The sequence below is a fragment of the Nonomuraea sp. B208 genome, from assembly GCF_057536035.1.
Map to the genome: position 1 here is coordinate 449,878 of NZ_BAAJOU010000010.1, position 110,436 is coordinate 560,313.

At 72.2% G+C, this 110,436-nt stretch carries 107 protein-coding genes (2 of these 107 cut by a window edge); 47 read left to right on the plus strand and 60 right to left on the minus strand.

Translation table 11 applies throughout. The features are described 5' to 3' along the window. Positions 1-896 carry the beginning of a family 43 glycosylhydrolase gene (locus tag AC27IY_RS07385; protein WP_487177497.1) on the minus strand. It extends 1,150 nt beyond the left edge of the window, so the window shows 896 of its 2,046 coding nt (coding positions 1-896); its start codon is at positions 894-896; its stop codon lies beyond the left edge, outside the window. A gap of 368 nt (positions 897-1,264) precedes the next feature. Here AC27IY_RS07385 and xynC point away from each other — a divergent pair, with 368 nt between their 5' ends. The 5 genes from xynC to AC27IY_RS07410 all read left to right on the plus strand — a co-directional run bounded on the left by xynC (position 1,265) and on the right by AC27IY_RS07410 (position 7,940). After that, positions 1,265-2,938, plus strand: coding sequence for a glucuronoarabinoxylan endo-1,4-beta-xylanase XynC (xynC, locus tag AC27IY_RS07390; RefSeq protein WP_487177498.1), 1,674 nt, complete (start codon positions 1,265-1,267; stop codon positions 2,936-2,938). A gap of 194 nt (positions 2,939-3,132) precedes the next feature. Next, on the plus strand, positions 3,133-4,455 hold the full coding sequence (locus AC27IY_RS07395) for an extracellular catalytic domain type 1 short-chain-length polyhydroxyalkanoate depolymerase (RefSeq protein WP_487177500.1): 1,323 nt from the start codon (positions 3,133-3,135) through the stop codon (positions 4,453-4,455). A gap of 26 nt (positions 4,456-4,481) precedes the next feature. Continuing rightward, positions 4,482-5,858: a glycoside hydrolase family 43 protein gene (locus AC27IY_RS07400; protein ID WP_423474978.1), complete on the plus strand. Its 1,377-nt coding sequence runs from the start codon at positions 4,482-4,484 to the stop codon at positions 5,856-5,858. Positions 5,859-5,883: 25 nt separating this feature from the next. Next, on the plus strand, positions 5,884-7,443 hold the full coding sequence (locus AC27IY_RS07405) for a glycoside hydrolase family 27 protein (protein ID WP_487177501.1): 1,560 nt from the start codon (positions 5,884-5,886) through the stop codon (positions 7,441-7,443). Between the two features lie 53 nt (positions 7,444-7,496). Continuing rightward, positions 7,497-7,940 (plus strand): S26 family signal peptidase, encoded by a 444-nt coding sequence (locus AC27IY_RS07410; RefSeq protein ID WP_487177502.1) that lies wholly within the window; start codon positions 7,497-7,499, stop codon positions 7,938-7,940. On the opposite strand, the gene AC27IY_RS07415 is transcribed toward AC27IY_RS07410, so the two are convergent. The 3 genes from AC27IY_RS07415 to AC27IY_RS07425 form a co-directional block, all read right to left on the minus strand. Beyond that, positions 7,859-9,739, minus strand: a complete 1,881-nt coding sequence (locus AC27IY_RS07415) for an ABC transporter ATP-binding protein (protein WP_487177503.1) — start codon at positions 9,737-9,739, stop codon at positions 7,859-7,861. The two genes, AC27IY_RS07410 and AC27IY_RS07415, sit on opposite strands and share 82 nt — an antisense overlap. Next, a complete protein-coding gene (locus AC27IY_RS07420; RefSeq protein WP_487177504.1) occupies positions 9,736-10,266 on the minus strand; it encodes a TlpA family protein disulfide reductase in 531 nt (176 codons plus the stop codon). Before AC27IY_RS07420 ends, AC27IY_RS07415 begins: the two co-directional genes overlap by 4 nt. A gap of 98 nt (positions 10,267-10,364) precedes the next feature. After that, positions 10,365-10,532: a hypothetical protein gene (locus AC27IY_RS07425; RefSeq protein WP_364459901.1), complete on the minus strand. Its 168-nt coding sequence runs from the start codon at positions 10,530-10,532 to the stop codon at positions 10,365-10,367. A 358-nt stretch (positions 10,533-10,890) separates the two neighbouring features. On the opposite strand from AC27IY_RS07425, the gene AC27IY_RS07430 reads away from it, so the two are divergent. Next, positions 10,891-11,166 carry a hypothetical protein gene (locus AC27IY_RS07430; protein ID WP_344206886.1) on the plus strand — a complete coding sequence of 92 codons (276 nt, stop codon included), beginning with the start codon at positions 10,891-10,893 and terminating at the stop codon, positions 11,164-11,166. 66 nt (positions 11,167-11,232) lie between these two features. Here AC27IY_RS07430 and AC27IY_RS07435 read toward each other — a convergent pair whose 3' ends face one another. The 12 genes from AC27IY_RS07435 to AC27IY_RS07490 form a co-directional block, all read right to left on the minus strand. Beyond that, complete coding sequence (locus AC27IY_RS07435; RefSeq protein WP_423474969.1) at positions 11,233-11,460, minus strand: hypothetical protein; 228 nt, start codon at positions 11,458-11,460, stop codon at positions 11,233-11,235. 510 nt (positions 11,461-11,970) lie between these two features. Next, positions 11,971-12,228 carry a hypothetical protein gene (locus tag AC27IY_RS07440; protein WP_487177505.1) on the minus strand — a complete coding sequence of 86 codons (258 nt, stop codon included), beginning with the start codon at positions 12,226-12,228 and terminating at the stop codon, positions 11,971-11,973. A 104-nt stretch (positions 12,229-12,332) separates the two neighbouring features. Further along, positions 12,333-12,875 (minus strand): hypothetical protein, encoded by a 543-nt coding sequence (locus AC27IY_RS07445; RefSeq protein WP_487177506.1) that lies wholly within the window; start codon positions 12,873-12,875, stop codon positions 12,333-12,335. 11 nt (positions 12,876-12,886) lie between these two features. After that, positions 12,887-14,311, minus strand: coding sequence for an oxygenase MpaB family protein (locus tag AC27IY_RS07450; RefSeq protein ID WP_487177507.1), 1,425 nt, complete (start codon positions 14,309-14,311; stop codon positions 12,887-12,889). Next, positions 14,308-15,042, minus strand: a complete 735-nt coding sequence (uppS, locus tag AC27IY_RS07455) for a polyprenyl diphosphate synthase (protein ID WP_344206891.1) — start codon at positions 15,040-15,042, stop codon at positions 14,308-14,310. Before uppS ends, AC27IY_RS07450 begins: the two co-directional genes overlap by 4 nt. A 75-nt stretch (positions 15,043-15,117) precedes the next feature. Continuing rightward, positions 15,118-16,566 carry an FGGY family carbohydrate kinase gene (locus AC27IY_RS07460; RefSeq protein ID WP_487177508.1) on the minus strand — a complete coding sequence of 483 codons (1,449 nt, stop codon included), beginning with the start codon at positions 16,564-16,566 and terminating at the stop codon, positions 15,118-15,120. A gap of 2 nt (positions 16,567-16,568) precedes the next feature. After that, positions 16,569-17,357: a class I fructose-bisphosphate aldolase gene (locus tag AC27IY_RS07465; RefSeq protein WP_364459916.1), complete on the minus strand. Its 789-nt coding sequence runs from the start codon at positions 17,355-17,357 to the stop codon at positions 16,569-16,571. Positions 17,358-17,373: 16 nt separating this feature from the next. Then, the gene (locus tag AC27IY_RS07470; RefSeq protein WP_487177509.1) at positions 17,374-18,381 is read right to left on the minus strand and encodes an alcohol dehydrogenase catalytic domain-containing protein; all 1,008 of its coding nucleotides are present in this window, start codon (positions 18,379-18,381) and stop codon (positions 17,374-17,376) included. Beyond that, positions 18,378-19,208 carry a carbohydrate ABC transporter permease gene (locus AC27IY_RS07475; protein ID WP_371248462.1) on the minus strand — a complete coding sequence of 277 codons (831 nt, stop codon included), beginning with the start codon at positions 19,206-19,208 and terminating at the stop codon, positions 18,378-18,380. Before AC27IY_RS07475 ends, AC27IY_RS07470 begins: the two co-directional genes overlap by 4 nt. Beyond that, positions 19,205-20,125: a carbohydrate ABC transporter permease gene (locus AC27IY_RS07480; RefSeq protein WP_364459925.1), complete on the minus strand. Its 921-nt coding sequence runs from the start codon at positions 20,123-20,125 to the stop codon at positions 19,205-19,207. Before AC27IY_RS07480 ends, AC27IY_RS07475 begins: the two co-directional genes overlap by 4 nt. A 66-nt stretch (positions 20,126-20,191) precedes the next feature. Beyond that, entirely contained in the window at positions 20,192-21,556 is a 1,365-nt protein-coding gene (locus AC27IY_RS07485) for an ABC transporter substrate-binding protein (protein WP_344206898.1), read from the minus strand. Positions 21,557-21,621: 65 nt separating this feature from the next. After that, positions 21,622-22,437 carry a GntR family transcriptional regulator gene (locus tag AC27IY_RS07490; protein ID WP_423445916.1) on the minus strand — a complete coding sequence of 272 codons (816 nt, stop codon included), beginning with the start codon at positions 22,435-22,437 and terminating at the stop codon, positions 21,622-21,624. Positions 22,438-22,558: 121 nt separating this feature from the next. Here AC27IY_RS07490 and AC27IY_RS07495 point away from each other — a divergent pair, with 121 nt between their 5' ends. Together AC27IY_RS07495 and dhaL are read left to right on the plus strand one after the other, a co-directional pair. After that, positions 22,559-23,560 (plus strand): dihydroxyacetone kinase subunit DhaK, encoded by a 1,002-nt coding sequence (locus tag AC27IY_RS07495; RefSeq protein WP_364459934.1) that lies wholly within the window; start codon positions 22,559-22,561, stop codon positions 23,558-23,560. Between the two features lie 5 nt (positions 23,561-23,565). Continuing rightward, a complete protein-coding gene (dhaL, locus tag AC27IY_RS07500) occupies positions 23,566-24,183 on the plus strand; it encodes a dihydroxyacetone kinase subunit DhaL (protein WP_364459937.1) in 618 nt (205 codons plus the stop codon). 5 nt (positions 24,184-24,188) lie between these two features. On the opposite strand, the gene AC27IY_RS07505 is transcribed toward dhaL, so the two are convergent. The 11 genes from AC27IY_RS07505 to AC27IY_RS07555 all read right to left on the minus strand — a co-directional run bounded on the left by AC27IY_RS07505 (position 24,189) and on the right by AC27IY_RS07555 (position 35,519). Next, a complete protein-coding gene (locus AC27IY_RS07505; RefSeq protein ID WP_364459940.1) occupies positions 24,189-25,106 on the minus strand; it encodes a MurR/RpiR family transcriptional regulator in 918 nt (305 codons plus the stop codon). 69 nt (positions 25,107-25,175) lie between these two features. Further along, a complete protein-coding gene (locus AC27IY_RS07510) occupies positions 25,176-26,501 on the minus strand; it encodes an ArgE/DapE family deacylase (protein ID WP_487177510.1) in 1,326 nt (441 codons plus the stop codon). Next, positions 26,498-27,511: a branched-chain amino acid ABC transporter permease gene (locus AC27IY_RS07515; RefSeq protein ID WP_344206903.1), complete on the minus strand. Its 1,014-nt coding sequence runs from the start codon at positions 27,509-27,511 to the stop codon at positions 26,498-26,500. Before AC27IY_RS07515 ends, AC27IY_RS07510 begins: the two co-directional genes overlap by 4 nt. Then, complete coding sequence (locus tag AC27IY_RS07520; RefSeq protein WP_329591560.1) at positions 27,511-28,386, minus strand: branched-chain amino acid ABC transporter permease; 876 nt, start codon at positions 28,384-28,386, stop codon at positions 27,511-27,513. The genes AC27IY_RS07515 and AC27IY_RS07520 overlap by 1 nt, the downstream gene beginning before the upstream one ends. After that, positions 28,373-29,104 carry an ABC transporter ATP-binding protein gene (locus AC27IY_RS07525; RefSeq protein WP_364459952.1) on the minus strand — a complete coding sequence of 244 codons (732 nt, stop codon included), beginning with the start codon at positions 29,102-29,104 and terminating at the stop codon, positions 28,373-28,375. Before AC27IY_RS07525 ends, AC27IY_RS07520 begins: the two co-directional genes overlap by 14 nt. Continuing rightward, positions 29,101-29,847, minus strand: a complete 747-nt coding sequence (locus AC27IY_RS07530) for an ABC transporter ATP-binding protein (RefSeq protein ID WP_371248458.1) — start codon at positions 29,845-29,847, stop codon at positions 29,101-29,103. Before AC27IY_RS07530 ends, AC27IY_RS07525 begins: the two co-directional genes overlap by 4 nt. Next, positions 29,844-30,674: an SDR family NAD(P)-dependent oxidoreductase gene (locus tag AC27IY_RS07535; protein WP_487177511.1), complete on the minus strand. Its 831-nt coding sequence runs from the start codon at positions 30,672-30,674 to the stop codon at positions 29,844-29,846. Before AC27IY_RS07535 ends, AC27IY_RS07530 begins: the two co-directional genes overlap by 4 nt. Beyond that, positions 30,671-32,458, minus strand: a complete 1,788-nt coding sequence (locus tag AC27IY_RS07540) for a gamma-glutamyltransferase (protein ID WP_487177512.1) — start codon at positions 32,456-32,458, stop codon at positions 30,671-30,673. Before AC27IY_RS07540 ends, AC27IY_RS07535 begins: the two co-directional genes overlap by 4 nt. Then, positions 32,442-33,284, minus strand: coding sequence for a polysaccharide deacetylase family protein (locus tag AC27IY_RS07545; RefSeq protein ID WP_423445902.1), 843 nt, complete (start codon positions 33,282-33,284; stop codon positions 32,442-32,444). Before AC27IY_RS07545 ends, AC27IY_RS07540 begins: the two co-directional genes overlap by 17 nt. A gap of 6 nt (positions 33,285-33,290) precedes the next feature. Then, positions 33,291-34,598, minus strand: coding sequence for an ABC transporter substrate-binding protein (locus tag AC27IY_RS07550; RefSeq protein ID WP_423445900.1), 1,308 nt, complete (start codon positions 34,596-34,598; stop codon positions 33,291-33,293). Between the two features lie 153 nt (positions 34,599-34,751). After that, positions 34,752-35,519 carry an SDR family NAD(P)-dependent oxidoreductase gene (locus tag AC27IY_RS07555; RefSeq protein ID WP_344206910.1) on the minus strand — a complete coding sequence of 256 codons (768 nt, stop codon included), beginning with the start codon at positions 35,517-35,519 and terminating at the stop codon, positions 34,752-34,754. Between the two features lie 173 nt (positions 35,520-35,692). On the opposite strand from AC27IY_RS07555, the gene AC27IY_RS07560 reads away from it, so the two are divergent. The 4 genes from AC27IY_RS07560 to AC27IY_RS07575 all read left to right on the plus strand — a co-directional run bounded on the left by AC27IY_RS07560 (position 35,693) and on the right by AC27IY_RS07575 (position 40,767). Then, positions 35,693-36,991, plus strand: coding sequence for a glutamine synthetase family protein (locus AC27IY_RS07560; protein WP_487177513.1), 1,299 nt, complete (start codon positions 35,693-35,695; stop codon positions 36,989-36,991). Then, the gene (locus tag AC27IY_RS07565; RefSeq protein ID WP_487177514.1) at positions 36,981-38,141 is read left to right on the plus strand and encodes an amidohydrolase family protein; all 1,161 of its coding nucleotides are present in this window, start codon (positions 36,981-36,983) and stop codon (positions 38,139-38,141) included. Before AC27IY_RS07560 ends, AC27IY_RS07565 begins: the two co-directional genes overlap by 11 nt. Beyond that, positions 38,138-39,301 carry a M20 metallopeptidase family protein gene (locus AC27IY_RS07570; protein WP_423445894.1) on the plus strand — a complete coding sequence of 388 codons (1,164 nt, stop codon included), beginning with the start codon at positions 38,138-38,140 and terminating at the stop codon, positions 39,299-39,301. The genes AC27IY_RS07565 and AC27IY_RS07570 overlap by 4 nt, the downstream gene beginning before the upstream one ends. An 83-nt stretch (positions 39,302-39,384) precedes the next feature. Further along, positions 39,385-40,767, plus strand: coding sequence for a N,N-dimethylformamidase beta subunit family domain-containing protein (locus AC27IY_RS07575; RefSeq protein WP_487177515.1), 1,383 nt, complete (start codon positions 39,385-39,387; stop codon positions 40,765-40,767). Here AC27IY_RS07575 and AC27IY_RS07580 read toward each other — a convergent pair. The 11 genes from AC27IY_RS07580 to coxB all read right to left on the minus strand — a co-directional run bounded on the left by AC27IY_RS07580 (position 40,764) and on the right by coxB (position 50,225). Next, positions 40,764-41,408 (minus strand): cytochrome c maturation protein CcmE domain-containing protein, encoded by a 645-nt coding sequence (locus AC27IY_RS07580; RefSeq protein WP_423445890.1) that lies wholly within the window; start codon positions 41,406-41,408, stop codon positions 40,764-40,766. The two genes, AC27IY_RS07575 and AC27IY_RS07580, sit on opposite strands and share 4 nt — an antisense overlap. A gap of 85 nt (positions 41,409-41,493) precedes the next feature. Further along, entirely contained in the window at positions 41,494-42,165 is a 672-nt protein-coding gene (gene ccsA / locus AC27IY_RS07585) for a cytochrome c biogenesis protein CcsA (RefSeq protein ID WP_449955039.1), read from the minus strand. 40 nt (positions 42,166-42,205) lie between these two features. Further along, a complete protein-coding gene (locus tag AC27IY_RS07590) occupies positions 42,206-42,481 on the minus strand; it encodes a hypothetical protein (protein ID WP_487177516.1) in 276 nt (91 codons plus the stop codon). Next, on the minus strand, positions 42,471-43,943 hold the full coding sequence (qcrB, locus tag AC27IY_RS07595) for a cytochrome bc1 complex cytochrome b subunit (RefSeq protein ID WP_487177517.1): 1,473 nt from the start codon (positions 43,941-43,943) through the stop codon (positions 42,471-42,473). Before qcrB ends, AC27IY_RS07590 begins: the two co-directional genes overlap by 11 nt. Next, positions 43,940-44,779 carry a Rieske 2Fe-2S domain-containing protein gene (locus AC27IY_RS07600; protein ID WP_423474932.1) on the minus strand — a complete coding sequence of 280 codons (840 nt, stop codon included), beginning with the start codon at positions 44,777-44,779 and terminating at the stop codon, positions 43,940-43,942. Before AC27IY_RS07600 ends, qcrB begins: the two co-directional genes overlap by 4 nt. Beyond that, positions 44,776-45,447, minus strand: a complete 672-nt coding sequence (locus tag AC27IY_RS07605) for a c-type cytochrome (protein ID WP_487177518.1) — start codon at positions 45,445-45,447, stop codon at positions 44,776-44,778. The genes AC27IY_RS07600 and AC27IY_RS07605 overlap by 4 nt, the downstream gene beginning before the upstream one ends. After that, positions 45,444-46,373: a cytochrome c oxidase assembly protein gene (locus AC27IY_RS07610; protein ID WP_487177519.1), complete on the minus strand. Its 930-nt coding sequence runs from the start codon at positions 46,371-46,373 to the stop codon at positions 45,444-45,446. The genes AC27IY_RS07605 and AC27IY_RS07610 overlap by 4 nt, the downstream gene beginning before the upstream one ends. After that, positions 46,364-46,744, minus strand: a complete 381-nt coding sequence (locus AC27IY_RS07615) for a hypothetical protein (protein WP_344206924.1) — start codon at positions 46,742-46,744, stop codon at positions 46,364-46,366. The genes AC27IY_RS07610 and AC27IY_RS07615 overlap by 10 nt, the downstream gene beginning before the upstream one ends. Beyond that, positions 46,741-47,352, minus strand: coding sequence for a cytochrome c oxidase subunit 3 (locus tag AC27IY_RS07620; RefSeq protein WP_344206925.1), 612 nt, complete (start codon positions 47,350-47,352; stop codon positions 46,741-46,743). The genes AC27IY_RS07615 and AC27IY_RS07620 overlap by 4 nt, the downstream gene beginning before the upstream one ends. Next, positions 47,349-49,250 (minus strand): cytochrome c oxidase subunit I, encoded by a 1,902-nt coding sequence (gene ctaD / locus AC27IY_RS07625; RefSeq protein ID WP_487177520.1) that lies wholly within the window; start codon positions 49,248-49,250, stop codon positions 47,349-47,351. The genes AC27IY_RS07620 and ctaD overlap by 4 nt, the downstream gene beginning before the upstream one ends. A gap of 3 nt (positions 49,251-49,253) precedes the next feature. Then, positions 49,254-50,225: a cytochrome c oxidase subunit II gene (coxB, locus tag AC27IY_RS07630; RefSeq protein WP_487177521.1), complete on the minus strand. Its 972-nt coding sequence runs from the start codon at positions 50,223-50,225 to the stop codon at positions 49,254-49,256. A gap of 182 nt (positions 50,226-50,407) precedes the next feature. On the opposite strand from coxB, the gene AC27IY_RS07635 reads away from it, so the two are divergent. Genes AC27IY_RS07635 through AC27IY_RS07655 form a run of 5 tightly spaced genes read left to right on the plus strand, consistent with a single transcriptional unit; the run spans position 50,408 to position 54,840 of the window. Continuing rightward, complete coding sequence (locus AC27IY_RS07635; protein ID WP_487177522.1) at positions 50,408-52,534, plus strand: heme lyase CcmF/NrfE family subunit; 2,127 nt, start codon at positions 50,408-50,410, stop codon at positions 52,532-52,534. Beyond that, positions 52,531-53,049: a TlpA family protein disulfide reductase gene (locus AC27IY_RS07640; protein ID WP_487177523.1), complete on the plus strand. Its 519-nt coding sequence runs from the start codon at positions 52,531-52,533 to the stop codon at positions 53,047-53,049. The genes AC27IY_RS07635 and AC27IY_RS07640 overlap by 4 nt, the downstream gene beginning before the upstream one ends. Then, complete coding sequence (locus AC27IY_RS07645) at positions 53,049-54,065, plus strand: cytochrome c-type biogenesis protein (RefSeq protein ID WP_487177524.1); 1,017 nt, start codon at positions 53,049-53,051, stop codon at positions 54,063-54,065. Before AC27IY_RS07640 ends, AC27IY_RS07645 begins: the two co-directional genes overlap by 1 nt. Beyond that, on the plus strand, positions 54,062-54,403 hold the full coding sequence (locus tag AC27IY_RS07650; RefSeq protein WP_487177525.1) for a hypothetical protein: 342 nt from the start codon (positions 54,062-54,064) through the stop codon (positions 54,401-54,403). Before AC27IY_RS07645 ends, AC27IY_RS07650 begins: the two co-directional genes overlap by 4 nt. Next, positions 54,400-54,840 (plus strand): MerR family transcriptional regulator, encoded by a 441-nt coding sequence (locus AC27IY_RS07655; RefSeq protein ID WP_487177526.1) that lies wholly within the window; start codon positions 54,400-54,402, stop codon positions 54,838-54,840. Before AC27IY_RS07650 ends, AC27IY_RS07655 begins: the two co-directional genes overlap by 4 nt. 7 nt (positions 54,841-54,847) lie before the next feature. On the opposite strand, the gene AC27IY_RS07660 is transcribed toward AC27IY_RS07655, so the two are convergent. Next, positions 54,848-55,330 carry a MarR family winged helix-turn-helix transcriptional regulator gene (locus AC27IY_RS07660; protein ID WP_487177527.1) on the minus strand — a complete coding sequence of 161 codons (483 nt, stop codon included), beginning with the start codon at positions 55,328-55,330 and terminating at the stop codon, positions 54,848-54,850. Positions 55,331-55,432: 102 nt separating this feature from the next. Here AC27IY_RS07660 and AC27IY_RS07665 point away from each other — a divergent pair, with 102 nt between their 5' ends. Continuing rightward, a complete protein-coding gene (locus tag AC27IY_RS07665; RefSeq protein ID WP_487177528.1) occupies positions 55,433-56,254 on the plus strand; it encodes an NAD(P)H-binding protein in 822 nt (273 codons plus the stop codon). Between the two features lie 4 nt (positions 56,255-56,258). Here the strand turns inward: AC27IY_RS07665 and AC27IY_RS07670 are convergent, their stop codons facing one another. The 3 genes from AC27IY_RS07670 to AC27IY_RS07680 all read right to left on the minus strand — a co-directional run bounded on the left by AC27IY_RS07670 (position 56,259) and on the right by AC27IY_RS07680 (position 63,599). Further along, positions 56,259-61,730: an ATP-binding protein gene (locus AC27IY_RS07670; RefSeq protein ID WP_487177530.1), complete on the minus strand. Its 5,472-nt coding sequence runs from the start codon at positions 61,728-61,730 to the stop codon at positions 56,259-56,261. Positions 61,731-61,901: 171 nt separating this feature from the next. Continuing rightward, positions 61,902-62,663: a globin domain-containing protein gene (locus AC27IY_RS07675; protein WP_487177531.1), complete on the minus strand. Its 762-nt coding sequence runs from the start codon at positions 62,661-62,663 to the stop codon at positions 61,902-61,904. A 60-nt stretch (positions 62,664-62,723) separates the two neighbouring features. Further along, complete coding sequence (locus tag AC27IY_RS07680; RefSeq protein ID WP_487177532.1) at positions 62,724-63,599, minus strand: VOC family protein; 876 nt, start codon at positions 63,597-63,599, stop codon at positions 62,724-62,726. A 136-nt stretch (positions 63,600-63,735) separates the two neighbouring features. On the opposite strand from AC27IY_RS07680, the gene AC27IY_RS07685 reads away from it, so the two are divergent. Beyond that, positions 63,736-64,305, plus strand: a complete 570-nt coding sequence (locus AC27IY_RS07685) for a TetR/AcrR family transcriptional regulator (protein WP_423445855.1) — start codon at positions 63,736-63,738, stop codon at positions 64,303-64,305. 47 nt (positions 64,306-64,352) lie between these two features. Beyond that, positions 64,353-64,862, plus strand: coding sequence for an ArsR/SmtB family transcription factor (locus tag AC27IY_RS07690; protein WP_423474903.1), 510 nt, complete (start codon positions 64,353-64,355; stop codon positions 64,860-64,862). Positions 64,863-64,875: 13 nt separating this feature from the next. Here the strand turns inward: AC27IY_RS07690 and AC27IY_RS07695 are convergent, their stop codons facing one another. The 3 genes from AC27IY_RS07695 to AC27IY_RS07705 form a co-directional block, all read right to left on the minus strand. Then, positions 64,876-66,333, minus strand: a complete 1,458-nt coding sequence (locus AC27IY_RS07695) for a non-reducing end alpha-L-arabinofuranosidase family hydrolase (RefSeq protein WP_487177533.1) — start codon at positions 66,331-66,333, stop codon at positions 64,876-64,878. Positions 66,334-66,545: 212 nt separating this feature from the next. Beyond that, a complete protein-coding gene (locus tag AC27IY_RS07700; protein ID WP_344206941.1) occupies positions 66,546-68,027 on the minus strand; it encodes an endo-1,4-beta-xylanase in 1,482 nt (493 codons plus the stop codon). A 484-nt stretch (positions 68,028-68,511) separates the two neighbouring features. Continuing rightward, complete coding sequence (locus AC27IY_RS07705) at positions 68,512-69,393, minus strand: hypothetical protein (RefSeq protein ID WP_487177534.1); 882 nt, start codon at positions 69,391-69,393, stop codon at positions 68,512-68,514. Positions 69,394-69,502: 109 nt separating this feature from the next. On the opposite strand from AC27IY_RS07705, the gene AC27IY_RS07710 reads away from it, so the two are divergent. Then, positions 69,503-70,153 carry a hypothetical protein gene (locus AC27IY_RS07710; RefSeq protein ID WP_487177711.1) on the plus strand — a complete coding sequence of 217 codons (651 nt, stop codon included), beginning with the start codon at positions 69,503-69,505 and terminating at the stop codon, positions 70,151-70,153. 94 nt (positions 70,154-70,247) lie between these two features. Here AC27IY_RS07710 and AC27IY_RS07715 read toward each other — a convergent pair whose 3' ends face one another. The 5 genes from AC27IY_RS07715 to AC27IY_RS07735 all read right to left on the minus strand — a co-directional run bounded on the left by AC27IY_RS07715 (position 70,248) and on the right by AC27IY_RS07735 (position 75,716). Further along, on the minus strand, positions 70,248-71,348 hold the full coding sequence (locus tag AC27IY_RS07715; protein ID WP_487177535.1) for a WD40 repeat domain-containing protein: 1,101 nt from the start codon (positions 71,346-71,348) through the stop codon (positions 70,248-70,250). An 11-nt stretch (positions 71,349-71,359) separates the two neighbouring features. Then, positions 71,360-71,941 (minus strand): hypothetical protein, encoded by a 582-nt coding sequence (locus AC27IY_RS07720; protein ID WP_423474898.1) that lies wholly within the window; start codon positions 71,939-71,941, stop codon positions 71,360-71,362. Positions 71,942-71,954: 13 nt separating this feature from the next. Beyond that, a complete protein-coding gene (locus AC27IY_RS07725; protein ID WP_371248429.1) occupies positions 71,955-72,479 on the minus strand; it encodes a zinc metalloprotease in 525 nt (174 codons plus the stop codon). A gap of 211 nt (positions 72,480-72,690) precedes the next feature. Then, positions 72,691-74,034, minus strand: a complete 1,344-nt coding sequence (gene gdhA / locus AC27IY_RS07730; RefSeq protein ID WP_487177536.1) for an NADP-specific glutamate dehydrogenase — start codon at positions 74,032-74,034, stop codon at positions 72,691-72,693. A 179-nt stretch (positions 74,035-74,213) separates the two neighbouring features. Further along, positions 74,214-75,716: a CehA/McbA family metallohydrolase domain-containing protein gene (locus tag AC27IY_RS07735; protein ID WP_487177537.1), complete on the minus strand. Its 1,503-nt coding sequence runs from the start codon at positions 75,714-75,716 to the stop codon at positions 74,214-74,216. 212 nt (positions 75,717-75,928) lie between these two features. On the opposite strand from AC27IY_RS07735, the gene AC27IY_RS07740 reads away from it, so the two are divergent. Continuing rightward, positions 75,929-76,108: a hypothetical protein gene (locus AC27IY_RS07740; protein WP_423474894.1), complete on the plus strand. Its 180-nt coding sequence runs from the start codon at positions 75,929-75,931 to the stop codon at positions 76,106-76,108. 179 nt (positions 76,109-76,287) lie between these two features. Here the strand turns inward: AC27IY_RS07740 and AC27IY_RS07745 are convergent, their stop codons facing one another. After that, positions 76,288-78,714: a hypothetical protein gene (locus AC27IY_RS07745; RefSeq protein WP_423474893.1), complete on the minus strand. Its 2,427-nt coding sequence runs from the start codon at positions 78,712-78,714 to the stop codon at positions 76,288-76,290. A 53-nt stretch (positions 78,715-78,767) separates the two neighbouring features. Further along, complete coding sequence (locus tag AC27IY_RS07750) at positions 78,768-79,304, minus strand: RipA family octameric membrane protein (protein ID WP_423474892.1); 537 nt, start codon at positions 79,302-79,304, stop codon at positions 78,768-78,770. 218 nt (positions 79,305-79,522) lie between these two features. On the opposite strand from AC27IY_RS07750, the gene AC27IY_RS07755 reads away from it, so the two are divergent. Together AC27IY_RS07755 and AC27IY_RS07760 are read left to right on the plus strand one after the other, a co-directional pair. Further along, a complete protein-coding gene (locus AC27IY_RS07755) occupies positions 79,523-79,630 on the plus strand; it encodes a helix-turn-helix domain-containing protein (protein WP_423474891.1) in 108 nt (35 codons plus the stop codon). Positions 79,631-80,142: 512 nt separating this feature from the next. Continuing rightward, complete coding sequence (locus AC27IY_RS07760; protein WP_329591677.1) at positions 80,143-80,268, plus strand: hypothetical protein; 126 nt, start codon at positions 80,143-80,145, stop codon at positions 80,266-80,268. A gap of 11 nt (positions 80,269-80,279) precedes the next feature. Here the strand turns inward: AC27IY_RS07760 and AC27IY_RS07765 are convergent, their stop codons facing one another. After that, complete coding sequence (locus AC27IY_RS07765; protein WP_487177538.1) at positions 80,280-81,497, minus strand: ATP-grasp domain-containing protein; 1,218 nt, start codon at positions 81,495-81,497, stop codon at positions 80,280-80,282. Positions 81,498-81,567: 70 nt separating this feature from the next. Next, complete coding sequence (locus AC27IY_RS07770) at positions 81,568-83,931, minus strand: family 20 glycosylhydrolase (protein WP_487177539.1); 2,364 nt, start codon at positions 83,929-83,931, stop codon at positions 81,568-81,570. Positions 83,932-84,098: 167 nt separating this feature from the next. Here AC27IY_RS07770 and AC27IY_RS07775 point away from each other — a divergent pair, with 167 nt between their 5' ends. From AC27IY_RS07775 to AC27IY_RS07820, 10 genes are all read left to right on the plus strand, one after another. Continuing rightward, positions 84,099-85,586: a sulfatase family protein gene (locus AC27IY_RS07775; protein ID WP_449954967.1), complete on the plus strand. Its 1,488-nt coding sequence runs from the start codon at positions 84,099-84,101 to the stop codon at positions 85,584-85,586. A gap of 46 nt (positions 85,587-85,632) precedes the next feature. After that, positions 85,633-86,640 carry an aliphatic sulfonate ABC transporter substrate-binding protein gene (locus AC27IY_RS07780; RefSeq protein ID WP_344206955.1) on the plus strand — a complete coding sequence of 336 codons (1,008 nt, stop codon included), beginning with the start codon at positions 85,633-85,635 and terminating at the stop codon, positions 86,638-86,640. Between the two features lie 28 nt (positions 86,641-86,668). Continuing rightward, a complete protein-coding gene (locus tag AC27IY_RS07785) occupies positions 86,669-87,877 on the plus strand; it encodes an ROK family protein (protein ID WP_344206956.1) in 1,209 nt (402 codons plus the stop codon). Between the two features lie 44 nt (positions 87,878-87,921). Continuing rightward, positions 87,922-88,722 (plus strand): ABC transporter permease, encoded by an 801-nt coding sequence (locus tag AC27IY_RS07790; protein ID WP_371248419.1) that lies wholly within the window; start codon positions 87,922-87,924, stop codon positions 88,720-88,722. After that, a complete protein-coding gene (locus tag AC27IY_RS07795; protein WP_344206958.1) occupies positions 88,719-89,489 on the plus strand; it encodes an ABC transporter ATP-binding protein in 771 nt (256 codons plus the stop codon). Before AC27IY_RS07790 ends, AC27IY_RS07795 begins: the two co-directional genes overlap by 4 nt. 47 nt (positions 89,490-89,536) lie before the next feature. Beyond that, positions 89,537-89,881 (plus strand): SdpI family protein, encoded by a 345-nt coding sequence (locus AC27IY_RS07800; protein ID WP_487177540.1) that lies wholly within the window; start codon positions 89,537-89,539, stop codon positions 89,879-89,881. Positions 89,882-90,014: 133 nt separating this feature from the next. Next, the gene (locus AC27IY_RS07805) at positions 90,015-90,848 is read left to right on the plus strand and encodes a CPBP family intramembrane glutamic endopeptidase (protein WP_487177541.1); all 834 of its coding nucleotides are present in this window, start codon (positions 90,015-90,017) and stop codon (positions 90,846-90,848) included. Continuing rightward, positions 90,845-92,005: a sensor histidine kinase gene (locus AC27IY_RS07810; RefSeq protein WP_487177542.1), complete on the plus strand. Its 1,161-nt coding sequence runs from the start codon at positions 90,845-90,847 to the stop codon at positions 92,003-92,005. Before AC27IY_RS07805 ends, AC27IY_RS07810 begins: the two co-directional genes overlap by 4 nt. Further along, positions 92,002-92,661 (plus strand): response regulator, encoded by a 660-nt coding sequence (locus AC27IY_RS07815; RefSeq protein WP_423445830.1) that lies wholly within the window; start codon positions 92,002-92,004, stop codon positions 92,659-92,661. Before AC27IY_RS07810 ends, AC27IY_RS07815 begins: the two co-directional genes overlap by 4 nt. 23 nt (positions 92,662-92,684) lie before the next feature. After that, complete coding sequence (locus tag AC27IY_RS07820; RefSeq protein ID WP_487177543.1) at positions 92,685-93,488, plus strand: endonuclease/exonuclease/phosphatase family protein; 804 nt, start codon at positions 92,685-92,687, stop codon at positions 93,486-93,488. 24 nt (positions 93,489-93,512) lie between these two features. Here the strand turns inward: AC27IY_RS07820 and AC27IY_RS07825 are convergent, their stop codons facing one another. After that, on the minus strand, positions 93,513-94,274 hold the full coding sequence (locus tag AC27IY_RS07825; protein ID WP_487177544.1) for an aminoglycoside adenylyltransferase domain-containing protein: 762 nt from the start codon (positions 94,272-94,274) through the stop codon (positions 93,513-93,515). Between the two features lie 49 nt (positions 94,275-94,323). Further along, entirely contained in the window at positions 94,324-94,680 is a 357-nt protein-coding gene (locus tag AC27IY_RS07830; protein WP_487177545.1) for a winged helix-turn-helix transcriptional regulator, read from the minus strand. A 163-nt stretch (positions 94,681-94,843) separates the two neighbouring features. Here AC27IY_RS07830 and AC27IY_RS07835 point away from each other — a divergent pair, with 163 nt between their 5' ends. The 4 genes from AC27IY_RS07835 to AC27IY_RS07850 all read left to right on the plus strand — a co-directional run bounded on the left by AC27IY_RS07835 (position 94,844) and on the right by AC27IY_RS07850 (position 99,335). Then, complete coding sequence (locus AC27IY_RS07835) at positions 94,844-96,259, plus strand: MFS transporter (protein WP_487177546.1); 1,416 nt, start codon at positions 94,844-94,846, stop codon at positions 96,257-96,259. Between the two features lie 88 nt (positions 96,260-96,347). Beyond that, a complete protein-coding gene (locus AC27IY_RS07840; protein ID WP_423445825.1) occupies positions 96,348-97,142 on the plus strand; it encodes a polyphosphate polymerase domain-containing protein in 795 nt (264 codons plus the stop codon). Positions 97,143-97,148: 6 nt separating this feature from the next. After that, positions 97,149-97,826: a DUF4956 domain-containing protein gene (locus AC27IY_RS07845; RefSeq protein WP_449954949.1), complete on the plus strand. Its 678-nt coding sequence runs from the start codon at positions 97,149-97,151 to the stop codon at positions 97,824-97,826. A gap of 9 nt (positions 97,827-97,835) precedes the next feature. Continuing rightward, positions 97,836-99,335: a CotH kinase family protein gene (locus AC27IY_RS07850; RefSeq protein WP_487177547.1), complete on the plus strand. Its 1,500-nt coding sequence runs from the start codon at positions 97,836-97,838 to the stop codon at positions 99,333-99,335. Here AC27IY_RS07850 and AC27IY_RS07855 read toward each other — a convergent pair. Further along, entirely contained in the window at positions 99,319-100,212 is an 894-nt protein-coding gene (locus tag AC27IY_RS07855; RefSeq protein WP_487177548.1) for a DMT family transporter, read from the minus strand. The two genes, AC27IY_RS07850 and AC27IY_RS07855, sit on opposite strands and share 17 nt — an antisense overlap. A 94-nt stretch (positions 100,213-100,306) precedes the next feature. Here AC27IY_RS07855 and AC27IY_RS07860 point away from each other — a divergent pair, with 94 nt between their 5' ends. Beyond that, the gene (locus AC27IY_RS07860; protein WP_423445822.1) at positions 100,307-101,167 is read left to right on the plus strand and encodes a LysR family transcriptional regulator; all 861 of its coding nucleotides are present in this window, start codon (positions 100,307-100,309) and stop codon (positions 101,165-101,167) included. A gap of 41 nt (positions 101,168-101,208) precedes the next feature. Here the strand turns inward: AC27IY_RS07860 and AC27IY_RS07865 are convergent, their stop codons facing one another. Beyond that, positions 101,209-101,889: an alpha/beta fold hydrolase gene (locus tag AC27IY_RS07865; protein WP_487177549.1), complete on the minus strand. Its 681-nt coding sequence runs from the start codon at positions 101,887-101,889 to the stop codon at positions 101,209-101,211. Positions 101,890-101,891: 2 nt separating this feature from the next. Then, a complete protein-coding gene (locus AC27IY_RS07870) occupies positions 101,892-102,704 on the minus strand; it encodes a DinB family protein (protein WP_487177550.1) in 813 nt (270 codons plus the stop codon). Between the two features lie 90 nt (positions 102,705-102,794). Between AC27IY_RS07870 and AC27IY_RS07875 the strand changes: the two genes are divergently transcribed. After that, a complete protein-coding gene (locus tag AC27IY_RS07875) occupies positions 102,795-103,970 on the plus strand; it encodes an acyltransferase family protein (protein ID WP_487177551.1) in 1,176 nt (391 codons plus the stop codon). Here AC27IY_RS07875 and AC27IY_RS07880 read toward each other — a convergent pair. After that, positions 103,903-104,556 (minus strand): TetR/AcrR family transcriptional regulator, encoded by a 654-nt coding sequence (locus AC27IY_RS07880; protein ID WP_487177552.1) that lies wholly within the window; start codon positions 104,554-104,556, stop codon positions 103,903-103,905. The genes AC27IY_RS07875 and AC27IY_RS07880 overlap by 68 nt on opposite strands. A 49-nt stretch (positions 104,557-104,605) precedes the next feature. On the opposite strand from AC27IY_RS07880, the gene AC27IY_RS07885 reads away from it, so the two are divergent. The 7 genes from AC27IY_RS07885 to AC27IY_RS07915 form a co-directional block, all read left to right on the plus strand. After that, positions 104,606-105,832 carry a hypothetical protein gene (locus AC27IY_RS07885; RefSeq protein ID WP_487177553.1) on the plus strand — a complete coding sequence of 409 codons (1,227 nt, stop codon included), beginning with the start codon at positions 104,606-104,608 and terminating at the stop codon, positions 105,830-105,832. 178 nt (positions 105,833-106,010) lie between these two features. Continuing rightward, the gene (locus AC27IY_RS07890; RefSeq protein ID WP_487177554.1) at positions 106,011-106,541 is read left to right on the plus strand and encodes a MurR/RpiR family transcriptional regulator; all 531 of its coding nucleotides are present in this window, start codon (positions 106,011-106,013) and stop codon (positions 106,539-106,541) included. A 36-nt stretch (positions 106,542-106,577) separates the two neighbouring features. Further along, a complete protein-coding gene (locus AC27IY_RS07895; RefSeq protein WP_487177555.1) occupies positions 106,578-107,717 on the plus strand; it encodes an NAD(P)/FAD-dependent oxidoreductase in 1,140 nt (379 codons plus the stop codon). 114 nt (positions 107,718-107,831) lie between these two features. Beyond that, positions 107,832-108,359, plus strand: coding sequence for a hypothetical protein (locus tag AC27IY_RS07900; RefSeq protein WP_487177556.1), 528 nt, complete (start codon positions 107,832-107,834; stop codon positions 108,357-108,359). 32 nt (positions 108,360-108,391) lie between these two features. Then, entirely contained in the window at positions 108,392-109,297 is a 906-nt protein-coding gene (locus tag AC27IY_RS07905) for a DUF4097 family beta strand repeat-containing protein (protein ID WP_487177557.1), read from the plus strand. A 14-nt stretch (positions 109,298-109,311) separates the two neighbouring features. Continuing rightward, positions 109,312-110,262 carry an ATP-binding cassette domain-containing protein gene (locus tag AC27IY_RS07910; protein WP_487177558.1) on the plus strand — a complete coding sequence of 317 codons (951 nt, stop codon included), beginning with the start codon at positions 109,312-109,314 and terminating at the stop codon, positions 110,260-110,262. After that, positions 110,259-110,436, plus strand: the 5' portion of a protein-coding gene (locus tag AC27IY_RS07915; protein WP_364460182.1) for an ABC transporter permease. It continues 626 nt past the right edge of the window; the window shows 178 of its 804 coding nt (coding positions 1-178); the start codon lies at positions 110,259-110,261; its stop codon lies beyond the right edge, outside the window. Before AC27IY_RS07910 ends, AC27IY_RS07915 begins: the two co-directional genes overlap by 4 nt.

Genomic DNA, 110,436 nt, shown 5'->3' on the forward strand with positions numbered 1-110,436 from the left:
GTCCACGTGCCGTCCACGGCGGAGGCGGTGTAGACGTAGGTCCGGTTGAACTCGATGCAGCCGATCCAGTAGTAGGTGCTGTTGCTGGGCCGGTAGTTCAGGGTGGAGGCCCAGATGCCCTTCACGTACGCCCGGCCGCCGTTGAGGTCGTAGGCATTGGAGCCGAAGTCGAGCCTCGGGACCGAATGTCCCGCGTACTCCCAGTCGACCAGGTTGTAGGAGCGCAGGATCGGCGCGCCCGGCGAGTAGTGCATGGTCGAGGCCGAGTAGTAGTAGGCGTCGCCGACCCGGATGATGTCGCCGTCGGCGAAGTCCTGCCAGACGACCGGGTTGGTGTAGCTGCCGTTGCCGTTGCCGTTGCCGCTGCCGTTGACCGGGACGAGTTGCCATTGCTGGTTGGCGCCGCCCCAGTCGTCGTACTGGACGATGTTGCCGCCGTCGGCGGTGGAGGCGCCCTGCACTTCGAGGGCCTTGTTGCTGTGGCGGGCGATGAGCCGCACGTAGCCGTCGGGGCTGTCGGCCAGGCGCCACTGCTGGTTCGTGCCGTTGGTGTCGGTCCATTGGACGATGGCGGCGCCGTTGGCGGTGGACTGGTTGGAGACGTCGAGGACCTTGCCGGAGTGGCGGGACTTGACGCGGTAGTAGCCGCCGCCGGAGTCCACGAACTGCCACTGCTGCTGGTTCTGGTTGTTGCGGGTCCACTGGGTGATGCGGCCGCCGTCGGCGGTGGACAGGTTGTAGACGTCCAGGGCCTTGCCGCTGTTGCGGTTGACCAGGACGTACCAGGCGTTGGTGTCGACGGTGGCCGCGTTGGCCGGCTGGGTCTGCAGGGCGACGAGCAGGCTGGCCAGTAGGGCGGTCACCGTCGCCAGGATGGACAGAGGTCTGTGCTTCATCGGGCGCTCCGCTGTTAGCGCTAACACGAACGGGGCTTCGTCGCGGAGTACATCCGACGGGCGGCCCGGCGTCAACGAGCGGGTTCACCCGCCGAGCGGGGGTTTCGCCGTCATCCGGCCTTCCCTCCTGGAGTTTCGCCTCCGGGGAGGGTGGAGCCGCAGCGCTCGTACGCATGAAAGTTTCATGGAATTCGCTGGGCGGCACTCCTTAAGTTGCGAAAACCGAGCCATTAAGTTTCCGGCCTCACATGGTTGACGGGCCGGAGTCAGGGCTTTACGTTCCTCCGGAAAAGCCACCAGGAGGAACCATGACAGAGCCCGCGCCCGGAGATCGCCGATCGCTGAGCCGGAGAGCCGTCCTGACGACGATGGGAGCACTGCCGGTCCTCGCCGCCACGACACGGCCCGCGACGGCCGCCGCGGCGGTGGTCATCGACCCGTCGGCGCGCAGGCAGACGATCCGGGGCTTCGGCGGCATGGCCCACGCGGCCTGGATCGGCGACCTCACGGCCGCCCAGCGGGAGACGGCGTTCGGCGCCGGCGAGGGGCGGCTGGGGTTCTCGGTGCTGAGGATCCCCGTTCCCGAGAACCAGGCGGACTGGAGCCGCGACCTGGCGACGGCGCGGCGCGCGGCCGAGCTCGGCGTGGCCGTGATCGCCTCGCCGTGGAACCCGCCCGCCGGCATGGTCGAGACCTTCGTCCGCGGCAGCCAGACCAACGCCAGGCGCCTCAAGTACGGCTCGTACGCCGCCTACGCCCAGCACCTCAACGACTTCACCACGTACATGCGGAACAACGGGGTGAACTTATACGGCATATCCGTGCAGAACGAGCCCGACTACGCGCAGGAATGGACGTGGTGGACCCCTGCCGAGATGGTGCGCTTCCTGCGGGAGAACGCCGGCTCGATCAGCACCAGGGTCATCGCGCCCGAGTCCTTCCAGTACCTGAAGAACATGTCGGACCCGATACTCAACGACCCCACGGCGCTCGCCAACGTGGACATCATCGGGGCCCACCTCTACGGCACGTCGTACGCGAACTTCCCCTACCCCCTCTTCCAGCAGAAGGGCGCGGGCAAGGAACTCTGGATGACCGAGGTCTACTACCCCAACAGCAGCGACTCGGCGGACCTCTGGCCCCAGGCGCTGGACGTGGGGGAGCACATCCACCACGCCATGGTCGACGCCGAGTTCCAGGCGTACATCTGGTGGTACATCCGGCGCAGCTACGGCCCGATGCGCGAGGACGGGCAGCTCAGCAAGCGCGGCGCCAACATGGCGCAGTTCGCCAGGTTCGTCCGCCCGGGGTACGTGCGGATCGCGGCGACGGCGAACCCGGCGTCGAACGTCTACGTCTCGGCGTACCGGGGCGGTGACGGCACGGTCGCCATCGTCGCCATCAACAAGACGACCTCCGCGGTGAGCCAGCAGTTCACCCTGGCCGGCGGCACCGCGTCCAGCGTGTCGTCCTGGGTGACCGACGCGAGCAGGAACGTCGCGCCGCAGGGCGCGGTCGGCGTGTCGAACGGCTCCTTCACCGCCACGCTGCCCGCCCGCAGCGTGACGACCTTCGTGACCGGGGTGACCCAGACCCCCGGCGGCGTGGTGGACACCACCGCCTGGTACGTCCTGGTCAACCGCAACAGCGGCAAGGCGCTGGACGTCTACAACCTGTCCACCGCCGACGGCGGCCGCATCACGCAGTGGACCCGTAACAACCAGAACCAGCAGCAGTGGCAGTTCGTGGATTCCGGAGGCGGCTACTACCGCGTCAAGTCCCGCCACTCCGGCAAGGTCCTCGACGTCTCCAACCAGTCCACCGCCAACGGCGCCGCCATCGTCCAATGGACCGACACCAACGGCGCCAACCAGCAGTGGCGCCTGGCCGACAGCCCGGACGGCTACGTCAGGCTGATCTCCCGCCACAGCAACAAGGCCCTTGAAGTGCAGGGCGCCTCCACCGCCGACGGCGGCAACATCGTCCAGTACGACGACTGGGGCGGCGCCAACCAGCAATGGCAACTCGCGCGCGTGGGCTGACCGAACGCCGAAAGTTTCACAGCAAGCCCGAGTGCCGCAGGACCGGAAAATCCGAGGTGAGCGCATTCACCCGCTGCCGTCTCCATTCGGCCGCAAGCTAAGGCGCTCTTGACAGTACCTTTCTGCCCCGTATTTGCTCCGTCCTGCCACCACCTCCAGCACATTGTTAGCGCTAACACAGGAAAGGCGAACCGATGAAGCGTACGAGAAGACGCGCGGGCATCGGAACCGTCCTGGCGGTCCTGATCACGGCGGCGGTCACCGCGCTGTCCGCGTTCCTCACGGCCACGCCGCAGGCGTCGGCCGCGGTCCTGACCGAGGTGACGGGCTTCGGGACCAACCCCGGCGGCCTGCGGATGTACCTCTACGTCCCCGACAGGGTGGCGTCCCGGCCGGGCGTCCTGGTCGCGATGCACGGCTGCAACGGCTGGGCGCCGGGCTTCCACCAGGGGACCGAGTTCGCCTCGCTGGCCGACAGGTACGGCTTCGTCGTCATCTACCCGCAGGCCAACAAGAGCGCCAACGGCATGTCGAACTGTTTCGACGTGTGGTCGAACGAGGCCCTGCGCCACGGCGGCGGCAGTGACCCGGTGTCGATCGTCTCCATGGTGAACCACGTGCTGCAGCGCTACAACGGCGACCCGCAGCGGGTGTTCGCCACCGGGTTCTCCTCCGGCGCGATGGAGACGCTCAACCTGCTGGCGACTTACCCGGACGTGTTCAAGGCCGGCGCGCCGTACGCGGGAGTGCCCTACGGCTGCCTCGGGCCCGCCGGCTGCGGCGACAAGACGCCGCAGCAGTGGGGCGACCTGGTCAGGAACGCCTACCCCGGCTACACCGGGCCCCGGCCGCGCGTGATGGCCTGGCACGGCACCGCCGACTCCGTGCTGCAGTACACGATGCTGCAGGAGGAGGTCGACCAGTGGACGAACGTGCACGGGCTGAGCCAGACCCCGGCCTCCACCGACAGCCCGCAGTCCGGCTGGACCCGGCGGGTGTTCGGCTCGGGCCAGGTCGAGGCGTACACCATCTCGGGAGCCGGCCACGACCTGCCGCGAGCGGGGATGGCCGCGTACGCCATCCGCTTCTTCGGCCTGGACAGCGGCTCCACGACGACCACTCCCACCCCCGGTGACGTCGCCGCGCCGCTCAGGGGAGTCGGCTCCGGGCGCTGCCTGGATGTGCCCGGCGCCGCCACCGCCGACGGCACGCAGGTGCAGCTGTGGGATTGCAACGGGCGGAGCAACCAGCAGTGGGCCGCCACCTCGGCCGGCGAGCTCAGGGTCTACGGCAACAAATGCCTCGACGCGGCCGGCAGCGGCAACGGCGCGGCCGTCCAGATCTACTCCTGCCACGGCGGCGCCAACCAGTCGTGGCGCCTGAACCCCGACGGCACCATCACCGGCGCGCAGTCCGGGCTGTGCCTCGACGCCGTGGGCCAGGGCACCGCCAACGGCACCCGGATCCAGCTCTACACCTGCCACGGCGGCGCCAACCAGCGCTGGACCCGCACCTGACCCCCTCCCCCCAACAGAAGGTGATCATGAATCTTCGGTTCGGCGCTCTCTCCGGGCGCGCTGCGCTCGTGATCGCGGCGCTGCTCTGCCTCGTGGCGGTGATCCCCGGCACGGCCAGGGCGGACAACCCGATCGTCCAGACGATCTACACGGCCGACCCCGCTCCGCTGGTGCACAACGGCCGGGTCTACCTCTACACGGGACACGACGAGGACGGCTCGACGTACTTCACCATGAAGGAGTGGCGGGTCTGGTCGTCCGCCGACCTGGTGAACTGGACCGACCACGGCTCGCCGATGAACGTGGCGACCTTCAGCTGGGCGAGCGCGGACGCGTGGGCGGGCCAGACCATCCAGCGGAACGGCAAGTTCTACTGGTACGTCCCGGTCAAGGACCGGGCGAGCGGTCAGATGGCCATCGGCGTCGGGGTCTCCGACAGCCCCACCGGACCCTTCAGGGACGCCATCGGCCGCCCCCTCGTCAGGAACGGTGAGATCGACCCCACGGTCTTCATCGACGACAACGGGCAGGCGTACCTGTACTGGGGCAACCCCAACCTCTGGTACGTCCGGCTCAACGCCGACATGATCTCGTACTCCGGCAGCCCCACCCAGATCCCGCTCACCACGGCCGGCTTCGGCACCCGCACCGGCAACGCCAGCCGGCCCACGCTGTACGAGGAGGGCCCCTGGGTCTACAAGCGCAACGGCCTCTACTACAACGTCTTCGCCGCGAAATGCTGCTCGGAGTTCATCGGCTATTCGACGGCCCCCGGCCCCACCGGCCCCTGGACCTACCGCGGGACGGTCATGCCCACGCAGGGCAGCAGCTTCACCAACCACGCCGGCGTCATCGACTTCAACGGCGGTTCGTACTTCTTCTACCACAACGGCGCACTGCCGGGCGGTGGCGGCTTCACCCGTTCGGTCGCCGTCGAGAAGTTCACCTACAACGCCGACGGCACCATCCCGACGATCAACATGACCACGACCGGAGCGCCCCAGGTCGGCACGCTGAACCCCTACGTCCGCCAGGAGGCCGAGACGATCGCCTGGGAGTCCGGCGTGGAGACCGAGCCCGCCAGCGAGGGCGGCATGAACGTCGGGTGGATCGAGAACGGCGACTACGTCAAGGTCAAGGGCGTCGCCTTCGGCTCCGGCGCGAGGTCCTTCAGCGCGCGGGTCGCCTCGGCGGCCAGTGGCGGCCGCATCGAGCTGCGCCTGGACGGGCCCAACGGCACCCTGGTGGGGACGTGCAACGTGGCGGGCACCGGCGGCTGGCAGACGTGGACGACGGTCACCTGCCCGGTGAACGGCGCGACGGGCACCCACGACCTGTACTTCAGGTACGCCGGCGGCAGCGGCTACCTGTTCAACGTGAACTGGTGGCAGTTCACCTCCTGAAGGGAGGAATCGGATGCGTAAATTCATGAGCTGGCTCTTGACGGTGTCACTGACCGCCGCCTCGCTGGTCGCGGTCGGCGGCGCCACGTCGCCCGCCCTCGCGCTGGACAACGGGCTCGCCCGCACCCCGCAGATGGGCTGGAACGACTGGAACTCCTTCTTCTGCAACGTGAACGAGAGCCTCATCCGGCAGACCGCGGACATCATGGTCTCCAGCGGCATGGCCGCGGCCGGCTACCAGTACGTCAACATCGACGACTGCTGGTCCACGAAGAGCCGCGACGCCGGCGGCAACCTGGTGCCCGACCCGCAGAAGTTCCCCAGCGGCATGAAGGCCCTCGCGGACTACGTCCACGGCAAGGGCCTCAAGCTCGGCATCTACTCCTCGGCGGGCACGACCACGTGCGCGGGCTACCCGGCCAGCCTCGGCTACGAGCAGCGCGACGCCGCGCTGTGGGCGTCCTGGGGGATCGACTACCTGAAGTACGACAACTGCGGCGACCACCAGGGCAGGACCGGATTACAGCGCTACACCGCCATGCGCGACGCGCTGGCCGCCACCGGACGCCCGATCCTCTACAGCCTGTGCAACTGGGGCCAGGAGAACGTGTGGACCTGGGGGATGCCGGTGGGCAACTCCTGGCGCACGACGGGTGACATCGCCGCGAACTGGAACTCCGTCATGGGGATCCTGGACCAGCAGGTCGGGCTCGAAGCGTACTCGGGGCCCGGGGGCTGGAACGACCCCGACATGCTGGAGGTCGGCGTCGGCTCGCTCACGGCGACCGAGGGACGGGCGCACTTCAGCCTGTGGTCCCTGCTGAACGCGCCGCTCATCGCGGGCAACGACCTCCGGTCGATGAGCGCCGAGACCCGTACCATCCTGACGAACACCGAGGTCATCGCGGTCAACCAGGACTGGGGCGGCAGGCAGGGCCACAAGATCAGCGACAACGGCAACCTGGAGGTCTGGCGCAAGCCGATGTCGAACGGCTCGGTCGCGGTCGTCCTGCTCAACCGGGGCACCTCCACCTCGACCGTCTCCACCACCGCCTCGGCCCTCGGCCTGGGCTCGGCGTCCTCCTACTCGGTACGCGACCTGTGGGCGCACACGACGTCCTCCTCCACCGGGACCATCAGCGCGTCGGTGCCCGGGCACGGGGCGGCCATGTACACCGTCACCGGCGGCGGCATCGTCCCCGCGGTCGCGTTCAGAGGGGCCGGCTCGGGCCGGTGCCTGGACGTCGCGGGCGCCTCGCCGACCAACGGCGCGCAGGCGCAGATCTGGGACTGCAACGGCCAGCCCAACCAGCAGTGGACCCCGACCGCGAGCGGCGAGCTGCGGGTGTACGGCAACAAGTGCCTGGACGCCTACAACCAGGGCACGGCCAACGGCACCCAGGTGATCATCTGGGACTGCAACGGCCAGACCAACCAGCAGTGGCGGCTCAACGCCGACGGCACCATCACCGGCGTGCAGTCGGGCCGGTGCCTCGACGTGCCGAACAACGCCACCGCCAACGGCACCAAGCTGGTGCTCTGGTCCTGCAACGGCGGCGCCAACCAGCGGTGGAGCCGCGTCTGACGCGTGGCCTGGGACATGACGGCTAGGGTGGCCCCGTGCGGTACTTATTGATCTTGCTTGGGGTTCTCGCCGGGGCCCTCGCCGTCGCCCGCCGTCGCTTCGTGGTCGTCCAGGTGACCGGGCCGAGCATGGAGCCCGCGTACCGCTCCGGTGACCGGGTGCTCGTCCGCCGCGTGGCCGGCTCGAAACTCGGGCGGGGCCAGGTGGTGGTCTTCGAGGCGGCGGCGGACGGCCGGTGGCGCACCGGTCCGCTGTCCGCCCCGAAGGACGCGAAGTGGCTCATCAAACGGGTGGCCGCGCTGCCCGGCGATCCCGTGCCGTCCGCGGTCAATGCCCCCGAGGGGGCGCTGGTCCCGGCAGGGCGGCTGGTCGTGATCGGCGACGGCCCGCTGAGCGCGGACTCGCGGCACTGGGGTCATCTACCGGCGGACCGGGTGCTGGGCGTGGTCGTACGCAGGCTCTCCCCGGCACCTGGCCCGGCGGCGGCGGGCTCGTAGCCGCTGGCCTGCAGACCGAACAGCCGCGCGTACTCGCCGCCCAGCGCCATGAGCTCGCCGTGGGAGCCGCGTTCGCGGATCTTCCCCTCGCTCAGCACGACGATGAGGTCCGCGTCCCGCAGGGCTCCGAGCCGGTGTGAGATCAGCACGCTGGTACGTCCCGCCCGATGCCGGCGCAGCCCCAGGTGGACCGCGTGCTCGGCCTCCGCGTCCAGGCCGGAGCTCGGCTCGTCGAGGATGAGCAGGTCCCGGCGATGACGCATCAGGGCACGGGCCAGCGCCAGCCGCTGCCACTGCCCGCCCGACAACGTCACCCCCGCCTGCCGCTCGTCCCCCTCACCGAAGAAGATCCGGCTGAGCAACGTGTCATAGCCCTTGGGCAGCGTGTCGAGCGCGTCATGTATCCCGGCCCGCCGGGCCGCGGCCCGGATCGCCTCCGGATCGGCACCCGCGGCCAGGTCACCGAGCATGATGTTCTCGGCGGCGGTGAGGTCGTACGCCATGTAGTCCTGGAAGACCACGCCGAGCCGGGCGCGCAGGTCGTCCGGGTGCACCTCACGCAGGTCCACGCCGTCCCAGAGGACGGCGCCGCGGACCGGGTCGTACAGCCGGCACAGCAGTTTGACCAGGGTGCTCTTGCCCGCCCCGTTCAGCCCGACCAGGGCGACGGCTTTGCCGTACGGGATGAAGAGGTTCACCCCGCGCAGCACCCAGGGGTGCTCGTCGTCGTAGCGGAACCACACGTCGCGCAGCTCGATGCCCTCGCGCAGCGCGGGCAGCGCGGCAGGCTCCGCGGCCACCGGAAGGCCGGGCCCGGCCTGGACGACGCCGACATAGTGCCCGAACATCAGCAGGGCGTTGTGCGCGCCGGCCCACTGGCTGACGATCGAGGTCAGGGCCGTCTGCACCCCGGCGACGGCGGCGACGAACACGGAGACGTCCCCCACGCTCAGGCTGCCCGACGCGGCGGCCAGCACGGCCCAGAACAGGCCGCCGGCCGCGACGCCGGCGCCCAGCAGCGACATCAGCCCCTGGCTGCGCAGCGTCCGCCGGTCCAGATCCCGCTCGGCCTCGTTCACGGTCCCGAGCTCCTTGAGCATCCGGGCGCGCAGGAAGTCGCCGAGGCCGAACAGCCGCACCTCCTTGGCCGCGTCGGGGCTGGTGAGAAGGGCGCCGTAGAAGAGCTGGCGGCGCGTGTTGGAGCTGATGCCCCACATCGTGCGGGCCCTGCGGCGGCTCAGCGCGAGCTGTACCCGGGCCGACGGCAGCGCGGCCGCGATGACGACGACGACCATGACCGGGCTGAGCACGGTCAGCGTGACCATGAACCCGAGCAGCGTCAGGACCCCCTGGAGGATCGCCAGGGACGAGCCGACGATCTGCTGCGGCGCGTTCTGGCCGGCCTCATGGGCCAGCCGCAGCTCGTCGTGGAAGGAGGGGTTCTCGAACCGGCTGAGCCCGGGGTCGGCGTTGACGGCCCGGAACAGCCGATCGTAGATCAGCCGCTGCAACCCGCGATGCAACTGTCCGTTGAGGTACTCGGCGACGTGCGGCAGGACGACCAGGGCCAGGCCCGCCACCCCGAGGGCGGCCGCGAGGAGGAGGAGGATGCCGCCGCCGCTGCCGCTCGCCAGGCTGTCGAGCACGAGCTTGGTCAGCCACGCGGTCGCCACCGGTGCCGCACCCATGAGCAGCACCACTGCCAGCGAACCCAGCACGGCGGCCGGCTGCGCCCGCCAGGCCAGCTCGGCCGCCACCCGTCCGCGGCGGAACAGGGAGCCCGCCCCGGCATCCCTCACGTGAGGGCCGCCAGCGGCAGCTCATCAGGGGTGAGCGCGGCCGCGGTGATCACCGCTCGGCCGTCGACGAGGTAGAAGGCCGGGAAGAACGACACCTGGAACGCCCTGCCCAGCGGCCCGTCCGGCGGCTCGACGACCACGGTCGCCACCGGGGCCAGGGCGGCCGCGAACGCGCCGGCGTCCTGTTTCTCGTCCACGACCACCGCGAGCGCGCGCCCGGGGCCGAGGGACTGCGCCCGGCTGGTGAACTCGGGCAGTCGTTCGTGACAGGCCGAGCAGGTGGTGGAGAACATCCCCACCAGGGTCGGCCCGGTGAAGAAGTCCCGCGACACCGCCGTGCCGTCGGCCGCGGCAGCGGTGAACTCGGGCAGCGCGGTGCCGGCCGGCACGAGGGGCGGTCGCGCCGGCCGACCGGCGGCGAGCTGGGCCGCATGCTCGCGGAGACGGCGGATGACCGCCAGGGTCAGCAGCAGGTTCACGGCGCACAGGGCCCCGACGAGGACTACGGCGACAACGAGGTACGACATCGAATTCCCTTCACAGGCCGGCCCGCCCGGAGAACGGCGCCGACCGGCACGCAGCCGGCGCCGTGCACCGCATGACGATCACTCGGTGCGGATCTCGATCAGCGCCAGGGGGTGCAGGCCGTGTAACCGGCGGCGATGCAGCACGTCCTGCGCTGGGTGTAGCCGACGAACTTGATCTCGTCCCAGCAGGTGTCGGCGGCGGCGGAGGTCGTGGGGAGCAGCTTGTCGAGCAGCCGGTCGCCCAGCTTGCCAAGAGAACGGATCATGAACTCTCCTCTGTCGAGCACCTCGTCCGTACGCTGTCACCGCGTCGCGGAAGTCGGTGATCATTGCTTGTGGCGCCTGCAACCTATGCCGGACCAAGATCAGAACTTAACGATGAAGATCGCCGCAAGGCGCAACCTTGTTTCGATGACTCTTGCCGTTGACATGATCATCCAGCTTGTGTAAAGGCGTGGGATCGCGCGGGCACGGCAGCGTCAGGATCGGCCTGACCGCAACCCCCTTCTCCGGAAATCGGAGAAAGTCAACTACGGTATTGACACACTTGAGTGAAGATCCGTAGCGTGTTGCGCAAAGGTCGGCAAATGGGGCGCAATCGGGTGCCCTGCGGAAAGGAAAAGTGTGCGACGCAGACTGGCGCAAGCCGCTTCAACGCTCCTGGCAGCAGTATTCCTGACAGCGGGAGGAAGCTTCCTCGCGACCGCTTCCGCACAAGCTCAAACCGCACAGCAGGCAAAGGTCGCGGCGCCGCCTGCGGTCTGGGTGGACTACAAGAACTACGCCACTTATGAAGCCTGCCGTCAGCAGGGCCGGGAAATGCTCGGCGGCGGAGTCGTCATCGCCTACACCTGTGACTACGACAGCCCGTTCTGGCTGCTCCGCGTACGTATCGAATAACCAGCCAACAGGCTGATGGAGGGTGACGGACCGCGCTCCGTCACCCTCCATCAGCCTTTCGCGGAATTATCTGTAAACGCTCAGCAGCCAGTAGGGGCTGTCCCACGAACAGTCGTAGTTCTTGACGATGCCCGCATTCAGCAGTTCCTTCCCTTCCTGCTGGCAGGCCGCGTAGGTGGCGTAATTCTTGTACGGCGTCCAGCCGGCCGCGGCGTAGGTCTGCTGCGTCGATCCGGCCTCCGTGGAAGCGGCCGCGATGGAGGCTCCGCCGACCGTCAGGAATGCCGCTGCCATGAGCGTGGAGGTTGCTTGCGCCAGTCTACGTCGCACACTTTTCCTTTCCGCAGGACGCTGCAAAGCGCCCCATATGTCGCACTTTTCACAACACGCTACGGATCTTCACCAAGATCTGTCAACGCCGACCGGCACCCACGACGGGCACCCCCCGCCCCAAGCAGCAGCCTTACCTGCGGCACGAGGCGGACGGAAAGAACGCAGCCACGGCCCCGCCCCGCCGCTCCAACTGGCCACCTGACCTCGGCTGGAGCAGCTTCATCCGGCCGGGCGGATGCACCGGAGCTCCGCCGACTCAACGGCCTCCAAGCGGAGGACGCGGCGCGCCCAAGCACGGCCACGGCATGGTTGAGCTCGGCAACGGCGTGCCGCGCGGGCAGACGCGTACCGTCGCAGGCCGAGGGCGGGCGTCGCAGACCGGAGGCATCACCGCAGCAGCCCCCGCGCCATAGCCGCCGAACTCACCGATCGAGGGGCCGCGCCGCCGCCACCAAGCCGTGAGCCGACGGCCTATGCGCCGTCGTCATCCGCTCCGCGGGGATCGTCGGCCGATCGACGTGTCAGCCGCCGGATGACGAGTGCTCCGCCGAGCCAGCCGCCCCCGAACACGACAACCCGGGCGACGATATACGTCGTCGTGATCCTCTCCGGCCCTTCGCTGAGGAGATCTCCGGCCAGCATTCCCGCGAGCAGGATCAACAGCCAGGAGGTCCAGCCCAGCAGGGCCGTGGTCGCATCCTGGCCCCAGCGCCTTCGACGATCAGTCACCTCATGCCTCCGGAGGGCGGGGACGCTCTGGCTCGACAGCGAGGACCACCGCATCGAAGGCCAGAGCATAGACGCCGCTATGCGTCCAGTCCACGCTCGCGCAGTCATCGAAGTGCGAAACGGCGCAGCAACTCCGCCTGCTCGGGGCGCAGGAGCAGGGCCGGGTTGCTTGCGCGCGGGTAGATCTCGGCTGCCGCCCACTGCGCGGCTCGGACGCTGGAGCCGGTTCCGATCCTGACCCCGCGCGCGCGTAGCTCCGCCTGCACCTGCTGGACGTCGAACAAGTAGACCGACTCGATGCACCAGGGGCCGACGCCCCCGCGCGACGAGGCCGCCGGCGACGCCGGCCCCGTCAGCACGAGGTAGTAATCCAGCGCCGCCCGCTCGGTCATGTCCAGAAGGCCCTCGCGCTTCAAGTACCACTTCACGTTGACCGTCCGCCCGTGCAGCGGGCCGGACGTGAACCGGCCGTCGATCGCGGCGGTCACCGCGGATCTCTCCAGCTCGATGCCGAAGACCCGCGCCGCGATCCACTCGCCCAGGTGGCCCGCCGTCATGGGACGCTGGATGATCGCCGCGATCTTCTCGTCGACGGCGTTGCGTTCCCTCAGCAGCTCGGCGATCCGCTCGACCTCGGCATCGCTCATGTCGTCCACGGTCAGCCCGACGACAGGAGGGAGATGTAGGCGTTGGAGTGCTGCTGTCCGGACATGAAGGAGACGAACTGTCTGACGAAGGCGCCGCGGGAGTAGCTGTCGTCGTTGCCGGCCAGGTCGCGGTGGAAGGCCGTACGGAACAGGTTGAGGTATTCCTCGCTGTCGATCTTCTCGTCGTCGTCCACGTCGGTGACGTCGAACAGCACGTCGGCGATCTTGACGAGGCCGGTGCTGGGCAGGCGGGCGGCCGAGGCGGCGTATTCGGCGCGGGTGACCCGTCCGTCGCCGTCGCTGTCGAGGGCGCTCTGCAGCTCGCGCCACCAGGCGGCGTACGCCTGGAACAGCCGGTCTTCCTCCTGCTCGCCCAGGTCGAGCCGGGTGGCGATCTCCCGGGCCATCGCGGCCAGGTCGGGCCAGCGCAGGTAGCCGTCGCCGGTCTGGTCGAGGACCTCGGTGAAGAACCGGTCGGCCGATCGGGTCACCTGGTCGTCCTCGCCGCCGGAGGCGGGGGTGAGGAGGCGTGCCAGGGCCGCGGCCTTGCCGGCTCGGCGGCGTACGGTCTCCCACGGGCCCGCGCCCTTGTGATGGGAGGGGTCGAGCAGGCCCATGAAGAACTCCACCCGCGTCCAGCTCTCCGGCAGGTGGCGGGTGGCGAGGGCGGTGCTGAGGTAGGCGGCCTGCATGAGGGTGCGGGCGCCCGGCAGGTCGGGCAGGGCGACGCGCCGGCTGAAGGACTCGGGGAGCGAGGCAATGGTGATCGCCGTGGCCAGCGGGCCCGCCACGGCCCGGCCCGCGGCCCACACCACGGGGTAGGGGCGCAGCGCCGGAGGCGCGGGCACGTTGGCGAACAGCCGGTAGAGGATGGCGCCCACCGCCTCGTTGTTCTCCAGCTGGTGCTCGACGATGTCGTCGTAGTAGGGCCAGAACTCGTGCAGCGTCGCGGGAAGGTGGTCGCTGGTGCCGTCGATCAGGGCCAGGAACGTGCGGTGCTCGGCGTAGAGCCGCCGCATCGCGTCGGCGTCGAGCGCGTCGCCGCTCAGCCGGCACATCGTCACCGTCGACTCGAACAGGGTCGCCGCCACCCAGGCGCGCGCCGCGGGGTCGGTCGCGTCGTAGGGGCGGCCCTGGGCGTCGACGCCGGACATGCGGGAGTGGAGGCGGTTGAGCCGGGCCGCTTCGCGGTCGCGTACGCGCGGATCGGGGTCGAGGAGCCGCCGCGAGCTCGTCGCGGTGTTGCGCAGCCGCCGCCAGGGGTTGGTGAGGAACGTGGAGTTCTCCATCAGCGCCGCGCCGATCTGCGGGTGGGCGGCTTCCAGCAGGGTGGCGCGGGTCACCGCGAGGCCCCAGCGCGCCTCGCCGACCAGGCGGCGCAGGATGGAGTCGGGTCCGAAGACGTCGATGTTCTCCTGGGGGATCGTGTGAGTCATCGAAGGCCCTTTCCTGTCATGGTGGCGGGGCTGACGTCGCCGAACCGGCGCTGGCGCCGGAGGTAGGCGTCGAGGCATTCGCAGAAGTGGGCGGCGCGGAAGTCGGGCCAGAGCACCTTGGGGAAGACCCACTCGGCGTAGGCCACCTGCCAGAGCATGAAGTTGGAGATGCGCTGCTCGCCGGAGGTGCGGATGACCAGATCCACGTCGGGGGTGTCGGCGTAGGGCAGGTGCTCGGCGAAGCTCGCCTCGGTGACCTGGTCGGCCGGCGTCGAGGACCGGATCAGCGACCGGGCGGCCTCCACGATGTCGCGGCGGCCGCCGTGGTCGAAGGCGACGGTCAGCGTCATGCGCTTGTTGTCGCGGGTGAGGGTCATCAGGTCGGTGATGTCCTGGACCAGCGGGGCCGGGATGCGCGGGTCGGTCATGCCGAGGAACCTGCAGCGGATGCCCCGCGTGTGCAGCACCGGCGCGTGTTTGCGGATGGCGCGGCGGACGAGCCGCATGAGGATGTCGACCTCGCCGGACGGCCGCCGCCAGTTTTCCGTGGAGAAGGCGTAGAGGCTCAGCCAGGAGACCCCGGAGGAGCGCGCCGCCTCGATGACGTCCATCACGGCGGCCTCGGCGGCCTCGTGACCCGCCGTGCGCGGCAGCGACCGCTGCGCGGCCCAGCGGCCGTTTCCGTCCATCACACACGCCACGTGACGCGGCACGACCATGACCACCCCCATAGCTGTACGTGACTATACCAATACTCTAGGTGCTCCTTGGAGTCATGGCAGCCTCACGTACGGCGACCGGTCGCGTCAGGGGGTGAGTTCCCGTACGGACACCGGTGCGATCGGCCCGGGCAGGCAGAGGTGGGCCGCGCCGAGTGCGGACAGCTCCGGCTCCGCGACAATCCGGTACGGCAGACCCGCCGCGGCGGCCTTCAGGCGTATCCACCCTGGTGCGCGGGTCCATCCGCCGGCCGCGTAGGCGGCTTCGGCGTCGGGGGCCAGGGCGCGCAGGGCTGCGGCGCCGGCCTGCGCGAGCTGCCAGGCCGCGCCGGCCGCCCGCGCCTCGGCGGACAGGTCGGCCGCGGCGGGTGTCCAGCGGGGTGGTTCGCCGCCTGCCGCGCCGGGCGCGAACACCGGCCGGTCGGGCCGTTCCACGACGAGGCGGCCGGCCAGGACGGCGTCCAGGCAGGGGCCGAGGCCGTTGTCGCGGAGCCAGGTCATGTTGCGGTCCAGCTCCAGCACGGTGAGAGCGGTCAGACCGTCGCCGAGCACCGCGGGGGAGAGGTCCATCCCAGGAGGCGGGTTCCCCCCGGCCCGACGATCCCCGGTCCGGATGTCTCCGCGGTCCCCGGTCCGGAGGTCCCCGGTTCGGAGGTCCCCACGGTCCTCGGTCCGGCGGTCCCCGGTTCGGAGGTCCCCGGTCCGGGGGTCCCCACGGTCCTCGGTCCGGCGGTCCCCGGTGCGGGCCGGTCGGTTCGCGGGTTCGAGGGTGCGGACGAGGACCTCTGCGGTGCCCATCGAGTCGAGGGGCGCGCCGGGATCCTGCCGGTGCACGACGGAGGCGCCCAGCGGGTGGTCGTGGCCGCCCGCGACCACCACGGCGTCGGACGCGAGCAGGTCCGCCAGCCGCCTGCTGCGCAGCTCGCCGACCACGGTGCCGGCCGGGACGACCGGCGGCAGCAGGTCGGCGGGGAGGAACCGGCCGGCGCGTTCGATGTCCCACGCGCCGGGATCGAGCAGCCAGGCGCCGGTGCGCGGGGCGAGGCTGCTGGACATGACCGCCCGGCCGGTCCAGCGCAGCGCCGGGTAGTCGGTGCACGCCACCCACCCGTCGGCCGCCGCGAGGTCGGCGGACGGGATCAGGGCCCAGGCCGCGACGGTGCGGGCGGCGTCCAGCTCCACCCCGTAGCGGAGCCGGTCGCCCGGCCGGGCGAGCTCGGCCAGGCGGTCCAGGGCCGCACGCCGGGACGGGTCGAACCACGGCAGCGCGGTGCCGAGCGGCCGCCCGCCGGCGTGCAGCACGCCGTCCTCGCCGACCCCGGCCACGCACACCCCGCGCAGCCGGGGACGCGACACCGCGCCCGCGGCCAGCAGGATCAGCTCCTCGAGGACGTCGACCAGCTCGTCCGGGCGGACACGCAGCCCGGCCCTGGGGGTGGGCCTGGCGGCGCGAGCCAGTACGGTGCCCTCGGCGTCGGCGAGCAGCACCTTGACGTTGGTGCTGCCGAGGTCGGCGCCGGCCCACACGTCCGTCATGGTCAGACGGTCTGCAGCGCGCGGCCGCCGGAACGCGAGAGCGCGGCGAGCTGCCCGACGATGGAGTGCGCCTCGGGAAGGCTGCGCTGCCAGACGTTGCGGCCCACGATGATGCCGCGGGCGCCGGCCACGACGGTCTGCCTGACGGCCTCGACGGTGTCGGCCGCGTCGCCCTCCCGGGGTCCGCCCGCGATGACGACGGGCAGGCCGAGCTCCTCGACCAGGCGGCGGGTGCCCTCCTCGCCCGGGAACGCGATCTTGATGATGTGCGCGCCGAGGTCGAAGGCGATCCGGGCGGCCAGCTCCTCGGCGGCGACGACCTCGGGGGTGCGCGGCGCCCCCAGCATCACCGGCTCCAGCATGAGCGGGATCTGCCAGCGCTCGCAGTCGGAGACCACCTTGCCGACGCGGGTGACGAGCGCGGCCTGCTCCGCCTTGGTGGTGTTCCAGGGCATCAGCATCTTCACGCAGTCGACGCCGAGCCGTACGGCGTCCTCCACGCTGTGCTGCAGCGCGCCGACGCCGGCCGGGGCGTCGGTGTAGTGGTAGAACGCGTCGATCGCCATCACCCGGGACAGGTGCGGGCGCTCGGCGAAGTACCGCTCGGTGCGCACGACGAGCCCCGGGCTCATCATGAAGCCGGTGATGTCGTCACCGCCGAACTCCTCCACCACCGCGGCCGGGTTCTCCAGGCCGGGCAGGCGGTCGAAGATGAGCCCGTGGTCGACGGGCATGATGATGGCTGCCCGGTCCGCGGGCAGCGTACGGGTCATGCGGTAGGCCATGGTCATGGGTGTTGCCTTCCGATCAGGTGTTCATTGAGGGATCGATGTGGACCTTGAGCGCCTCGGGGGAGGCGGCGACCGCGAGCGCCTCGGCGTACGCGGTGAGCGGCAGCCGGTGGGTGACCAGCGGCCGGACGGCCGCGGCCAGGTCGCCGATCTGCTCGACGGCGGCCGGGTAGCAGTCGGCGAGGCTGTTGGAGCCGAGCACCGTCAGCTCCTTCTCGAAGACCTCGAACGGGCGCAGCGGCACGGCCGTCTCCGGCGCCGTGACGCCCATCTGCACGAGGGTGCCGCGGATCGCGATCCGCTCCAGCGCGTCGGCGACGGCGGACGGGTGCCCGCTCGCCTCGACGACGACCTGGGCCCCGCCGGGCAGGTCGAGTTCGGCGCCGTTCGCGGCGACGTGGCCGGCGCCGAGGCGGAGCGCGGCGTCACGGCGTACCGCGTGCGGTTCGACGACCTGGACGCGGCCTGCTCCGCGCTGCCGGGCGACGGCGCACAGGAGCAGGCCGATGGAGCCCGCGCCGTACACCAGGACGTCCAGTCCTCGCAGGTCGGGGGCGCGGTCGAGGGCGTGCAGGACGCAGGCGAGCGGCTCGATCAGCGCGCCGACCGTGGGATCGAGGCCCGCGGGCAGCCGGTGGGCGACGCGGGCGGGGACGGCGACCTTCTCGGCGCACGCCCCGGCGCGGGTGACGCCGACCGGTTCGAGGCTGAGGCACAGGTTGGGGGCTCCCGCCCGGCACCAGCGGCAGCGGCCGCAGTTGACGTTGGGGTCGACGCCGACCAGGTCGCCGGGCGACAGGCCGCGGACGTCCGCCCCGACCTCGACCACGGTGCCGGCGAACTCGTGGCCGGGCACGACCGGATAGCGTCCCGTGGCGTAGCTGCCCTCGACGAGGTGCAGGTCGGTGCCGCAGATGCCGACCGCGGCGGGGGCGATGACGACGTCCTCGGGGCCGGGCACCGGGTCGGGCACCTCGGCCGGCTCCACGCCGCCTTTTCCGTCCAGGATGATCGCGCGCATCATTTCACCGCTCCGAACAGCAGACCGCGCACCAGGCTGCGCTGACAGATCCAGCCGAGGATCACGACAGGGACGCTCACGACGGTGGCCACGGCCGCGACCTGGGCGGTGTAGAGCTCACCGAAGGACAGGAACTTCTGCATGAACACCGGCAGGCTGGAGGTGGTCGTGGTGAGGTTGACCGCGTAGAAGTACTCGTTCCAGGAGAACACGCACGACAGCAGCGCGGTCGCCCACAGGCCGGGGCTGATCAGCGGCAGCACGATGCTGCGCATGATCCGCAGCCGGCCGGCCCCGTCCATGGACGCCGCCTCCAGCACCTCGCCCGGCACCTCCTGCAGGAAGGAGCGGATCATCCACACCGCGAGCGGCAGGTTCATGCCGAGGTGCAGGACGATCAGGACGGTGACCGTGTTCAGCAGGTTCAGCTGCTGCGCGACCACGTAGATCGGGATGATCCCGGCCGCGATCGGCATCATCTTGGTGCTGATGAAGAAGAACAGCGCGTCCTGCGCCTTGCGGACCGGCCGGACCGACAGCGCGTACGCGGCCGGCAGCGCGAGCAGCAGGACCAGGACCGTCGAGACCACCGCGATGGCGATCGAGTTGCCGGCGTACGCCCAGAAACCCGCGCCGAAGGCGTTCCTGTAGTGCTCGAACGTCGGCTCGAAGATGAGCTTCGGCGCCGGCGAGGCGGCGTCCGTCTCGCTCTGGACGCTCTTGAGCAGCATGTACGCGACCGGCGAGAACAGCAGCAGCGAGCCGAGCCAGCCGAGCACGGCGACCGGCCAGCGGGCCCGGTCCTTGTCCGGAGCGGTGGTGACGGTCATCGCCGTCCCTCCTGCCGGAAGATGCCGGACAGCAGGCGCAGCGCCGGCAGCGCGAGCGCGATCGTGAGCACCAGCGTGACCAGGCCGTAGGCGGACGCCGTGCCGAAGTCGAACGAGTTGAACGCGCGCAGGTAGACGTAGTAGGTGATGTTGGTGGTGCCGTACGCGGGGCCGCCCGCCGTGAGCAGCGCGATCTCGCCGAACGTCTGGATGACGTTCATGCTGAGCAGCAGCGCGGTCAGCTCCATGAACGGCCGCAGGTGCGGCAGGACCACGCCGCGGAACTGCCACCACCAGCTCGCGCCGTCCACCCGCGCGGCCTCCAGCTGCTCGTCGGGCATCGCCTGCAGCCCGGCGAGCAGGACGAGCATCGCGAACGGCGTCCAGCGCCAGGACGTGATCAGCACGATGGACGTCATCGACTGCTCGCTCAGCCAGTTCACCCGCGGCAGCCCGGCCAGGTCGGTGAGCCAGCCGAGCAGGCCGAACGAGGGGTCGAACATGGCGCTGCGCCAGAACAGCGCGGCCGCCACCGGCATGATGAAGAACGGCGTGATGGCGAGCGTGCGGGCGACGCCCCGGCCGGGGAACTTCTTCTGCAGCAGCATCGCCAGCACCAGGCCCACGAGCATGCTGAGGATCGTCGCCCCGGCGGTGAGCACCACCGTGTTGCCGATGGCCTTCCAGAAGGTGCCGTCGGCGAACGTGGCCTGATAGTTGGCGAGCCCCGCGAAGCCTCCCTCGCCGGGGGCCAGCAGGTTCCAGCTCCGCAGCGAGTACCAGATCGTCATGACGAACGGGATCTGCGTGAGCGCGAGCGTGATGACGAGGGCCGGCAGCAACGGGGCGCGTCTGCTCCACGCCCCGCGCCGGCCGCGGGCCCGCGCCGGTCCGGTCGTTGACGCGATGGCGGTCATGTCCCACCTCCTCCTGGGTTGTCGGGTGGCGTCGCGGGGTGGCTTTCGCGACGCCACCCCCGGCGGCTACTTGAGGTAGCCGGCCTTCTTGACGGCCTCCGCCGCGTACTCCTGGGACTTCCGCAGCGCGTCGGCCACGGTCTGGGTGCCGCTGATGGCGCCCGCGACCTGCTGGGAGACGTAGTCGCCGATGTCGGTGAACTCGGGGATCTGGACGTACTGGACGCCCGTGTAGGGCACCGGCCGCACGGTCGGCTGCTTCGGATCGGCCGCGTTGATCGACTTGAGGGTCAGGTCGGCGTAGGACCTGGCCGCTTCCTGGTACTCAGGCAGGTCGTACGTCGAGGTGCGCGAGCCGGGCGGGATCGAGTCCCAGCCGGCCTTGGCGCCGGCCAGCTTGATGTACTCCTTGCTGGTCGCCCACGAGATGAACTTCCAGGCGGCGTCCTTGTTCTTGCTGGACTCGGTGATGCCGAGGGCCCAGGACCACAGCCATCCGGAGGCGTCGGTCCGCTCGACCGGGGCCAGGGCGAAGGCCAGGTTGTCCTTGATCTCGGGGGTGGCCTGCTGGAGGGCCGAGCCGGCGAAGACGGTGTCGTCGTACCACATGGCGGTCTTGCCCTGGGTGATCTGCTGCAGGCAGCCCTCCCAGCCGTCCTTGGCGGCGTCCGGCTGGCCGTGCTCGCGCAGCAGGTCGACGTAGAACTGCACGGCCTTCGTGGTCTCGGGCGAGGTGAGCTGGGGCTGCCACTGCTCGTCGAACCAGCGGCCGCCGAAGGTGTTGATGACGGTGGTCAGCGAGGCCAGGTTCTGTCCCCAGCCCGGGAGGCCGCGCAGGCAGATGCCCGAGACGCCGCCTTTCTTGTCGTCCATCTTGGCCGCGGCGTCGGCGACCTGCTTCCAGGTCGGCTTCTCCGGGATCTTGACGCCCGCCTTCTCGGCGAGGTCCTTGCGGTAGAAGAGGAAGGAGCTGGAGCCGTAGAAGGGGGCGCCGTAGAGCTTGCCGTCCGCGGAGACGATGTCCTTGATGGGCTGGAGCACGTCGCCGGAGTCCCAGGCGGTGTCCTTGGCGACGTAGTCGTCGAGTGGAACGATCCAACCGTTCTTCGCCCAGATCGGCACCTCGTAGCTGCCGATCATCGTGACGTCGTACTGGCCGGCCTTGGTGGCGACGTCCTTGGTCACGGCGGGACGCAGGTCGTTCTCCGGCAGCGTGGTGAACTTGACCTTCAGGCCGGGGTTCTTCTGCTCGAAGTCCGCGATGAGGCTCTCCGCGGTCTTCATCTGGGGGTTCGCGGCGAGCGCCACGGTGATCGTGGTCTCGCCCGAGGCCGAGGTCTGCTCGGCGGTGGGGTCGGAGCAGGCGGAGACGGTGGCCAGGGTGGCGACGGCCAGCACGGCCGCGCTGAGTGGTCGGGTACGGAGTCGCAAGAGATCCTCCAGGAGGGGGTGGGGGGACCGGCCCGCCGTCGGCGCGGCGGGCCGGGCAAGCGGGTTCAGGGGCTGGCGATCCGGCCGATCTCGGGGTGGCGGGCCGAGGTGGACGGCGGGGTGGGGGCGCCCACCTGGATCTCGACGTGTACGACGTCGCTGCGTACCCAGACCTCGTAGTGGTCGAAGGCCACCAGGTTCGCGTCCCAGGACGTCGACTTGATCTTCAGTAGCGGAGTGCCCTCGGGCACGTGGAGCAGGCGGGCGATCTCGCCCTCCGCGGCGACCGCCTCGACCGTGCGCGAGGCGCTCGCGACGGCGTAGCCGGCCCTGCGCAGGATGCCGTTGAGCGAGCCGGTGCCGGTCGGGACCTCGCCGCGCGACACCAGCGTCCCGATCTGCGGTGGCAGATAGTTGATGGAGAACAGGGCGACCTTGCCGTCGAGCTCGCGCACCCGTTCGAGGACGTAGCCGTGGCTGCCGGGCGGCAGGTGCAGCGCCTCCAGGGCCGATTGCGGCAGCGGGGCCTGCTCGGCGCGCAGCACCTGGGTGGTGACCTGGCGCTGACGCCCCTCGACCTCGTCCTCGAAGAAGCCCTCACGCCCCTGCAGCAGCCAGCCGCGCTGGGGCGGCATCGACGCGAACGCCCCGCGGCGGGGGATGCGGATGACCCAGCCCTGCTCCTCCAGCAGCCGGAGCGCCTCGCGAACGGTGGCTCGCGACAGGTTCCAGGTGGTGGCCAGCTCGCCCTCGCTCGGCAGGCGGTCGCCCATCGCGAGGTGGCCGTCCGAGATCTGCTTGCGGATCCGGTCGGCCAGCTGGAGGTAGTAAGGCTCGACAGAGACGCGGTCGATGGCCTTGCCGTCGGGGGGTAGGTTCATGATGACTCCGTAATCCGAGGTCAGTGCCCTGGTACGTACAAGACGTACAGTCTGGACATGGAGGAATGTATGGGTTAGTTTTCCGGCACGTCAAGAGCTCGTTACACGGAAGTTGGGCTGCATGAGCCGACGACAGTTTGTCAACGAACCCGATCAGGTCGTCCCGGAGGCGCTGGAAGGGCTGGTCCTGGCCCACCCCGCGCTCCTGCGGCTGAACCCCGACCCCGCCTACGTGGTCCGGGCCACGCCCGCCACCGGCAAGGTCGCCCTGGTGTCCGGAGGCGGATCCGGGCACGAACCGCTCCACACCGGCTTCGTCGGCACCGGCATGCTCGACGCCGCCGTGCCCGGCGCGGTCTTCGCCAGCCCCACGGCGCTGCAGGTGGCGGCGGCGACCACCGCCGTCGACAACGGCCGGGGCGTGCTCCAGATCGTCAAGAACTACACCGGCGACGTGCTCAACTTCACCATCGCCGCCGAGATCGCGGCCGACGAGGGCGTCTCCGTCGAACGGGTCCTCGTGGACGACGACCTCGCCTCCGAGCGCGCCGACGGCGAGGGCCCGGGGCGGCGCGGCACCGCCGCCGTCGTCGTGGTGGAGAAGCTGTGCGGCGCCCTCGCCGAGCAGGGAGCCGACCTCACCCGCGTCGCCGGCTTCGGCCGTGAGCTGGTCCGCGACGCGCGCAGCATGGGCGTCGCGCTCGCGGCGGGCGCGCATCCCGGCGAGCGCCTGCCCGCGTGGGAGCTGGCCGACGACGAGGTCGAGCTGGGCGTCGGCATCCACGGCGAGCGCGGCATCGGCAGGCGGGCGTTCGCGAGCGCCGACGAGCTGACCGCCGACCTGCTCGACCGGCTGGTCGCCGCGCTCGGGCTGGGCCGCGGCGACGGCGTGCTCGTCGTCGTGAACTCGCTCGGCGCCACCCACGGACTCGAACTGTCCCTGGTCCACCGGGCCGTGCACCGGCAACTGGCCGGACGCGGCATCGAGGTGGCCAGAAGCCTGGTCGGCCCCTACGTCACCTCGCTCGACATGGCCGGCCTGTCCATCACCCTGGTGCGCGCCGACGACACCCGCGTCGCCCTCTGGGACGCGCCCGTCCGCACCCCGGCCCTGACCTGGTGAAAGGCATGAGCATGAACGCATCCGACGCCCGGCGGTGGATGGAGCGGTTCTTCGCCGCCTTCGACCGCGAGCAGCAGGCGCTCACCGACCTCGACCGCCGCTCGGGCGACGGCGACTTCGGCGCGAACCTGCGCTCCGCGCTCAACCGCGCCCGTACGGCGCTCGCGACCGCCGACACCGCCACCCCCGGCGACGTGTTCGACGTGGTCTCCACCGCATTCCTCAACACCGGCGGGACGTCCGGCCCGCTGTTCGGGATGTGGTTCAGGCACCTGGCCAAGGCGACCCGCGCCGAGACCGTCGGCGTGGCCGAGCTGGCCCGCGGCTTCGCCGACGCGACCGCGACCGTGCAGCGGCTCGGCGGGGCGAAGCCGGGCGACAAGACCATGGTGGACGCCATGGTCCCGGCCGCCGAAGCGCTCACCGCGGCGTCCGTGGGAGCGCCCGGCGACCTGCGCGAGGCGCTGACGGCCGCGGCCGCCGCCGCCCGCTCCGGCGCCGACGCCACCGCCGACCTGCTGGCCAGGCGTGGCCGGGCCAGCTATGTGGGCGAGGTGGCACGCGGCGTCCTCGACCCTGGCGCGGTCACGGTGGCGCTCCTGACGGAGGCCGCCTGCCCGTGACCTGGTCAGCGTGCTTTCTGTGACCTGCGGGAGCGCTCAGCGGACGGGGCCCGGCGGTCGTCCTCGCGGAGGACGCCGTCGGCCAGCTGGTCGTACTCGGCCACGCGGGCCCGCCCGACCTCGCCCAGCTCCTCCACCACCGCCGCGATCAACGTCTCCAGCAGCGCCACGGCCGGGGTGAGCGAGTCGAACGGCGACGGCGAGCGCACCTGGGCGGGCAGCACCACGTCGGCCACCGCGGCGGCCGGGGACAGCCACGGGTCCGTCAGCAGCACGATCTTGACGTTGCGGGCCGCCGCGGCGTTGGCGAAGGCGATGCTCTCCTGCTGGTAGCGGCGGTAGTCGAACAGGACGAGCACGTCCTTGCGGCCCATGTCGAGCAGGTGGGCCGCGTGGTCGGCGGTCGAGCCCGCCAGGTGGGCCGTGCCCGGCCGCAGCTGCTGGAGATGGGCGATCAGGTATTGGGCGAGGATCGTGCTGAACCGCCCGCCGAGCGCCCACACGCGCCGGGCGGGGTCGGCCAGCAGCCCGGCGGCCTTGAGCAGCTCGCCCTCCGGCAGTTGCTCGAAGGTCGCGGCGGTCGCTTCGAGCAGGACCCGGCCGGACCGGCCCAGCACGCCGTCGGAGTCCTCCTGCGGGGTGCCGTACTGCGCCAGCGGTGAGGTGTAGCGCTGCTGGGTCTCGCGCTTGATCGCCTGCTGCAGCTCAGGATAGCCCTCGAAGCCGAGCCGGTAGGCCAGCCGCAGCACGGTCGCGGCGCTGGTCTGGGCGAGCCCGGCGACGATCGCGAGCGGTTCGAGGCCCGCGGTGGGGTAGCCGGCGAGGAGGGCGCGGGCCACCCGCTGCTCGGCCTTCGGAAGCTGGGGCAGCACCTCGCGGAGCTGCGCCGCGACGGTGCGGGACTCGGGCACGCCGGATGTCACCCTGCCTCCTGGGGGAAGAGACGGCGCGCCGCCCGCCGATGGGCGGCGCGCCGCAAAAGCGTACGCGGTTCACGCACCGTCCGTGAGCCCGCACCAGTCGATCGCGGTGAGCGCGTACGTCTTGGCCGACTGGACGAGCTGCGCGATCTCGACGTACTCGTTCTCGGCGTGCGCCGTGAAACCGACGCCGGGGCCGTAGACCAGGCCGCCGAGGCCCTTGCGGTCCATCCACGTCAGGTCGCACACGCCCATGAACCCGGCCCGCTGCGGCGCCACGCCGCCGGCGGCGGTGGCGTGCGCGCCCGCCACCACCGCGTTGAGCGGGGCGTCGTCGGGCAGCGAGTACGGCGGCCACAGCAGCTTCCACTCGAAGACCGGCGGGTGCTCGCGCAGCCACGGGTCGGCGGCGCAGGCCGCGAGGACGCGCCCCTCGATCTCGGCGATGACCTCCTCGTTGGACCGGTCGGGGTGGTGGTAGACGCAGTACTCGACGGTCAGCTCGTCGGCCAGGAAGAACGGCACGAGAATCCCGGACGGGTTCGCCCGCAGCACGCCGGGGAGCAGGTTGAAGTAGCCGGGCGGGAAGAGCGGGTGCCGGTTGTGCCTGGCCCACTCGTCCTCCAGGGCGCGCAGCGCCTGGTAGACGACCCAGAACTTGTCGACGGTGTTCACGCCGAGCGCGTCGCCTTCGAGCGTGGGGTGCACGGTCATGCCGCGCAGCCCGGAATGGGCGGTCTTGCCCTCCAGCGAGATGCTGAACCACAGCAGGCCGGGGGTGACCGGGACCTGCGCCGGCAGGGTGCCCGCCTGCCCGGACGGCTCGCAGACGATGGCCGCGTCGGCGGTGAACCCGGCCTCCAGCACGGCCGTCGTGCCGGCCTCGTGGTCGCCGACCTCCTCGCCGACGACGCCCTGCAGGACGAGGTCGCCCGCGAGGCGCACCCCGGCCCGGCGCAGCGCCACGGCGGCGTAGGCGGCGGCGATCAGGCCGCCCTTCATGTCGGTCGCGCCGCGCCCGACCACCTTGTCGTCGGTGACGACGGCCTGGAACGGGTTGCCGCGCCACCGGTCGAGCCGGCCCTCGGGCACCACGTCCACGTGCCCGTTGAGCAGCAGCGACCGCCCGCCGCCGGCGCCCGCGACGACGCCGACCACGTTGTCGCGGCGGGGCTCGGCGGTGACCTTGGTGACGTCCGCGCCCGCCTCGGCGTAGAGGTCGGCCAGCAGCGCGCTGACGTCGCTCTCCGCGCCGACGATCTTGTCGTACTCCTGGCCGGGGTAGCGCGGGTTGACGCTGGGCACCGCGATGGCGTCGGACAGGCTGGACACCATGCGCTCGGCGAGCCGGTCCACCTCGTCGATGACCGCGTCCCGCGGGTCGCCGGTGTTCGTCATGAAAGCTCCTTCGCGTGGGTGATGGGATCGGATGCGGACGGAGAGCGGTCGGCACGGCCGCGCCGTTCGCGCAGCGCGGTGACGGCGGAGCGGGCGATGCCCGCCAGGCCCTTGGGCGCGGTCCACAGCACGACGAGGATGAGCGCGGCGATCACGACGTCCCGCCACGGCCCGGCGTCCTGGAGCGCGTCCGAGACGACCGTGACGACCACGGCCCCGGCGATCGGCCCGTAGACGCTGCCGCTGCCGCCCAGGAAGATCATGCTGAGCAGCAGGGTGAGGTAGCCGAAGCCGAAGATGTCGGTGCTGACCACGCCGTTGAGGAAGGCGTTGAAGCTGCCCGCCACGCCCGCGACGGCCGCGCCGACCATGAACACGATCAGGTGCTGCCGGACGCGGGAGATGCCGCGGCTGGTGGCCAGCGCCTCGTTGTCCCTGATCGCGAGCAGTGACCTGCCGAGCGTGGACCTGGTCAGGACCCGTACCAGCAGGGTGACCGCGAACAGCAGCGCCGCGCCGAGGAAGTAGTAGCCGATCCGCCCGTCGGCGCGCAGGTTCAGCTCGCCCAGGGACAGCCGGGGGATGCCGACGATGCCGTTGGAACCGCCGGTCAGGCCCGCCTGCCCGAGCACCAGGTAGATGCACAGCTGCGAGAACACGTACGTGGCCAGGCCGACGTAGATGCCGCGCAGCCGCAGCACCGGCAGGAACGCCACCAGCGACGCGAGCGCCGCCGACACCCCGGAGACCGGCAGGGCCAGCCAGGGCTCGACGCCGGTGCGGGTGACGAGGATGCCGGTCGTGTAGGCGCCGATGCCGAAGAAGCCGATCTGCGCGAAGTTGAAGATGCCCGCGAAGCCGAGCGTGAGGTTCCAGCTCAGCGCGAGCACGCCGTACATGGTGATGAGGATCAGCAGCAGCCTGCCGTGCGGATCGGTGATGACCAGCGGCAGGATCGCCAGCACGATCGCGTAGGCGGGCCAGCCGGCCCGCGTTCCGAGCTTCGCCATCACGCGCTCCTCACCCGCGTGTGCAGCAGCCCTTCCGGCTTGACCAGCATGATCACGATCATCGCGAGGAACACCAGCACGGGGCTCCAGGACAGGCCGAAGTAGTACGTGGTGACCGCCTCCAGCAGGCCGATGGCGTACGCGCCGGCGATGGTCCCGGCGAGGCTGCCCGCGCCGCCGAAGGCGAGCACCACGAACGCGCGCAGCAGCGGGTCGCTCCCCATGGCCGGGGACATGAACTGCATGCTGCCGAGCAGCGCCCCGGCCACGGTGGCCAGCCCGACCGCGACCATGACCACGAACAGGTAGACCCGGCGCGGCGCGATGCCCAGCAACTGGGCGTGCTCGCGGTTCTGTTCGAGTGCGCGCACGGTCAGCCCGATGCTGCTGCGCCTCAGCACCAGCGCGAGCAGGCCGACCAGGAGCGGGGCCAGCACGATCGTGACGAGCTGGGTGCCCTGGACGACGGAGCCGGCCACGTCCACCCGCGCCCCGCCGAACGGCGGGAGCTGCTTGAGCTCCGGCCCCCAGATGAGCTGGGCGCCGGACTGCAGCAGCATCGTCGCCGCGAGCGTGGCCACCATCACCAGCATGTCCCCGTTGGGGCGCTTGATGAACGGGCTGACCAGCAGGAACTCGTACACCGCCCCGAGCGCCGCCATCGCCACGACGGCCCCGGCGAGCGAGACGACCAGGGGCAGCCCGGTCGTGTTGAGCAGCGTCCAGGTCAGGTAGGCGCCGAACATCAGCAGCGCGCCGTGCCCGAAGTTGAAGACCCGCAGCGTGGACCAGATCAGGGTCAGGCCCGCCGCCATGAGCAGGTAGAGGCCGCCCAGCACGAGCGTGCTGGTGGCGATGACGCTAATGCCGCTCATCCGCGGCTCCTCCCAGAAAGAGCGACATCATCTCGTCGCGGCTGCGCTCGTCGTCCGACGCGCCGCTGTCCACGACGTCGCCGTGCAGGACGACGTGGTAGCGGTCGGTCAGATCGAGCACCAGCTCCATGTCGCCGTCGACCAGGATGATCGACGACACCTCGGCGCGGACGCGGACGATGCACTCGCTCAGCTCGTGCTTGACCTTCGGCGACAGGCCCAGGGTGGGCTCGTCGAGGATGAGCAGCGTGGGCTGGGCCATGAGGCCCATGCCGAGGCTGGCCATCTGGCGCTCCCCGCCGCTCAGCGTGCCGGTGAGCTGGCGGCGGCGCTCCTTGAGCCGGGGGAAGACCGAGTAGACCCGGTCGATGCCGTCCCGCCAGGAGCCGGCGTGCCCGCTGGAGGCGGCCGACAGCCGCAGCGCCTCCTCGACGGTGAGCTGCGGGAACAGCCGCGAGCCCTGCGGCACGTGGATCAGCCCGCTCCTCACCAGGTCACGCGGCGAGCGTCCGGCGGTGGGGCGGCCCGCGAAGGTGATCGTGCCGGACGTGGGCCGGTGCAGGTTGGACACGCAGCGCAGCAGCGTCGTCTTGCCGTGGCCGTTGGGGCCGAGCAGGCCGACGGCCTCGTTCTCGCCGACGCGCAGCGAGATGCCGCGCAGCACTCCGGCCTGGCCGTAGCCGGCGGTCAGGTTCTCGACGGTCAGCAGGTCGCTCATCGGGCGGCTCCCGGTCCCAGGTAGGCTTCCACGACCTTGGGGTCCGACAGGACCTCGGCCGGGACGCCGGTGGCGATGATCCGGCCGCTGTCCAGCACCGCCATGCGGCCGGCCAGGGCCTCCAGCACCGACAGCACGTGCTCGATGATCACCATGGTCACGCCGGAGCCCGCGATGCGGCCGAGGAGCCGGATCAGGGCGTCCTGGTCGGCCGGGTCGAGACCGGCGGCGGGCTCGTCGAGCAGCAGCAGCGACGGACGGCTCACCAGCGCGCAGGCGATCATCAGCCGCTTGCGGTCGATGAGCGACAGGCCGTCCGCGGGCCGTTCCGGGTCGCCGCCGAGCTCCACGACGTCGAGGACCTCGCGGCAGCGGGCCGCGTCGGGGCGTACGGCGCGGCCGGCCCCTCCGTACGCGGAGCTGACCCGCAGGTTCTCCATCACGCTCAGCGAGTCGAAGACGGCCTCGGTCTGGAAGGTGCGCTTCAGCCCCGCCTTGGCGATCAGGCGGGGCGAACGGTTCTGGATCTCCCGCCCGTCGAAGACGACCTCGCCCGAGTCGGGCCGGATGGGGATGCCGGTCAGCAGGTTGAACAGCGTGCTCTTGCCGGCGCCGTTCGGGCCCGCCAGGCCGAACACCTCGCCCCGGCGCACCTCCAGGGAGACCCGGTCCACCGCCTTGAGGCTGCCGAACGACTTGCTCACCTCCCTCGCGGCGAGCAGCACGGGAGCGTCGGCCGTCATGCCAGCCCCCCGGGCCCGCGCCAGTCGCCCTGCGCCAGGAAGCCGCCGTCCACCGGCAGCAGCGTCCCGGTGACGAACGAGGAGCGCGGGTCGGTCAGGAAGGCGACCGCGGTCGCGATCTCGTCCGGCGAGCACTGCCGCCCGATCGGCTGCCTGGCCGCCGCCGCCTCGCGCTGCCGCAGCGCCTCGGCCGCGTCGTCGGCGTCGAGCAGGTCGCGGGAGCGGCCCATGTCGTTGTCGACGTAGCCGGGCAGTACGGCGTTCACCCGGATGCCGAGCGGGCCGCCCTCGACGGCGAGCTGCCTGGTCAGGTTGGCGATCGCGCCCTTCGCGGCCGAGTAGGCGGGGAAGGCGGGCAGCCCCGTGACGCCGAAGATGGACGACAGGTTGACGATCGCGCCGCCACCGGCCGCGGCCAGCAGCGGGAACGCCGCCCTGGAGCACAGGAACGTGCCGGTGACGTTCACGTCCAGCACCCGCCGCCACTCGGCGACGGGCACGCCGATGACGCCGCCGCCGCTCTCGGCCACGCCGGCGTTGTTCACCAGCACGTCCAGGCCGCCGAACTCGTCCGTCACCCGGTCGAACAGCGCCGTCACGGAGCCTTCGTCCGACACGTCCGCCTCCTGGAAGGCGGCGGACAGGTCGCGGGCCGTACGGGCGCCGCGAGCGGCGTCGACGTCGGCGATCATCACCCGCGCCCCCTCCTGGAGCAGCCTGCGGGCGATGGCCGCGCCGATGCCGCTCGCGGCGCCGGTGACCAGGGCGCGCCGCCCTGCCAAAGTGGTCGCCATCGCGTTGCCTTTCTCGAAATCGCTGGTGATCATGGGGTGGGCACGCCCACGCCGTACGGCTTCATGAGGTCCACGCCCGCCGTCCACTGGCCGCCGTCCCGGCGGGCGATGCCGTTCGGGCGGGCGAAGTGCCAGGTGGTGGGCTCCTCGGTGACGATCTGGACGTCGAACCCGGCGGCGGCCAGCTCGCCGGCGGCGGCGGCGTCGCGCCGGTCCAGCCAGACCCGGCGGCCCTCCGCGTGCAGGCGCGGCGCGGAGATCGCGTCCTGGACGCCTTCGCCGTCGTGCCAGCGGGCGGCGATCTGGGCGATCGCCGAGATGATGCGCCGCCCGCCCGACGCGCCCAGCGTGGCCTCGGCGCCGCCGGGACCCTCCAGGATCAGCGGGCTGACCGCGCTGAGCCCGGCCGCGCCGGGAGCGACGCTGGTCACCTGGCCCGGGCGGGGGTCGAAGTACATCATCCCGTCGTTGAGCAGGATGCCGGTCGCGGGCTCGACGATCCGCGAGCCGAACAGGTCCAGCACCGTCTGGGTGAGCGCCACCGTCATGCCGTCGGCGTCCACGGCCGACATGTGGGAGGTGCAGCCCGCCTTGGGCGGGCCGGCGTTCTCGCGGGGGCCGGGGTCGCGGCCGGCGAGCCAGCCGTCCACGATCTCGGCGGCGTACCCGGCGGTGGCCAGCCTGGTCCACGGCGCGGACTCGTCCGTGGTGACCTCGCGGAGGCGGTCGTCCATGGCGTGCGACAGCACGCGCGCCCACAGCGCCGGCCCCGGAGGGAGACCGCGACGGCGCGCGGCGTCGGCGAGCTGCAACGCCTCCGCCACAGTGATCATCCCGGTCGCCACCGGCCCGAAGAGACGCAGCCCACCGGCCTCGAGCGCGCCGGTCCCGAGCGCGCCGGTCCCGAGCGCGCCGGTCCCGAGCCCGCCGGTCCCGAGCCCGCCGGCTCCGGTCGCGCCAGCCACGACCGTGCCGATGTCGATCGGGGCTACCTGGCGTTCTTCCGCCTGGTAGCCGGCGAAGTCGGGCTCGCGCAGGAGGCCGCCCGCGGCGGCGAGCGTCGCGGCGATGGACCGGGCGGCCCGGCCCCGGTAGAAGGCGTCCGGGCCGCCGGCGGCGATCTCGCGCAGCACCTGGGCCAGCCTCGGCTGGACGAGCCGGTCGCCCGGCCCCAGTGACGGGCCGCGCAGCGGCAGGCCGTCCGGCAGGAACAGCTCGGCGCTGGAGGGGAACCGGCGCAGCGTGCGGGCGTCGGAGCAGATCGCCGCCGAGGCGAACCAGTTCGTCTCGTGGCCGTCCTCGGCCAGCTCGATCGCGGGGGCCAGCACCTGGGCGAGCGGCAGCCGCCCGAAGCGGGCGTGGGCGTGACAGAGCGCGGCGACCGCGCCGGGCACGCCCACCGACAGCGGGCCGACGATGTTGGCGTCGTCCCGGACGGCGGGCCAGCCGTACAGGCCGGTGCCGGGCCCCGACGGGACCAGCGGGAACATGTCGGGCGTGGCCAGCGCGGGCGCGCGGATCGGCCCCGACACGGTGGTGGCGGTGGGCGCGCCGGGCTCGCGGATCACGAGCCACGCGCCGCCGCCGATCCCGCTCATGAACGGCTCGACCACGCCGGTGGCGAAGGCCGTGGCCACCGCGGCGTCCACGGCGCTGCCGCCGGCGCGCAGCATGGCCGCGCCCGCCTCGGCCGCCCGCGGGTCAGGCGCGGTGACGAGCCCGCCGCCGGCCCGGCCACTGCCGGTCAGGCCGTTGTCAGTCAGGCCGCCGTCAGCCCGCCCGTCGCCGGCCCCGCCGGCGTCAGCCCTGCCAGGCATCGGCGATCTCGCTCAGGGTCGCGAACCAGACGTCGCCCTTGTCCGCCATCCGCTCCAGCAGCCCCTCCAGCACGAGCAGGTGGTGGGCGCGGCCGATCGTCTGCGGATGCATGGTGAGCACGTACACCGCGCCGGGCACCCGCTCGTAGGCGTAGTCGAAGATGACGTTCCAGCGGTCTTCCATCGCCCGGTGCGAGCCCAGCGCGGACACGCCCGCCACGTACTCGACCGCGGGCCAGTCGTCGAGGTACCACGAGACGGGGATCTCGATGATCGGGCTCTCCGGCCCGAACTCGTTGGCCGACTCGTAGTTCACGGTGACCCGGCGCGGCCGGTACAGCTCGAACTCGCGGCCCATCAGCGAGCTGTCCCAGTCGAAGCCGAACTCCTCCAGCAGGTCCAGCGTGGTCTCGGAGAAGTCCCACGCGGGGGAGCGGTAGCCGCGCGGACGTCGGCCGACCACCTGCTCGTGCTGGCGCAGCGCCACCTCCATGAGCCGGCGTTCCTCGTCGGCGCCGAGGCTCGGCACCACCTCGTGGTAGCAGCCGTGCGCGGCGATCTCGTGCCCCGCCTGGAGGATCTGCTCGATGCGGTGCGGGAACGTCACCAGGTCATGGCCGGGCGTCGCCCAGGTGGCGGGCACGTCGTGGCGGCCCAGCAGTTCGAGCAGCCGGGGCACGCCCTGCTCGGCGCCGAAGTCGCCGCGCGACAGGTACGAAGGCGAGGTCCGCCCGAGCGTCCCCATCCACGGCGAGTGGGCGTCGAAGTCGAAGGTCAGCGCCACGGCCATGCGCTTGCCCGGCGGCATAGTGAGGGGGTTCGTCATCGGGGGTCAGCCCTTCGCCATCCACGGCGGCAGCCGGAAGGTGCCCGACTTGTACTTCTCGGGGGCGATCAGCACCCGCTTCTGGTCCTGGAACTGGAACGACTGCAGCGGCACGTAGTCGTCGCCCTGCTTGGCGAGGTGGGTGGCCTGGTCGAAGACGATCCGGCCGGACGCCTGCTCGGTGTCGATCTTGCTGATGGCCGAGCTGATCCCGAGCACGTCGTCGGGGTCGCCGACCTGCTTGAGCGCCTCCGCGTAGATCATGATCTCGACGTAGGTCATGACGCCCTGCGGGTCCACGTTGTCGGTCCCGTACGCGGCCTTCCAGTCGGCGGTGAGCTGGTTGGCGGGCGCGTAGTTCGCGGCGGGCACCAGCCCGGCGAGGTTGTTGAACAGCACGCCCTCGGCCTTGTCCTTGGTCAGCTCGAAGAACTGCGGCTGGTTCGGCCCGTACTGCATGAACACCAGCGACTGGGTGGGGTTCTGCAGGAACTGCTGCATGAAGCTGGCCTCGTTGGAGACCTGGTAGTCGGTGTTGACGATGAAGTCGGGGTCGGCGTCACGGATCTTGCCGATGATGGTGCCCCAGTCGTTGACCGCGCCGAAGGGCACCTTCTCCTCCCCGGCGATGGTCCAGCCCTTGGAGGTGAAGGTCTTGACCAGGCCGTCGGCGATGCCCTCGCTGTACGGGTTGTCGGAGCGGACCACGAAGACCGACTTGTTGCGCGGCTTCCACAGACCCTCTTCCGCCCACTTCTCGGCGAGCGCGACCGGCTCGGTGCCGTAGGCGTCGTAGTTGGGGGTGATGGACCAGACGGTCGGGTACTTGGCCGGGTCCTTCTCGATGATGGCCTGGGTCTGCGCGGTGTTGCCGCCGATCAGGTAGAGCTTCTCGGCCGCCGCGAACTCGTCGATCTCGAAGTTGGAGGTCGAGGCGTAGCCGGTGACGACCGCCTTGACCGAGTCGTCGTCGGTCAGGGTCTGCACGCCCTTGGTGACCGCGTCGTTCGACTGGCCCTGCACGTCGACCGTCTTGAGCTTGAACGTGTGGCCGGCCACGCCGCCGCGCTCGTTGAGCTGCTTGATCGCCAGCTCGGCGCCCTGCTGCATGCCCTTGCCGTCCGCGGCGGACCCGCCGGTGAGCGGGGCGAGCAGGCCGATCTGGATCTCCTCGCCGCCGCCCTCGGGCGCGGCGCCCTCGGAGGCGGTGGTGGACGAGGAACAGGCGGTGGCGGCGGTCAGGGCGCCGGCCAGTGCGATGGCGGCGACGGCCCGGCGGCGGGTCCGGGGTCGGCCGAAGGGGAGACGGGCCACGGTGAAGCCTCTCTGCGCGATCGGGGGGCGGCGACGGTACGTCACCAATCGAAGTGAAATGTACGTTGCATATGCCGGTAAAGAGTAGGTCTGTAAAATATTCGTTACTTAGCCGGATGGGAAGAGCATGCCGGTGATCAGGCGAAACGCGGATCAGCTGGGCGGCAGGGCCGTTCCCGCCAGGAAACCGCCGTCCACGTCGAGAACACTCCCCGTGACGAACGACGCGTCCGGATGGGCCAGGAAGAGGCAGGCGCGGGCGATCTCGGCCGGCGTGCCCATGCGGTGCACCGGCTGCCCGGCGACCAGGGTGGCCACGTACTCGGGGGCCAGGTCCGCCGTGGCGGGCACCTCGATGAGGCCGGGGGCGACCGCGTTCACCGTGACGCCGAGCGGCGCCAGTTCGAGCGCCAGCACCTTGGTGAGCATCTCCACGGCCGCCTTCGACGAGCAGTAGTGGGACGCGCCCACCCGGGCGGACCGGGCCGCCGCCGACGAGACGGTGATGATCCGGCGGCCGTCCCCGCCGGGCAGCCTGGCGAACGCCTGCGAGGTCAGCATCACGCCGCGCACGTTGATCGCGTAGACGTCGTCCCACTCGGCGAGCGGCATGTCCAGCAGGGGCGTGTTGGGGTAGCGTCCGGCGCAGTTGACCAGGATGTCGAGGCGGCCGTGCCGCTCGGCGGCGCGGCGGAACGCCTCCTCCACGGAGGCCGGGTCGCGGACGTCGAGGCGGAGCGCCGACATCCGGCCGGGACCCGCCACGACCTCGGCGGCCCGCTCGGCGTCCAGGTCGGCGACGACGACCGTCGCGCCCGCGTCGCGGAACGCCTCGGCGATGCCCCTGCCGATGCCCTGGGCGCCTCCGGTGACGAGGGCGACGGCGCCGGAAAGCCCGTCCGGGGAGGAGGTTCTGGCCATGGCTGCCCTTCCGTTCGGCGGCGGAGAACGCCTTGACCTGCGCTTTCTCTCCGGCCGCGGTGAGTAACGTGCATGATAAATTTCATCTCGCCCTCTTGACCAGAGATTTGCATCAAATGTTTCATTTGGGCAGCCGGTCGCGGGCGTGCCGACCGGACTGGGAGGAGAGTGCGATGACCACCGGGACCGTCTTCGTGGCGACCTGCGACCTCGCGGCGCAGGTCCGCGGCCGGGCCGCGCCCGTGTCGAGGCTGGAACAGACGCTTCGCGGCGGAGTCGGCTGGGTTCCGGCCAACCTGGCGCTGAACTGTTTCGGCGACCTCGCGGACGGCAACGTGTTCGGCTCGGTCGGCGACCTGCGGCTGATGCCCGACCCCGCCACCGCGATCGACCTGCCGGCCGACGAGGGGACGCCCGGCGCCCGGCTCTACCTCGCCGACCAGACCGGCCTCGACGGCTCCCCCTGGCCAGGCTGCCCGCGCGGTTTCCTCCGCGCCGCACTCGACGACCTGCGCGAACGCGCCGGGCTGGAGATCCACGCCTCCTTCGAGCACGAGTTCATGCTCGAAGGAGGCGAGCCAGGCGACGATCCGCCGTTCTCCTTCCAGCGCGCCCGCCGCGCCGAGCCCTTCGGCACCGACCTGGTCACGCTGCTGGAGGGCGCCGGGCTGGAGCCGGAGACCTGGCTGCCCGAGTACGGCCCCGGCCAGTTCGAGATCACCCTCCGGCCCGCATCCGGCCTCGTCGCCGCCGACCGCGCCGTGCTCCTCCGCGAGCTCGTCCGCGACCTCGCCCGCAGGCGCGGCCACCGGGCCACGTTCGCGCCGATCGCCGACCCGGAATCCGTCGGCAACGGCGTCCACGTGCACTTCTCGCTGCGGCGGGCGGACGGCGGCGGCCCCGTCATGTACGACGCCGACGCCCCCGGCAGGCTGTCGGCCGTGGCCGCCACGTTCGCCGCCGGCGTCCTGGAGCACGCCGGCGCGGTCGTGGCCGTCACCGCGCCCAGCCCCTCCTCCTCCATCCGGCTCACCCCGCACCGGTGGAGCTCCGGCGGGGTGTTCCTCGCCGAGCGCAACCGCGAGGCGCTGCTGCGCATCGCGCCCACCGTGGCGATCGGCGACGCCGACCCCGCCGCCCAGCTCCACCTGGAGTACCGGGCCGCGGACGCCACCGCCAACCCCTGGCTGGTCCTGGGCGTCCTCGTACGCGCGGGGCTGGCCGGGCTGGCGGCGGGCGAGCCCGCCCGGGTCTGGCCCGAGTCCAGCAGCGAGGCCGACCTGGCCGGCGAGCCCCCGCTGCCCGCGTCGCTGCCGGAGGCGCTCGCCGCGCTCGAAGCCGACGAGGTGGCGCGCGGCTGGTTCCCGCCCGAGCTGCTGCACACGTTCCTCACCGTGAAGCGGACCGAGCTGGACCACGTCGCGGGCCTGCCCTCCCACGAGCTCTGCAGGAAGGTCGCCGATGTCTACTGAGACCCCGGACGCCGCGCTGGAGACCGAACTCGGCGCCCTCCCCCTGGTCGACCACCACGTGCACGGAGCCTCCGCCGACGATCTCGGCCGGGACGTGTTCGAGACCCTGGTGACCGAGTCGGACCGCCCGATCCCCAAGTTCATGACGCAGTTCGACTCCCAGATCGGCTTCGCCATCCGCCGCTGGTGCGCGCCCGTGCTCGGGCTGCCCGCGCACGCCTCCCCCGAGGACTACATGTCCCGCCGCGCCGAGCTCGGCGCGGCCGAGGTCAACCGGCTGCTGCTCACCGCGAGCGGCATCGGCCGCTACCTGGTCGAGACCGGCTACCGGGGGGACGACGTGCTCAGCCCCGCCGGGATGACGGCCGTGTCCGGCCGGCCCGCCCACGAGGTGGTCCGGGTCGAACGGGTGATGGAGGACGTCGCGGCGTCCGGCGTCGCCGCCGCCGACCTGCCCGGCCGCTTCCGCGAGGAGCTGCGCCGCCGTACGGAGCACGCCGTCGGGCTCAAGAGCATCGTCGCCTACCGGCACGGCTTCGCCTTCGACCCCACCCCGCCCGATGACCGCGAGGCCGTCGCGGCGGCGGGCCGCTGGCTCGCCGACGCCGAACGGACCGGGGAGTGGCGGGTGAGCGACCCCGTCCTGCTGCGCCTCGGCCTGTGGGCGGCGGCCGAGCGCGGCCTGCCGCTGCAACTGCACGCCGGGTACGGCGACCCCGACGTCGAGCTGCACCTGTGCGACCCGCTGCTGCTCACCCGGTGGCTCAAGCTGGTCGAGCCGACCGGCATGGACGTGCTGCTGCTGCACTGTTACCCGTACCACCGCAACGCCGGCTACCTCGCGCAGGTGTTCCCGCACGTCTACTTCGACGTCGGGCTCGGCGTGAACTACACCGGCAGCCGCTCGGCCGAGCTGATCGCCGAGTCGCTGGAGCTGGCCCCGTTCGCCAAGACCCTGTTCTCGTCCGACGCCTGGGGCCCCGCCGAGCTGCACTTCCTGGGCGCCCACCTCTTCCGCCGCGGCCTCGGCCGCGCCCTGCGGCACTGGGTCGACGCCGGGGAGTGGAGCGAGCGCGACGCCGTACGGGTGGCCCGCATGATCGGCGCGGACAACGCGCTGCGCGTGTACCGCCTGGAGGGCGCCGCGTGAGCACGAGCCTGGCGGCCCGCCTGCTGACCGCGCTGGAGAAGGAGCTGCCCGCGGCCGGCGAGCTGCGCCGCAGACTGCACGCCAGCCCCGACCTGTCCGGCGAGGAGGGCCCCACCCGCGACCTCGTGCTCGCCGAGCTGCCCGGCGACGAGGCGCACCTGGTGGCGGGGACCGGCGCGCTCGTACGCGTCGGCGGACCCGGCCCCGCCATCGGCGTCCGCGCCGAGCTCGACGCGCTCGCCGTGACCGAGCGGACCGGCGTCGCCTGGGCGTCCGGCACCCCGGGCCGCATGCACGCGTGCGGGCACGACGTGCACCTCGCCGCGCTGGTGGCGCTCGCCCGCGCGGTCGCGGCCACCGGCGACGCGGTGCCGCTGGTGGCGGTGCTGCAACCCCGCGAGGAGACCTATCCCTCGGGGGCGCGCGACATCGCGGAATCGCCGCTGCTGGCCGGGCAGGAGCTCACCGCCGTCATCGGCGCGCACGTCCAGCCCACGCTCCCCGCGGGCACGGTCGCCGCCACCCCCGGCACGGTGAACGCCGCCGCCGACGAGTTCACCGTCGTCGTACGGGGCCGCGGCGGCCACGCCGCCTACCCGCACCTGACCAGCGACCCCGTGCTCGCCCTCGCCCACGTCATCGTCGGCCTCCAGCGGGTGGTCAGCCGGGACGTCGACCCGACCAGCTCGGCCGTGCTCGGCGTCTCCACCCTCGCCGCCGGGAGCGCGCCCAACGTCGTCCCCGACTCCGCCTCCGCCAGCGGCACGCTCAGGTCCCTGAGCGACCCGGTACGCGAGCGCGTCCACGCCCGCCTGCGCGAGGTGGCCGAGCTCGTGGCCCGCGCCCACGGCTGCGAGGCCACGGTCACCATCACTCACGGCGAGCCGATCCTGCACAACGACCCCGCGCTCGCCGCCCTCGCCGGCGCGAACCTGACCGCGCTCGGGCTCGAACCCGCCCGGCCCATGTGGTCGTTCGGGGCCGACGACTTCTCGTACCTGTCGGCCGTGCTGCCGGGGCTGATGATGTTCGTCGGCGTGGACGACGGCGGCGGCGCCCGCCTGCACGGCTCCGACTTCCTGCCGGGCGACGACGCGGTCCGCGACGTGGGCCTGGCGATGCTGGCGGGATACCTGGCGGCGGCCGGCGAGACGGCCTGACCCAGGTCCCGGCGAGTGCCGGAACAAGTAAGCACTTGGCCAAGGGGCGGCGCCTGGAGGGGACCGGGCGTGAGCATGTGATCATGCGTCACGTCCTCGCCGCCCTGGTCCTGCTCGCCGCCGCAGGCTGCTCCGTCCCCGCTCCCGTGGCCCCCGGGCCCGCCGCTCCCGAACGCGCGGCTCCCGAGAATCCCGCGCCGGCGCAGGCGCCGCCCGCCGGGCCCGTGCCCTGGCGCATCACGAAGCGCGGCGGCGAGCACGAGATCGAGGGTTACGCCGACCGCGTCAGCGTGCTGCCGGGGGAGCGGTTCCGGCTGCTCGTCTCCACCACCGCGCCGCGCTTCACCGCGTCGGCGTTCCGGATGGGCGCCCGGCCGGTACGGGTCTGGCGCTCCGCGCCGGCCGACGGGAAGCGGCAGCCGCGGGCGCGGACCGTCGCCCGCACGGTGACCGCCGCCCATTGGACGCCCTCGCTCACCGTCGACACCACCGGCTGGGCCGAGGGCGCCTACCTGGTACGGCTGGACGCCTCCACGGGCGGCCAGCGGTACGTCCCGATCACCGTGCGCTCGGCCTCGACGGAGGGCCGCGTGGTGCTCGTCAACGCGGTCACCACGTGGCAGGCGTACAACCTGTGGGGCGGACGCAGCCTCTACATGGGCCCCGGGGGCTTCGCCGACCGCTCACGCGCGGTCACCTTCGACCGCCCCTACGACGGCTCGGGCGCCCGGCTCTTCCTCGACTTCGAGTGGAACGCCATCCGGCTGGCCGAGCAGAGCGGCCTGCCGCTGGCCTATCTGACCAGCCTCGACCTGCGGCCCGGCGCGCTGCGCGGCGCACGGGCCGTGGTGTCGCTGGGGCACGACGAGTACTGGTCGCCGGAGATGCGGAAGGTCGTCACCCGGGCCCGCGACGACGGCGTGAACCTGGCCTTCCTCGGGGCCAACGCCGTCTACTGGCGGATCGGGCTGACCGGCAGGACGGTCAAATGCGACAAGGAGACCCAGTGCCCGCTCTGGCGGCAGTCGAAGCCGGAGAGCGCGCTGGTCGGGCAGATGTACGACTGCTTCCCCGCCGAGGCCGCCTACCGGGTGACCAGGCCGGGCCACTGGATCTTCGCGGGGACCAGGGGCAGGGTCTTCCCCGGCCTGGCGGGCGTGGAGACCGACAAGGTGTCGGCCGGCTCGCCCGACGTCGAGGTGCTGGCCGAGTCGCCCGTCGACTGCGGCGGCCGGGCCACCGTGAGCAACAGCACCTACTACGTCGCCCCCAGCGGAGCCGGCGTGTTCGCCTCCGGCACGATGCGCTGGGTGTGCGGGATGAAGGGCGCGGCGTGCGGCCACGGCGTGACGCGGGCGGCCGCCGCCTTCACCCGGCGCGCCACGCTCAATCTGCTGACCAGGTTCGCCAAGGGCCCGGCCGAGGAGGCCCGCGAGCCTGGCGGCCGGCGCCGGCCGCGGGCCTAGAGGTCGGCGACGCGGAGCGTGCCGGTCATGCCCAGCGTCTCGTGGCCGGTGACGCCGCACACGAGGGTCAGCAGCGCGCCGGACGGGGCGTCGAGCCGCAGCGTCGCCGCCTGCCCCGGGGCCAGCACCGGCGTGTGCGCCGACACGCCGATGCCGGTCACGATGAGGTCGTGCGCGGTGGACCCCGCGTTGGTCACCTCCAGCGTCACCGGTCCGGGCCGCAGCACGGGGTCGCCTACGGTCACGGCCCATTCGGTGAGGCCGACGCGGGTGCTCGCGACCGGCGGCCGGTACTCGTTGGAGTGCTTGACCATCAGCCGGTCCGACAGGAGCACCCCGCCGTCCATGCGGCCCTCGACGACCGCCCCCTGACCGCCCGCGAAGACCGGGGAGACCTCGCCGGTGTGCCGTACGGGCAGGTTCCGTACGCCGTCGGTGAGCGTGAAGGCGACGCCGTGGGGCAGGGCGTGCACGCTGCCGGCGACGACCAGCCCGCCGACCCGCAGCCGGTCGCCCGGCTCCGGCGGGTCCTGGGCGAGCTCCTGCGGCGTGCGGTAGTAGACGGCCCCTTCGCCCAGCGCCTGGAAGACGAGCACGCCCCCGGCCACCACCGCCACGGCGGCGATCAGCAGCCTCCTCATGACGGGGTGCGCCCCGACCACACGACGTAACCCGCCCAGGTGGCCACGGTGAGCAGGTAGCCGGCGGCGACCCAGAGCCAGCCGCTCATCGCGCGGCTCCCGCGGGCACGGGCGCGGCGGGGAACGGCGGCGGGGGAGCGGCGGCGAGCGAGCGGACGCGGCGCGCGACCACCCAGGCCGCCAGCGCGGTGAACGCCGCCGTCGCCAGGACCAGCGCGGCCAGCATGGGCGCCGCGATCGGGAGCCGCCCTTCCGGGCTGAGCACGGTCGGCGGCTGGTGCAGGGCCCGCCACCACAGGACCGAGCCGTGCGCGAGCGGCACGGTCAGGAACCCGGCGCAGCCGGCGAGCGCCGCCGCCCGGCCGCCCGCGAGCCGCCCGGCCAGCAGGTGGGCGACGTACGCGGCGAGCATCAGCGCCGTCGTGGTCAGCCGCGGGTCCCAGGTCCACCACACGCCCCAGACCGGCCGCCCCCACACCATGCCGAGCGCGATGGCGAGGGCGGTGACGCCGGCGCCGACCTCGGCCGCGGCCCTGCCGATCCGGTCCAGCTCCGGCCTGGGGTGCCGCAGCCGCAGCAGCCCGGCGGCGAAGACCGCGGTGAAGCACAGGTAGGCCGTCCACGCGGCGGGCACGTGCACGTACATGAGGCGCTGGACCTCGCCCTGCACGGCGTCGGGCGGCGCCACCGCCAGGCCCGTGACCAGGGCCGTCGCGGCTCCCGCCGAGACCAGCGAGCCTGCCAGGGACGGTCGCATGCCGCCTCCTCCCGTCATCACCGTGCGTGACCGTGTCAATCTATCCACCCCTTCCGTGACCGCGGCGGAGGCGCACCCGCCGCAGCAGCCGCCAGGCGGCCACGGCGAGGAGGAAGCGCTCCAACCAGCGGCTCAGCAGGCGGCCGGTGCGGGAGCGCGGCTCGCCGCCGCCGGAAGGAGGCGGGTAGGCCGTGTCGGCGCTGTGCCGGGCGGCCTGCTCGCTCGTGTACTCGGAGTTGCTGAGCAGGCAGGTGTTCCCCTCGTAGCAGGCCCAGCGCCAGTAGCCGTTCGGCTGCCGCCACACCTCAACCCGCATGCCGGCCTCCCGCCTCCGCGACCTGCGGCGCGTCCTCCGCCGGCACGTCGGGCCGGTGACCGAGCCGCCCCGGCGCAGGGCGGCGCGGCGGCCGGGTGCGGGACAGGCCCAGGGCCTCGCCGACGTACCGGGGCTCCAGCGTCATGAGCCGGCTCTCCGGATGCGCCCGCAGGGCCCGCGCCAGCACGTACGCCACCGCCCCGATGACCGGCGGCACGGCGAGCACCACGATCCGCAGCACCGCGACGACGTCCTCCACGGGAGCCTTCAGCCAGCGCGCGATCAGGTCGTCGGAGGCGGCGAACAGCAGCAGCCCCGTCTGCGCCACCGCCCACGCGCCCACCGCCGTCCGCCCGGGACGGTCCCTGACGCGGGCGTCCACGTGATGCCGGCCCCGGTCGCCGGTGACCAGGCGGTCCAGCCACGGCCAGGCGTACATGACGAGGACCATGAGCAGCGGCAGCGCCACCGCGGGCAGGAACGGCGACGGCACCAGGTAGCCGAACACCCGGAACTCGGCCGCGGGGAACAGCCGGATCATGCCCTCCACCCAGCCCATGTAGAAGTCGGGCTGGCCCGGCGTGGTCGCGTTGGCCGGCTTGAACGGCCCCCAGATCCACACCGGGTTGATCTGCGCCAGCCCGCCCAGGCCGAACGTCACCGCCAGCACGCCGGACAGCAGGGCCAGCGAGCGGAAGGCGTACGTGGGCCACATCTTGGAGCCGACGACGTTGCTGTCGCGCCGCCCGGGGCCGGGGAAGTGCGTGTGCTTCTGGCGGATCAGGATCGCCATGTGCGCGGCGATCAGCGTGGCGATGAGCGCGGGCAGCAGCAGCACGTGCAGGCCGTACAGGCGCGAGATGATCAGGTCGCCGGGGAACTCGCCGCCGAACAGCAGGAACGCCGCCCACGACCCGACCACCGGCACCGACAGCGCGATCGAGTAGCCGATGCGCAGCCCGGTGCCGGACAGCAGGTCGTCCAGCAACGAGTAGCCGACGAAGCCGTTGGCCAGCGACGTGAGCAGCAGGGTGACGCCGACCAGCCAGTTGATCTCGCGCGGCTTGCGGAACGCGCCGGTGAAGAAGATCCGGCAGGCGTGCGCCGCGATCGCCCCCAGGAAGATCAGCGCCGACCAGTGGTGGACCTGCCGGAACAGCAGCCCGCCGCGCACGTCGAAGCTGAGCTCGACCGCCGAGGCGTAGGCGGCCGACACGGACGCGCCGTGCAGCGGCGCGTACGAGCCGCCGTAGATCGTCTCGGCGGTGCTCGGCACGAAGAAGAAGGTGAGGAACACCCCGGTCGCGACCAGCGTGACGAAGCTGTAGAGGGCGATCTCGCCCAGCATGAACGTCCAGTGGTCGGGGAAGACCTTGGCCAGCGCGGTCCTGGTGATCTCGGCGGCCCGCAGCCGCCCGTCCACCCAGCGCCACCCGGCCCGCCCCAGCAGGCGGAGGATCACATCGGCCTCCAGTAACCCGCGCCGACCGGCTCGTGGAAGTCGCCGGCGGCCACCAGCACCCCGCCGAGCCCGACCCTGAGCGGCAGCTGCGGCAGCGAGCGGGCGGCCGGGCCGAACACCGGCTCCGCGCCGCGCAGCACGTCGAACACCGACTGGTGGCACGGGCAGACCAGCCGCTCCTCGGGCCGCATGTACTGGCCGACGGGGCAGCCCGCGTGGGTGCACAGCTTGGAGTAGGCGATGATGCCGCCGACCGTCCAGCTCTCGCGGCCGCGCGGCAGGTCCAGGCGGGCCGGGTCCACGTGCAGCAGCAGCGCCATGCTGTCGCCGGTGTCGCGGTGGCCTTCGGGGAAGACGGTCAGCATCGTGCCCCGGGGGACCCGCTCGGGCCGGATGAGGTAGCCGTCCTGGTCCACCAGGCGCACGCCGTCCTGCCAGGCGGTGGTGGCCAGCGCGACCGCGGGGGAGGGGCCGTGCACCAGCAGCGACCGCAGCGGGAACAGCCCGGCCAGGCCGAGCGTGCCGAGCGCCGCCGTCAGCATGCGGCGCGGCAGCCGGCCGGCGGGCGGCTCGAACTCCGACTCCAGCGCCTCGCGCTCCTCCGGCGGGGAGCGCATCGGCTCGCGCTCCTCGACGTAGGGGCCCTGCGGCAGCAGCCGGGCCGCCCACAGCGTGAACCCGGCGGCCAGCCCCGCGAAGGCCAGGCAGAAGCCGAGCGCGAGCAGCAGCCGGTCGCTTCCGGTCACGTAGCCGGCCGCGGCCAGCACCGCGCCGAGCACGGTCACCGAGAAGGCCACGGCGATGCCGCGCTCGGCCCGCCGCCCCGGATCGCTCATGGCGCCCTCTTCCCGATCAGGCGGATGAACAGCAGCAGCAGGCCGAGCCCGACCAGCAGGGCGACCGCGCCCTCGGCGACCGGGCCGATGCCGCCCAGCGGGTTGCCGCCGTGGTCGAGCTGGTGGCGGGTGGTGGTCAGGTAGGAGGCGATGGAGTCCAGCTCGGCGTCGCCGAGCACCGAGGGCGGGAAGGCGGGCATCGCGCCGGGGCCGATCCGCACGGCCTCGGCGATCTGCGTGGGCGTGGAGTGGAGCAGCGGGGGAGCGGCCAGCCCGTGGGCCAGCGTGCCGCCCGACTGCGCGCCGGAGTGGCAGGACGCGCAGGTGGCCAGGTAGAGCTCGCGGCCCAGCCGCACGTCCCCCGGCCCGACCCGGGGGATGGCCGGACCCGGGCCGAGCGCGGCGATGTAGGAGGTGAGCGCGGCGATGTCGGCCTCGGTGAACGCGGGCGGATGGCGTTCGGGACGCACGTCGGGGCGCGGGATCGGCATGCGTCCCGTGGAGAGCTGGTAGTCGGCGTTGGCCGCGCCGGCGCCCTTGAGCGACGGCCCACGGTCGCTGCCCACGCCCCCCTGGCCGTGGCAGGTCGCGCAGTGCGCCCCGAACAGGTCCCTGCCGCGCTCCTTCGGGGACGGGGACGGCGTTCCGGCGAGCACGCGCTCGATCATCGCTCACCTCCGGACGCCGACGAGGCGACGGACGGCCTCGGAGCGCTCATTTCCCGGGGCCCGTCCATCCACGCGAGGAAGACGGCAAAGATCGCGCCGAGATATACCAGGTCAGCCGGTATCCACATGACCAGCCCGGCCAGTTGCTGATCGGTCAGCGGGTCGGCGCCCGACGCCAGCGCGGCCGCCGCCTGACCGGGGAACAGCGGCGCCCCGGCCAGGGTGAGGACCGCGCCGAGCGCCGCGCTGGGCAGCGCCGTGGCGAACAGGTAGAGGATCGCGGCGGGCGGGTTCAGCCGCGACCGGGAGGACGACAGGACGTGCGTCCACAGCAGGTAGGAGGTCCCCAGGAAACAGGCGTGCTCCACCAGGTGCGCCACGGGGTCGCGGAGCGCCAGCTCGTACGGGCCGGGCAGGTGCCAGAGCCAGAGCACGCCCACGTGCGCGGCCCAGGCCGCGACCGGCCGCCTCGGCACCCGGCGCAGGACGTGCCTGGCCCGGGCGAGCACCCGCCGCGCCCGCCGGGGCAGCGCCAGGGTGAGCGGCAGGCCGGGGGAGCCGGCGGCCAGCAGCGGCCCGGCCGCCGAGATGAGGATCATGTGCTGCAGCATGTGGGTGGAGAACCGCTCGTCGGCGACCGCGTCGAGGGGCGGCAGCAGGGCCGCCGCGACCGCCCCGAGCCCGCCCGCGAAGGCCCACACCCTGACCCGGCCCAGCCGGCGCGCGCCCGCCCGCGGCGAGCGGCCGGGGCCGCCGAGCCGCCGCAGCCCGATGAGGTAGCCGGCGGCGGCCAGGACCAGCCAGCAGGCCACCGGCGCCACCCCGGCCAGGTCCAGCCCGCCGGTGTGATGGTGCAGCGCCGTGGGGTGTGGGGCCGTGGGGTGCGGGGCCGCATGGTGCAGCGCCCGCAGGGCCGTCAGCCGCATGCGGCCAGCACCGCCACCGCGACCGCGCCGAACAGGATCATCAGGCAGGAGAACGCGTCGAGCCCGAGCCCCAGCTCGGCCAGGAACCTCGCCCGCCGCTCCCGCCGCCCCTCAGGCTCGGTCAGGTGACGCAGCCGCAGCCGCCACGCGACGGCCAGCGCCGCGACCGCGACGACGCCGGGCAGGACGGTGGCCAGCAGCGCGAAGAGGCGTACGGGGACGCCGGCCACCTCGGGGTGGCCGATGGAGCAGGCCACCTCCACCACGGCCCAGGCCACCAGCAGGTGCGCGGCCCACGCCAGCACGCCGCCCACGACGGCGAAGGCGAGCAGCCACCGCGCCGCCCGCCGGGTGCTCGGCCGCGTGCTCACAGGTGCGGGCTCAGGTAGAGGGAGAACAGGATGGCCAGCCATACCCCGTCCACGAAATGCCAGTAGAACGACACGATCCGGACCCGTTCGTGGTGGGTGCGGCCGAACTTGCCGGCCAGCGCCGCCACCAGCGTGAAGCCCACCATGAGCAGGCCGGTGAAGACGTGCGTGCCGTGGAAGCCGGTGATGACGTAGAACAGCGAGCCGTAGGCGTTCGTGGTCCAGGTGAACTCCGACAGCTTGGTGGCGTACTCGGTGGCCTGGACGCCGAGGAAACCCGCGCCGAACAGCAGCGTGAGCGCCAGCATGACCCTGAGCAGCCACCGCCGGTCGTGCCTGATCGCCCAGTCGGCCCAGGCCATCCAGCCGCTGCTGATCAGCAGCAGCCCGGTCATCGCCAGCGGCTTGGCCAGCTCGGGCTTCTTGATCCCCGGCGGCGGCCACTCCGCGGAGGTCAGGAACCGCAGGTAGAAGTACGAGGCCAGCAGGCAGGCGAACAGCGTCGCCTCGGTGGCCACGAACAGCACCATCCCCCACCAGGCCGGGGTGCGGCCCTTGGGCGCGCTGCTCAGCGCCGCGGGCTCGGTGATCTCGTCGATCGCGCTCATGCCCGGGCGGCCTCCTTCGGCCAGAGCCAGCGGACGACGACCAGCGCGGTCGCGACGCCGAAGGCGGCGGCGAAGCCGGGCCGGTCGAACAGCAGGGAGGCGACGGCCAGGAACAGCGCGCCCGCCGCCGCGATCGGCGCCCACGAGTGCTCCGGCATCTCCAGCGGCCCCTCCGGCTCGCCGTCCAGCTCCGACGTGCGCAGCACCAGATGCCCGTCGGCCAGCACCCGTGCCTCGGACGTCGCGCCCTCGGCGAGGGAGGCGCGCGAACGCTCGTCCCACATGGGGTGCAGGCTGTGGACGGTGGGGATGACCGCGAAGTCGTACGGTTTCGGCGGGGACGCCGCCGCCCACTCCAGCGTCTCGCCGCCCCACGGGTCGGCGGGCGCGGCCGGGCCGCGCCGGTGCGCGTACCAGAGCGTGCCGAGCACGACCAGCAGCCCGACGCCCAGCAGGTACGCCCCGACGGTCGCGGCCAGGTTCCACGGCTCCCAGCCGATCCCCGACGGGAAGGTGTAGACCCGGCGCGGCATCCCCAGCAGCCCGGAGACGTGCATGGGGAGGAAGGTCAGGTTGAACCCGGCGAAGGTGAGCCAGAACGCCCAGCGCCCGGCCCGCTCGCTCGTCATCGTGCCGGTCAGCTTCGGCCACCAGTGGAACAGCCCGCCGATGACGGGGAACACCGCGCCGCCGAACAGCACGTAGTGGAAGTGCGCGACCACGAAGTAGGAGTCGGTGACCTGCTGGTCGAAGGGGACGACGGCGAACATCACCCCGGTCACCCCGCCCATCGTGAACACCACGATGAACCCGGCCGCCCACATCATCGGCACCTTCGGCACGACGCGGCCCATGAGCATGGTGGCCAGCCACGAGAAGACCTGGATCCCGGCCGGGATCGACACCACGATGCTGGCGGCGGAGAAGAACGTCAGCGACAGCTGCGGCAGGCCCACCGCGAACATGTGGTGCACCCACACCCCGAAGCTGATCACCCCGGTCGCCACCGTGGCCAGCACGATGAGGCTGTAGGCGGCGATCGGGCGGCGGGAGAAGACCGGCACGATCGAGGAGACGATGCCGAGCGCGGGCAGCACGATGATGTACACGTCGGGATGGCCGAACAGCCAGAACAGGTGCTGCCACAGCACCGCGTCGCCGCCCGCGGCCGGGTTGAAGAAGTGCGTGCCGAACCGGCGGTCCAGGAAGAGCAGGAAGTTGGCGGTGTTCAGCGGCGGCAGCGCGAACACCACCATGAACGAGGTGACCACCAGCGCCCACACGAACACCGGCACCCGGTTCAGCGTCATGCCGGGCGCGCGCAGCTTCAGCGCGGTGGAGATGAAGTTGATCGCGCCCGCCGTCGTGGACACGCCCAGGAACAGCAGCCCCAGCGTGTAGACGTCCAGATTCGGGCCGGGGGCGAAACGGGGGCCGGTGAGCGGCACGTACGCGAACCACCCGCCGTCCGGCGCGGCCCCGAACGGCAGGCTGCCGAACATCAGCACCCCCGCCAGCGCGAACACCCAGTAGCCGAAGGCGTTCAGCCGCGGGAAGGCCATGTCCCTGGTGCCCAGCATGAGCGGGAACAGGAAGTTGCCGAACCCGAACAGCATCGGCGTCGCGAACAGGAAGATCATCGCGGTGCCGTGCAGGCTGAAGAGCTGGTTGTAGGTCTGCGGCGCGACCACGCCGGCGTCCGGGGCGATGAGCTGGGTGCGCATCACCACGGCCTCCAGCCCGGCCAGCGTGAAGTACACGGAGGCCGTCACCAGGTAGCGGCGGCCCACCCGCTTGTGGTCCACCGTGGTCAGGAAGCCGCGCAGGCCGGGCGGCTCCTGCCAGTGGCGCGCGACGCGCTCGGCGGCGCTCGCCCGCGCCCCGGTGACGGTCTCCACGTGCTACTCCAGACTGTCCAGATAGGCGGTGACGGCGCGCAGCTGCTCCGGCGCGAGCGGCTGCGGCGGCATGCGGTTGCCCGGCTTGTACGCCTGCGCGTTCGCGATCCAGGCGGCCAGGTTGGCCGGCGTGTTGTGCAGGGTGCCCGCGCCGAGGAAGCGGCGCCCGCCGACGTGCGTCAGGTCCGGCCCCTGCCTGCCCGCCGCGGACGTCCCGGCGACGGTGTGGCAGGAGGCGCAGGACGCGGCCTCGAACACCTGCCGTCCCTCGCCGGCGGCGGTCGCCGGCTGCGCCTGCCTGGCCAGCCACGCGTTGAAGGCGGCGTCCGGCTCGGCCACGATGTGCAGGGCCATCCGGCCGTGCTGGGTGCCGCAGTACTCGGCGCACTGCCCGCGGAACAGGCCGGGCCGGTTCGCGGTGAACCACAGGTTGTTGACCCGCCCGGCCACCAGGTCGGTCTTCACCGTGAGCTGCGGCACCCAGAAGCTGTGGTTGACGTCGGCGGTGCGGAGCCGTACGTGGACGGTGCGCCCGACCGGCACGTGGATCTCGTTGGCCGTGGTGAAGTGCGAGGCGGGGTAGCGGACCTCCCACCACCACTGGTGGCCGGTCACCTCGACGGTCAGCGCCTTCGGGTCGCGCGGGTCCTCGAACGCCCGCATGCCGTCCAGGCCGGTCAGGTACGTGAAGGTGAGGATGACGGCCGGGACGGCGAGCCCCCACACCACGACGAACCGGCGTCCCGTCGCGGTGCGCGCGGTCGCGTCGCGGCGCCGCGCGACCGCCCACAGCACGAGGACCGTGACCACGACGCACACCACCACGGCGATGCCGAACAGCAGCCACCACAGATCGGCCACCCGCGCCGCGCCGGGACCGCCCGGCGACAGCGCCGACGGAGCGCCGGCGGAGCAGGACGCGGCGAGGAGCGGCACGCAGGCCGCGGCCACGCGCCCGATCTTCGTTGCCGCCACGCTCGGAGCCTCCCGTCCCACCTGTTCGCGCAGGCTAACCCGGTGCCTCGACGCGGCCCGCTCGCCACGCCAGCGACCTGGGGAAACTTGTCCATCGCCGCGGTCGGGGCGATGCTGGCCCTGCCTCCCCTCCGATCCGTACTCCGGGAGGAAGCCGTGTCCGACCGACGGGCCGCGCGGCCGTGATCGACGTCCTGGGCACCGCCGCGCTGTGGTCCGGGCTGGCCGCGTCGCTGGCCGCCGCGCTCACCTGGCCGCGCGCCCGGAGCCGTGCCCGTAGCCGTGCCCTGGCGGTCGGCGGCACGGCGGCGGCGCTCGTCGCCGCGATCCTCGCCTTCCTGCTGCTGGAGACCGCGCTCGTCACGCACGACTTCAGCGTGGGGTTCGTGGCCCGGCACGGCGGGCGCGAGGTGCCGCTCTTCTTCACGGTCACCAGCCTGTGGTCGGCGCTGGAAGGGTCGCTGGTGCTGTGGCTGCTGATCCTCACCGGCGTCGCCGCCGTCGCCGCGCGGGCCCGCGACCCGCTCCAGCCGGTGGCGATGACCGTCGTCATGCTCGTCTGCGCCGCGTTCTTCGCGCTCACCGCACTCGCCGCCGACCCCTTCGTCCCGGCCGACCCCGTCCCGGCCAACGGGCCGGGCCCCGACCCGCTGCTGCGCGGCCACCCGCTGATGGGGGTGCACCCGCCGCTGCTCTACCTGGGGTTCGCCGCGCTGGTGGCGCCCTTCGGGTACGGGGTCGCCTGCCTCGTCACCGGCGGCACGGCTGCCGCGCGCATCAGGGCCTGGACGCTGGCCGCGTGGGTCCCGCTGACCGCCGGGATCGTGCTCGGCGCGTGGTGGTCGTACGGGGTGCTCGGGTGGGGCGGCTACTGGGAGTGGGACCCCGTCGAGAACGCGTCCCTGATGCCCTGGCTGCTCGCCACGGCGCTGCTGCACGCCGTCCGTACGCGTGCGCTCGTCACCTGGACGACGCCGCTGGCCGTGGGGGCGTTCCTGCTGGTGCTGCTCGGCACGTTCCTGACCAGGAGCGGAGCGGTGGCGAGCGTGCACTCCTTCACCCGCTCGGAGGCCGGACCGGCGCTGCTCGGACTGCTGACGGTCGCGCTGGTCGGCGCGGGCGGGCTGCTCGCCCGGCGCTCCGCGCGGCGGCCGCGGCCGGCGGGCCGGCCGGACCCGGCGCTCCTGCTCGGCTGCGCGCTCCTGACCGTGCTGGCCGGCACCGTGCTGCTCGGCACCCTGTTCCCCGCCGTCGCCGGGCTCCTCCACGGCGAGCAGGTGTCGGTCGGGCCGCCGTACTACGACCGCACCGTGGTGCCGGGCCTGCTGGCGCTGGTCGTCCTCATGGGAGCGGGCGTACGCCGCGCGGGCCGCGGCCTGGCCGTACCCGTCGCCGTGGGGGCCGCCACCGTCGCCTGCCTCGGGTTCACCGGCCGCCATCCCGTCATGGCCCTGGTCACGTTCGGGGCGGCGGCGTTCGCGCTGGCGGCGCTCGCGGGACGCCTGCCCGGCCCCTCGGCTCGCGAACGGCTCGACCGGAGGCGCGCGGGCGCGCTGCTCGCGCACGCCGGGGTCGCCCTGGCCGCCGTCGCCATCGCCGCCTCCACCGCGTACGCCGAGGAGAACCAGGGCCGTCTCCAGCAGGGCCGCTCCCTGCCGGCCGGCGGCTACAGCGTGCGGCTCGACGGCGTCGAACGGGCGCGGACCGCCGACGCCATGACGGCGACCGCCCGCGTCACCGTCACCCGGGAGGGGCGGTTCGTCGGGGTGCTGCGACCCGCGCTCGTCTTCTTCCCCGCCAGGGGCGGCTCGCCGGTCGCCCGACCGGCCATCCATGGGGGGTTCGCGGGCGATCTGTACGTGTCCGTGACGGAGATCGACCAGGAGGGGGGTGCGGTGATGCTGCGGGTGGCGGTGAACCCCCTCATGGGGATGCTGTGGACAAGCGGCGGCGTGACCGCCTTGGGCGGCCTCCTCGCGCTGCTTCCTGCCGGCCGCAGGCGAACCCGCACCACCGGGCGGTCGGGGCCGTCCGAGCGGGCTTCCAGCCCGGACGAGCCGTCCAGTCCGGCCGAGCCGTCCAGTCCGGCCGAGCCGTCCAGTCCGGACGAGCCGTCCACTCCCTCAGCGCCTTCACCGCCCTCAGCGCCCCCAATTGCCGCAGCATCCGCAGCACCTTCGACGTCCTCAGCACCCTCAGCGTCCTCAGCACCTTCAGCGTCTTCGGCGCCGTCAGCGTCCTCAATGCCCCCAGCGGCCTCAGGGGCGGCCCGGCGGGCGGTCCGGCGTGGTGGGGTGTCGTCGGCATGAGGCGGCTGTCGGTTGTCGCGGTCGTCGCTGTCGTGGTGCCGATGTTGGTGGCCGTGCTCGTGCACGCTCTCGGCGACGCCCGTGAAGGGACGTCGGCCGCGCCCGAGCGGCGCAGGCCCGATCTGGCCGGTCGCACGCTCGACGGGCGGCCGTTCACGCTCGCCGATCTGCGCGGCAGCCCGGTCCTCGTCACCGTGTGGGCCTCCTGGTGCGACCCGTGCCGCGAGGAGTTCCCGCTGCTCGTCGCCACCGCGCGCGACCTGCGCGGCGTCCACGTGCTCGGGGTGGACCTGCGCGACGCGGCCGGCGCGGCGCGCGCGTTCCTGGCGGAGACGGGCGCGACGTCCTTCCCGCACCTGGCCGACCCCGACGGGCGGCTCGCGCTCGAACTCGGGGCGCGGGGCGTGCCGGAGACGTTCCTCCTCGACCGGGACGGCTTCGTCGTCGACCGCCTGATCGGCACGCTCACCCCCGGCTGGATCGAGGCGCGCGTGCCGCCGCTGCTGGACCCGTGATGGCCAGGCTCGCCGCACTGATCCTGACCGTGCTCGCCGCACTGGCGCTCTGGAACTCCGCGCAGCGGGAGCCCGGTCTGGCCGAGCGTACGCACGACCTCGCCGCGATGCTGCGCTGCCCGGACTGCGCGGGCGTGTCGGCGGCGGAGTCGTCCTCGGCGATGGCCCTGTCGGTCCGGGCCGAGATCGAGCGCCTGGTGCGCGCCGGCGTCGGCGATGACGACATCCTTCGACATTTCCGGCAGCGTTACGGGGAGTGGATCCTGCTCTCCCCGCCGATGCAGGGGCTGCCGCTGGCCCTCTGGGCGCTCCCCGCGGCGGCCCTGGCGGCGGCCCTCGTGGCGGTGGCGTCGTCGGCCGTCCTGACGATGCCGCGACCGGCCGTCCTGGCGCCGCCGGCCGCGCGGCGGTGGCGGCTCATGGCGCTTCGCAGCCGAGAGCCGTCGGCCGCACGGCGGCGGAGCATGGCGCTTCGCGGCCGGGAACCGTCGGCCGCCGACGCCGGGGCCGTGCCCGGCAGGGGTGGCACCGCTGTTCCCGTGGTCGCGTTGGCCGCGCTCGGCGTCCTGGCCCTCGTCGCGGGGGCCGTCGTCGTCCGGGTGAGTCACGAACCCGCGCGACCCGTGACGGCGGACCAGCCCGACGACCCGGTGGCCAGGGGACGGCTGCTCGCGTCCGCCGGCGACCACGAGGGCGCGGTACGCGCCTACCGGGAGGCCCTGCGCCGGCGTCCGGACGACCGCGCCGCGCTCTCCCTGCTCGGCCTGCAGCTCATCGAGACGGGCCGGGCCGCCGAGGCGGTGTCCCTGCTTCAGCGCATGGCCGGCGGCCGGTCACGGGACGCCGACCTGCTGCTCGTCCTCGGCACCGCGCAACTGGCCATCGAGCCCGAGCGAGGCCGCCGCACGCTCGCCCGCTTCCTGGCCGTCGCCCCCGCCGGACATCCGGCGGTGCCACGGATCCGCGATCTCCTCTTGCATCCGGTACCCAGGTACAGGCTTAACGTCGGGACATGAAGAAAAACCTCGCCCCTGATGAGGTGTGGGCTCCCGACGCGTGCACGCTGCCCACGGTCGAGCGGCCCCTGCGGGTGGCCGAGTTCGACGCGCTGTTCGCGGGGACCGTCCGGGCGGTGCGGCGTCCCGCGCGGGAGCGGCTGCTGCTGGAGCTCGCCTTCAGCCCGGACAACGCCGCCAGGGCGGCCGAGCTGACGGCACGGGAGAGCGGCTGCTGCTCCTTCTTCACCTTCGTCCTCACCATCGCGGGCGGTGGTCTCGCGCTGGAGGTGGCGGTGCCGCCGGAGCACGTCGAGGTGCTGGACGCGCTGGCCGGGCGCGCGGGGAGACCGGCGTGAGGCAGGACGGCCCGTACCTGCGCAGCGGGCAGGTCGCCGAGCGGGCCGGGGTCAACCCGCAGACCCTGCGTTACTACGAACGCCGGGGGCTGATCGCCGAACCGGCCCGCAGCCCCGGCGGGCACCGCGCCTACCCGCCGGACACCGTCACCCTGCTGACCGTGATCAAGGCGGCCCAGCGGCTCGGCTTCACCCTGGACGAGGTGGCCGAGCTGCTCGACACGGGCCGGCGCGGCCATCCCACCCCTGACCTGCGGACCCGCGCCCAGGCCAAGATCGCCGAAGTGGACGCGAAGATCGCCGGCCTGACCACGATCAGGACGGCGCTGGGCCAGGTGGTCAGCGCCGGCTGCGACAGCCTGACGCACTGCACCTGCCCCGACTGCCCGCTGCCCTTCGCCGGCCTGGCCCAGGGCCACGCACCGCCCCGAGGGTGAGCGGAGCCTATGACCCGGCTGAAGGCCCGCTCTCCCCGGTCAGGCGGTCGGCCTGGGCGCGGCCCACTTCGGCGGCCCGGCGCAGGTAGTCGGCGATGACGTCGAGTTCGGCGTCGTCGTAGCGGTCCAGCACCTCGGCGAACGCCTGGCCAGGACGCTCCCAGGCCGCGCTGATCCGCTCCCGCGCCGAGGGCGCCAAGGCGACCAGGGCGCGCCTGCGGTCGGCGGGGTCGGGGCGCCGCTCGACCAGGCCCGCCCGCTCCAGCCGGTCCACAAGACGGGTGGCGGAGCCGGGCGTCAGGCCCGTGAGCCGGGCGATCTCGCCGGTGCTGACCGGCCCCGACTCCAGGTCGAGCAGCGCCACGCACTGCAGGTCGGTGGAGTGGATCCGCAGGTGGTCGGCCAACGCCTGATTGAACAGCACGTACGCCGCGTAGTGCCGCTGGCTCTCGTCCATGATCCGCTTCAGCGTCTCGCCACGATTTGACACTGGACAGCCCCATGCCTCACATTACTTGCGTCGCGCAACATTTGTGCGACGCACCTTGTGTGTCACGCTCATACCCTACCCCTGGAAAGGCGTGTCCCCGGCATGACCATCCTCGTCACCGGCGCTCGCGGCGCCGTCGCCACCGAACTGATCGCCCTCCTGCGCCGGCGCGGCCTGCCCGTCCGCCCCGCGTCGAGCCGTCCTGACGACCCGTCGATCGCCACGTGCGACCTCACCGACCCGGCCACCTTCCCGGCCGCCCTGGCCGGGGTGAGCTCGGTCTTCCTGTACGCCGAGCCGTCCCACGCCGACGCCTTCGTGAAGGAGGCCGTCACCGCCGGAGTGGAGCACATCGTGCTGCTCTCGTCCTCCGCCGTGCTCACCCCGGACCCGCAGGCCAACCCGCTGGCCAAAACCCACGCCGACGTCGAGAACGCCCTGACCGCCGCGCCCGTCCGCAGCACGCTGCTGCGCCCCGGCGCCTTCGCCGGCAACGCCCTCGCCTGGTCGTGGCCCGTCAAGGCCGGCACGCCGGTGAGCCTGCCGTACCCGGGGACGTACAACGACCCCATCCACGAGGCCGATCTCGCCGAGGCGGCGGCCGCCGTCCTCCTCGATCCGGCCGCGGGCGGCCGGGCCTACACCCTGACCGGCCCCGAGTCGATCACGTGCGCCGCGCAGATCGACATCCTCCGCGAGGTCACCGGCCGGCCCATCACCATCCGCGAGGTCACCCGCGCGGAATGGAAGGCGGAGATGGCCGACCACGTGCCCGGGCCGGTCGCCGACGCGCTGCTGGACTGGCAGCAGTCGAACGACGGCGTCCCGACCGAGCTCACCACGGACCTGGAGGGGCTGATCGGGCGGCCCGGCCGGACGTTCGCCACCTGGGCGCGCGAGCACGTGGCCGCCTTCACACCCTGACGTTCTAGCCCGCCGTGCCCGCCAGCCCGCGCTCGATGGCCTCGATGATCCGGGGACGCAGCTCCGCGACGCTGACGATCGCGTCCACCGAGCCGACCTCCACGGCCCGCTGGATGCTGTGCACCCGGTCGAACTCCGCGGCGATCTCGCCCAGCTTCTCCGCCCGCACGGCCGCCTGCACCTCCACGAGCTGCGCGTTCAGCGCCGCCCGCTCGGCCCCGGTGAGCCCCGAGAGGCGTCCCTGCAGCTCGGTGACCCGCGCGTCGGTCGCCGTGCGGTGGTTCACCTCGCTGGAGAACACCACGGCGGCGGCCGGCGCCCCGCCCAGCACCGAGGCGAACGAGCCCTCCAGCGCCAGCACGGTCATGTTCGGGTTGAGCGCCTTGGAGAACACCACGAACGCCCCGCCGTGGTAGCGCGAGATCACGCAGAACACGATCGGGCCCTTGAAGTTGACGATCGCCCGGCCGATCTCGGCGCCGTACTCGAGCTGGAGCTTGCGCATCGACTCCGGCGAGCCGTCGAAGCCGGACAGGTTGGCCAGCACCACCAGCGGCCGGTTGCCCGACGCCGCGTTGATCGCCCGCGCGGTCTTCTTCGACGAGCGCGGGAAGAGCGTGCCCGCGGTGTAGGTGTCGGGGCCGTCGGTGGGAGGGAAGCCCCGCCGCGGCACCGCGCGGGACTCGATGCCGATCAGGCAGACCGGATGGCCGCCGATGTGCGCGTCCTGGACCGCGGCCGTCTCGGCGTCGGCCATGCCCGCCCAGCGCTCCAGCACCGGGTGGTCCTGGTCGGCCAGCGCGCGCATCACCGTGCGGATGTCGAACGGCTTCTTGCGGTCCGGGTTGTGCTCGGCCGAGAAGATCTCGCCCACCGTCGCGAAGTCGCTGCCCGCGACCGTGTGCGGGAAGGGCGAGATGTCCCGGTCGGCGGGGTCGGTGGTGACGGCCCGCCGCGGCCCGGTCTCGCCGGGCGCGACGTAGGTGTGGTCGTAGTGCGCCATCAGCACGTCGTGGGCGGCCCGCAGGTTGGGGGCCCAATATTGCGCCTGGCCGTTCGGGCCCATGACGCGGTCGTAGCCGCCGATGCCGAAGTTGTCCTCGGCCGACACCCCGCCGGAGAAGTCCAGCGACTGCTTGCCGGTGAGCACCATCGCCGAGTCCGGGGTCATCACGAGGACGCCCTTGGTGTGCATGAGCATCGTCGCCTCGGCGTTCCAGTAGGGCTGGGCGCCGACGTTGATCCCGGCGACCACGACGTTGATCTCGCCGCCCGCCTGCGTGAACGTGACGATCCGCTTGAGCGCCGCCGCGACCCAGTCCATGTTCTCGGTGCCCGAGGTCATCGAGATCCGCGCGCCCGCCGACAGCGCGTACCACTCCAGCGGTACGCGCATCCGCTCGGCGAGGTCGAGCGCGGCGATCACCCGCGAGCACTCCGGCTCCGACAGCGCGCCCAGCGCCTTGGTCGGGTCGCCGAGCAGGACCACGCGGGTGACGCCCTCCGGGTGCCGCTCGGTCGGCGTCGAGACGACGCCCGCCACGATCGCCGCGCTGTTGCGGCCCTTCGGCCGGTCCACCGGCACGAGCGCGCCGTGCTCGTCGAGGTCGTGCTCGACGAAGCGGCCGAGCATGGCGCTCAGCTCGTACGGGTAGACGCTGCCGCGCCGGGCGGCCCGCAGCACCTTCTGGCGGTAGTCGTCGAGCGGCCGGACCGGCTCCGTCGAGGGCTTCTCGACGTAGAGGGTCGCGCCGTGGCCCGCGTCGAGCGTGATGCGCACGGCGACCTCGCTCAGCTCGCCCGCGGCGTTGCGCTGGCGGGCCACGAACAGGACCTCCTCCAGCCCCGCGCCCACCGTGGTCGGCAGGATGCGCTGGACCAGCGCGTTGAGCTCGTCGTGCGAGATCTCGGTGGCCGGCCAGACGTACATCATGATGCGGTTGGTGTCGAGGCGCTTGTTCTGCGGGCGCTGCGCCTGGAAGTTACGGATCGCGTCGAGGCCCGCGGTGAGCGCGTCCTCCACGGCCGGCAGCGCGACCAGCCTGCCGTCGGCCTCGCGCAGCGGCGTCAGGTCACGGACCTGGCCCATCGCGAGCAGCCGCTCGTCGGCGGGGTTGCTCTTCGCGACCGCCTTGAACAGGTAGATCTCCTCGTCGACCGACGGCAGCCGGGTGAGGTCGAACTCGCGCCACCGTTCGAGCTGGAGGCGCTGCGCGATCTGCGGGTGGATGCCGCGGATCAGCCGGTCCTCGGCGAAGCCCTGCCCGTCGGGCCGGAAGGTGAAGCCGTGGTGCATCACGGCGCCGCCGGTGCCGGCCACGATGACGGTGATCCGCTGGACGCCCTCGGGCCGGGCGTGCCCGGCGACGATCCCGTCCAGCCGTACGGCCATCGCGTCGTCGTCGGGCTGGTCCTCCCAGGTGACGTAGACGTCGACGGCCACCTCAGGCCCGTCGGCCTCGGCGGTGAGCGTGGCGGCGGCCGCGAGGGCGTCCGGCAGGGCGGTGATGTCGGCGGCGGTGGCGACCACGCGGGTCGCGCCGTCCGAGCCCGCCCGCGTCGCCGTGACGAACCGGCAGCCGCCGATGTCCCGCGCGACGACCTCCGACAGCCCGCGGTTGCCGTAGTAGCGCCGGGTCAGCACCTCCAGCAGCGGCGCGTGGTCGCGCCCCGGCCGGCCGATCCGCTGGCCGAGCAGCCGGACCAGCGGCTCGGCGCTGGCCACCATCGCCTGGATCCGCTCGGCGCGGTCGGGCGCGTCCGGGTCGCGGTCGAGGTGGCGCAGGTGGCCGCGGACCGCCGCGTACACCTCGGCGCGGCTGCGCCGCAGCAGCGGCTGGGCGAACCAGCGGAACACCACGCCGCGGGCCAGGTCGGTCAGCGTGGGGAAGCGCACCTGCGTGGCCTCGACCAGGTGCTCAAGGGTGAGCCCCGCGGGCTCGCTCAGCGACTCCAGCGGCGGCGGGCCGGCCAGCCACCGGCGCAGCAGCTCCGACACGATCGCGACGCCCGTGCTCATCCGCTGCTGCGCCAGGAAGATCCGGAACACCGCGGACTCCAGCTCCGGCGTCCGGTCGAGACTCGTGACGCCGTAGTGGGCGAGGACCTTGGCGAGCTTGGCCTGGAAGCCCTCGGTGAGTCCGGCGCGCTCGACGTCGAGGCTCTGCAGGTAGCTGTGGAAGAACTCGCGCGGGCTGTGCACCGCGCTGTCGGACTCGGCGCCGAGGTCGCCGCTCGGCTTGTTGCGGCTCAGCTCGCACAGGTCGGCGAAGACGGTGAGCAGGTCGAGCTCGCCTTCGAGCACCTGGTCGCCCAGCTCGCCGCGGGCGGCCACGTAGTCCGCCAGCACCCGCTGGTGGCCCTGCGGATCGGCGTCGAAGCCCAGCAGCAGGCCGCGCAGGTGCCGCAGGCCGCGCCCGGCCCGCTCGGCGGCGGGCACGTTCGCGGGCTCGGCCGGCAGGTCGATCTCGGCGACGCCGGCCTCCTCCTGCGGGCTGTCGTCGGTGAGCGGCTCCAGGCGCATCAGGGCGGCCCCGGTCTCGACCTGGGTCCCCACCGGCACCGGGCACTCGCGCACCCGGGCGCGGAACGGCGCGCGCAGCACCGTCTCCATCTTCATGCTCTCCAGCACGAGGATGGGCGCGCCCGCCTCGACCTCGTCGCCCACGGCGACCGGCGCCGCCACGACGAGCGCGGGGGCGGGGGAGCGGACCACGCCGCCCTCGTCGCGGCTGATCCGGTGCGTGACGCCGTCGACCTCGACCAGGTGGGTCGGGCCGTGGGCGGCCGACACCAGGCGGAAACGGCGGCCGTTGACCACGATCTGGCCGCTGTGCGCGTCGAACCGGTCGACCTCGACGTCCGCGTGGTGCACGTCGCCGCCGCCCGAGACGCCCACCCGGAACCGCTCGGGCCCGACCCTGGCCACGCTCACGCGGTAGCCGACGCCGCGCAGCTTGAGGTCCAGCGGACGGCCCGGGTCGTGCCGCACCTGGGGACGGCCGCCGTAGGCGGTGGACAGGAGCCGGCGGAGGCTGAGCTCCTCCTCGTCGCGGTAGGCCCGGATGGCGGCGGCCACGAGGGCGACGGCGGAGTGCCGGTGGCTGACCAGGCGGCCCTCGGCGCGTACGCGGTCGATCCAGCCGGTGTCGGCCCGGGCGGTGATGACCTCGGGCTGGTCGAGCAGGTCGAGGATGAAGCTCTTGTTGGTGGCGCCGCCCTCGATGATCACGGTGATGTCGGTCATCGCCCGGCGCAGCCGGCCCAGCGCCTGCTCGCGGTCGCGGCCGTACGCGATGATCTTCGCGATCATCGAGTCGAACGCGGCCGGGATGACGTCGCCCTCCCTGACGCCGGTGTCCACGCGGATGCCGGGCCCGGCGGGCAGCACCAGGCGCGCGACGCGGCCGGGGGACGGCGCGAAGTCGCGGTCGGGGTCCTCGGCGTTGAGCCTGGCCTCGACGGCGTGGCCGGTCTCGACCGGGGGAGGACCCTCCAGCCTGCCGCCCGCGGCCACGTGGAGCTGCAGCCGGACCAGGTCGGTGCCGGTGGTGACCTCGGTGATGGGGTGCTCGACCTGCAGCCGGGTGTTGACCTCCAGGAAGGCGAACAGCTCCTCGCCGGGGTGGTAGAGGAACTCCACGGTGCAGGCGCCGCGGTAGCCGACCGCCTTGGCCAGCCGCTCGGCCGACGCCTTGAGCTCGGCGGCCTGCTCCTCGCTCAGGACCGGGGAGGCCGACTCCTCGATGACCTTCTGGTTGCGCCGCTGGACCGAGCAGTCGCGTACGCCGAGCGCCCACGCGGTGCCCTGGCCGTCGGCGACGACCTGGACCTCGACGTGCCGGGCCCCCGTGACCAGCCGCTCCAGGAACACCACGCCGGAGCCGAACGCGCGCAGCGCCTCCTGGCGGGTGCGCTCGTAGGCGTCGGCCAACTCCTCCTCGGAGGTGATCACGCGGATGCCGCGCCCGCCGCCGCCGGCGCTCGCCTTGAGCATCAGCGGGTAGCCGATCTCCTGGCCGGCGCGCAGCGCCTGCTCCAGGGTGGCCACCTCGCCGCGGCTCCACGGCGCGACCGGGACGCCGGCCTCCTCGGCGAGCAGCTTCGCGCCGATCTTGTCGCCGAGCCGGCGCATGGCCTCGGCGCTCGGCCCGATGAAGGTCACCCCGATCTTCTCGCACAGCTCGGCGAAGGCCGGGTCCTCGGCGACGAAGCCCCAGCCGACCCAGGCCGCGTCGGCCCCGGTCTCGACGAGCGCCCGCTCCAGGACGGCGTGGTCGAGGTACGGCCGGGCCGAGGCGGGCCCGAGCAGATGGGCGAGATCGGCCTCCCTGACGAAGGTGGCGTCACGGTCGGCGTCGGTGTAGAGGGCGACCGTCTCGATCCGCACCCCGGTCTCCGCCGAGAGGTCCCTGACCGCGTGGATGAGCCGCATCGCGGCCTCTCCGCGGTTGACGATGGCGACACGTTTGAACACCGACTGATTCTCCCCGCTGTCACGTGCGCGAGGCGACGTTCATCGCATCGCGTCGCCTCCACCCGTTCCACGGTGCTCGAACATCATCATTCGCGGCGCCATATGGAGGCCGCCACATTGTAAAAGATCCGCCTCGCGACGGGACCTGCGCGCTGTCGTTACCGGCGGGTATCAGCCCTGGTACGGCGGCGCGACGCCCCACCCCCAGTGCGGCACCGGGGCCTGCTCGACGGGGGTCGCGCCGGGCTGCGAGTTGGCCAGGGCGAGCCTGGTGCCCCATTCGACGTAGCCCATGAACGCGGCGCGGAACTCCGGGTCGTCCGGCAGGCCGACCTCGTCGGCGGCGTCGGCCAGCAGGTTGACCCAGCGGCGGCGCTGCCGCTCGCTGATCGCCCTGTCGCGGTGCATGCCGAGCATGTGCGGGTAGCCTCCGCGCTCGCCCGTGTAGCGCGCGGGGCCGCCGAACACCTCCGCCAGCCACATGGCGACGAAGCGGGGATGGTCGGGGTCCATGTGGGCGAACAGCGGGCCGACGACGGCGTCGGCCCTGACCAGCTCGTAGAAGCGCTCGGTAAGCCGTTCGAGCGCCTCGGTGCCGCCGGCCCACTCGTGCAGGGAGGGGACGGAGCCGCCGGGGCCGCGCACCGGGGTCTGCTCGTAGTGGCGCATCTCCTCGATCCGCTCCACGTAGGGGCGGATCTCCTTGAAGAAGGCGGGGAAGTGCTCGCCCGCCCTGAAGCCCTTCAGGTGGTCCTCGGGCGAGGTCCAGGTGATGCGCAGGACGTAGCAGGCGGGCTCGTCCACGCAGCGGCTGAGCTCGTAGTCCACGCACTGCGGCGCTTCGGCGAGCGACCGGGCCGCCCTGCCGTAGGCGGCCTCGAACTCGGCCGAAGCGCCGGCGGGTAAGCGATAACGGATGTACTCCACGATCATGATGACTCCTCCCCAGGGGTTGTAATGATGTAATCACAACCGCTGCCCGGCGGCGAGCTCTCAGCTCTGGACGAACGCGAGCGGCACGCCACAGGCGTCGCCGGCGGAGACGTAGAAGCCGTCGGGGGTGGTCCGGGTGGGGATGTCGTTGCCCTCGATCAGCTCGCGCGCGGCCGTCAGGTCGCGGACGGCGACGGTGTGCGCGGCCAGCAGGGGAACGGCGGGCAGGACGTGTCCGGGCAGGAAGTGATCGAGCGCGGACCGGGGCAGGATCTCCATCCGGCCGTGCCGCAGCGGCAGCACGCGCTTGGGGCCGTCGATCCACACGTCGGCGTCCAGGATGCGGGCGTAGCGCTCCTCGTGCTCGTCCACCTCGTCGTCGGGCACGACCATCAGCACGCCGTGCAGGCCGGTCGCGCCGTTGGGGTGGTCGAGGTAGCGGGGCTGGTGCACGTACTGAGGGGTGAAGTGCTGGGTGGCCTGCAACGCGCACCCGGGGGTGTGCGCGGCGTCGACGCGGACGCTGTCGGCCCGTACGGTCCGCGGCCCCTCGGGCGTGCCGACCTCGCGCTCCAGCCCGCGGACGCCGGTGGAGGCCAGGCCGGCGGCGCGCAGCCGTGCCGCGGTGGCCCGCACGTCGCGGGAGCCGAGCGTCATGAGCAGGCCGCGGTAGGTCCGGCGGAGCTCGTGCACGCCCCAGGGGTCGGGCGCGGTGGCGTCGACGATGCCGAGGAGCTCGATGAACGACTCCCCGAAGTAGGCGCAGCGGTTGGCCGTGCAGGTGGGCGTCAGGGGACCGCCGGGCCGTTCGGCGAGCTGGTGGGGCGAGACGGGGCTGAGGGTGAAGCCGAGGTCCTGGTAGCGGGCGGACGTCGCGGCGAGGTCCGTCGTGATGAGCACCGTGTGGTCGATGTGGTCGATGTCGGAGCGGGTCATGGGTGTAGTCCCCCGTGGTCGGACGGCTGCGGCGAAGGCGGATCCGTCGCCGATCTTGTCAGCGGCAAGATTGGAGGACGTTCGCTGTCTTGTCAATGTCAAGATAAGGTGAGGTCGCCACGCGACAGCACCGGAGGTGAGAGGGATCAGCCAGCAGGGCTACCACCACGGCAACCTGAGGCGCGCCGTCATCGACGCCGCCCTTCAGGCCATCAGCGAGTCCGGCCCGGCCGGATGGAGCCTGCGCGAGCTCGCGCGCCGCGCCGGCGTCTCGCACGCCGCCCCCGCCCACCACTTCGGCGACAAGCAGGGGCTGCTGACCGCCGTGGCCGCCGAGGGGTTCGCGATGTTCGCCGACGCCCTCGAACGGGCCGCCGGCGACGTGTGGGAGATCGGCGTCGCCTACGTCCGCTTCGCCATCGACCACCGGCCCTACTTCGAGGTGATGTTCCGGCCCGAGCTCTATCGCGGCGACGACCCCGGCGTGCGGTCCGGGCACGAGCGCGCCGCCGGCGTGCTCATCGCGGGCGCCGCGACGCTGTCGCCGGGCCCGGCGGACGACCACCTGACCGCGGTCGCCGTCTGGTCGCTGGTCCACGGCTTCACCAGCCTGTGGCTGAGCGGCGTGCTGCCGGAGAGCGCCGACGGCGATCCGGAGGCGCTCGCCCGCTCGATGATCCGGGTCGTCTTCGGCGCGACGCGCTGAGACCCCCGGCCTTCCCCAAGGGTTGTTGGAGAACCTATGATCCGACGGTGACCTCGGAGAACGAGCTCGTGCCGCTGCGCGCCCTGGCCAACCCGCTGCGCATGCGCATCGTGTCGCTGCTCACCGGCGCGTCGATGTCGGCCACCGAGGTCGCCGACGAGCTCGGGATCGCGCACGGCTCGGCCAGCTACCACCTGCGCCGGCTCGCCGAGGCGGGCTTCCTCCAGCAGGTGGACGAACGGCCGCCGGCGGGCAAGGGCCGGCCGCGGGTGCTCTACCGCTACGACCCGTCCAGCGCCGAGCGCATCGACAGGTCCGACGGCCGGCAGCTCCTCCACCAGGCGATGAGCGCCGACCTGGCCAGACGCCTGACCGGGACCGAGCGCCAGCGCATGTCCATGGACGCCGAGGTGTGGCTGCCCAGGCCCGTGTGGGAGGAGATCGTCGGACTGATCGGCCAGGCCGTCGCGCTCCTGCACGACAAGGCAGGAGCGCCGCGTGACGGTGTCAAGGTCAGCATGACGGCGCTCCTGCTCGAACTGCGTGACGAACGATGAGGCGTAACCGAGGTCAGCGCTGCAGGGTCAGCAGGCCCGGCCGGTAGGGCAGGAGGCCGTAGTCGCCGCCCGAGCTGGGGCTGCGTCCCTGGTAGAGCAGTTGCAGGTTGCAGGGGTCGACGGTGAAGGTCTGGTCCGCGCTGGTGCGGATCAGCTCACCGTGGCTGATGTCGTTGGTCCAGGTGGCGCCACTGTTGGCCTTGCCGGCGAACGGGTTGCTCTCGGAGGCGGCCTGCGGGGTCCAGGTGCCGTTCAGGCTGGTGGCGGTGAAGGAGCGGAAGTAACGGCCCTGCGCGCCGATCGCCTCGACGAGCATGAGGTACTTGTTCTGGCCCTGGAGCTTGTAGACCTGGACGGCCTCGAACAGGTTGTTGGTCGAGTCGCTCATGATGACGGTCGAGGTGGTGCCGAAGCTGCCGGGGAAGTTCCCGATAGGCATGCTCGCCCGGTAGATCTTGCCGTTGTCGCCGGCGAAGAACAGGTACATGTTCGTGCCGTCACCGATGAGCGTCTGGTCGATGGGGCCGGTGCCGGAGCCGGAGATGCTTCCGGAGAAGAGCACCTGCTGCGGGCCCCAGCCATTGGGGTTGGTGGGGTCGCTGGAGGTCCGGTAGGAGAAGGCGGTGCCACCCCACTGGTAGGCGAGCACCCAGATGTTCTTCGGGGCGAAGTAGAAGAGCGTGGGGGCGACGGTCGAGTTGGACATGGTGTTCTGGCTCGCCGAGGCCATCTCGGACCAGTTGGTGAAGGGGCTGAAGTTCATCGAGCCCCACCTCGTGCCCGTGTCGTGCGTGGTGGCGTAGACGAGGTGCTTGCCGTTGTAGGGGGCGACGGTGAAGTCCTTGAGCGAGACCCAGCCCGACTTCGGGGTGGCCAGCGGGCCGGTCGAGCTCCACCGGTAGGACGAGGGGAGGTCGCACTGGCCGGGGTTCTGGGTGCCGCCGTCCACCTTGACGAACTGCCACTGCTGGTTGGTGCCGCCCCAGTCGTCGTACTGGACGATGTTGCCGCCGTCGGCGGTGGAGGCGCCCTGCACTTCAAGGGCCTTGTTGCTGTGGCGGGAGATCAGCCTGACGTAGCCGTCGGGGCTGTCGGCCAGGCGCCACTGCTGGTTCGTGCCGTTGGTGTCGGTCCACTGCACGATCGCGCCGCCGTTGGCGGTGGAGAAGTTGTAGACGTCGAGGACCTTGCCGGAGTGGCGGGACTTGACGCGGTAGTAGCCGCCGCCGGAGTCCACGAACTGCCACTGCTGCTGGTTCTGGTTGTTACGGGTCCATTGCGTGATGCGGCCGCCGTCGGCGGTGGACAGGTTGTAGACGTCCAGGGCCTTTCCGCTGTTGCGGTTGACCAGGACGTACCAGGCGTTGGTGTCGACGGTGGCCGCGTTGGCCGGCTGGGTCTGCAGGGCGACGAACAGGCTGGCCAGTAAGGCGGTCACCGTCGCCAGGATGGACAGGGGTCTGTGCTTCATCGGGGCTCCGTTGTTAGCGCTAACATGATTTGGTGCGGAGGCTTGTCGCGGAGTACATCCGACGGGTGGCCCGGCGTCAACGAGAGGGGTCTCCCGTCGAGCCGGGCCTTGCCGTCACACGGCCTTCCCTCCTGGGGTTTCGCCTCCAGGAGGGTCGTTCATCCAGTTGAAACTTTCACGGTGCGGATGTGTAACTTGCGGCCGTTCCGAGGTTAAGTTGCTGGGGTGTAGGACCACTTCTGGTTGTTGCCGCCCCAGCAGGAGTAGAGCTGCAGCCCCGTGCCGTTGCCGGTGCCGGCGCCGATCGCGTCGAGGCACAGCCCGGACTGGACGCCGGTGATGGTGCCGTCGGAGTTGACGCGCCACTTCTGGTTGTCGCCGCCCCAGCAGGAGTAGATCTGGATCCTGGCGCCGTTGCCTGTGCCCCCGGCGTCCAGGCACTTGTTGCCGTAGACCCTCAGCTCCCCTGCCGAGGTCTGCGTCCACTGCTGGTTGGACTGGCCGTTGCAGTCCCAGAGCTGGACCGCGGTGCCGTCGGCGGTGCCGGCGTTCGGCACGTCCACGCAGCGGCCGGCGGCCGTGCTCCTGATCTGGCCCGCGGTGCCACCGCCGGGGTCCTGCGTCGGGGTGGTGGTCGGGGTGCTGGTGGCGCCGCCGTTCAGCGCGTTGAGCACCGAGGTGTAGGCGGCCTTCTTGTTGCCGTTGCCGTCGAAGAGCAGCGCGGAGGCGTTGGTGCCGAGCCAGGAGTCGGTGTCACGCACTCCCCAGACCGAGATGCCGGTGCACCGCGGCACCGCCAGGCAGTCGTTGACGACGTTGGCGTACGTGGTGGCCGAGCCGCCCTGGATGTCCAGCTCGGTGATCTGCACGTCCACCCCCAGCGCCGCGAAGCTCTGGATGGTCGTGCGGTAGTTGCTGTTGTAGGGGCTGTTGCTGTTGAAGTGCGACTGCAGGCCGACGCAGTCGATCGGCACGCCGCGCGACTTGAAGTCCCGCACCATGTTGTAGACGCCCTGCGTCTTGGCCCAGGACCAGTTGTCGATGTTGTAGTCGTTGTAACAGAGCTTGGCGGCGGGGTCGGCGGCGCGCGCGGTGCGGAAGGCGACCTCGATCCAGTCGTTCCCGGTGCTCTGCAGGTTGGAGGAGCGCCGGCCGCCGGAGTTGCCGTCGGCGTAGGCCTCGTTGACCACGTCCCAGGCGTAGATCTTGCCCTTGTAGTGGCCCACGACGCCGTTGATGTGGTCGATCATCGCCTGGCGCAGCGAGCTGCCCGACAGCGACTGCATCCAGCCCGGCTGCTGGTTGTGCCAGGCCAGGGTGTGCCCGCGCACCCGCTTGCCGTTCTGCACGGCCCAGTTGTAGACCCGGTCCCCGTTCGTGAAGTTGAACTGCCCCCGGTTGGGCTCGGTGGCGTCGATCTTCATCTCGTTCTCGGCCGTCACCATGTTGAACTCGCGGTTGGCGATCGTCGTGTAGGCCGAGTCGCCGAGCTTGCCGGCGGCGATGGCGGTGCCGAAGTAACGGCCGCTCTGGGCGGCCGCCGCGCCGAGCGTGCTCGCCGCGGCGTCGGCGGGGATCGCCGTCGCGAACGCCGCGACCAGGCCGATCGCGCCGAGCGCGCCGGCGATCACCGCCCGGCGGCGCGCGCCGGGCGGGCGGTGTTCGGCAGGTGGGGACATGGCGTTGACGCGCATGACTGAGCCTCCATAGCGAATCGGAGAGAGAACGTGCGGGACGTGCCCACGTGATCGACGCCGCGCCACGGGGGCGTCGTGACGGCGGTCCCCGCCGTGCGCCACCGATGCGGCAGGGAGATCGCCTCGGGGACTCAGTGTGAGGAGGCTCACCGAAACTTGTCAAGAATGTAATGAAACTTTTCGTGGCGTTTCGGCGGGATCTGGCCGGTGTTCTGCGAGTACGCTCGATCAGGGGATGGCGAAAGTTTCGGCTCTGTTAAGTAGCCAGATGAAAGTTTCATCGCGGCGCCGGCGCCGATCGTTCGCCGAAACGGCAGCTCGGCGCGGTCGGTCCCCGTCTTCTTCGCTCCGTTGCCGGTCGCGGCGTGGTTGACAGGACCTTTCCTGCTCGGATTTGCTCCGTGACGCCGCCACCCCCCACCGGCTGCCGAGGAGGAGTTCGACGAGAAAGCGTCCCGTTAGCGTTAACAGCCGGGGGTTCTCACCTGGGCTCGGGGTCGAGGCAGCTGCCGGTCTCGTGCACCTGGTCCGCCGGCGGAGGCTCGATGGACACGGTGCTTCCCCAGTCGGTGAAGTCGATCTCGGTCACGGCGGTCCTGGGCACGCCCTCCGCCGCCTCCGGGTCGGTCGTGACGAGCCGGACCCGGCGGGGCAGGCCGTCCGGCCCGACCCACAGCCGCCACGAGACCTCCGTCGGGCGGGCCTGCTCCCGCAGCACCGCCGCCATGACCGGGTCGTCACCCGGGGAACGGACGGCGAACTCGGTCCGCAACGCGCTTCCGGCGTGCACGACGGTGTCGACCCCGTCGATGACCTCGCCGGAGGCAGGAGCGGGGGCGGCCAGCTTCCGCAGCGCCTGGGGCGACAGGATCGTCCGCAGGTCCAGGTTTCCGACGAGCCGTGCCGCCGCCCCGCAGCCGGCGCCGTCGTGGTGCAGCCAGGTCTTGCCGGCGGGCATGTCCTTCCGCTCGGCTCGCTGCTCGTAGGTGCCGGAGTCGCCGATCGAGATCGCCCTGGTCGTCATGTAGGACAGATCGTCCGGGATCACGCTCTTCAGGTCTTCGGGGATGTTGGTCCGGTAGTAGGTCGTGGTCAGATCGGAGGCGGTCGTACCGAGCCGCAGGACTCCGGTGGTCCGGCTCTCGTTGTACTCGCCGATGTTGACCGGCACGACGCCGTCGTCCTCCCCGAGAGGGGTAGGCATCGCCTCGCCGTAGTCCAGACGGACGATCCTGGTGACCTTCACCCCCGTCGAGTCCTCCGCCTGCCGGGCCACCGCCTCGGCGGGCGACGAGGCCGCCGGCGCGCACCCGACGGCCAGAGTGACCATGAGCATGGCCGGCGCGATCCTCGGTAAGCGCATCCGTTGATCATAGAGAAACTTCGGCGCGACCCCGAACCACTGATCGGCTCGTGGCGTCCAACGAGACCACGGCACCGGAAGGGGGACACATGACGGTCGGGGCGTGCACATGGTGATCCGCGAGCGCGCCCCACGTGTCGACGTGGCCCGCCTGCCCCACGACGTCGTGGCGCTCATCGACGCGCTCGAACCCGGCGAGAGCCTGGTCCTCACACGGGACGGCGCGTCGATCGCCACGATCTCCAGCACGATCGACGTCGTGGAGGGCGCCGTCGTGCAGGGCGCCGTCGCCGAGCGCGACGAGCCGGACGAGGGCGACGAGCAGGGGCCGATCGACTACGAGAGCGTGACGGTCGTGGCCACCGCCATGGAGCTGTCGGCCGCCGCCAGGGTCGCGCTGTCCACCCAGCTCGGGGCGGACTACGTGGTGCTCGACATGCACGCCGCGCCCGCGACGGCCGACGTGCTGCTGGTCCCCGCGGGCAGCCCGCAGCTCATCGCGGGGCTCCGGTCGATGTTCCCGGAGGCCCGGGTGGTCGTCACCGAGATCGAGGACGACGAGCTCGGCGTTCAGTACCACGGGCCGGTACGGCGGCTGCTCGACGCGGGCGCCGACGCGTACCTGCCTCCGGCGACCCTCAACGTCCTGGCCAGGCAGCTCGACCACACCCTGAGCCAGGGGCGCGAGCTCGCCGGCGGGGCCGCGACGCCCCTGCAGATCGCGCCGGCCGCGACACGGACGGAGGCGGCCGGCGAATGACCTTCCTGGCGGCGTCCGTGAGCAGAAGCTTGGTCGTCGCTTCGTGATCGCGCGCGACGGCCGGTCGTGTCGGCGCGGATGTCGCGGAGCTTCGTCACGGCCCTGTGCGCCCCGTCCGCCCCGCCACCGGCGTGACGCCGGCCTCGAGGCCGACCAGCGAGTCTCCTGCCTGCTCCCGGGTGAGGAGGTCCCACATCCGCACCGTACGGTCCTCTCCGGCGGTGAGAGCGATCGGCCGGCCGTTCACCTGGGTCACCGCGAGGGCGACGACGCCTCTGTCATGGCCCGTCAGCGGGTCGCCGAGCTGCTTCCTCGTGGCCAGATCCCACATCCGCACCGTACGGTCCACGCCGCCGGAGACGATGACGGGCCGGCCGTTCACCTGGGTGACCGCGACGGGACCGCCGGCGCGTTCGTGGCCGGTCAGCGGGCCGCCGAGCTGTTCGCCGGTGGCCAGGTCCCACACGCGCAGCGTGGCGTCCCAGGCGCCCGACACGGCGACCGGCCGGCCGTCCACCTCGCCGAGCGCGACGGACACCACGAGGCTCGTGCTGCCGGTCATGGGCGCGCCGCTCTGTCTCCTCGTGACCGGATCCCACCTGCGCACCGTGCCGTCATGACCGCCGGAGACGATGACCGGCCGGCCGTCCACCTCGCCGAACACGACCGAAGCGATCAACCCGGCATGGCCGGTGAGCGGGTCGCCGATCTGCCTCCGCGTGGACGGGTCCCACATGCGCAACGTGCCGTCCGCGCTGCCGGAGACGATGACCGGGCGGCCGTCCACCTCGCCGAGCGCGACGGCGACGACACGGCGTTCGTGGCCGGTCATCGGGCGGCCGAGCTGCTGTCCCGTGTGCGGATCCCAGATCCGTACGGCGCAGTCCCGCCCGCCCGTGACGGCGACGGGCCGTCCGGCGAGCCGGCCGAGCGCGACCGTGAGGACACGTTCGTCACCGGTCGCCGGCTCCCCGAACTCCGACAGCACGACCAGGCTCCCGATCTGCCTTCTCGTCGTCAGGTTCCACACCCGCACGGTGTCGTCCCTGCCGGCCGAGATCGCGATCGGCTGTCCGTCCACCTCGCCGGCCGTGAGCGAGATGACGCCGGCGTCGTGCGCCGCCGGCCCGGGACCCCGGCCGACGGCGCACGACACGGCAAGGGGCACGGCCGCCGCCGAGGCCACGATCAGCACGTCACGGCGGTTCAGGACATCGTCTCCAGCTGGTTGCGCGTCACCTTGACGGTGTTCTCCGGCAGCGGCGCCGGGTTGTTGGCGCTGTCCAGCGGATACTTGCCCTGGACGGGGTTGAGCAGCGCCGCCGGAGAGTCGGGGTAGGTCTCCAGGAACAGGACGTACCCGCTGCCCTCGTTCAGCGCCGTGGTGTGCTCCTCCTCGTACGTCACGCCGTCGAAGACGCCGCCGAGTTCCTTGACCTCGACCTTCTGCCCCACCTGGGCCTCACCCTTGTACACCTTCAGCACCTCGGCGGTGTAGACGGTGATGACCATCGGCGGGGCGTCGGGCTGGGCGGCCACCGCGGCGGGGGCTCCCGCCATGGGATTCAGCCGCGGATCCGTCTCCGCGGGGTCGGGCTCAGACACTTCCTGCAGGTAGCGCGGCTCGCCGACGACGCGGGCCTCGACGACCAGGTTCGCCCGGTCGAAGAGCGCGTCGGCGTTCTCGTACTCCGGATAGTCGGCCCGGTAGAGCACGGGCTCCTGATGGGCGGCGCACGCGGTGACGAACAACGCGGTCAGGACGAGTGCGCCAAGACGCCGTAGCATCCTGCGGCCTCCTTTAGTAGTAGGCGTTGACGTCGGCGACATCGTGCGACGAGGGTTTCGTCATCGAGTTACGGTTGCGGCTTCTGTTCATGATGGACGTGGTCGAGTTGTGCGCGAGATTCAGCGCGTGCCCGAACTCGTGGACCAGCGTGCTGGTGACGAAATTGGAGAAGTTCGAGGCGTCCCGGTTGATTGTGCGCGAGTTCAGCCGGACGTACATGCACATCCCGCCGCACCGCTGATAGTTGCCGTACCAGGTGTTGCTGTAGGACTTCACCGTGATGGTCGAGCCGGAATTCGAGTTCTTGTAGAAATTGGCGGGGCTCGACGTCGCGTTCCAGTTGGCGAGCGCCTTGTTCATCGGCGTCTGCCACGTGCTGTTGTAGCTGTACGGGCGCATGTGGATGCTGGCGATGTCCTGGCCGGTGCCGTTCCAGTGGGCGAACGCCGGGTCGGCGCTCGTCGCCGTCAGCAGAATGACGGCGGCCGCCGCGGCGGATCCCCGTCGAAGGGCACGCCCTAACACTCCCGAAGCCATTTCGAGATGTCACTCCCTGCGTCTTTGTGATGCTGGCGGAAAATGCAGGAACCCGGGCCGGCGAAAGGTGAGGGGGAATTAGGGCCCGGGGGTCGGGAGGGTTTTTGACAGCCTCTTTTGAAGCGTCTGATGGGAGTATGCAAGGTCCATGATCACCATGTCAATGGCGAAGGGCCGCCCGCGCGACGCGGACGGCCCTTCGCCTGACGCTTCAGATCAGGCCGAGTGACAGCATGGCGTCGGCGACCCGGCGGAAGCCGTCGATGTTGGCGCCGGCCACGTAGTCGCCGGGCATGCCGTACTCGTCGGCGGTCTGCAGGCACCGGGCGTGGATGTCGCGCATGATCTCCTGCAGCCGGTGCTCGGAGAACTCGAACGTCCACGAGTCGCGGCTGGCGTTCTGCTGCATCTCCAGCGCGCTGGTGGCCACGCCGCCCGCGTTGGCGGCCTTGCCCGGCCCGAACGCGACCCCCGCGTCCAGGAACACCTTGATGCCCTCGGGCATGGTCGGCATGTTGGCGCCCTCGCCGACCGCGATGCAGCCGTTCTGCACCAGGAACGCGGCGTCGCGGCCGGTGATCTCGTTCTGCGTGGCGGACGGCATCGCCACCTCGCAGGGCACCTCCCACACGCTGCGGCCCGGCACGAAGGAGGCGTGGTCGCCGCGGCGCGCCGCGTACGTGTCCAGCCGGCCGCGCTCGACCTGCTTGATGTGCTTGAGCAGCGCCAGGTCGATGCCCTTCTCGTCCACGACGTAGCCGGAGGAGTCGGAGCAGGCCACCACGAGCCCGCCGAGCTGCTCGATCTTCTCGATCGTGTAGATGGCGACGTTGCCGGAGCCGGAGACCACGACCCGCTTGCCGTCGAACGACGTGCCGCGCGCCCTCAGCATCTCCTCCACGAAGAACGTGCAGCCGTAGCCGGTGGCCTCGGTCCGCACCTGCGCGCCGCCGTACGCCAGGCCCTTGCCGGTGATGACGCCCGACTCGTAGCGGTTCGTGATGCGCTTGTACTGGCCGAACAGGTAGCCGATCTCCCGGCCGCCGACGCCGATGTCACCGGCGGGGACGTCGGTGTACTCGCCGATGTGCCGGTAGAGCTCGGTCATGAAGCTCTGGCAGAAGGCCATCACCTCGCGGTCGGAGCGGCCCTTGGGGTCGAAGTCGGAGCCGCCCTTGCCGCCGCCGATCGGCAGGCCCGTCAGGCTGTTCTTGAAGATCTGCTCGAAGCCCAGGAACTTGACGATCCCCAGGTAAACCGAGGGGTGGAAGCGCAGCCCGCCCTTGTAAGGACCCAGCGCGCTGTTGAACTCGACCCGGAAGCCACGGTTGATCTGCACCTCGCCGCTGTCGTCGAGCCACGGCACGCGGAAGATGATCTGCCGCTCGGGCTCGCAGATGCGCTCGATGATCTTCGACTCGGCGTACTCGGGGTGTTTGCCGAGAACCGGGCCGATGCTATCGAGCACTTCGCGCACCGCCTGGTGGAACTCGACCTCCCCAGGGTTGCGGCGCAGGACGTTGTCGTAGATCGACGACAGTTTCTCGTGCAACATGTGCTCCCGACCTCATTGCGGTGATCCGTGCTCACCTTACGGTTAGGCCAGAAGTGAGAAGAACCCGCCCCGGCACTCTGCCGAAATCATTACCCGGCGGGGGACGACGGGTGGGACGGCGGCGGAGCCCGGCCCCCGCCGCCGGCCGCGTCCCGATCGGCAGGTCCCGGCCGACCGGGTCAGCGGACCCGGATGAAGACCGGGTTGGAGTAGAACCAGAGGTCCTGCCAGGGGCTCTCCTTGCCGTCCGCGAGCGGCTCCATCTCGTCGGTGCTGGTGCCGCGCACCCGGAGATAGCTGTCCTGGCCCACGTCGCGCAGGGTGTGGCGGATGACGAGGTCCTGGCCCTGGCGGCGCCAGTCGTTCGGGCCGAAGCGGGCGACGACCTTGGTGGTGGGGTTGGTGGCCGCGTCGAGGTCGGCGCTGACCCCCGTGACCTGGCCGACGATGAGGTCGACGCGCCGGACCTCGGGGCGGTCGCCGTTGCCGTTGACGCCGTTCAGCGGGCGGAAGCGGATCTCCACCTCGACGTCGCCCCGGTTGCGGTTGCTGAGGACCAGCGTCTCGCTCACGGTGGCGGAGCGGCCCTGGGCGCTCGCGGTGACGTCCAGGGCGGTGACCAGGTCGCCGGTCGTGACGAAGATCCGGCCGCCCCGCAGGGCGTCCATGACGTCGCCGTAGTCCTGGCGGGCCATCACGTACGTCTTGCTGTACTCGCCCGGCCAGAAGTCGGAGCCGCCGCGGGTCCAGTGCACATGGGAGTCGGAGGTGGCGGTGATCCACCAGTGCCGGCCCTCGCCGAGCAGGGAGTCCCACAGGCCGCCGACGCGGGCGGTCATCTGGTCGAAGCCGCCGTACGTGGGGTGGTTGCCGTAGCCGCCGCGCGCGCCGCCGTTCAGCGGGCCGGCCTGGTGGCCGGGGGCGCCCTCGAAGCCGACGTACACGTCGGGGGCGACGTTGTTGCCGTTGCGGAACTCGCGCGGCGTGTCCTGGCCCCACACGCCCAGCCCGGTCGCCGAGCGCGAGGCGTGGTGGGCGATGACCAGCGGCTTCTGCCGCATGTCGCGGGCGGCCTTCAGGAACTCCACCATCTTGGCCTCGGTGTCGCGGCCCGGGTCGGCCGGGAAGGCGTCGTGCTTGGCGAAGCGGCTCTCCAGCTCGAACAGCTGCTGCGCCTCCCCGTCGTGGTGCGGGATCATCAGGGTGTGGTGGTCGAGCGCCGGCGCGTCGAACTCCATGCCCCAGAACTGCAGCACCTCGGGCACCAGCACCCGCGAGCGCAGCAGGTCGGGATACGCCTGCTCCAGGTTCACCTTGGAGTGGGTGGGGCCGCCGTGGTCGGTGCACATCGCCCAGGTCAGGCCGAAGTGCTTGGCCATGATCGCGTTGGTGACGATCGGGTAGACCGCGTCCGCGCCCTTGTGGAAGGTGGGCGGGCTGGTCTTGGTGTCGAACTCGCCGCTGTACTCGGAGTGGATGTGGTGGTCGCCGGCCCGCCACCTGCGGCCGTTGCCGCCGCCGTTGCCGAACTTGCGCTCGTCGTCGGCCTGGGCGGGGGTGCCGCCGATCAGGGGAGCGGCCGCGGCCAGGGTGGCGCCGACGCCGGCGTACTTGACCAGCCGCCGGCGGGAGAGCCGGGCCGCCTCGGCCTGTTCGGCCTGCTCGGCCTTGTTCTTGCTCACGGTGAAGCCTCTCGTGCGTGCAATGAGGGTGCCGGGCCGCAAGCTTTCGGGAGCGGATCGAACGGCGGGTGAACGCCGCCCGGGGCGCGCGCGAACAGTCCGTGGATGCGGGCCGGGCACCCACGGAGGACAACCACAAAGAAAGGAAGGAAGAGCGTCCCCCTTTGCCGCTACTCTTCTGCGTCGGGCGGTCGGCGGACGAGGGAGACTGCGTGCTGGACCAGCGAAATCATCAGGGCAAGTTCGCCGAGGACTATGTGCGGGTGCTCGCCTCGGCGGCGGGCCTCCTCGTCTATCAGGACGACCTCGACCTCGCGGGGGAGATGCCGGTTGGCGTGCCCGGCGGGTGGCGGCGCTGCTGTCGCGGCACAGCCCCCTGGCCACCGTGCTGAACGACTTCTACCACGAGCTGCAGAGCGAGAGCAGGAGGGCGCCGTACCTGCTGGAGGGGATCCGCCGGGTCGCTGGACGGCACTCCCTGCCGCTCGCATAGTCGAACGACTGAGGAGCAGCAGCCGGCGAGCGGCTGTTCGTCGTCGCGATCCGATGCAGACATGGTGGCCGGAGGGCGTCATGCCGGACGGGGACCGCCGCGCGGTGGCGGCAGGATCGGGGCCAGCTCCTCCTTGATGCGGTGGAGCTGGGCGCGCCGGGGGATCTCGGCGAAGGGCATGCCGAGCTCGTCGAACGGCAGGACGGCCGGACTCCAATCCTCATCGAAACGGATCGCCGCACGCAGTGCGGGTTCCCGTTCGGGGTCGGACACGACCGGGAGCTCCCGCGGCAGGACGACGTTCGCAACGGCCGCCCGCTCATCCTCGGGCAGAGCGGCACAACGCTCCGCGAGGGCTTGCTCGGCAGCCGTCCGGAACCGCGCATACTCCTCCTCCGTCCCTTCTCCCGAGGGGACGAGGAGCAGCAGGCGGCCGGGTGACAGAAGCCGCACGGCCTCGGTCAGCTGCCACAGCGTCGTCGGCGTCGTCCCGGCCGTGGTCAGGACGACCAGGTCAGCGTACGGGAGCGCCTGGGTGAGCTGTTCCCGCCAGCCGTCCTCGGGAAGCGGCAGCCGCGCCAGCCCGGCCGGCGGTTCCGCGTGCGGCATGTGTCCCACCCGGAACAGCCGCTCCTCGGCGGAGAGCGCCACGTTCAGATCGAGGTCCAGGGGGCCCGTCCAGGGTGAGGAAGGGAGCGGGTCGCCCGGGTGGGGACGCAGGTACAGCGCAAAAGGCTCCTGGATCAGGTCTGTGGGGATACGCGGCCGCTGAAGCCGTTCGTGCATCCTCCTGACATCACCGCGGAGCTGGATTCCCGACCGGACCATCAGGAGGAGAAAAACCGCCACAGTGGGCACGATCTGACCCGCCGTCCGGAGGTGGAACAGGCCGAAGGGGACGGCGTCGGCGGCGCCAAGAGCGAAAAGGACCGCGAAGGACACCACGGAGAGCGGGATGGACAAGAAGCGGAGGAGGGCTCGTCCGGCGAACTGGCGGCTGGTCATGCCGGAGTACGGGTCGACCAGGTCGATGTCCCAGACACGATACTGCAGGACGATGCCGGCCCTGAGGTGCTCGGTGGTGCGCGGACCTGCTCTCCTCCATACGGTACGAACGCCGCTGAACGGCTGCGGGGCGGGAACGGGGTTGCGGGCCTGGTCGAGATGCCGCTTGCTCACGGTGATCCCCATGCCGGCACGGCCGGGCCAGCGCAGCACGTACTCCACGATGTGGCGTGGGGTTCCCGGCTGACCGGCAGCGGCGTCGGGATCGTGGACCTGTATGAGGGGGTATGCCACAAGTAACCGGATGCGGGCCAGCGTACAGAGCCCGGACAACGCGGCCAGGGCGACGCCGGTCGGCCGCCACAGCGTGCCGTCGTGCCAGGCGTCCATCAGCCAATAGCCCATCCAGGCGGCGGACAGCAACCCGACCAAGAAGAAGTGCGCGTGCGGGCGGGTGGTCGCGCGCACGATCTGCCCGGGCAGCCGTCGCTCGTGCGCCTCCGCCCAGGGCTTGATCTGATGCCGCTGCGTTCTGCGCCACCGCGCGTACGGTGTGAGGCCACGCTCCGCGGTGACGTCGAAATGCACGAACTGCGCGGTCCAGTCCTCCGCGAAGGTGATGACGCCGTTGAAGGGGAAACCTTTTCTGGCCTTTCGCGGCCGTCGCGGCTGCGGCCAGGCGGGCAGATCGGGCAACGGCGGGATCGTCTTCCCAGATTTCTCCAGGTCGTCGGCTCTCCTGCGGTGGTAGGCGGTGGCTCGCGTCCGGAACCGCTCATAGGCGTCGCGTCCAGCGCAGGAGACCAGCACGATCCGCGACGGCGGCAACCGCTGCAGCGCCTCGGAATACTCCCACAGGGTTCCTTCGCCAGCGCTGGGGTTCTCATCGGCGGCGGCGACGATGACGACGAGCCGAGCCCGCCGGATGAGCCCGCTCACCGTGTCCTTCCAGACCTGGCCCTCCTTGGGTAGGTAGAAGCGCCTCGCTCCCGGCAGCGGGAACTCCTCATCCGGATCGCCGACCGCCACCACCGAGCCGAACCGGTCGAAGACGTGGATGAGGCGACGCTCCCAGGTGTCCCCCAGATGGGCGGGATTGCCCATGCCGAACGGGGCGGCCAGGGTGGTCGGCAGGTTCGCGCCGCCCACCTCGTCGTGCCCGAACAGCAGATTGTCGATGGGGAACGTACGGAGGAACAGGACGAAGTCCCGGTCTCCCGTCGGCGGCCCCCAGGTCGAGCGTCCCAGGATGCGGGCGGTCATACTCTTCCCGAGCCGTCTGTCCATGCCCGCGACGGTGACCAGACTCACCAGCGCGAGACCCACATAGGGGAGCTGGGCCCAGAAAGAGGACCCACTCTCGACGCTCGCGACCACTGCGGCCGGGAAGAACACCACGAGATAGAGCGTCAGGAGCGCGGAGAGGACGGTGAGAACCCACGACAACGCCCCGTTGCGCTTGCGCTGCGGTCCCTGCCGCCCGTCCCGCGAATTCGTCACAAGTCAATCGTCACAGATCGTTATCGTCACGACACGGGGTTTCCGGCACCGGCTCAGATCAGCACGACACCCAGGAACGTGATCGTGTACACGGCCGCGAACAGCAGCGGCACCCACTGCTCCAGATGGCTGAGCGGCCAGTACCTCGCCGGATCCGTGCCCCGTCCCAGCGCCTCCCACTCGGCGCGCCAGTAGGGCGAGGCGGGCAGCCTCTCCTCCAGCGCCCCTACCACCGCGTACTTCGCGGCGTTCAGCTGCCTATAGGAGCGCAGCAGCCAGAACCACGCGAAACACTGCAGGAGCATGGCCAGCAGCGGGAAGAACAGGATCCACGACGCCACTGCGCTCTCGCGCGTCATCAGCGTGCCGATCAGCGCGAAGAGCGCCGCGTTCAGCGTGAGGAAGAAGGTGTTGGTCAGGCCGCGCCGGGCGCTGACCCTGTCCGCCATCTCCACGTACAGCTTGTACTGCTCCAGTAGCACCACCTGGTCCGGCGTGTCCTCCGCCCACAGAGCGGCCCTCACGGACTCGGGCGTGGGAGGCGGGGCGGTGCCGAAGTAGGCGTGTAACCGCTTCTTCAGGTCGGGCACCGTCCCAGTATCGATCGAGACGCCTCCCTGCGCCTAGGGATACTCCTAGAGCGGGTGGTTTTGCTGCTCGATGTACTGACGCTGGACGCTGGTCGGCGTGCCGTCCACGATGCCGGAACTTGGTAACGAAAACCCAGTGGGCATGGAGCGCGAAAACGCAGTGTCTGTCGGTTCTGATGACTCCCTGGTTGGCGATGGACTAATGGCATGGTCGTGGCGTGCAGCTGCGGTACAACCTTCGCCTCTACCCGACGCCGGGTCAGCGTTCATCGCTGGCCAGGGCGTTCGGGTGTGCGCGGACGGCGTCAACGACGGGCTGCGCCTGAGGCGGGAAGCCCACGAGCGGGGGCTGCCGTATGTTGCGGACGCAGAGTTGTCGAAACGGTGATCACGCAAGCGAAGACGACGCCGGAGCGTGCCTGGCTGGGTGAGGTGTCGGCGGTGGTGCTGCAGCAGGCGCTGGCGGACCGCAGGCAGGCGGTCCGGTTCACCCGCAACGCCCGGTTCTCCATTACTTCGGGCGGGAAGCTGCGCCTGCCGAAGATCGGGGACGTGGACGTGCGTTGGTCGCGGGACCTGCCGTCGGAGCCTTCGTCGGTGACGGTGATCAGGGACGCGGCGGGGCGCTATTTCGCCTCGTTCGTGGTCGAGGCGAGTGATGAGCCGTTGCCGGAGACGACCGGCGAGGTCGGGGTCGACCTGGGGCTGACGCATTTCGCGGTGCTGTCGGACGGCCGCAAGATCGACAATCCCCGGTGTCTGCGGCGCGGCGTACTGGCAGGTTACGGCTCGGAGCGGATGGGCAGCCGCAACGGCGAGAGCACTCGGGGGAGGCGTCATGACCGAACAGCCGCAGAAGGATCGTACGGACGAGGACGAGGACGTCGAGGACGTCGAGATGGAGGACGAGGAAGTCGCCGAGTTCAAGCGGCTCAAGGAGCTCAACCCCGACGACTTCGAGTGAAGTGACGGGGATCAGCGCCCGCGCGCCGCGGCCATCGCCCTGATCCTGGCCAGGGCGGGAGCGGGGTCGCGGAGCGACAGGGTGCTGTGGACGGCGCCGGCGGCGAAGCGGAGCGTGCCGGCCAGGTCGAGGAGCAGGCCGCGCCGGCGTTCCACGGCCGCCCGCCGCAGGTCGCCCTCCAGCCACTGGTAGCGCACCCCGGGCCGGGCCCGCGTCGGCGGCACGTCGTGGCCGACGGCGAGGGCGGCCCAGGCCGCGGGCAGGTTGGCGCCGGCGGCGGTGGCGAGGGCCATCGAGCCGTAGAAGCGGCCGTTGAGGTCGATGAGCCGGGGCCGGCCGTCCTCGGGCACCACGAACTGCAGTTGCGCGAGCCCGAACCAGCCAAGTGCGGCCAGCAGCCGGGCGGCGCTGTCGCTGATCGCGGGGTCCACTCGTACGGTCTCGGCGCGGCAGCTCGCGCCGGCCCCCGGCGGCCAGATGCGCGAGGCCACCTGCATGCAGTCGCACACGACCCGCCCGCCGACGGCGGTGACGGCCGCGTAGGCCATCAGGCGTCCCTCGTGGAACTCCTCGACGCGCGGCTCGCCGCCGAGCCTGCGCACCTCGTCGACCCGGCGGCGGGCGGCCTCCGGGCCGGGCACGACGAGCGTGTCGATCCTGGGCGGCGCCCCCGGCCGTTCCGGGTGGGCGTGCAGCCGGGACTTGACGACCAGGGGCGGGCGCTCACCGGCGAGCGCGGAAGGGGCGAGCGCAGAAGGGTCCAGCGCGGAAGGGGCGAGGGCGGACGGGTCGGGCGCGGAAGGGTCGAGCGTGGACGAGGCGAGCGTGGACGGGTCGAGGGCGCGGGCCGTCAGGATGCCCACGGACTCGGCCGCCTCGGACAGCTCCTGCTTGTCGATCGCGCGGACGACCTGCCGGTGCCCCGCGTGCGGCACGATCGCCCCGACCTCGTCCCTGAGCAGGGACAGCGCGAGCACCTCGGCCTCGCCCGCGCCGAAGACCACGTCGTAGCCGTGGTCGCGGACCGCGCGCCGCACGGCGGCGAGGAAGGCGTCGCGGTCCTCGTGCGCCGCCGGCACCAGGTGGCGCCGGCGGCGGTAACGGGACGAGGACGCGAGGCCCGCGCCGGCGGGAGCGCCGACGCCGACCTCCCAGCCCGCCGCGGCGAGCGAGCGTACGGCGGCGAGCGCTCCCCGGCTGAAGCCCGTCTCCACGATCAGTGCGCGCACGGCGGTCCACGTCCCCCTACTCACGGCCGTCCGACGACGCCCAGGTACCCGCGCGGACCGCCGGCATGCGTCAGCGGACTGTCACCTCCAGCGTGCCGGTCACCGGGGCCTCGCCGGGCGAGCGCACGGTGAGCGTGCCGGTGTAGACGCCCTCCTTGTCGAAGGACCTGGTGGAGGTGACGGTGAAGGCGGCGTTGACGCGCATCCCGGGGATGCTCGCCTCCCGCTCCGTCACCGGCGTCGCGGTCTCCTTGACGCCGTCGCTCCAGGTGATGACCGTGCCGAGGTCGGCCGCGGCCTTGCCGGGGGCGGTGACGGTCCAGGTCGCGCCCGAGGGCCGGCCCGTGCCGGCGGTCACCGCCGGGGACAGGATCTCCGTGCGCCACGCCACGTCGGCCGTGGGGAAGAAGTTGGTGCCCTGCACGGTCAGCCGGCCGCCCATCTTCGCCAGGCGGGTCTTGAAGTCGCCGTAGTCGCGCTGCGCCTGCGGCGTCCAGCCGGCCTCGGCCGTGGCGATGAGCCTCGGGTAGGCGTAGTACTGCGCCTGCGGCACGCGGCGGATGAACTCGCCCCACACGGCCGACTCCACGCCCAGCACGCTGCTCTCCTGGATGCCGGGGATGTACGTGCCCGGGTCCCAGTTGTAGTGCCGGTCGAGGCCGCACGGCCCGCCGCACGCCCAGGTGCCGCCGTCCGGCTGCCGGGAGTCCTGCTTCTGCGGCGAGTACGCGTTCGCCGCCGGCGACAGCACGACCTTGGCGCCGCGGTTCCTCACGGCGTTCGCGACGGCGTTGCGGTCGCCGCTCCAGAACTGCACGACGGCGTCGTCCTGGGGCAGGGCGGTGCCGGCGTACTCGTTCCAGCCGACGACGGTCTTGCCGAGCGCCTTCACGCGGGCGGTGAAGGCGTCGACCATCTTCACGTAGTCGGTGTGGCTGGTGACGTGCGCCTCGTCCCCGCCGATGTGCAGGTACGGGCCGGGCGTCATGGCGGCGAGCTCGGCCAGCACGTGCCCGACGAACTCGTACGTGACCGCGCTGCTTGCGTCGAAGGAGGAGTAGCCGACGGCGCCGGTGCCGTTGTGCGGGACGGTGGCCTGGCCGGCGGCGGGCCGCGGCTGGGAGCCGGCGGTGTTGAGCTGCGGGACGGAGTGCAGCGCCGAGTTGACGTGGCCGGGCATGTCGATCTCGGGGATGACGGTCATGCCGTTCTCGCCGGCGTAGCGGACGATCTCGGCGTAGTCGGCCTTGGTGTAGAAGCCGGTGATGCCGGGCTCGGTGCCCCGCTCGGTCATCGCGGTGCCGCCGCCGACCCGGGTGAGCAGGCCGTAGTCGATGCCGGACGGGTTGCTCGCCGGGTCGTCGATCACGATGCGCCAGCCCTGGTCGTCGGTCAGGTGCAGGTGCAGCCGGTTGACCTTGAACAGCGCGGCCGCGTCGATGTAGGTCTTGACCTCCTCGACCGGGTAGAAGCTGCGCGCGACGTCGAGCATCATGCCGCGGTGCGCGAAGCGCGGGTAGTCGGTGATCTCCACGGCGGGCACGGTCCACGCGGTGTCGACGACCTCCTTGGACTCGACCCACTGCGGGAGGAGCTGGCGGAGCGTCTGGACGCCGTTGAGCGCGCCGTTCGGGGTGGCGGCGCGCAGCCGGATCTCGCCGGCGGCGACGGACAGGGTGTAGCCCTCGTCCTCGTGGCCCTCGGGGCCCTTGCCGGCGCCGACCTCGATGATGATCGGGGCGGGGCCGCGGCCGTTCGCGGCGACCTTGAGCGTCTGGCCGGTGGCGCGGCGCAGCAGCCGGGCCAGGTAGTCGGCGGGCGCCTGCGCGCCGTCGCCCTGGGCGAGGACGCGGGTGTTCTTGTGCAGCGTGAACGGGGCGGCGCCGGTCTCGGTGACGGACACCGGCTTCGGGACCAGGCCGAGCGTGGGCGCGGGGGCGGCGGGCGGCCCGTCCCAGATCTCGAACTCGGAGATCGAGTAGCCGTAGGCGGCCCAGCGCTTGCGGCCCTGCATGCGCACGTACCCGACGGGCTCATCGGAGAGCACGTCGATGACGTCGGTGCGCGGGCAGGTGTCGCGCTGGAGCGCGGCCACGTCGGTCCAGGTCCGGCCGTCGGGCGAGGTCTGCAGGACGAAGTCGCGGGCGCAGGCGTTCGGCCAGGTGAGCTTCACGTGGTCGACCTTGGCCGGCCGGGCGAGCTGGATCTGCACCCAGCTGTCGTCCTGGTACTTCGACGACCAGCGGGTGGCGCTGTCGCCGTCGTTGACGTGGGCGGCCACGAAGTCGGAGCGGTCCAGCTCGACGCTGGATGCGGTGGCCGTGCCGGTCAGCGCCAGGTTGGCCGGGGTGTCGGCGGCCCTGGCGGCGGGCGCCGGGGCCAGCAGCGTGGCCGCGAGCGCGGCTGCCGCGAGGGTCGCGAGGGGACGACGCATGGGTCTCCTTGTCTCGGGGGGAGTCAGCGCTCAGTGTGGCGACGATCAGCGATTTAGGTCAAGAGACAGGAATAAAAAGGCGGACAATCCACCCGGCTCCCTCTTGTGATCTCTCTGATCGTCCCTTTAACGTAAAGGCTCGGTACTAAAGCGCGATCGGAGCATGAGTGACCAGTCCACGCAACGTCCTGTTCCTGATGACCGACCAGCATCGGGTGGACACCCTCGGCTGCTACGGCAACCCGGTGATACGCACGCCCGCACTGGACGGCCTCGCTGCGGAGGGCACGCGCTTCGACCGGTTCTACACGCCGACCGCCATCTGCACCCCGGCCCGCGCCTCGCTGTTCACCGGGCTCCACCCGTTCCGGCACGGCCTGCTGGTCAACCCGGAGCGCAACGGCGGCGGCCGCGACGAGGTCGCCGAGCACGACCCGGTCATGTCCGCGCCGCTGCTGGCCGCCGGCTACAACATGGGCCACGTCGGCAAGTGGCACATCGGCCGCGAGCACGGGCCCGAGCACTACGGCATGGACGGCGAGCACCTGCCCGGCGCGCTCAACCCCTTCCACCACCCGTCGTACGAGCGGTGGCTCAAGGAGAAGGGACACCCGCCGTTCGCCGTGGAGCGGCCGGTCTTCGGCAAGGCCGCGAACGGCACCGGCCGCGGCCACCTCATCGCCGGCCGGCTGAAGCAGCCGGCGGAGGCCACGATGGAGGCGTTCCTCGCCGACCAGACGCTGGAGCTGCTCGACCGCTACGCCCGCGACTTCCGCGAGTCCGGCCGGCCGTTCATGCTGTCGTGCCACTGGTACGGCCCGCATCTGCCGTACCTGATCCCCGACGAGTACTACGACATGTACGACCCCCGGAGCGTGCCGCTGCCGGCGTCCATGGCCGAGACCTTCGACGGCAAGCCGGAGGTGCAGCGCCGCTACTCGGAGTACTGGTCGGCCGACCACTTCGACGCCGACGCCTGGCGCGAGCTGATCGCCGCCTACTGGGGCTACGTCTCGCTGATCGACGCCCAGATCGGCCGGCTGCTGTCCGCGCTGCGCGAGCTGGGCCTCTGGGACGACACGGCGGTGATCTTCACGGCCGACCACGGCGAGTTCACCGGCGCCCACCGGCTCAACGACAAGGGCCCGGCCATGTACGAGGACATCTACCGCATCCCCGGCATCATCCGGGTGCCGGGCGCGCCTGCCCGCACCGTGGACGCGTTCGCGACGCTGATCGACCTCAACCCCACGATCCTCGACCTGGCCGGGCTGCCGCCGCAGGAGCCGTGCGACGGCGAGAGCCTGCTGCCGCTGCTGTCCGGCGCGCCCGCCGAGGGCCGGGACTCGGTGACCACCGAGTTCCACGGCCACCACTTCCCCTACTCGCAGCGCATGTTCCGGGACCGCCGCCACAAGCTGGTGTTCAACCCCGAAGGCGTGCATGAGCTGTACGACCTGGACAGCGACCCGCACGAACTGCGCAACGTCTACGCCGTGCCCGCCTACGCGGCGGTCCGCAGGGACCTGACCGTGCGGCTCTACCGCGAGCTGCTGCGCCGCGGAGACCCCGCGTACACCTGGATGAGCTACATGGCCGACATCGGCGAGGGCCGCGCCCCTGACGTGGACGGCGTCGCCGACGAACTGGGCTGAGGCCGTCCACGTCACCCCCCGAACAAGAACGAGAAAGGATCCGCCGATGAGGCGTCCCCGCATCCTGGCCACCGTCCTCGCGGCGCTGGCCGTCCTCCTGCCCGCCGCCGGGTGCGGCTCCTCCGACTCAGGGGGCGGAGGAGCCGAGCCTAAGAAGGTGCGCATCGGCTACATCGCCGACTTCTCCGGCGCGGCCGTGCTCGCCGCCGCCGACAAGCAGGGCCTGTGGGCCAAGAACGGCCTGGAGCCGGAGCTGAAGGTGTTCACCAACGGCCCGCTGCAGATCCAGGCGCTGGGCGCGGGCGACCTCGACTTCGGCTACATCGGCTCCGGCGCGACCTGGCTGGCGGCCAGCGGCAAGGCCAAGATCATCGCGCCGAACATGCTCGGCCAGGCCGACCGCGTCATCACCTACCCGGGCTCCGGCATCTCCTCGATCGCCGACCTGAAGGGCAAGAAGATCGGCGTCCCCGAGGGCACCTCCGGCGACATGATCCTGGAGCTGGCGCTCAAGGAGGCCGGGCTGTCCGGCAAGGACGTGCAGAAGGTCAACATGGACGCCAGCACGGTCGTCACGGCCTTCAGCGGCAAGCAGGTCGACGCGGCCGCCATCTGGTACCCGCTGATCGACACCATCAAGAAGAACGTGCCCGACCTGGTCGAGCTGACCAAGAGCGAGGACTTCTACCCGAGGCTCAGCTTCCCCAGCTCCTTCGTGGCCCGCAACGAGATCGTCACCGAGGACGCCGGCACCGTCACCAAGGTGCTCAAGGTGCTCCAGCAGGGCAACGACTGGGTCGCGGCCAACACCACCGAGGCCGAGACGCTGACCGCCACGTTCCTCAAGGCGCCCGCCGAGCAGTTCAAGGGCTCCTCGGCCGTGACGAAGATCCTGCCGACCAGCGAGCTGAAGGGGCTCATGGCGGACGGCTCGGTGTCCGGCTGGTACAAGGGCCTGGCCGACCTCTTCGTCACGATGGGCAAGCTGACCGACTCGCCCGACCCGGCCACGTACATCACGACCGACCTCTACACCGCCGCGGCGGGCGGCTGACCGGCCGGCCCGCCCGGAAAATGGACCCATGTCGACCCCCACTGACGCCCTGCAACGGCTGCGGCGGGTGCACGAGGACGCCGTACTGTCCGCGCTGCGTTCGGCCGGCGGGCTGAGCCGCGCCCAGCTCACCGAGCGCACCGGGCTGTCCCGCACCACGATGTTCGCGATCGTCTCCGGGCTGCTCGAACGCGGCGTGGTCATCGAGACCGAGGGCTCGGCGGCGGAGCCGCGCGGACGCGGCCGGCCGGCCGCGCTCGTCTCGCTCAACCCCGACGCGGGCCTGCTCCTCGGCCTCGACCTGGGACGCAACCGGGTACGCCTGGCCGTCGCCAACGCCGCACACCAGGTGGTCGCGACGGCCTCGGCCGACCTGCCCGAGGAGGCCGCCCCCGAGGAGGAGGCGGAGAGCGCGGTGCGGCTGGTCCGCGCCGTCGCCGCCGAGCGCGGCCTGAGCCTCGGCGCCCTGGAGGCGATCGGGCTCGGCCTCGTCGGCGTGGTCGACGACCACCTGCCGCCCGTCCCCGTGGGCGGCGAGCAGACCGCGGTCGTCCCCGTCCGCTACCTGCCGCTGGCCCGGCGGCTCGGCGAGGAGTTCGGGGTGCGGCTCGCCGTGGACAACAACGCCCGGCTGGCCGCGCTCGCCGAGGCGACCTGGGGGGTCGCCAGGCCGGTCCGCGACATGGTCTACGTGCGCTGGTCGGTCGGCGTCGGCGGCGGCTTCCTCGCCGGCGGCCGGCTGATGCGCGGCGCGCACGGCGCCGGCGGCGAGCTCGGCCACGTCTGCCTCGACCCCGAGGGCCCGCCCTGCCACTGCGGCTCGCGCGGCTGCCTGGAAGGGCACATCGGCGGCCGGGGCCTGCTGGAGCGGTGCGCCGCCCACGGCGTCCGGCTGCCCGCACTGGACGCCCTGGTCGCCGCGGCGCAGGACCGCGTGCCCGCCGTATGCGAGGTCGTCGCCTCGGCCGCGGCCGACCTCGGGCGGGTGCTGGCGGGCACCGTCACCCAGCTCGACCCGGCGCTCGTCGTGGTCGGGGGCGAGCTGGCCGGGCTCGGCAGCCTGGTCCTCGACCCGATCCGCGCGGCCATCGCCGAGCGGTCGCTGCCGCGCTCGTCGCGCGAGATCGCCGTCGTCCCCGCGGACCTCGGCGTGAACGCCTCCGCGATGGGCGCGATCGCCCTCCTCCTGCATGAGGAGCCCTCGATCCCCGCCCATCTCCGCCCCGACGTCCCCTGAACCGTACCGAGAAGGAACCACCACACCATGCAGAGCTCTGAGCCATGACCGCCGCCACCGTGACCGAACCGTCCGCCTCGCCGCGCCGCCGCCGCTCGCGCCCCGGCCGCACGGTCGTGCTCAACGTGACGGCCGTGGTCGCCGGACTCGCCGTCTGGACCGGCCTGTCCGTGTCCGGCATCACCGGCCTGACCGGGCCGATCGAGGTGGTGCGGCGGGGCGCCGAGCTCATCGCCGACGGCACCCTCGTCAACGACGTCCTCGCGAGCCTGCGCCGCGTCTTCACCGGCTTCGTGCTGGGCACGGCGCTGGCCGTCCCGGTCGGCTTCCTCATGGGCTGGTACGCCACCGCCCGCGCGCTGATCGAGCCGTACGTGCAGTTCTTCCGCACGATCCCGCCGCTGGCGATCATCCCGCTGGCCATCCTGCTGATGGGCATCGGCGAGACGCCCAAGGTGTTCGTCATCTTCCTGGCCGCGTTCCTGTCCAGCGTGGTCTCCACCTTCCAGGGCGTCCTCGACGTGGACAAGACGCTCATCAACGCCGCCCGCGTGCTGGGCGCGTCCGACCGGACGATCTTCATGAAGGTGGTGGTGCCGGCCTCGACGCCGTTCATCATCGTCGGCATGCGCGTCGGCCTCGGCGCGGCCTGGGGGACCCTCGTGGCGGCCGAGCTGATCGCCGCCCAGGAAGGGCTGGGCTACCGGATGCAGCAGGCCCAGCTCTACTACGACCTTCCCACGATTTTCGTCGGCCTGATCAGCATCGGCGTGCTCGGCCTGGTCATGGACCGGCTCCTGCTGCTGGCCGAGCGCAGGCTGACCGGATGGCAGGAGCGCCGATGACCCCCAAGATCTCCTTCAGGAACGTGTCGAAGTCGTTCCCGCTGAAGGGCGGCGACTTCCTCGCCCTCGACCGGGTGGACCTCGACATCGCCGACCGCGAGTTCGTCACCGTCGTCGGCCCGTCGGGCTGCGGCAAGAGCACGCTCATGAGCATGGCCGCCGGGCTGACCGAGCCGGGGACGGGCGACATCCTGCTCGACGGCGCGCCCGTCGCCGGCCCCGGCCCCGACCGCGGGGTGATCTTCCAGCAGTACGCGCTGTTCCCGTGGCTGAGCGTGCGCAAGAACGTCGAGTTCGGCCTCAGGCTCATGAACCTGCCGCCGGACGAGCGGGCGAAGCGGGCCGAGCACGCGATCGAGCTGGTCGGGCTGTCGGACTTCGCCGACGCGCTGCCGAAGACCCTGTCGGGCGGCATGAAGCAGCGCTGCGCCATCGCCCGCGCGTACGCGGTCAACCCGCAGGTGCTGCTCATGGACGAGCCGTTCGGCGCCCTCGACGCGCTCACCCGCGTCCAGCTCCAGGACCAGCTCCTCGACACCTGGAGCAGGGAGCGGCGCACGGTCATGTTCATCACGCACGACGTGGACGAGGCCGTCTACCTGGCCAACCGGGTCGTGGTCATGGCGGCGCGGCCGGGCCGCATCCATCGGGTCATCGACGTGGACCTGCCGTACCCGCGGACCGAGGAGCTGCGGCTGTCGCCGGAGTTCTCCCGCATCCGCAACGAGGTCTGGCACTCGGTCTACCACCAGGCGCCCGCCGCCTGACCCCAATCAGTCGCCCGGGTGCGTACAAGCCGACCTAGGATCGACATATGTGGATTCTCCCGCTCGTGGTGCTGCTCGCAGGCCTCGTCCTGGGGGTCGTCGGCTATCTCGGGCTGGCCGGGCGGCTGCCGCGCAACGAGTTCGCCGGGGTCCGCACCGCGGCGACGATGCGCAGTGACGCCACGTTCCTGGCCGCGAACCGGGCGGCGGGCGTGCCCACGATGGCGGGCGGCGGCGTCGGCGTGGTGGGAGCGGTGGTGGCCTGGCTCGTGCCGGGCGAGATCGGCGTGGTCGTCGCGGTCCTCGTGGCGGTCGCCGTGATGACGGGGCTGACGGTCCTGGGGGCCGTCAAGGGCATCCGCGCCGCGAAGGCGGTCGCCGACTCGCGCTGACGTGTCCCCCGTGCGAGCTACCCGCGAGTGTCCACCGTACGGTGACGATTCCCGAGGGCCGGATCTCTAGCGTTCTGTGCGTGGCCGCGGCGCACGGACCGGCGGCTTCCTGAACCCTCTCCAAGGAGTCGTCATGCGACTGGTGAAACAGCTCGTGGCCGTAGCGGTGGTCGCGTTCGCCGGCAACGCGGGGGTGAGCGCGGTACAGGGGAACGCGCTCCTCACCCTGGTGATCGGCCTCGCGACGGCCGCGCTCGCGCTGTTCGTCTACGCCCGCGTGGTGCGCTGGTCCGAGCGCCGCGACCCGGTGGAGGTGGCCACGGCGGGCGCCGCCGCGACGACCGGGCGCGGTGCGCTGATCGGCATGGGGCTGTTCGCCGCCGTGATCGTGAACATCGCCTTCATGGGCGGCTACCGGATCGACGGCATGGGCTCGGTGACGGGCGCGCTGGGGCTGGTCGGCTTCATGGCGGCGGCCGCCGTGACGGAGGAGCTGCTCTTCCGCGGCATCCTGTTCAGGATCGTCGAGGAACGTCTCGGCTCCTGGCTCGCGCTGACGCTCACCGCGGTGCTGTTCGGGCTGGTGCACCTGGTCAACCCGCACGCCGACCTGTGGGGCGCGACCGCCATCGCGATCGAGGCGGGCGGCATGCTCGCCGCCTGCTACGCCGCCACCCGCACCCTCTGGCTGCCGATCGGCCTGCACTTCGGCTGGAACTACGCCGCCGCCGGCATCTTCGGCGCGGAGGTCTCCGGCAACGGCGCCTCGAACGGGCTGCTGCACGGCGTGACGTCGGGCCCCACCGCGCTCACCGGCGGCGCGTTCGGGCCGGAGGGCAGCGTGTACGCGGTGGTGTTCTGCACGCTGCTGACGATCGTGTTCGTGTGGCTGGCCCGCCGGCGCGGCACCTGGATCCCGCTCCGGCGCGGCGCGGCGGCCGGTGAGGACGCTAGGCTCTCCCGATGATCAGCTTCCGCCGGGTCACGGAGCTGTGGCAGCGGCTCCACGTCACGGTCCGGGACGCACCGCTCGGGGTGGCGCTCATGGTCGCGTCGTTCCTGCCCGCGCTCCAGAACAACGGGACGCAGCTCGGCGACCTGCCGCCCCGCCCCTTCGACGAGCTGGCCGTCGTCGCGATCGCCCTCCAGTGCCTTCCGCTCGCCGTGCGCCGCCAGTGGCCGGCCTTCTCCATCGGCCTGGTCTCGCTCGGGTTCGCCCTCGACCAGGTCCGCGTCTACCACACGGTGGCCGGCACCGCGCTGGGCATCGCGCTCGTCAGCGCGGGCATCCACCTCGAACGCGGCCGGCGGGTCGTCGTGGTCCTGCTGACGGCGGCGTACGTGGCGCTCGCGGTGGTGCTCGACCGGCTCGGCTCGCCCGAGGGGCTGGACGGGTTCACGGTCTTCTACCTGACGCTGGTGCTCGCCTGGTGCATCGGGGCCTGGCTGCGCTCCACCAGGATCGCCGAAGCGGAACGCCGCCGCGCCGTCGCCGAGGCCACCCGCACCGCCGAGCGCACCCGTATCGCCCGCGAGCTGCACGACGTCGTCACCCACCACGTCACGGCGATGGTCGTGCAGGCCGAGGCGGCCCGCTACCTGACCGCGGCCCCCGAACGCCTCGACGCCACCCTCACCGCCGTCACCGACACCGGCCGCCGGGCCATCTCCGACCTGCGGCACCTGCTCAACCTGCTCAACCCCGACCACGACGGCCCCGCCCAGGTCAGGGCGCCCTCGATCGGCGATCTCGGCGAGCTCGTCGAGCAGACCCGCCAGGCGGGGCAGCCGGTGGAGCTCACGGAGGCGGGCGAACCCGCGGGAACCGCGGGCAGCGCCGAGTTCGTGGCCTATAGGGTCGTGCAGGAATCCCTGACGAACGCCCTCAAATACGCCCACGGCAGCCGCACCGCGGTCAGCGTCCGCTACGGCGAGAAGGAGATCACCGTGGAGGTCACCACCGACGGCTCCGGCTCCGCGGCCGGCTCCCCCGGAGGGAGCGGGCGCGGCCTCGCCGGGCTGCGCGAGCGGGTCGACGCCCTCGGCGGCGAGTTCAGCGCCGACCGGCGGGCGGGCGGCGGCTTCGTCGTACGGGCCCGCATCCCCGCGGGGAGCCCGGCGTGACCGCGCCGGTACGCGTCCTCGTCTGCGACGACCAGGCGCTCATCCGCACCGGGTTCGCCACGATCATCGACGCGCAGCCCGACCTGGAGGTGGTGGGCGAGTGCGGCGACGGCCGCGCCGCCGTCGAGCTGGCCCGCGAGCTGGACCCGGACATCGTGGTGATGGACGTCCGGATGCCGGTGCTCGACGGCATCGAGGCGACCCGCCTGCTGGCCGGCGCGGGCGTGGCGCGTCCCGTGAAGGTGCTCGTGGTGACGACGTTCAACCTGGACGAGTACGTCTACGAGGCGCTGCGCGCCGGCGCGAGCGGCTTCCTGCTCAAGGACGCCCCGCCCGCGCAGCTCCTCCAGGGCATCCGCACCGTCGCCTCGGGCGCCGCGCTGCTGGCCCCCGAGGTGACCAGGCAGCTCGTCGGCCGGTACGCCTCCCGCATCCGCCCCGCCGAGCAGACGCCGGACGACAAGGCGCTCACCCCGCGCGAGCTGGAGGTGCTGCGCCTCATCGCCGACGGCCTGTCCAACAGCGAGATCGCCGCGACGCTGGTCATCAGCCAGGAGACGGTGAAGACGTACGTGTCCCGCATCCTCACCAAGCTCGACCTGCGCGACCGCGTGCAGGCCGTCGTCTACGCCTACCGCAGGGGACTCGTGACCTGACCGGTGCCCTAGGGTGTGGGGCCGTGCGGATCACTTCACTGAACACCTGGGGCGGGGCGATGTTCGACGAGCTCGCCCCCTGGCTCGCCGGCTGCGACGCCGACGTCCTGTGCCTGCAGGAGATCACCCACACCCCGACCGCGGACGGCTGGACCCGGTTCGACGACGACGAGCGTTCGCTGCCGCAGCGGGCCGACCTCCTGGGCGACGTACGCGCCCGCCTGCCCCGCCACCACGCCCTGTTCAGCGCGTCCGACTCCGGCCCGGTCCACGACCAGGAGCACCGCGTCCACCGGCAGGACTTCGGGCTCGCGACCTTCGTCGCCCCGGCCTTCCCCGTCGTCGGCGTGCGCTCCGGCTTCGCGCACGGCGAGTACGCCGACCACGGCGACCGGTGGCCCAGCGACGGCCGGCCGCGGGTCGCGCTGGCGGTGCGCGTGTTCGACCGGCGGGCCGGGCGCTTCGTCACTGTCGTGAACTTCCACGGCCTGCGGGACGCGAGCGGCAAGGCCGACACCCCCGCCCGCCGCGCCCAGGCCGAACGCCTCGCGGACCTCGTCGCCGGGGCGCGCGAGAAGGGCGATCTGACCGTGGTGTGCGGCGACTTCAACGTCCTGCCCGGCAGCGAGACGTTCCGTGTGCTCGGCGGGCTGGACCTGGTGGACCTGGTGCGGGACGCGGACACCAGGACCTCCCGCTACCCCAAGCCGGTACGGCACGCGAGCTACCTGCTGGTGTCCGAGCCCGACGCGGTGACGCGGTTCGAGATCGCGGCCGCGCCCGAGGTGTCCGACCACCGGGCGCTGACGCTCGACCTCTGGGGGTGACGCGGGCCCGCCTCGTCTCAGCTTTCACGCACGGTGGCGCAGGTCGTCGATACGGCTGAGCACCTCGTCCACGTGCGGGCGTACCTGGGCCTTCAACCCGTCGTCCCAGACCTCGTCCTGGTAGTGGCAGGTGAGGTACAGGTTTCTGGCGTGTTCCAGGACGGGACGGTGTCGCGGGGGCAGGAGGGCGAGGGCCCAGTCGGCGGCGGCGTCCTTGGATCTGATCTCACCTGTGGCGAGGGTGGTCCAGATGCGGGCAAGGGTCAGCAGGACGTTGCGGGTGTCGTCGTTCAGTTCGGCCAGGAGTTCGGGGATGCCCGCGACGCTCGCCCGGATGAGGTCGGCGTGCGGTACCGGGTCCAGGAGTCGGGCGAGAGGTGGCCCCGTCAGGGGGCGGGCGCCCGCCAGCGCCACCGTGAGAAGCAGCGCCAGGTCGGGCATCGGGCCGGGCCGGGGAGGCCCGCCCGTCTGTAGTTCGTCGCGCAGCCACTCACCGAAGAGGAAGTCCCCTGTCGGCGGGAACCGCCAGGGGCGGACCTCGGACTGTACGACGATGGTGAGTTCGACCGGCCGGACGGTGGGCGTGCAGCCGGAGATCTTCAGCAAGCCCTCGACGAGCGCACACCGCCGGCGGTGGTCGAGACTGCGCCGGGTGACGGCCAGGACGTCCAGGTCGCTGGCCGGGGCGAGCCTCCCGAGTGCGGCGGAACCATGGAGATACGTCCCGAGGAGCTCTACCGCTATGACGTCACGAATGAGTCCGACGGTCTGCTCGAGCTGATTCATCACGCCAGTGTGCCCATACCGGGCGCCGCGGACGTGCGCGGCGGCGCGATCAGTTCCTGCCCGGGCCCGCGCTCGGGTGGTGATTGTCGAGGTACGACCTGCCCCACCCATCCAGCAGTCCGACGATCGTGTCCAAGCTCCTGCCGGTATCGGTCAGGGAGTATTCGACCCGGGGCGGCACCTCAGGGTAGACCGTCCGCGCGACGATGCCGTCCTCTTCCAGTTCGCGAAGCTGACGGGTGAGCATGCGCGGGGTGATGCCGTCCATCTCTCGCTTGAGCTCGCCGAACCGATGCGTACCCTGCAGCAGTTTGTAGACGATCGCCAGTTTCCAACGGCCGCCGAGGATCTCCATGGCGACCTCGACCATGCAGTTGTCCGGCTTGTCGTGAAGCTTGCCGCGCACCCGTCACCACCTCCATTGATATACAAAATGGCACTACGTCACAAATAAGACAGTACTTGGAGATCAGGTAGCAGCTTTCCAGACTGGCCCCATGCATGTGAACGAGAGGCCTCATCAGGCTCCCGCGGTAACAGGGCCTCGCAAATGGGCGGTTCTCGCGGTGATGAGCGCGAGCCTGTTCCTGGTCGGCATCGATGTGACCGTGCTGCACGTCGCCCTGCCCAGCCTGATCAGGGACCTGAGGCCCAGCGCGACCGCTGTGTTGTGGATCGTCGACGTCTACTCGCTCACAGTGGCCGCGCTGTTGGTGACCAGCGGCACCTTGGGTGACCGGATCGGCCGCAAGCGCATGGTGCTGACGGGGTTCGCCGTCTTCGGCATGGCCTCGGCGGCAGCGTCGGTGTCCGCGACGGCCGCGCAGCTCATCGGGGCGAGGCTGCTGCTCGGCGCCGGAGCCGCGATGATCATGGCCTCCACCGTGGCCATCATCCGATCGGTCTTCCCGAACAGGCGGGAGCGAGCGGTCGCTCTCGGCGCGTGGACGGCGGCCCACAGTGCGGGCGCGATGCTCGGGCCCGTGCTCGGCGGCGTGCTCGTGGAGCGGTGGGGATGGGGCTCCGTCTTCCTCATCAACCTGCCCGTCGTGCTCCTCGTGCTGGCCATCGGCGTCCGGTTGATCCCCGAGTCCAGAAGTTCCACGCCACGCCGCTGGAGGCCGGCGGACGCCGCGCTTTCCGTCGCCGCTCTCGGCCTCACCGTCTACGCGGTCAAACAGCTGGGGGAACATCCGTCAGCGTGGGCGGCCGCCACCGGCGCCGTCGGTCTGGCCCTGGTGGTGATCTTCGTCCTGCGGCAGCGGCGTATCTCCGACCCGCTGCTGGACCTCACACTCTTCGCCGACCGCCAGTTCACCGCTGCGACCGTGTGCGTGCTCGTCTGCTTCGGATGTTCTACGTCACTGCTCTTCTTCCTCACCCAGCGGTTCCAGCTTGTCGACGGGTTCACTCCCGTGCAGGCCGGGCTGGCGCTCCTGCCCCTGGGCGCTGCGAACGCCGTGGGGGCGGGCGCGGCACCATGGGTGGCGGCGCGCTGGGGTCATCGTACGGCCGTGGTGGCGGCGCTGGCCGTCTTCGCCGCTGCGGTCGCCGTCCTGCCCGCGGCACTGGGCGGGCCCGTGGTTCCCATCATGCTGATCGTCATCGGCACGGCGGTCGGGGTGGTGGAGACGCTCGGCGCGGACCTCGTGATGTCGGCGGCCAGCGAGGAACGCGCCGGGGAAGCGTCCGCCATCCAGGAGACCGCCTTCGAGCTGGGGGCGGGTGTGGGCATCGCGACGCTGGGCACGGTCCTGGCGATCGGCTACCGCGTCGCGTTGCCGCACTCCGCGTCCGAAGCGGGACAGTCGCTCGGATCGGCCGTCAAGGTAGCGGAGGCGCTCCCGCCACCGCAGGCGGCGAACCTGCTCAACGCCGCTGGGGAGGCCTTCCAGTCGGGCCTGATCGTGACTCTGACCGGCGCCGCGGTGCTGCTCGGGCTCACCGCCGCCCTGGCCTTGGTGCTGCTGCGGGAGGCACGGTGAACGTCTCCCGTTCACCTGGACGTCAGGCCCGGTTCACACACTTCTCCCAGCTTCGTGCTGTCGGATGTGTGCGGACGAAAGGAGGGCCATGCTGCACGCGTTCAACCGGTACGAGATCAAGTATCTCGTGGACGCGGTGGAGGCGGCCGAGATCCGCGAGGAGATCGAGCGGCGGCTCGACCGCGACCGCCACAGCGGTGACCGGGGCTACGGCGTCTGGAGCGTCTACTACGACACCCGGCAGCTCCGCTTCTACTGGGAGAAGATCGAGGGGCTGAAGTTCCGCAGGAAGCTGCGGGTGCGCCACTACGGCGACCGGTTCTCGGTGGGCGAGGACACGCCGGTGTACGTCGAGATCAAGCAGCGGGTCAACCGGGTCACCCAGAAGCGGCGGGCGCGCCTGCCGTACCGGGACGCGCTGCTCCTCTGCGACGGGCGCACGCTCGTCGAGCACGAGCCCGCCCAGCGGCCCTTCCTGGAGGAGGTGCTGGACCTGGTCCTGCGCCTCGACCTGCGGGCCGTCGCGACGACCGGTTACACCAGGCACGCCTACCTGGGCCGCGACGCCGACGTGGGCCTGCGGGTGACGTTCGACCAGCGGATCCGCGGCCGGGACAGGGACTTCCACCTCGGCGCGGACGCCGACGACCGGCTCATCGTGCCCGCCCGCAAGGTGATCATGGAGGTCAAGGCCGACGAGCGGGTGCCGTACTGGCTGACCGACCTCACCGCGAAGCGGAACCTGCAGGTCGTGCGGGTCTCCAAGTACTGCCAGAGCGTCGAGGCGCACGGGCTCGCGCCGCGCTCGGTGTTCCACGTCCCTGATCATGACCACGACCTCGACGCCGGCCGCTCCCGGCCGGGCGTCCCCTTGGAGGCATGACCCCCCATGGACTTCTCCTTCCAGGACCTGTCCGGCACGTTCAGCGTGGCCGACATCGCGATCGCGATGGCGCTGTCGTTCGTGCTCAGCGCGATGATCGGCTGGGTCTACCGGGCCACGCACCGCAACGTGTCCTACAGCCAGTCCTACGTCCAGACGCTGGTCGTCCTGGGCATGCTCATCTCGCTGATCATGCTGGTCGTCGGCTCGAACATCGCCCGCGCGTTCGCCCTGGTCGGCGCCCTGTCGGTGGTGCGGTTCCGCAACGCCATCAAGGAGACCCGCGACGTCGGGTTCATCTTCCTGGTGATGGGCGTCGGCATGGCCGTCGGCACCCGCTTCTACCTGCTGGCCGTGGTCGCCGCCGTCGCGATCTCGCTGATCGTCGTGGTCATGCACCGGTTCAACTGGTTCGCGCTCAACGTACGGCGTCAGGTCGTCAAGGTGCAGGTGCCGTCGGACGACGACTACACCGCGGCGATCCAGGACGTGCTGGTCCGGCACACCGACGAGTTCGAGCTGGTCAGCATGGAGTCGATCAGGGGCGGCGCGCTGCTCGAACTGATGTACACGGTCAAGATCAAGAAGGGCAGCGAGCCCGCGGACGTCATCTCCGGCCTGCGCGCCCGCAACCACGGGCAGGCGGTCACGGTCCTGACCGGGTACGACCAGACCGATCTGTAGGGCCGGGCCATGGCACAGCTCAAGCGCCGCGTCCCGGTCAGGCTGCGGCAGAACTGGAAACTGGTCGCGCTGTGCGCGGCGTTCCTGGCCGTCTGCTGGGGCGTGTTCGGCAGCGGGACGATCCGCCCGTACGTCACCACCGCCCGGACCGCCGAGGCCGGCGCCGTCACCACGAACCTGACCGGCGTCAAGGACCTGTTCGACGCCTCGGTGCCGCACGACGTGCGGGTCACGTTCACGGACGAGGCGTACGAGGACATGCTGACCGCGTACTTCAAGGACGGGGAGAAGAAGTACGTCGAGGCCGACCTGGTCATCGACGGCACCCGGATCCCCAGCGTCGGCGTCCGGCTCAAGGGCAACTCCACGTTGCAGGGGCTGACCTGGAAGGGGCAGAGCAAGCGACGGGTCATGCCGGGCGGCGGCGGGCCCCGCCAGGCCGGCGACGGCCCGCCGGACGGCTTCCAGCCTCCCGAGGGCTTCCAGCCTCCCGAGGGCTTCCAGCCGCCGGGCAACGGGAACGGGCAGCAGCGGGGCAACGGGCGGCCGCCCGGCGGTGGCGGCATGATGCGGGCCTCGCTCAAGGCCGAGGAGCCGGAGAGCCTGCCGTGGCTGATCAGCTTCGACGAGTTCGTGGAAGGCCGCCGCTACCAGGGCCACAGCCAGCTCGCCGTGCGCCCGGCCCTGTCGGGCTCGTCGGCGATGCTGAACGAGGCCCTGGGCATCGCGGTCGTCGGCGCGGCCGGCGAGCCCACCCAGCGCTCCGCCTACGGCTCCTTCACCGTCAACGGCCGCGCCTCGACGCCCCGCCTGCTTGTCGAGTACCTGGACGAGGGCTACGCCGAGGGCCTGGGCGACGGCGTCCTGTACAAGTCGCTGGCCTCCGGCTCCTTCACCTACAAGGGCGAGGACCAGACCGCGTACGGCACCGATTTCAAGCAGGTCAACAAGGTCGGCGGCAGGGACCTGCAGCCGGTCATCGACTTCGTGAAGTGGGTGAACGACTCGTCCGCCGAGGAGTTCGCGGCGGGCCTGGCCGAGCGCCTGGACGTGGAGTCGTTCGCCCGTTACGTGGCCCTGCAGAACCTCATGGTCAACTTCGACGACATGGCCGGCCCCGGCCGCAACTACTACCTGTGGTACGACCTCGCCGCCAAGAAGTTCACGGTCGTCACCTGGGACCTCAACCTCGCCTTCAACGGCGACGCCACGAGCGGCGTGCACGACACGATCGGCATGGGACGCATGGGCGGGCACCCGCTGAAGGAGAAGTTCCTCGCCGACGCCGGCTTCAAGAAGCTCTACGAGGAGCAGTACCGCGCCCTGTACGCCAAGCTGCTGGCCGGCGACGCCGCCTCCGGGCTGCTGGACAAGCTGGTCGCGGCCTACGACCTCAACGAAGGGGCCGACAGCGCCAAGGTCAAGGAGGAGGCGGCGACGTTGCGTACGTTCCTGGAGACCAGGAAGAAGACGCTCGGCGCCGACCAGGCGATCACCGGGCCGTCGTGAGCCGCGCCGCCGCGCCGCCCGTACGCGAGAGGAGGACCCCGGCGACCACGAGGACGCCGCCCGCGACGGTGTTCCAGCCCAGCGGCTCGGCCAGCAGCAGCGTGCCGAGCAACGTCGACCACACGGGCGTCACGTACGTCACGGTGGAGGCGATCGTGGACCCCGCCGAGCGGATCACCCGCAGGTTGAGTATGTACGCCAGCCCGGTGCCGACCGCGCCGAGCAGCACGAGCGCCGCCGCGGCGGGCAGGCCGGGCCAGGACGGCCCGCCGCCGGCGAACGGGGTGACGACGGCCAGCTCGGCGGTCGCGCAGACGATCTGCACGGCCGACAGCGCGGCGGCGGAGCCCTGGCGCCCCGAGTAGAACCTGCGGGTGTAGGCGAACCCGGCCCCGTAGCAGGCCGTGGCCGCCAGGCAGGCGAGGCTCCCGATCGCCGGGCCGCCGCCCGCGCCAGGCCCGCCGGCGAGCACCACGAGCGCCCCGGCGAAGCCGACGAGCAGCCCGAGCAGGCGGCGGGCGGTCGGCCGCTCCTGCGGCACCATGAGCAGGACGAACACCAGCGTGGTCAGCGGCGTCGTCGCGTTCCACACCCCGGCGAGCACCGAGCTGACCAGCGTCTCGCCGTACGCGAGGAGGGCGAACGGCACCGCGTTGAGCAGCGCGGCCACGACCAGCGCGTGCCCCCAGACGGCCAGGTCGCGGGGCAGCGGCTCCCGTCGCAGCGCGCACACCGCGAGCAGGGCGAGCGCGCCGAAGAAGCAGCGCCAGAACGCCACCCACAGCGGCCCGACCCCCGCCTCGACCGCGATCTTGATCAGCGCGAAGCTCGCCCCCCAGATGGCGGACAACGTCACGAACGCCGGCATCCACCGCATTGCGTCCCCCTTTTCCACAGCGATGGACGGCATCCTGCTCAGGAGGGGAGCATGAGTCCAACAAGCCGGCCCGCCGACCCCATGAAGGAAGCTCATGACGGTGCACCTGGCCCAGCTGCGGGCCTTCGTGGCGGTGCTCGACGAAGGCGGCTTCAGCGCCGCGGCCGACGCTCTCGGGGTGAGCCAGTCGGCCGTCTCGCACGCCGTCACCGCGCTGGAACGCGCGCTCAAGGCCCCGGTGCTGCTGCGCCAGGGCCCGCCGCGGCCCACGGCGTTCGGTGAGCGGATCCTCGGGCACGCGCGGGCCGCGGTCGCGGCGGCCGTCGCCATCGACGACCTCGTGGCCCTGCGCGACGGCGTGCCGCGCGGGGCCATCAGGCTGGGCGCCCCGCCGTCCGTGTGCCAGGGGCTGCTTCCCGGGCTGCTCAACCGGTGGAAGGCCGACTTCCCCGAGGTCGAGATCACCGTGTTCGAGGGCGAGGACGACGAGGTCGCCGGCTGGCTCGCGGGCTCCGCCGTCGAGCTCGCCGTGCTCGTGGACCCGCCGCCGGGCTTCGGGGTGGTCGTCGGCGTGGACGCCTTCCACGCCCTGCTCCGCCGCGACCACCCGCTCGCGGGGGAGGCGTCGATCAGTGTCGCGGACCTGGAGGACGACCCCTTCCTGCTGTCCCGTGGCGGCTGCGAGTCGCACGTCAGGGAGGTCTTCCGTCAGGGGCGTACGCCGTTCGCGCCCGCGCACCGGATCAGGGAGCTGGGCACGCTGCTCGCCATGGTCCGCAGCGGCGTCGGGGTGACCCTGGTGCCCGGTCTCACCGCGGCGATGCTGGACGCGCGGCTCGTCCTGGTGCCGCTCGACCAGCGGGTCACCAGGAGGCTCGTGCTCAGCGGCCCGCCCGGCCGCCCCTGGCACCCCGCCGCCGAGGCCCTCGTCGCCGCCGCTCACCCGCCCGCTTGACGCTCACCCGCCCGCTTGACACTCAGCCGCCCGCTTGACGCTCAGCCGGCCTCCGCGGCGAGCAGGCGGGCGAGCTCGCGCGGCCGGGTCAGCATGGGCCAGTGCCCGGAGTCGAGGTCGGCGAACGTGACGTGCCTGGCCCGCGCCAGCTCGGGCACGTCCCCGGCGTCGATCCACGCCTTCGCCTCGGCCGGCCCGAACTCGGGGCACACGACGACCACGGGCACGTCGTGACGGCGCTCGTCGGTCAGCCGTACGACCCCCTTGGCGACCCCCTCGGGCACGGGGATCGCGGCGGCGGCGAAGGCCCGCCTGGCGTCCTCGTCGAGGTCGGCCGAGTCGGCCCCCTCGAACGGCCCCCACCCGGGGAAGGGCATGACGCCGTCCGTCACCTCGAAGAAGTCCGCGTACGCGGCCCCGTCGGCGGCCGGGAAACCGCCGACCAGAGCCACCTTGGCGATCCGTTCGGGCCGCGCGTCGGCGGCCAGCCACGCGAGGCTGCACGCGGCCGAGTGTCCCACCACCATGACCTCGCCGGAGGCCGCGTCCAGGGCGGCGAGCACGGCCGCCACCTGGTCGCCGAGCGTGGCCGAGGCCGAGCCGTCGCCCTGGCCGGGCAGGGCGACCGGCACCGGGCGGTGGCCGAGCGCGGCCAGCTCGGGCACGACGTCGTCCCAGGCGGAGGCGTCGAGCCAGAGGCCGCCGATGAGCAAGATGTCCACGGTCAGTCTTCCTTCTCCAGTGCGTTCTTCAGGGCGTTCAGATCGCGTTCGGCGTAGAGCCGGTGCTCCCACTCCTCGCGGAGGATGATGTGGAGGCATTCCTTGACGGGGAAACGTTCGAGTCGTGGCCAGCCGGGCTCGGTGCGGGTCACCTCGGCGGCCAGCCGCTCGTCGGTGAGCGCGTCCAGCACGCCGCGCACCATGGCCTGGCGCTCGCGGCGTACGGCGAGCACCTCGTCGAGTGAGGGGCGCAGGTCGCGCTCCCACGGGATGTCGTGCCACCGGGGCGCCTCGTCCCAGGGCAGGTCGAGCGGATGCCAGGGCGAGGGGTCGCCGAGGACCATCCGGCCCGCCCAGGCGGCGGAGGCGAAGTTCAGGTGCCGCAGGGTCTGGATGAACGACCACTCGTCATCGACGCCGCGGTGCAGCGCGGCCTCCGGGAACGTACGTGCCCGCGCGAGCGTGCCCTCCCACAGCCGCTCCAGGATCGCCCACGCCTCGCGGAACCCGGCGGGGTCCTCGGGGCGCATCTTCGCCCGGTCCGGCATGCGCCGGTCGAGCTCGGCCTCGACCAGCGGGGCGATGTCGACGCCGTTCACGACGACGTTGCTCAGCTCGCCGGCGATCTCGACGTCGATCAGCTCGACGCCGCGCAGGCGGGTCCGCCGGAACAGCACGCCGCGGAGGTCGGCCCCGGTGAGATCGATCTCGTGCATCCGGGCGTCGACCAGGTCCACCCGGTAGAAGGTGGCGTCCTGGAGGTTCACGCGCTCGAAGCGCGCCGCGGAGAGGTCCCGCTCGCGAAACTCGTCCATGAGCCCCGACCCTAGGGCCCATTCCGGACGTTGTGCTTCCGGTTCCGCATCGAGGGCGGGCTGCCAGGATGTTCCGATACGTTGGAGTTCATGGTCGCCGCCCCCGCTTCCACCGCCGCCCGCACGGAGACGACCCGGCTCGACTGGCTGGACGCGCTGCGCGGCCTCGGCGCCCTGGCGGTGGTGGGGGAGCACCTGACGACCTGGGCCATCCCCTGGTTGCGGCCCACCGCGATCAATCTCGGCATCTACGGCGTGCTGGTGTTCTTCCTGGTCAGCGGCTACATCATCCCGCACTCGCTGGAGCGGCACGGCGACGTGCGGGTGTTCTGGATCGGCCGCGTCTTCCGGCTCTACCCGCTCTACCTGGCGGCGATCGTGCTGACGCTGGCGCTCTCGCCGTGGGTCGCGGTCCGCGCCGAGGTGCCGCGCGACGGCTCGGCGGTGGCCGCGCACGCGACCATGCTGCTCGACGCCGTCGGGTCGGCCGGGGTGCTCAACACCATGTGGACGCTCTCGTACGAGATGGTGTTCTACCTGCTCGCGGCGGCGCTGTTCGTGCTCGGCGTACGCGACGGGCGCGGCCTGCTGCCGGTGCTGCCGGCCGTGGCGGCGGCGGTGACCGGCCTGGCGTGGGCCGCGCCGCCGCTGTCGGGGGCGTGGCTGTCGTGGGTGTCGCTGGCCGTGTTCGCCGCCGGGCTGGCCTGCGTGCTGGCCGGGCGGGCGGTGCGCGGCGCGAGCGTGGCGCTGGGGGTCATGGCGCTGGCGCTGCTGCTTTTCAGCAGCCGGGTGCCGTGGTTCGGGGCGGCGATCGTGGCGGTGATGTTCGCCGGCACCGCCATCCACCGATGGGAACGCGGCCAGGGCCGGCTGTGGCCGGTCGGCGTCGCGGCGGCGCTGGTGGCCGCGACGCCGGTGTGGGCGCTCAGCGCCGGCTGGTGGTGGGTGCGTCCGCCGGTGTGGATCCTGACCGTCGTGCTGGCCGCCGCCACCTTCGGCGCGGCCATGGCGCTGCGCGGCCGGCGGCTGCCGGCGGCGCTGACCGGGCTCGGCGTCGTCAGCTACTCGCTCTACCTGGTGCACCTGCCGCTGCTGCTGGTCCTCATGGCCGTGCTCGGGGAGATGCGGTGGGCTCCGGCGGGCGCGCAGCTCGGCGTCGGCGCGCTCGTGCTCGCCCTGCTGCTGCCGCTGAGCTGGCTCAGCCACCGCTTCCTGGAACTGCCCGGCCAGCGGCTGGGCCGGAGGCTGGCCCGCCGCCTTCGGTGAGCGTGCCGGCCGCCGACTCGACGGTCCGGGCGAGTGCGTCGGCGGCCGGCCCGCCGGCCTCGATGAGCGTGTCGATGGCGGCGAGCAGGCAGGCGAAGTCCTCGTCGCGTACGTGCCGGTCGTGGTGGTCGAAGCGGCCGGCGGCCTCGCCGGCGGCGTAGCCCAGGACGGCGGTGCTGATCAGCCGCTCGGCGCGGGCGGCCCGGTCGGGCGCGAGCCCGGCCTGCCGCAGCGCCGCCACGACGCCGTCGCGGATCTCGCGGGACCGCTCGGTCGCCGCCGGGCGCTGGAGCAGCAGCGGGAAGACCGCCGGATGGCGCGCCGCGGTGTCGCGGATCGCGGCGGCCATCGCGCCCAGCCGCTCCCGCCAGGACGCCTGCTCCGGGGGCAGCGGGGGGAGCAGCGCCTCCACGAGCGCGTCGAGCAGGTCGTCCTTGCTCGCCACGTGCCGGTAGAGCGCCATGGTCGTGACGCCGAGACGGGCGGCGACGGCCGGCATGGTGAGCCCGGCGAGGCCGTGCTCGTCGGCGACGGCCATCGCGGCGGCCACGACGGCGGAACGACTGATCTGCGCGGGACGTCCCATTCCATAAGTATATGACGTACGCTTACGCCATACACAAACGGGAGGCGTCATGCGGATCCTGTTGTCGGACGGGTCGGGGCTGACCTCGCGGCAGTGCGCCACCGTGCTGTCGCGCGCCGGCCACCGGGTGGAGGCGCTGTCGCCCGACCCCCTGTGCGTGTGCGCCTTCACCCGGCACGTCCGGCGCGTGCACCGGGTGCCCGCCTTCGGCGACGACCCGTTCGCCTGGCTGGAGTCGGCCCTCACGATCTACGACGAGGGCGGCTTCGACGTGCTGCTGCCCACGCAGGAGCAGGTGAGCGTGCTGTCCGCGGCGGCCGGGCGGCTGCGCGCGCGAGGTGTGGCCACGGCGGCGCCGCCGTTCCCGGCGCTCGCCGCCGTGCAGGACAAGGTGACGGCGTACGCCACGCTGGAGGCGGCGGGGGTGCCGCAGCCGCCGTCGGCCGTGGTGTCCGGCCCGGCACGGGCTGCCGCGTGGGAGGCGTACCCCGCCTATCTCAAGCGGCCGGTCGGCACGGCCTCCAGCGGGGTGATCCGCCTGGCCGGGCCCACGAGCCTCGCGGACCTGACCTGGCCGGAAGGGGAGCGCCGGCTGATCCAGCAGGAGGCGCGCGGGCCGCTGGTGATGACGCAGGCGGTCTTCGCCGCAGGGGAACTGGTCGCCTTCCACGCCTGCCGCCGCACCGGCGAGGGCTCGCGCGGCGGCGCGAGCCGCAAGCTCGGCCTGCGCCTGCCCGAGGCGGAAGCGCAGATACGGCGGCTCGGCGGCGGCCTCCGCTGGCACGGCGCCCTGTCGGCCGACTTTATCCTGACCGCCGACGGCCCCGTCGTCATCGACGTGAACCCACGGCTGGTCGAGCCGGTCAACGCGCTGCTGTCCGGGGTCGACCTGGTGACGCCGCTGCTGGAGCTCGCCCGCGGCCGGACCCCGTCCCCGCAGCCGGCGGGCAGGGCAGGGGTGGCCACCCATCAACTGCTGCTCGCGGTGCTGGGCGCGGCCGAGCACACCGGGCGGCGGCGGGCCGTGCTCGGCGAACTCGCCGCCGCGCTGCTGCGCCGCGGCGGCTACGCGGGCAGCGCGGAGGAGCTGACGCCCGGCCCCGACGCGCGGGCCGCGCTGCTGCTGGCCGCCGTGTCCGGGCTGGTGCTCGCCCGCCCGCGCGCCTGGCGGCGCTTCGCGACGGGCAGCGTCACCGCGTACGCGCTCAGCCCGGAGGGATGGGACCGTATCCGGGGCGACCGCATTCCCCTCGGCGGGCCCCCATGCGATGAATGAGGACCTGAATCTCGACGAGCTGACCGCGAGCACGACGCCGCCCGCCTGCTCGGCCTGACTCCCGGCCCGTCTTGACGATCTCGGGCATGCGGCGGGGTGCGAACTGGCAGAATTCCCCCAACGCTGGGTGATCCCGGCGTGTCTCACCGCAATGCTGCAATACGGAGAAGAAGGCACAGTGTCGATCGAGACGGGACCGGCCGAACCCGCCGCGCTGACGGACCCCGCCGACCCCCGCCGTCGTGGCGCCATCCGCGCGACCGCCCAGGCCATCGGGGCGGCCCGGCGTACCGTCGTCATCGGCTGCGGCGGCGGCTCCGGGCCGGCGCGCGTCCTCGGCCGCCGCGGGCTCACCCTGGGGCACGACGTCCGGCTCGCCCTCGGCTCGACCACCGCCCAAGCCGTCCAGGTGTCCCAGCTGCAGGCGGGCGACTGCCTGGTCGTGCTCCACCTCTGGCGCCCGGCCCGCGGCCTGCGCGGCCTGACCCGGCTGGGCAGGGAGCGCGGCGCCACCGTCTGCGTCCTCACCGACCTGCGCTCCTCGCCGCTCGCCGAGGAGGCCCACCACCTGATCGTCACGCCCGTCGAGGGCTTCCGCGACGGCCCCTCCCGCGCCGCGATGGCCGAGGACGTCCACGCCGTCCTGGCCGAGCTCGCCGCCCCAGGAGCCGCCGGGGATGGGCAACCGCACCGGTACATGCCATCCTGACGAGAGAGCCCGGCACGTACGGGAGGAGGGGCCGGCGTGCGAGTCGTCGTCATCGGCGCGGGGGTCGTGGGATCGGCGGTCGCCGCGGGGCTGACCCGGCGCGGCGCGCGGGTCACCGTCCTGGAGGCGCGCACCCCGGGATCGGGCACCTCCGCCACCTCCATGGCCTGGGTCAACGCCAACAACAAGCGGCTTGAGGAGTACTTCCGCCTCAACCACGCCGGGGTCCTGGCGCACCACGAGCTGCCGGGCCCGTGGCTCTTCCCCACCGGCCACCTCGAACGCGCGACGACCGACGAGCACAAGGAACTGCTGGAGGCGCGGGTGACGCGGCTGGCGTCCCTCGGCTACCCGGTGGAACGGGTGACCGCGGCGCGGGCCGGCGAGCTGGAGCCCGACCTGGTACGGCCCCCGGGCGCCGAGTACGCGTTCTTCCCCGGCGAGGCGCACGTCCACCCGATGCGGCTGATCGGGCGGCTCCTGGGCGAGGCCCGCGACGGCGGGGCGGCGGTCGAGTGCGGCGCCGAGGTCACGGCGATCGAGGCGTCGGCGTCCGGGGTGAAGGTGACCGTGACCGGCGGCCGCTCGTTCGACGGCGACGCCGTGGTGACCTGCGCCGGGCGCTGGACGCAGGGAGTGGCGGCGCTGGCCGGCGCGTACGTGCCCATGCTGGACCCGGCCACTTCCGGCCGCCTCACCAACGGCTTCCTGGTCACCACGGCCCCGGCGCCGGCCCGCCTGTCCCGGATGGTCACCACCTCCGGGCTCAACCTGCGCCCCGACGGAGCCGGGCGGCTCCTGCTCCAGGCCCTCGGGCTGGACGACCGGGCCGATCCGGCCGCGCCGGTGCCGGCCGACGTCCGGCACACGATGCTGGCCAGGCTGCCGGCCGCGCTGCACGCCATCGAGGGGGTCACGGCCGAGCGGGCCGTCGTGGGGCAGCGCGCCCTTCCTGGCGACGGGCTGACGGTGGCGGGCTTCGCCGACCCGGCGGGGCGCGTGTACACCGTGGCCACCCACAGCGGCGTCACCCTCGCCCCGCTGCTCGGGCGGGAGGTCGCCGGCGAGCTGTACGGCGCGGAGTCGGCGCTGCTCGCCCCCTTCCGCCCCGGCCGCTTCACGGACGGCACCGCCGGTCCGCCGCCCGTGCCGGCCCGCCGCGCGGGCGAGCAGTAACCCTGATCCACCGGAGGCAGGAAAGCAGCTGAAGCATGCCTTCATGACGAGTGACGTCACCTTGTGCCGCCAGGACGGATTGCGGTGACGCCATTGTGGTGTCATAGTGGCGTCATGGATCTGGCTCCGTATGTCGACCGACTTCGCCGCGAGCTGGCCGTCGCCGCAGGGGCGGGCGGTGAGGAGACGCGCGCGCTGGCCGAACGCCTCTCCGTCGCGCTCGAACCGGCCGCCAGGCTCGCGCTGCTCGAAGCGTTGTCCGCCGCCGCGGACGAGATCACCCGCGACCTCGCGCCCGGCGCGGTCGAGGTGCGCCTGCGCGGGCGCGACCCCGACTTCGTCGTGACGCCACCGCCCGGCAGCGGCGGCGGACCGTACGAGGAGGACGGCGTTCCCGCCCGCCCGCCCGTGACGCCGGCGCCGCCCGACGCCGACGAGGGCGGCACCTCCCGGATCTCGCTCCGGGTGCCCGAGCACCTCAAGCCGCGCATCGAGGAGGCGGCCGGTCGCGAAGGGCTGTCGGTCAACGCCTGGCTGGTCCGGGCCGTGGCCGGCGCGCTCGACGCCGGCGAGCCTGGCCGCCGGCCGGGCCGCCCGCCGCAGCCGCAGTCCGGCAGGCGCTTCAGCGGCTGGGTGCGCTGATGTCCACCCCGACCCACCACCGAGGAGCCGTGATGCCGACCTTCGACACCCCCGACCCCATCCACGTCCTCGTCGACGTGCCGACCGCGGACGTCCGGATCAGCGCGAGCGAGCGCGCGGACACGGTCGTCGAGGTCCGTCCGGCCGACGAGACCGACGACACCGACGTCCAGGCCGCGCGGGACGTCCAGATCGACCACGCCGGCGGCCGGCTCCTCGTCCGCGCCGACCCGGCCGCGCCCAGCTCGGCGCCCGGCTGGGGGCTGTCGCTCGGCAGGCTCATCGAGTCGCCGGCGGACTGGGCGCGTTCGCTGCTGCGCGGGCAGGGCGCGGTCCAGGTGGCGATCCACCTGCCCGCGGGCTCCCGCGTGGACGCCAAGGCGGCGGCGGGCCTGCACTGCCGCGGGCCGCTCGGCCAGGTGACCTTCGCCACCTCCTACGGCGACATCCGCGTCGAGCGGGCCGGCCGCCTGCGGCTCCAGTCCACCCACGGCGACATCTCGGTCGACCACGCCACCGGGCACGCCGAGGTCACCACGACCAACGGCTACATCCGCCTCGGCCGGATCGACGGCACGGCGGTCGTCAAGAGCGCCCACGGCGACGTACGCATCGGCGAGGTGACCGGCGAGCTGCGCCTGAACACCGCCTACGGCGAGGTGACCGTGGACCGCGCGCTGGCCGGCGTCACCGCCAGGACCGCGCACGGCGGCGTGAACATCGGCGAGGTGGTCTCCGGCGCGGTCGTCATGGAGACCACCGGCGGCGGGCTCGACCTCGGCATCCGCGAGGGCAGCGCCGCCTGGCTCGACGTCAGCTCCAAGTACGGCCTCGTGGACGTCCGCCTGGACGCCGCGGACGGCCCCGGCTCGGCCGGCAACGTCGTCGAGGTGCGCGCCCACACCGCCTACGGCGACATCGTCATCCAGCGTTCCTGAGGAGGAGAGCTTCCATGACCGACGCGATCATGGCCACCGGCCTGGTCAAGAGATACGGCGACGTGACCGCCCTCGACGGCCTGGACCTGGCCGTGCCCGAGGGGACGGTGTTCGGGCTGCTCGGGCCCAACGGCGCGGGCAAGACCACGACCGTGCGGGTCCTGACGACTTTATTGAGACCGGACGCCGGGCGCGCCACGGTGGCCGGGCTCGACGTCGTACGCGACGCCGCCCGGCTGCGCGCCCGCATCGGCGCCTCCGGCCAGTACGCCGCCGTGGACGACCACCTCACCGGCGCCGAGAACCTGGAGATGGTCGGCCGCCTCTACCACCTGGGCGCGCGGCGCAGCAGGGAGCGCGCCCGCGAGCTGCTGGAGCGCTTCGACCTGACCGACGCCGCCGACCGCCCGGTGCGGGGCTGGTCGGGCGGCATGCGGCGGCGGCTCGACCTGGCCGGGGCGCTGGTGGCCGGCCCGCCCGTGCTGTTCCTCGACGAGCCCACGACCGGCCTCGACCCCCGGGCCCGCGCGGGACTGTGGGACGTCATCGCCGAGCTCGTCGCGGAGGGCGCGACGGTGCTGCTCACTACCCAGTACATGGAGGAGGCCGACCGGCTCGCCGACCGGATCGCGGTCGTCGACCGGGGCCGGGTGATCGCCCGCGGCACCCCGGACGAGCTGAAGGACCAGATCGGCGGCGACCGCGTCGAGCTGTCGGTGACCGGCCAGGCCGACCTGGAGGCCGCCGCGCGGGCGCTGGCGCCGCTGGCCGTCGAGGACATCCAGGTCGACGCCGCCGCCCTCCGGATGACCGTCCCGGTCACCGGCGGCGCGGCGGCGCTGACCGAGGCGCTCGCCCGGCTGGCCGCCGAGCGGATCGCCGTCCGCGACGCGGGCCTGCGCCGCCCGACCCTGGACGACGTGTTCCTGACCCTCACCGGCAAGATTGAGGAGACCGTACGATGAACGCCCTCCGGCTCGCCGCCGCCGACGGCCTCACGATCGCCAGGCGGGACGCGCTGAAGATCCGGCGCGCCCCCGACCTGCTGGGCGGCGTGATCACGCTGCCCATCGTGTTCGTGCTGCTGTTCGCCTACGTCTTCGGCAGCATGATCAGCCTGCCCGGCATGTCCTACGGCG

What these genes read in the sequence shown, in the direction of transcription:
- xynC (WP_487177498.1), top strand. Translation starts at nt 1,265, where the DNA reads ATGGGAGCACTGCCGGTCCTCGCCGCCACGACACGGCCCGCGACGGCC.
- AC27IY_RS07395 (WP_487177500.1), top strand. Translation starts at nt 3,133, where the DNA reads ATGAAGCGTACGAGAAGACGCGCGGGCATCGGAACCGTCCTGGCGGTC.
- AC27IY_RS07400 (WP_423474978.1), top strand. Translation starts at nt 4,482, where the DNA reads ATGAATCTTCGGTTCGGCGCTCTCTCCGGGCGCGCTGCGCTCGTGATC.
- AC27IY_RS07405 (WP_487177501.1), top strand. Translation starts at nt 5,884, where the DNA reads ATGAGCTGGCTCTTGACGGTGTCACTGACCGCCGCCTCGCTGGTCGCG.
- AC27IY_RS07420 (WP_487177504.1), bottom strand. Translation starts at nt 10,266, where the DNA reads ATGTCGTACCTCGTTGTCGCCGTAGTCCTCGTCGGGGCCCTGTGCGCC.
- AC27IY_RS07425 (WP_364459901.1), bottom strand. Translation starts at nt 10,532, where the DNA reads ATGATCCGTTCTCTTGGCAAGCTGGGCGACCGGCTGCTCGACAAGCTG.
- AC27IY_RS07435 (WP_423474969.1), bottom strand. Translation starts at nt 11,460, where the DNA reads ATGGCAGCGGCATTCCTGACGGTCGGCGGAGCCTCCATCGCGGCCGCT.
- AC27IY_RS07445 (WP_487177506.1), bottom strand. Translation starts at nt 12,875, where the DNA reads ATGAGCGATGCCGAGGTCGAGCGGATCGCCGAGCTGCTGAGGGAACGC.
- AC27IY_RS07450 (WP_487177507.1), bottom strand. Translation starts at nt 14,311, where the DNA reads ATGACTCACACGATCCCCCAGGAGAACATCGACGTCTTCGGACCCGAC.
- uppS (WP_344206891.1), bottom strand. Translation starts at nt 15,042, where the DNA reads ATGGGGGTGGTCATGGTCGTGCCGCGTCACGTGGCGTGTGTGATGGAC.
- AC27IY_RS07460 (WP_487177508.1), bottom strand. Translation starts at nt 16,566, where the DNA reads ATGACGGACGTGTGGGCCGGCGCCGACCTCGGCAGCACCAACGTCAAG.
- AC27IY_RS07465 (WP_364459916.1), bottom strand. Translation starts at nt 17,357, where the DNA reads ATGACCATGGCCTACCGCATGACCCGTACGCTGCCCGCGGACCGGGCA.
- AC27IY_RS07470 (WP_487177509.1), bottom strand. Translation starts at nt 18,381, where the DNA reads ATGATGCGCGCGATCATCCTGGACGGAAAAGGCGGCGTGGAGCCGGCC.
- AC27IY_RS07475 (WP_371248462.1), bottom strand. Translation starts at nt 19,208, where the DNA reads ATGACCGTCACCACCGCTCCGGACAAGGACCGGGCCCGCTGGCCGGTC.
- AC27IY_RS07480 (WP_364459925.1), bottom strand. Translation starts at nt 20,125, where the DNA reads ATGACCGCCATCGCGTCAACGACCGGACCGGCGCGGGCCCGCGGCCGG.
- AC27IY_RS07490 (WP_423445916.1), bottom strand. Translation starts at nt 22,437, where the DNA reads ATGAACCTACCCCCCGACGGCAAGGCCATCGACCGCGTCTCTGTCGAG.
- AC27IY_RS07495 (WP_364459934.1), top strand. Translation starts at nt 22,559, where the DNA reads ATGAGCCGACGACAGTTTGTCAACGAACCCGATCAGGTCGTCCCGGAG.
- dhaL (WP_364459937.1), top strand. Translation starts at nt 23,566, where the DNA reads ATGAGCATGAACGCATCCGACGCCCGGCGGTGGATGGAGCGGTTCTTC.
- AC27IY_RS07510 (WP_487177510.1), bottom strand. Translation starts at nt 26,501, where the DNA reads ATGACGAACACCGGCGACCCGCGGGACGCGGTCATCGACGAGGTGGAC.
- AC27IY_RS07515 (WP_344206903.1), bottom strand. Translation starts at nt 27,511, where the DNA reads ATGGCGAAGCTCGGAACGCGGGCCGGCTGGCCCGCCTACGCGATCGTG.
- AC27IY_RS07520 (WP_329591560.1), bottom strand. Translation starts at nt 28,386, where the DNA reads ATGAGCGGCATTAGCGTCATCGCCACCAGCACGCTCGTGCTGGGCGGC.
- AC27IY_RS07525 (WP_364459952.1), bottom strand. Translation starts at nt 29,104, where the DNA reads ATGAGCGACCTGCTGACCGTCGAGAACCTGACCGCCGGCTACGGCCAG.
- AC27IY_RS07530 (WP_371248458.1), bottom strand. Translation starts at nt 29,847, where the DNA reads ATGACGGCCGACGCTCCCGTGCTGCTCGCCGCGAGGGAGGTGAGCAAG.
- AC27IY_RS07535 (WP_487177511.1), bottom strand. Translation starts at nt 30,674, where the DNA reads ATGATCACCAGCGATTTCGAGAAAGGCAACGCGATGGCGACCACTTTG.
- AC27IY_RS07540 (WP_487177512.1), bottom strand. Translation starts at nt 32,458, where the DNA reads ATGCCTGGCAGGGCTGACGCCGGCGGGGCCGGCGACGGGCGGGCTGAC.
- AC27IY_RS07545 (WP_423445902.1), bottom strand. Translation starts at nt 33,284, where the DNA reads ATGACGAACCCCCTCACTATGCCGCCGGGCAAGCGCATGGCCGTGGCG.
- AC27IY_RS07555 (WP_344206910.1), bottom strand. Translation starts at nt 35,519, where the DNA reads ATGGCCAGAACCTCCTCCCCGGACGGGCTTTCCGGCGCCGTCGCCCTC.
- AC27IY_RS07560 (WP_487177513.1), top strand. Translation starts at nt 35,693, where the DNA reads ATGACCACCGGGACCGTCTTCGTGGCGACCTGCGACCTCGCGGCGCAG.
- AC27IY_RS07565 (WP_487177514.1), top strand. Translation starts at nt 36,981, where the DNA reads ATGTCTACTGAGACCCCGGACGCCGCGCTGGAGACCGAACTCGGCGCC.
- AC27IY_RS07575 (WP_487177515.1), top strand. Translation starts at nt 39,385, where the DNA reads ATGCGTCACGTCCTCGCCGCCCTGGTCCTGCTCGCCGCCGCAGGCTGC.
- AC27IY_RS07580 (WP_423445890.1), bottom strand. Translation starts at nt 41,408, where the DNA reads ATGAGGAGGCTGCTGATCGCCGCCGTGGCGGTGGTGGCCGGGGGCGTG.
- ccsA (WP_449955039.1), bottom strand. Translation starts at nt 42,165, where the DNA reads ATGCGACCGTCCCTGGCAGGCTCGCTGGTCTCGGCGGGAGCCGCGACG.
- AC27IY_RS07590 (WP_487177516.1), bottom strand. Translation starts at nt 42,481, where the DNA reads ATGCGGGTTGAGGTGTGGCGGCAGCCGAACGGCTACTGGCGCTGGGCC.
- AC27IY_RS07600 (WP_423474932.1), bottom strand. Translation starts at nt 44,779, where the DNA reads ATGAGCGATCCGGGGCGGCGGGCCGAGCGCGGCATCGCCGTGGCCTTC.
- AC27IY_RS07605 (WP_487177518.1), bottom strand. Translation starts at nt 45,447, where the DNA reads ATGATCGAGCGCGTGCTCGCCGGAACGCCGTCCCCGTCCCCGAAGGAG.
- AC27IY_RS07610 (WP_487177519.1), bottom strand. Translation starts at nt 46,373, where the DNA reads ATGCGGCTGACGGCCCTGCGGGCGCTGCACCATGCGGCCCCGCACCCC.
- AC27IY_RS07620 (WP_344206925.1), bottom strand. Translation starts at nt 47,352, where the DNA reads ATGAGCGCGATCGACGAGATCACCGAGCCCGCGGCGCTGAGCAGCGCG.
- AC27IY_RS07640 (WP_487177523.1), top strand. Translation starts at nt 52,531, where the DNA reads ATGAGGCGGCTGTCGGTTGTCGCGGTCGTCGCTGTCGTGGTGCCGATG.
- AC27IY_RS07645 (WP_487177524.1), top strand. Translation starts at nt 53,049, where the DNA reads ATGGCCAGGCTCGCCGCACTGATCCTGACCGTGCTCGCCGCACTGGCG.
- AC27IY_RS07650 (WP_487177525.1), top strand. Translation starts at nt 54,062, where the DNA reads ATGAAGAAAAACCTCGCCCCTGATGAGGTGTGGGCTCCCGACGCGTGC.
- AC27IY_RS07665 (WP_487177528.1), top strand. Translation starts at nt 55,433, where the DNA reads ATGACCATCCTCGTCACCGGCGCTCGCGGCGCCGTCGCCACCGAACTG.
- AC27IY_RS07675 (WP_487177531.1), bottom strand. Translation starts at nt 62,663, where the DNA reads ATGATCGTGGAGTACATCCGTTATCGCTTACCCGCCGGCGCTTCGGCC.
- AC27IY_RS07680 (WP_487177532.1), bottom strand. Translation starts at nt 63,599, where the DNA reads ATGACCCGCTCCGACATCGACCACATCGACCACACGGTGCTCATCACG.
- AC27IY_RS07695 (WP_487177533.1), bottom strand. Translation starts at nt 66,333, where the DNA reads ATGAAGCACAGACCCCTGTCCATCCTGGCGACGGTGACCGCCTTACTG.
- AC27IY_RS07700 (WP_344206941.1), bottom strand. Translation starts at nt 68,027, where the DNA reads ATGCGCGTCAACGCCATGTCCCCACCTGCCGAACACCGCCCGCCCGGC.
- AC27IY_RS07705 (WP_487177534.1), bottom strand. Translation starts at nt 69,393, where the DNA reads ATGCGCTTACCGAGGATCGCGCCGGCCATGCTCATGGTCACTCTGGCC.
- AC27IY_RS07710 (WP_487177711.1), top strand. Translation starts at nt 69,503, where the DNA reads ATGGTGATCCGCGAGCGCGCCCCACGTGTCGACGTGGCCCGCCTGCCC.
- AC27IY_RS07720 (WP_423474898.1), bottom strand. Translation starts at nt 71,941, where the DNA reads ATGCTACGGCGTCTTGGCGCACTCGTCCTGACCGCGTTGTTCGTCACC.
- AC27IY_RS07725 (WP_371248429.1), bottom strand. Translation starts at nt 72,479, where the DNA reads ATGGCTTCGGGAGTGTTAGGGCGTGCCCTTCGACGGGGATCCGCCGCG.
- gdhA (WP_487177536.1), bottom strand. Translation starts at nt 74,034, where the DNA reads ATGTTGCACGAGAAACTGTCGTCGATCTACGACAACGTCCTGCGCCGC.
- AC27IY_RS07760 (WP_329591677.1), top strand. Translation starts at nt 80,143, where the DNA reads ATGACCGAACAGCCGCAGAAGGATCGTACGGACGAGGACGAGGACGTC.
- AC27IY_RS07770 (WP_487177539.1), bottom strand. Translation starts at nt 83,931, where the DNA reads ATGCGTCGTCCCCTCGCGACCCTCGCGGCAGCCGCGCTCGCGGCCACG.
- AC27IY_RS07780 (WP_344206955.1), top strand. Translation starts at nt 85,633, where the DNA reads ATGAGGCGTCCCCGCATCCTGGCCACCGTCCTCGCGGCGCTGGCCGTC.
- AC27IY_RS07785 (WP_344206956.1), top strand. Translation starts at nt 86,669, where the DNA reads ATGTCGACCCCCACTGACGCCCTGCAACGGCTGCGGCGGGTGCACGAG.
- AC27IY_RS07790 (WP_371248419.1), top strand. Translation starts at nt 87,922, where the DNA reads ATGACCGCCGCCACCGTGACCGAACCGTCCGCCTCGCCGCGCCGCCGC.
- AC27IY_RS07795 (WP_344206958.1), top strand. Translation starts at nt 88,719, where the DNA reads ATGACCCCCAAGATCTCCTTCAGGAACGTGTCGAAGTCGTTCCCGCTG.
- AC27IY_RS07800 (WP_487177540.1), top strand. Translation starts at nt 89,537, where the DNA reads ATGTGGATTCTCCCGCTCGTGGTGCTGCTCGCAGGCCTCGTCCTGGGG.
- AC27IY_RS07805 (WP_487177541.1), top strand. Translation starts at nt 90,015, where the DNA reads ATGCGACTGGTGAAACAGCTCGTGGCCGTAGCGGTGGTCGCGTTCGCC.
- AC27IY_RS07810 (WP_487177542.1), top strand. Translation starts at nt 90,845, where the DNA reads ATGATCAGCTTCCGCCGGGTCACGGAGCTGTGGCAGCGGCTCCACGTC.
- AC27IY_RS07825 (WP_487177544.1), bottom strand. Translation starts at nt 94,274, where the DNA reads ATGAATCAGCTCGAGCAGACCGTCGGACTCATTCGTGACGTCATAGCG.
- AC27IY_RS07835 (WP_487177546.1), top strand. Translation starts at nt 94,844, where the DNA reads ATGAGCGCGAGCCTGTTCCTGGTCGGCATCGATGTGACCGTGCTGCAC.
- AC27IY_RS07840 (WP_423445825.1), top strand. Translation starts at nt 96,348, where the DNA reads ATGCTGCACGCGTTCAACCGGTACGAGATCAAGTATCTCGTGGACGCG.
- AC27IY_RS07845 (WP_449954949.1), top strand. Translation starts at nt 97,149, where the DNA reads ATGGACTTCTCCTTCCAGGACCTGTCCGGCACGTTCAGCGTGGCCGAC.
- AC27IY_RS07850 (WP_487177547.1), top strand. Translation starts at nt 97,836, where the DNA reads ATGGCACAGCTCAAGCGCCGCGTCCCGGTCAGGCTGCGGCAGAACTGG.
- AC27IY_RS07855 (WP_487177548.1), bottom strand. Translation starts at nt 100,212, where the DNA reads ATGCGGTGGATGCCGGCGTTCGTGACGTTGTCCGCCATCTGGGGGGCG.
- AC27IY_RS07860 (WP_423445822.1), top strand. Translation starts at nt 100,307, where the DNA reads ATGACGGTGCACCTGGCCCAGCTGCGGGCCTTCGTGGCGGTGCTCGAC.
- AC27IY_RS07870 (WP_487177550.1), bottom strand. Translation starts at nt 102,704, where the DNA reads ATGGACGAGTTTCGCGAGCGGGACCTCTCCGCGGCGCGCTTCGAGCGC.
- AC27IY_RS07875 (WP_487177551.1), top strand. Translation starts at nt 102,795, where the DNA reads ATGGTCGCCGCCCCCGCTTCCACCGCCGCCCGCACGGAGACGACCCGG.
- AC27IY_RS07880 (WP_487177552.1), bottom strand. Translation starts at nt 104,556, where the DNA reads ATGGGACGTCCCGCGCAGATCAGTCGTTCCGCCGTCGTGGCCGCCGCG.
- AC27IY_RS07885 (WP_487177553.1), top strand. Translation starts at nt 104,606, where the DNA reads ATGCGGATCCTGTTGTCGGACGGGTCGGGGCTGACCTCGCGGCAGTGC.
- AC27IY_RS07900 (WP_487177556.1), top strand. Translation starts at nt 107,832, where the DNA reads ATGGATCTGGCTCCGTATGTCGACCGACTTCGCCGCGAGCTGGCCGTC.
- AC27IY_RS07905 (WP_487177557.1), top strand. Translation starts at nt 108,392, where the DNA reads ATGCCGACCTTCGACACCCCCGACCCCATCCACGTCCTCGTCGACGTG.
- AC27IY_RS07910 (WP_487177558.1), top strand. Translation starts at nt 109,312, where the DNA reads ATGACCGACGCGATCATGGCCACCGGCCTGGTCAAGAGATACGGCGAC.